Annotated in this window: 109 protein-coding genes, 6 tRNA genes and 2 pseudogenes (2 of these 117 cut by a window edge); 89 read left to right on the forward strand and 28 right to left on the reverse strand. The window is 59.1% G+C overall.

Annotation, left to right across the window (positions count from 1 at the left end; all coding sequences use genetic code 11):
• From ACTWLJ_RS14810 to ACTWLJ_RS14835, 6 genes are all read left to right on the forward strand, one after another.
• Positions 1-272, forward strand: partial view of an AMP-binding protein gene (locus ACTWLJ_RS14810; RefSeq protein ID WP_445177373.1) — the 3' end only. It extends 1,396 nt beyond the left edge of the window; the window shows 272 of its 1,668 coding nt (coding positions 1,397-1,668); its start codon lies off the left edge, out of view; the stop codon is at positions 270-272.
• A gap of 31 nt (positions 273-303) precedes the next feature.
• A complete protein-coding gene (locus tag ACTWLJ_RS14815) occupies positions 304-747 on the forward strand; it encodes a hotdog fold thioesterase (RefSeq protein ID WP_445177374.1) in 444 nt (147 codons plus the stop codon).
• 180 nt (positions 748-927) lie between these two features.
• The gene (locus tag ACTWLJ_RS14820; protein WP_445177375.1) at positions 928-1,734 is read left to right on the forward strand and encodes an alpha/beta fold hydrolase; all 807 of its coding nucleotides are present in this window, start codon (positions 928-930) and stop codon (positions 1,732-1,734) included.
• Complete coding sequence (locus tag ACTWLJ_RS14825) at positions 1,731-2,585, forward strand: alpha/beta hydrolase (protein WP_401219835.1); 855 nt, start codon at positions 1,731-1,733, stop codon at positions 2,583-2,585. Before ACTWLJ_RS14820 ends, ACTWLJ_RS14825 begins: the two co-directional genes overlap by 4 nt.
• A 127-nt stretch (positions 2,586-2,712) precedes the next feature.
• On the forward strand, positions 2,713-3,519 hold the full coding sequence (locus ACTWLJ_RS14830) for a DUF4892 domain-containing protein (protein ID WP_445177376.1): 807 nt from the start codon (positions 2,713-2,715) through the stop codon (positions 3,517-3,519).
• An 84-nt stretch (positions 3,520-3,603) separates the two neighbouring features.
• On the forward strand, positions 3,604-4,656 hold the full coding sequence (locus ACTWLJ_RS14835; protein ID WP_445177377.1) for an AI-2E family transporter: 1,053 nt from the start codon (positions 3,604-3,606) through the stop codon (positions 4,654-4,656).
• A 305-nt stretch (positions 4,657-4,961) separates the two neighbouring features.
• Here the strand turns inward: ACTWLJ_RS14835 and xopAW are convergent, their stop codons facing one another.
• The 3 genes from xopAW to ACTWLJ_RS14850 all read right to left on the reverse strand — a co-directional run bounded on the left by xopAW (position 4,962) and on the right by ACTWLJ_RS14850 (position 7,834).
• The gene (gene xopAW, locus ACTWLJ_RS14840; protein WP_445177378.1) at positions 4,962-5,813 is read right to left on the reverse strand and encodes a XopAW family type III secretion system calcium-binding effector; all 852 of its coding nucleotides are present in this window, start codon (positions 5,811-5,813) and stop codon (positions 4,962-4,964) included.
• Positions 5,814-6,035: 222 nt separating this feature from the next.
• Positions 6,036-7,085 carry a sensor histidine kinase gene (locus ACTWLJ_RS14845; RefSeq protein WP_445177379.1) on the reverse strand — a complete coding sequence of 350 codons (1,050 nt, stop codon included), beginning with the start codon at positions 7,083-7,085 and terminating at the stop codon, positions 6,036-6,038.
• Complete coding sequence (locus ACTWLJ_RS14850) at positions 7,085-7,834, reverse strand: response regulator (protein WP_401219847.1); 750 nt, start codon at positions 7,832-7,834, stop codon at positions 7,085-7,087. Before ACTWLJ_RS14850 ends, ACTWLJ_RS14845 begins: the two co-directional genes overlap by 1 nt.
• A gap of 295 nt (positions 7,835-8,129) precedes the next feature.
• Between ACTWLJ_RS14850 and pyrF the strand changes: the two genes are divergently transcribed.
• The gene (gene pyrF, locus ACTWLJ_RS14855) at positions 8,130-8,828 is read left to right on the forward strand and encodes an orotidine-5'-phosphate decarboxylase (protein WP_201237209.1); all 699 of its coding nucleotides are present in this window, start codon (positions 8,130-8,132) and stop codon (positions 8,826-8,828) included.
• Positions 8,829-8,953: 125 nt separating this feature from the next.
• Here pyrF and ACTWLJ_RS14860 read toward each other — a convergent pair whose 3' ends face one another.
• Positions 8,954-9,958, reverse strand: coding sequence for an NADP-dependent oxidoreductase (locus ACTWLJ_RS14860; RefSeq protein WP_445177380.1), 1,005 nt, complete (start codon positions 9,956-9,958; stop codon positions 8,954-8,956).
• Complete coding sequence (locus ACTWLJ_RS14865; protein ID WP_445177381.1) at positions 9,955-10,092, reverse strand: hypothetical protein; 138 nt, start codon at positions 10,090-10,092, stop codon at positions 9,955-9,957. The genes ACTWLJ_RS14860 and ACTWLJ_RS14865 overlap by 4 nt, the downstream gene beginning before the upstream one ends.
• A gap of 103 nt (positions 10,093-10,195) precedes the next feature.
• On the opposite strand from ACTWLJ_RS14865, the gene ACTWLJ_RS14870 reads away from it, so the two are divergent.
• From ACTWLJ_RS14870 to ACTWLJ_RS14885, 4 genes and pseudogenes are all read left to right on the forward strand, one after another.
• Entirely contained in the window at positions 10,196-10,957 is a 762-nt protein-coding gene (locus ACTWLJ_RS14870; protein ID WP_401219856.1) for an SDR family oxidoreductase, read from the forward strand.
• A 195-nt stretch (positions 10,958-11,152) separates the two neighbouring features.
• Complete coding sequence (locus ACTWLJ_RS14875; RefSeq protein WP_445177382.1) at positions 11,153-12,547, forward strand: aminotransferase-like domain-containing protein; 1,395 nt, start codon at positions 11,153-11,155, stop codon at positions 12,545-12,547.
• 990 nt (positions 12,548-13,537) lie between these two features.
• Positions 13,538-13,762, forward strand: a pseudogene (locus ACTWLJ_RS14880) (HAMP domain-containing protein); the annotation flags it as partial.
• A complete protein-coding gene (locus ACTWLJ_RS14885) occupies positions 13,760-14,623 on the forward strand; it encodes a methyl-accepting chemotaxis protein (protein ID WP_445181359.1) in 864 nt (287 codons plus the stop codon). The pseudogene ACTWLJ_RS14880 and the gene ACTWLJ_RS14885, both read left to right, overlap by 3 nt.
• Positions 14,624-15,436: 813 nt before the next feature.
• Here the strand turns inward: ACTWLJ_RS14885 and ACTWLJ_RS14890 are convergent.
• Complete coding sequence (locus tag ACTWLJ_RS14890; protein ID WP_401219503.1) at positions 15,437-16,195, reverse strand: hypothetical protein; 759 nt, start codon at positions 16,193-16,195, stop codon at positions 15,437-15,439.
• Positions 16,196-16,579: 384 nt separating this feature from the next.
• Between ACTWLJ_RS14890 and ACTWLJ_RS14895 the strand changes: the two genes are divergently transcribed.
• The 6 genes from ACTWLJ_RS14895 (at position 16,580) to ACTWLJ_RS14920 (ending at position 17,303) form a co-directional block, all read left to right on the forward strand.
• A tRNA-Glu gene (locus ACTWLJ_RS14895) sits at positions 16,580-16,655 on the forward strand.
• A 2-nt stretch (positions 16,656-16,657) separates the two neighbouring features.
• Positions 16,658-16,733 (forward strand) — tRNA-Gly (locus tag ACTWLJ_RS14900).
• Positions 16,734-16,837: 104 nt separating this feature from the next.
• Positions 16,838-16,913 (forward strand) — tRNA-Glu (locus tag ACTWLJ_RS14905).
• A 3-nt stretch (positions 16,914-16,916) separates the two neighbouring features.
• Positions 16,917-16,992, forward strand: a tRNA-Gly gene (locus ACTWLJ_RS14910).
• Positions 16,993-17,148: 156 nt separating this feature from the next.
• Positions 17,149-17,224: transfer RNA gene (locus tag ACTWLJ_RS14915), tRNA-Glu, on the forward strand.
• Positions 17,225-17,227: 3 nt separating this feature from the next.
• Positions 17,228-17,303 (forward strand) — tRNA-Gly (locus ACTWLJ_RS14920).
• A 146-nt stretch (positions 17,304-17,449) separates the two neighbouring features.
• Here the strand turns inward: ACTWLJ_RS14920 and ACTWLJ_RS14925 are convergent.
• The 4 genes from ACTWLJ_RS14925 to ACTWLJ_RS14940 form a co-directional block, all read right to left on the reverse strand.
• Positions 17,450-19,189 carry a dipeptidase gene (locus tag ACTWLJ_RS14925; protein ID WP_445177383.1) on the reverse strand — a complete coding sequence of 580 codons (1,740 nt, stop codon included), beginning with the start codon at positions 19,187-19,189 and terminating at the stop codon, positions 17,450-17,452.
• A gap of 193 nt (positions 19,190-19,382) precedes the next feature.
• Positions 19,383-20,021 (reverse strand): LysE family translocator, encoded by a 639-nt coding sequence (locus ACTWLJ_RS14930; protein ID WP_445177384.1) that lies wholly within the window; start codon positions 20,019-20,021, stop codon positions 19,383-19,385.
• A gap of 1 nt (position 20,022) precedes the next feature.
• Positions 20,023-20,793, reverse strand: a complete 771-nt coding sequence (locus ACTWLJ_RS14935) for a 2OG-Fe(II) oxygenase (RefSeq protein WP_401219495.1) — start codon at positions 20,791-20,793, stop codon at positions 20,023-20,025.
• A 91-nt stretch (positions 20,794-20,884) separates the two neighbouring features.
• The gene (locus ACTWLJ_RS14940) at positions 20,885-21,511 is read right to left on the reverse strand and encodes an alanyl-tRNA editing protein (protein ID WP_445177385.1); all 627 of its coding nucleotides are present in this window, start codon (positions 21,509-21,511) and stop codon (positions 20,885-20,887) included.
• 91 nt (positions 21,512-21,602) lie between these two features.
• Here ACTWLJ_RS14940 and ACTWLJ_RS14945 point away from each other — a divergent pair, with 91 nt between their 5' ends.
• Positions 21,603-22,601 (forward strand): LysR family transcriptional regulator, encoded by a 999-nt coding sequence (locus ACTWLJ_RS14945; RefSeq protein WP_401219490.1) that lies wholly within the window; start codon positions 21,603-21,605, stop codon positions 22,599-22,601.
• A gap of 79 nt (positions 22,602-22,680) precedes the next feature.
• On the opposite strand, the gene ACTWLJ_RS14950 is transcribed toward ACTWLJ_RS14945, so the two are convergent.
• Complete coding sequence (locus ACTWLJ_RS14950) at positions 22,681-23,088, reverse strand: PA2817 family protein (RefSeq protein WP_401219488.1); 408 nt, start codon at positions 23,086-23,088, stop codon at positions 22,681-22,683.
• Positions 23,089-23,172: 84 nt separating this feature from the next.
• The gene (locus tag ACTWLJ_RS14955; RefSeq protein ID WP_445177386.1) at positions 23,173-25,620 is read right to left on the reverse strand and encodes an acyl-CoA dehydrogenase; all 2,448 of its coding nucleotides are present in this window, start codon (positions 25,618-25,620) and stop codon (positions 23,173-23,175) included.
• A gap of 247 nt (positions 25,621-25,867) precedes the next feature.
• On the opposite strand from ACTWLJ_RS14955, the gene ACTWLJ_RS14960 reads away from it, so the two are divergent.
• From ACTWLJ_RS14960 to ACTWLJ_RS14975, 4 genes are all read left to right on the forward strand, one after another.
• Positions 25,868-26,527 (forward strand): transglutaminase-like domain-containing protein, encoded by a 660-nt coding sequence (locus ACTWLJ_RS14960; RefSeq protein ID WP_445177387.1) that lies wholly within the window; start codon positions 25,868-25,870, stop codon positions 26,525-26,527.
• A 44-nt stretch (positions 26,528-26,571) separates the two neighbouring features.
• Entirely contained in the window at positions 26,572-27,195 is a 624-nt protein-coding gene (locus ACTWLJ_RS14965) for a glutathione S-transferase family protein (RefSeq protein ID WP_445177388.1), read from the forward strand.
• A 132-nt stretch (positions 27,196-27,327) separates the two neighbouring features.
• The gene (locus ACTWLJ_RS14970) at positions 27,328-28,260 is read left to right on the forward strand and encodes an ABC transporter ATP-binding protein (protein WP_445177389.1); all 933 of its coding nucleotides are present in this window, start codon (positions 27,328-27,330) and stop codon (positions 28,258-28,260) included.
• The gene (locus ACTWLJ_RS14975) at positions 28,257-29,036 is read left to right on the forward strand and encodes an ABC transporter permease (protein ID WP_401219474.1); all 780 of its coding nucleotides are present in this window, start codon (positions 28,257-28,259) and stop codon (positions 29,034-29,036) included. Before ACTWLJ_RS14970 ends, ACTWLJ_RS14975 begins: the two co-directional genes overlap by 4 nt.
• 150 nt (positions 29,037-29,186) lie before the next feature.
• Here the strand turns inward: ACTWLJ_RS14975 and ACTWLJ_RS14980 are convergent, their stop codons facing one another.
• Entirely contained in the window at positions 29,187-29,705 is a 519-nt protein-coding gene (locus ACTWLJ_RS14980) for a DUF2062 domain-containing protein (protein ID WP_401219471.1), read from the reverse strand.
• 136 nt (positions 29,706-29,841) lie between these two features.
• Here ACTWLJ_RS14980 and ACTWLJ_RS14985 point away from each other — a divergent pair, with 136 nt between their 5' ends.
• The 12 genes from ACTWLJ_RS14985 (at position 29,842) to ACTWLJ_RS15040 (ending at position 41,458) form a co-directional block, all read left to right on the forward strand.
• Positions 29,842-32,073, forward strand: coding sequence for a DNA internalization-related competence protein ComEC/Rec2 (locus ACTWLJ_RS14985; RefSeq protein ID WP_445177390.1), 2,232 nt, complete (start codon positions 29,842-29,844; stop codon positions 32,071-32,073).
• Positions 32,074-32,164: 91 nt separating this feature from the next.
• Positions 32,165-32,800: a MotA/TolQ/ExbB proton channel family protein gene (locus ACTWLJ_RS14990; RefSeq protein ID WP_016771007.1), complete on the forward strand. Its 636-nt coding sequence runs from the start codon at positions 32,165-32,167 to the stop codon at positions 32,798-32,800.
• Positions 32,797-33,225: an ExbD/TolR family protein gene (locus tag ACTWLJ_RS14995; protein ID WP_401219465.1), complete on the forward strand. Its 429-nt coding sequence runs from the start codon at positions 32,797-32,799 to the stop codon at positions 33,223-33,225. Before ACTWLJ_RS14990 ends, ACTWLJ_RS14995 begins: the two co-directional genes overlap by 4 nt.
• Positions 33,225-34,235, forward strand: coding sequence for a tetraacyldisaccharide 4'-kinase (gene lpxK, locus ACTWLJ_RS15000; protein WP_445177391.1), 1,011 nt, complete (start codon positions 33,225-33,227; stop codon positions 34,233-34,235). The genes ACTWLJ_RS14995 and lpxK overlap by 1 nt, the downstream gene beginning before the upstream one ends.
• Before the next feature lie 21 nt (positions 34,236-34,256).
• Positions 34,257-34,442: a Trm112 family protein gene (locus tag ACTWLJ_RS15005; RefSeq protein ID WP_003174668.1), complete on the forward strand. Its 186-nt coding sequence runs from the start codon at positions 34,257-34,259 to the stop codon at positions 34,440-34,442.
• Positions 34,439-35,203, forward strand: a complete 765-nt coding sequence (gene kdsB, locus ACTWLJ_RS15010) for a 3-deoxy-manno-octulosonate cytidylyltransferase (RefSeq protein ID WP_445177392.1) — start codon at positions 34,439-34,441, stop codon at positions 35,201-35,203. Before ACTWLJ_RS15005 ends, kdsB begins: the two co-directional genes overlap by 4 nt.
• A complete protein-coding gene (locus tag ACTWLJ_RS15015) occupies positions 35,203-35,667 on the forward strand; it encodes a low molecular weight protein-tyrosine-phosphatase (protein ID WP_445177393.1) in 465 nt (154 codons plus the stop codon). Before kdsB ends, ACTWLJ_RS15015 begins: the two co-directional genes overlap by 1 nt.
• Positions 35,664-36,683 (forward strand): UDP-N-acetylmuramate dehydrogenase, encoded by a 1,020-nt coding sequence (murB, locus tag ACTWLJ_RS15020; protein WP_445177394.1) that lies wholly within the window; start codon positions 35,664-35,666, stop codon positions 36,681-36,683. The genes ACTWLJ_RS15015 and murB overlap by 4 nt, the downstream gene beginning before the upstream one ends.
• A 413-nt stretch (positions 36,684-37,096) precedes the next feature.
• Positions 37,097-37,567 (forward strand): (2Fe-2S)-binding protein, encoded by a 471-nt coding sequence (locus ACTWLJ_RS15025; RefSeq protein ID WP_445177395.1) that lies wholly within the window; start codon positions 37,097-37,099, stop codon positions 37,565-37,567.
• Positions 37,564-39,885 carry a molybdopterin cofactor-binding domain-containing protein gene (locus ACTWLJ_RS15030; RefSeq protein WP_445177396.1) on the forward strand — a complete coding sequence of 774 codons (2,322 nt, stop codon included), beginning with the start codon at positions 37,564-37,566 and terminating at the stop codon, positions 39,883-39,885. Before ACTWLJ_RS15025 ends, ACTWLJ_RS15030 begins: the two co-directional genes overlap by 4 nt.
• Positions 39,885-40,865, forward strand: coding sequence for an XdhC family protein (locus ACTWLJ_RS15035; RefSeq protein WP_445177397.1), 981 nt, complete (start codon positions 39,885-39,887; stop codon positions 40,863-40,865). Before ACTWLJ_RS15030 ends, ACTWLJ_RS15035 begins: the two co-directional genes overlap by 1 nt.
• Positions 40,862-41,458, forward strand: a complete 597-nt coding sequence (locus ACTWLJ_RS15040; protein ID WP_445177398.1) for a nucleotidyltransferase family protein — start codon at positions 40,862-40,864, stop codon at positions 41,456-41,458. Before ACTWLJ_RS15035 ends, ACTWLJ_RS15040 begins: the two co-directional genes overlap by 4 nt.
• 176 nt (positions 41,459-41,634) lie before the next feature.
• Here ACTWLJ_RS15040 and rne read toward each other — a convergent pair whose 3' ends face one another.
• Positions 41,635-44,889, reverse strand: coding sequence for a ribonuclease E (gene rne, locus ACTWLJ_RS15045; protein WP_445177399.1), 3,255 nt, complete (start codon positions 44,887-44,889; stop codon positions 41,635-41,637).
• A 699-nt stretch (positions 44,890-45,588) separates the two neighbouring features.
• Between rne and rluC the strand changes: the two genes are divergently transcribed.
• From rluC to sppA, 3 genes are read left to right on the forward strand one after another with little or no spacing between them, the layout of a single operon-like run.
• Positions 45,589-46,548, forward strand: a complete 960-nt coding sequence (rluC, locus tag ACTWLJ_RS15050; RefSeq protein ID WP_445177400.1) for a 23S rRNA pseudouridine(955/2504/2580) synthase RluC — start codon at positions 45,589-45,591, stop codon at positions 46,546-46,548.
• On the forward strand, positions 46,535-47,197 hold the full coding sequence (locus tag ACTWLJ_RS15055) for an HAD-IA family hydrolase (protein WP_445177401.1): 663 nt from the start codon (positions 46,535-46,537) through the stop codon (positions 47,195-47,197). Before rluC ends, ACTWLJ_RS15055 begins: the two co-directional genes overlap by 14 nt.
• Before the next feature lie 24 nt (positions 47,198-47,221).
• Entirely contained in the window at positions 47,222-48,211 is a 990-nt protein-coding gene (gene sppA / locus ACTWLJ_RS15060) for a signal peptide peptidase SppA (RefSeq protein ID WP_401221489.1), read from the forward strand.
• Between the two features lie 77 nt (positions 48,212-48,288).
• Here sppA and ACTWLJ_RS15065 read toward each other — a convergent pair whose 3' ends face one another.
• Positions 48,289-48,867: a Maf family protein gene (locus tag ACTWLJ_RS15065; RefSeq protein ID WP_445177402.1), complete on the reverse strand. Its 579-nt coding sequence runs from the start codon at positions 48,865-48,867 to the stop codon at positions 48,289-48,291.
• 105 nt (positions 48,868-48,972) lie between these two features.
• Between ACTWLJ_RS15065 and ACTWLJ_RS15070 the strand changes: the two genes are divergently transcribed.
• From ACTWLJ_RS15070 to ACTWLJ_RS15200, 27 genes are all read left to right on the forward strand, one after another.
• Entirely contained in the window at positions 48,973-49,500 is a 528-nt protein-coding gene (locus ACTWLJ_RS15070) for a YceD family protein (protein ID WP_007908248.1), read from the forward strand.
• A gap of 13 nt (positions 49,501-49,513) precedes the next feature.
• Positions 49,514-49,696 (forward strand): 50S ribosomal protein L32, encoded by a 183-nt coding sequence (gene rpmF / locus ACTWLJ_RS15075; RefSeq protein ID WP_008152339.1) that lies wholly within the window; start codon positions 49,514-49,516, stop codon positions 49,694-49,696.
• A 4-nt stretch (positions 49,697-49,700) separates the two neighbouring features.
• Positions 49,701-50,711, forward strand: a complete 1,011-nt coding sequence (plsX, locus tag ACTWLJ_RS15080; RefSeq protein WP_445177403.1) for a phosphate acyltransferase PlsX — start codon at positions 49,701-49,703, stop codon at positions 50,709-50,711.
• Between the two features lie 123 nt (positions 50,712-50,834).
• Entirely contained in the window at positions 50,835-51,773 is a 939-nt protein-coding gene (fabD, locus tag ACTWLJ_RS15085) for an ACP S-malonyltransferase (RefSeq protein WP_445177404.1), read from the forward strand.
• Between the two features lie 16 nt (positions 51,774-51,789).
• Entirely contained in the window at positions 51,790-52,530 is a 741-nt protein-coding gene (gene fabG, locus ACTWLJ_RS15090; protein ID WP_445177405.1) for a 3-oxoacyl-ACP reductase FabG, read from the forward strand.
• A gap of 196 nt (positions 52,531-52,726) precedes the next feature.
• Positions 52,727-52,963, forward strand: coding sequence for an acyl carrier protein (gene acpP / locus ACTWLJ_RS15095; RefSeq protein WP_003442511.1), 237 nt, complete (start codon positions 52,727-52,729; stop codon positions 52,961-52,963).
• 108 nt (positions 52,964-53,071) lie between these two features.
• Positions 53,072-54,316: a beta-ketoacyl-ACP synthase II gene (fabF, locus tag ACTWLJ_RS15100; RefSeq protein ID WP_445177406.1), complete on the forward strand. Its 1,245-nt coding sequence runs from the start codon at positions 53,072-53,074 to the stop codon at positions 54,314-54,316.
• The gene (gene pabC, locus ACTWLJ_RS15105) at positions 54,316-55,131 is read left to right on the forward strand and encodes an aminodeoxychorismate lyase (protein ID WP_445177407.1); all 816 of its coding nucleotides are present in this window, start codon (positions 54,316-54,318) and stop codon (positions 55,129-55,131) included. Before fabF ends, pabC begins: the two co-directional genes overlap by 1 nt.
• Positions 55,132-55,134: 3 nt before the next feature.
• Positions 55,135-56,322 carry an endolytic transglycosylase MltG gene (mltG, locus tag ACTWLJ_RS15110; RefSeq protein WP_445177408.1) on the forward strand — a complete coding sequence of 396 codons (1,188 nt, stop codon included), beginning with the start codon at positions 55,135-55,137 and terminating at the stop codon, positions 56,320-56,322.
• Positions 56,323-56,341: 19 nt separating this feature from the next.
• Positions 56,342-56,974, forward strand: a complete 633-nt coding sequence (gene tmk, locus ACTWLJ_RS15115; RefSeq protein ID WP_445177409.1) for a dTMP kinase — start codon at positions 56,342-56,344, stop codon at positions 56,972-56,974.
• Complete coding sequence (locus ACTWLJ_RS15120) at positions 56,967-57,953, forward strand: DNA polymerase III subunit delta' (protein ID WP_445177410.1); 987 nt, start codon at positions 56,967-56,969, stop codon at positions 57,951-57,953. Before tmk ends, ACTWLJ_RS15120 begins: the two co-directional genes overlap by 8 nt.
• A 42-nt stretch (positions 57,954-57,995) precedes the next feature.
• A complete protein-coding gene (locus tag ACTWLJ_RS15125; RefSeq protein ID WP_401215947.1) occupies positions 57,996-58,352 on the forward strand; it encodes a PilZ domain-containing protein in 357 nt (118 codons plus the stop codon).
• Between the two features lie 15 nt (positions 58,353-58,367).
• A complete protein-coding gene (locus tag ACTWLJ_RS15130) occupies positions 58,368-59,153 on the forward strand; it encodes a TatD family hydrolase (RefSeq protein WP_445177411.1) in 786 nt (261 codons plus the stop codon).
• Positions 59,154-59,494: 341 nt separating this feature from the next.
• Positions 59,495-60,133, forward strand: a complete 639-nt coding sequence (locus tag ACTWLJ_RS15135) for a TetR/AcrR family transcriptional regulator (protein ID WP_445177412.1) — start codon at positions 59,495-59,497, stop codon at positions 60,131-60,133.
• 137 nt (positions 60,134-60,270) lie between these two features.
• Complete coding sequence (locus tag ACTWLJ_RS15140) at positions 60,271-61,239, forward strand: GTP 3',8-cyclase MoaA (RefSeq protein WP_401215941.1); 969 nt, start codon at positions 60,271-60,273, stop codon at positions 61,237-61,239.
• A gap of 168 nt (positions 61,240-61,407) precedes the next feature.
• Entirely contained in the window at positions 61,408-62,013 is a 606-nt protein-coding gene (locus tag ACTWLJ_RS15145; protein ID WP_401215939.1) for a DUF4823 domain-containing protein, read from the forward strand.
• Positions 62,014-62,029: 16 nt separating this feature from the next.
• Positions 62,030-62,590: a DUF1285 domain-containing protein gene (locus ACTWLJ_RS15150; protein ID WP_445177413.1), complete on the forward strand. Its 561-nt coding sequence runs from the start codon at positions 62,030-62,032 to the stop codon at positions 62,588-62,590.
• 171 nt (positions 62,591-62,761) lie between these two features.
• The gene (locus ACTWLJ_RS15155; RefSeq protein ID WP_401215935.1) at positions 62,762-63,478 is read left to right on the forward strand and encodes a FadR/GntR family transcriptional regulator; all 717 of its coding nucleotides are present in this window, start codon (positions 62,762-62,764) and stop codon (positions 63,476-63,478) included.
• Between the two features lie 117 nt (positions 63,479-63,595).
• The gene (locus ACTWLJ_RS15160; protein ID WP_445177414.1) at positions 63,596-64,471 is read left to right on the forward strand and encodes an SMP-30/gluconolactonase/LRE family protein; all 876 of its coding nucleotides are present in this window, start codon (positions 63,596-63,598) and stop codon (positions 64,469-64,471) included.
• Positions 64,472-64,628: 157 nt separating this feature from the next.
• Positions 64,629-65,447: an SDR family oxidoreductase gene (locus ACTWLJ_RS15165; RefSeq protein ID WP_445177415.1), complete on the forward strand. Its 819-nt coding sequence runs from the start codon at positions 64,629-64,631 to the stop codon at positions 65,445-65,447.
• Between the two features lie 136 nt (positions 65,448-65,583).
• Positions 65,584-66,588, forward strand: a complete 1,005-nt coding sequence (locus tag ACTWLJ_RS15170) for a substrate-binding domain-containing protein (protein ID WP_401215929.1) — start codon at positions 65,584-65,586, stop codon at positions 66,586-66,588.
• Between the two features lie 54 nt (positions 66,589-66,642).
• Entirely contained in the window at positions 66,643-68,196 is a 1,554-nt protein-coding gene (gene araG / locus ACTWLJ_RS15175) for an L-arabinose ABC transporter ATP-binding protein AraG (RefSeq protein ID WP_401215927.1), read from the forward strand.
• 12 nt (positions 68,197-68,208) lie between these two features.
• On the forward strand, positions 68,209-69,177 hold the full coding sequence (gene araH, locus ACTWLJ_RS15180; protein WP_445177416.1) for an L-arabinose ABC transporter permease AraH: 969 nt from the start codon (positions 68,209-68,211) through the stop codon (positions 69,175-69,177).
• Positions 69,178-69,363: 186 nt separating this feature from the next.
• On the forward strand, positions 69,364-70,077 hold the full coding sequence (locus tag ACTWLJ_RS15185) for a GntR family transcriptional regulator (RefSeq protein ID WP_445177417.1): 714 nt from the start codon (positions 69,364-69,366) through the stop codon (positions 70,075-70,077).
• Entirely contained in the window at positions 70,074-71,072 is a 999-nt protein-coding gene (locus ACTWLJ_RS15190) for an ADP-ribosylglycohydrolase family protein (RefSeq protein WP_445177418.1), read from the forward strand. Before ACTWLJ_RS15185 ends, ACTWLJ_RS15190 begins: the two co-directional genes overlap by 4 nt.
• Positions 71,073-71,284: 212 nt before the next feature.
• A complete protein-coding gene (locus ACTWLJ_RS15195; RefSeq protein ID WP_445177419.1) occupies positions 71,285-72,751 on the forward strand; it encodes a purine-cytosine permease family protein in 1,467 nt (488 codons plus the stop codon).
• A complete protein-coding gene (locus ACTWLJ_RS15200) occupies positions 72,744-73,664 on the forward strand; it encodes a PfkB family carbohydrate kinase (RefSeq protein WP_445177420.1) in 921 nt (306 codons plus the stop codon). The genes ACTWLJ_RS15195 and ACTWLJ_RS15200 overlap by 8 nt, the downstream gene beginning before the upstream one ends.
• Positions 73,665-73,780: 116 nt before the next feature.
• Here the strand turns inward: ACTWLJ_RS15200 and ACTWLJ_RS15205 are convergent, their stop codons facing one another.
• From ACTWLJ_RS15205 to ACTWLJ_RS15225, 5 genes are all read right to left on the reverse strand, one after another.
• Positions 73,781-74,161, reverse strand: a complete 381-nt coding sequence (locus ACTWLJ_RS15205; RefSeq protein WP_445177421.1) for a Rho termination factor N-terminal domain-containing protein — start codon at positions 74,159-74,161, stop codon at positions 73,781-73,783.
• A gap of 59 nt (positions 74,162-74,220) precedes the next feature.
• Positions 74,221-74,478, reverse strand: coding sequence for a hypothetical protein (locus ACTWLJ_RS15210; protein ID WP_016986009.1), 258 nt, complete (start codon positions 74,476-74,478; stop codon positions 74,221-74,223).
• 44 nt (positions 74,479-74,522) lie between these two features.
• On the reverse strand, positions 74,523-74,852 hold the full coding sequence (locus tag ACTWLJ_RS15215; protein WP_401215913.1) for a hypothetical protein: 330 nt from the start codon (positions 74,850-74,852) through the stop codon (positions 74,523-74,525).
• An 82-nt stretch (positions 74,853-74,934) separates the two neighbouring features.
• Positions 74,935-76,131 (reverse strand): MFS transporter, encoded by a 1,197-nt coding sequence (locus tag ACTWLJ_RS15220; RefSeq protein ID WP_445177422.1) that lies wholly within the window; start codon positions 76,129-76,131, stop codon positions 74,935-74,937.
• 110 nt (positions 76,132-76,241) lie between these two features.
• Positions 76,242-76,895, reverse strand: coding sequence for an HD domain-containing protein (locus tag ACTWLJ_RS15225; protein ID WP_445177423.1), 654 nt, complete (start codon positions 76,893-76,895; stop codon positions 76,242-76,244).
• A gap of 212 nt (positions 76,896-77,107) precedes the next feature.
• Between ACTWLJ_RS15225 and ACTWLJ_RS15230 the strand changes: the two genes are divergently transcribed.
• From ACTWLJ_RS15230 to ACTWLJ_RS15275, 10 genes and pseudogenes are all read left to right on the forward strand, one after another.
• Positions 77,108-77,587, forward strand: a complete 480-nt coding sequence (locus ACTWLJ_RS15230) for a GNAT family N-acetyltransferase (RefSeq protein WP_166224709.1) — start codon at positions 77,108-77,110, stop codon at positions 77,585-77,587.
• A 167-nt stretch (positions 77,588-77,754) separates the two neighbouring features.
• Positions 77,755-78,258, forward strand: a complete 504-nt coding sequence (locus ACTWLJ_RS15235) for a hypothetical protein (protein WP_445177424.1) — start codon at positions 77,755-77,757, stop codon at positions 78,256-78,258.
• A pseudogene (locus ACTWLJ_RS15240) lies at positions 78,255-78,748 on the forward strand (PAAR domain-containing protein). Before ACTWLJ_RS15235 ends, ACTWLJ_RS15240 begins: the two are co-directional and overlap by 4 nt.
• A 5-nt stretch (positions 78,749-78,753) precedes the next feature.
• Positions 78,754-79,494, forward strand: coding sequence for an alpha/beta hydrolase (locus ACTWLJ_RS15245; RefSeq protein ID WP_401215903.1), 741 nt, complete (start codon positions 78,754-78,756; stop codon positions 79,492-79,494).
• Positions 79,491-79,991 (forward strand): hypothetical protein, encoded by a 501-nt coding sequence (locus ACTWLJ_RS15250; protein ID WP_445177425.1) that lies wholly within the window; start codon positions 79,491-79,493, stop codon positions 79,989-79,991. Before ACTWLJ_RS15245 ends, ACTWLJ_RS15250 begins: the two co-directional genes overlap by 4 nt.
• Positions 79,992-80,235: 244 nt before the next feature.
• The gene (locus tag ACTWLJ_RS15255; RefSeq protein ID WP_445177426.1) at positions 80,236-81,225 is read left to right on the forward strand and encodes a 2-dehydro-3-deoxygalactonokinase; all 990 of its coding nucleotides are present in this window, start codon (positions 80,236-80,238) and stop codon (positions 81,223-81,225) included.
• Between the two features lie 19 nt (positions 81,226-81,244).
• Positions 81,245-81,865: a 2-dehydro-3-deoxy-6-phosphogalactonate aldolase gene (locus ACTWLJ_RS15260; protein ID WP_445177427.1), complete on the forward strand. Its 621-nt coding sequence runs from the start codon at positions 81,245-81,247 to the stop codon at positions 81,863-81,865.
• 47 nt (positions 81,866-81,912) lie between these two features.
• Positions 81,913-83,061: a galactonate dehydratase gene (gene dgoD, locus ACTWLJ_RS15265; RefSeq protein WP_007903915.1), complete on the forward strand. Its 1,149-nt coding sequence runs from the start codon at positions 81,913-81,915 to the stop codon at positions 83,059-83,061.
• Between the two features lie 172 nt (positions 83,062-83,233).
• The gene (locus ACTWLJ_RS15270) at positions 83,234-84,544 is read left to right on the forward strand and encodes an MFS transporter (protein WP_445177428.1); all 1,311 of its coding nucleotides are present in this window, start codon (positions 83,234-83,236) and stop codon (positions 84,542-84,544) included.
• A 60-nt stretch (positions 84,545-84,604) separates the two neighbouring features.
• Positions 84,605-85,408 carry an IclR family transcriptional regulator gene (locus ACTWLJ_RS15275; RefSeq protein WP_445177429.1) on the forward strand — a complete coding sequence of 268 codons (804 nt, stop codon included), beginning with the start codon at positions 84,605-84,607 and terminating at the stop codon, positions 85,406-85,408.
• Here ACTWLJ_RS15275 and ACTWLJ_RS15280 read toward each other — a convergent pair.
• A complete protein-coding gene (locus ACTWLJ_RS15280; RefSeq protein WP_445177430.1) occupies positions 85,405-86,457 on the reverse strand; it encodes an NAD(P)-dependent alcohol dehydrogenase in 1,053 nt (350 codons plus the stop codon). The two genes, ACTWLJ_RS15275 and ACTWLJ_RS15280, sit on opposite strands and share 4 nt — an antisense overlap.
• Positions 86,458-86,649: 192 nt before the next feature.
• Here ACTWLJ_RS15280 and ACTWLJ_RS15285 point away from each other — a divergent pair, with 192 nt between their 5' ends.
• Entirely contained in the window at positions 86,650-87,540 is an 891-nt protein-coding gene (locus tag ACTWLJ_RS15285) for an AraC family transcriptional regulator N-terminal domain-containing protein (protein WP_445177431.1), read from the forward strand.
• 183 nt (positions 87,541-87,723) lie between these two features.
• On the opposite strand, the gene ACTWLJ_RS15290 is transcribed toward ACTWLJ_RS15285, so the two are convergent.
• Positions 87,724-89,388 (reverse strand): electron transfer flavoprotein-ubiquinone oxidoreductase, encoded by a 1,665-nt coding sequence (locus ACTWLJ_RS15290; RefSeq protein WP_401215887.1) that lies wholly within the window; start codon positions 89,386-89,388, stop codon positions 87,724-87,726.
• A gap of 548 nt (positions 89,389-89,936) precedes the next feature.
• Here ACTWLJ_RS15290 and ACTWLJ_RS15295 point away from each other — a divergent pair.
• From ACTWLJ_RS15295 to ACTWLJ_RS15340, 10 genes are all read left to right on the forward strand, one after another.
• Complete coding sequence (locus ACTWLJ_RS15295; RefSeq protein ID WP_007908338.1) at positions 89,937-90,686, forward strand: electron transfer flavoprotein subunit beta/FixA family protein; 750 nt, start codon at positions 89,937-89,939, stop codon at positions 90,684-90,686.
• 2 nt (positions 90,687-90,688) lie between these two features.
• The gene (locus ACTWLJ_RS15300; RefSeq protein ID WP_445177432.1) at positions 90,689-91,618 is read left to right on the forward strand and encodes an electron transfer flavoprotein subunit alpha/FixB family protein; all 930 of its coding nucleotides are present in this window, start codon (positions 90,689-90,691) and stop codon (positions 91,616-91,618) included.
• A 78-nt stretch (positions 91,619-91,696) separates the two neighbouring features.
• On the forward strand, positions 91,697-92,527 hold the full coding sequence (locus ACTWLJ_RS15305; RefSeq protein ID WP_445177433.1) for a substrate-binding periplasmic protein: 831 nt from the start codon (positions 91,697-91,699) through the stop codon (positions 92,525-92,527).
• 9 nt (positions 92,528-92,536) lie between these two features.
• Positions 92,537-92,893 (forward strand): DUF4398 domain-containing protein, encoded by a 357-nt coding sequence (locus ACTWLJ_RS15310; protein WP_401215881.1) that lies wholly within the window; start codon positions 92,537-92,539, stop codon positions 92,891-92,893.
• Positions 92,890-93,702 (forward strand): OmpA family protein, encoded by an 813-nt coding sequence (locus ACTWLJ_RS15315; protein ID WP_445177434.1) that lies wholly within the window; start codon positions 92,890-92,892, stop codon positions 93,700-93,702. Before ACTWLJ_RS15310 ends, ACTWLJ_RS15315 begins: the two co-directional genes overlap by 4 nt.
• Positions 93,703-93,903: 201 nt before the next feature.
• The gene (locus tag ACTWLJ_RS15320; protein ID WP_445177435.1) at positions 93,904-95,343 is read left to right on the forward strand and encodes an aminotransferase-like domain-containing protein; all 1,440 of its coding nucleotides are present in this window, start codon (positions 93,904-93,906) and stop codon (positions 95,341-95,343) included.
• Positions 95,344-95,420: 77 nt separating this feature from the next.
• On the forward strand, positions 95,421-95,897 hold the full coding sequence (locus tag ACTWLJ_RS15325; RefSeq protein ID WP_445177436.1) for a translation initiation factor 2: 477 nt from the start codon (positions 95,421-95,423) through the stop codon (positions 95,895-95,897).
• 165 nt (positions 95,898-96,062) lie between these two features.
• Positions 96,063-96,317 (forward strand): YkgJ family cysteine cluster protein, encoded by a 255-nt coding sequence (locus ACTWLJ_RS15330; protein ID WP_445177437.1) that lies wholly within the window; start codon positions 96,063-96,065, stop codon positions 96,315-96,317.
• Positions 96,318-96,358: 41 nt separating this feature from the next.
• A complete protein-coding gene (locus tag ACTWLJ_RS15335; RefSeq protein WP_401215872.1) occupies positions 96,359-96,964 on the forward strand; it encodes an START domain-containing protein in 606 nt (201 codons plus the stop codon).
• Positions 96,965-97,279: 315 nt separating this feature from the next.
• Positions 97,280-99,373 (forward strand): LTA synthase family protein, encoded by a 2,094-nt coding sequence (locus ACTWLJ_RS15340; RefSeq protein WP_445177438.1) that lies wholly within the window; start codon positions 97,280-97,282, stop codon positions 99,371-99,373.
• Positions 99,374-99,447: 74 nt separating this feature from the next.
• Here the strand turns inward: ACTWLJ_RS15340 and ACTWLJ_RS15345 are convergent, their stop codons facing one another.
• Positions 99,448-99,606: a DUF3309 family protein gene (locus tag ACTWLJ_RS15345; RefSeq protein WP_169432680.1), complete on the reverse strand. Its 159-nt coding sequence runs from the start codon at positions 99,604-99,606 to the stop codon at positions 99,448-99,450.
• Positions 99,607-99,928: 322 nt separating this feature from the next.
• On the opposite strand from ACTWLJ_RS15345, the gene ACTWLJ_RS15350 reads away from it, so the two are divergent.
• The 3 genes from ACTWLJ_RS15350 to csrA all read left to right on the forward strand — a co-directional run bounded on the left by ACTWLJ_RS15350 (position 99,929) and on the right by csrA (position 101,476).
• A complete protein-coding gene (locus ACTWLJ_RS15350) occupies positions 99,929-100,744 on the forward strand; it encodes an SDR family oxidoreductase (RefSeq protein WP_445177439.1) in 816 nt (271 codons plus the stop codon).
• Positions 100,745-100,808: 64 nt separating this feature from the next.
• Entirely contained in the window at positions 100,809-101,141 is a 333-nt protein-coding gene (locus ACTWLJ_RS15355) for a YnfA family protein (protein WP_401215866.1), read from the forward strand.
• 149 nt (positions 101,142-101,290) lie between these two features.
• Positions 101,291-101,476 (forward strand): carbon storage regulator CsrA, encoded by a 186-nt coding sequence (gene csrA / locus ACTWLJ_RS15360; RefSeq protein WP_445177440.1) that lies wholly within the window; start codon positions 101,291-101,293, stop codon positions 101,474-101,476.
• 6 nt (positions 101,477-101,482) lie between these two features.
• Here the strand turns inward: csrA and ACTWLJ_RS15365 are convergent, their stop codons facing one another.
• The 4 genes from ACTWLJ_RS15365 to ACTWLJ_RS15380 all read right to left on the reverse strand — a co-directional run bounded on the left by ACTWLJ_RS15365 (position 101,483) and on the right by ACTWLJ_RS15380 (position 106,793).
• Positions 101,483-101,710, reverse strand: a complete 228-nt coding sequence (locus tag ACTWLJ_RS15365; RefSeq protein ID WP_003192759.1) for a YheU family protein — start codon at positions 101,708-101,710, stop codon at positions 101,483-101,485.
• A 201-nt stretch (positions 101,711-101,911) separates the two neighbouring features.
• Complete coding sequence (locus ACTWLJ_RS15370) at positions 101,912-103,102, reverse strand: osmoprotectant NAGGN system M42 family peptidase (protein ID WP_445177441.1); 1,191 nt, start codon at positions 103,100-103,102, stop codon at positions 101,912-101,914.
• Positions 103,103-103,268: 166 nt separating this feature from the next.
• Positions 103,269-105,017, reverse strand: coding sequence for an N-acetylglutaminylglutamine synthetase (ngg, locus tag ACTWLJ_RS15375; protein WP_445177442.1), 1,749 nt, complete (start codon positions 105,015-105,017; stop codon positions 103,269-103,271).
• Between the two features lie 3 nt (positions 105,018-105,020).
• Positions 105,021-106,793: an N-acetylglutaminylglutamine amidotransferase gene (locus tag ACTWLJ_RS15380; RefSeq protein WP_445177443.1), complete on the reverse strand. Its 1,773-nt coding sequence runs from the start codon at positions 106,791-106,793 to the stop codon at positions 105,021-105,023.
• A gap of 294 nt (positions 106,794-107,087) precedes the next feature.
• Here ACTWLJ_RS15380 and ACTWLJ_RS15385 point away from each other — a divergent pair, with 294 nt between their 5' ends.
• Positions 107,088-111,923, forward strand: a complete 4,836-nt coding sequence (locus tag ACTWLJ_RS15385; protein WP_445177444.1) for an NEL-type E3 ubiquitin ligase domain-containing protein — start codon at positions 107,088-107,090, stop codon at positions 111,921-111,923.
• 10 nt (positions 111,924-111,933) lie between these two features.
• Here ACTWLJ_RS15385 and mnmC read toward each other — a convergent pair whose 3' ends face one another.
• On the reverse strand, positions 111,934-112,435 hold the end of the coding sequence (mnmC, locus tag ACTWLJ_RS15390; RefSeq protein WP_445177445.1) for a bifunctional tRNA (5-methylaminomethyl-2-thiouridine)(34)-methyltransferase MnmD/FAD-dependent 5-carboxymethylaminomethyl-2-thiouridine(34) oxidoreductase MnmC. It continues 1,478 nt past the right edge of the window; 502 of the gene's 1,980 nt are visible here — the last part of the coding sequence; its start codon lies beyond the right edge, outside the window — the gene reads right to left on this strand; its stop codon occupies positions 111,934-111,936.

A 112,435-nucleotide genomic window follows, 5' to 3' on the forward strand; every position in this document is an offset into this window, starting at 1 on the left:
GCGTGTTGTCGGCGGTCGGCTTGCAGGATGCGGCTGGCGCGGCGCGGGCCGGGTTGCATTCAAGTCTGGAAAAACTCCTGGAGGAGGTCAACGCTGTGCTCGACAAGCATGAGCGTTTGCGGCGGCTGGTGGTGGTCCGGGACAGTTGGGCGGTGGAAAACGGTTTCCTTACGCCGACTTTGAAAATCAAGCGCAACGTCATCGAAGACACTTACGGTGCGCGCTTCGAAGAATGGAGCGAGCGCAGCGAGGCGGTGCTGTGGCAGGATTGAACGACGACTAAAACAACAAAGGAAGTCTGCGATGACCTTGTGGCGTACCACTCCGAACATCGAGCAGCTGAATGCAATCCAGAAAAACACCATCGGTGAAGTGCTGGACATTCGCTTCGAAGCATTCGACGACGAGTCCCTGACTGCGAGCATGGTCATCGATCACCGTACTCACCAGCCTTACGGTTTGTTGCATGGCGGTGCTTCGGTAGTGCTGGCGGAAACCGTCGGTTCGATGGCCAGTTATCTGTGTATCGATGCCAGCAAGTTTTATTGCGTGGGCCTGGAAATCAACGCCAACCATTTGCGCGGCTTGCGTAAAGGGCGGGTGACGGCGGTGGCCAAGCCGATTCACATCGGACGTACGACGCATGTCTGGGATATTCGTTTGACCAGTGATGAAGGCAAGGCCAGTTGCGTGTCGCGGTTGACCATGGCGGTGGTGCCGCTGGGAGCGCAGCCACCCGCCAGATGATTTTAAAGATCAAAAGATCGCAGCCTTCGGCAGCTCCTACATTGGAATGTGTGTTGCCGAAGGCTGCGATTTTTGCTTTTGCGACATCTCCACCACCATTTCTGGCAGTTATGGTCATTGCTGCGAAACGTGGTCTTACGGACAATCAACACCACGTTTCCCGCTCATGGATGTACGCGCATGTCGCAACCGATCTTTTTCGCCCACGCCAACGGGTTTCCCTCGGGCACCTATGGCAAGTTGTTCGAGGCGCTGGCGCCCGAGTACCGGGTCGCGCATCTGCAGCAGCATGCCCATGACCCGCGTTTTCCGGCGGATGACAACTGGTACAACCTGGTTGATGAACTGATCCACCACTTGCAGCAGCAAGATCAACCGGTGTGGGGCGTCGGTCATTCCTTTGGTGGCGTGTTGCACTTGCATGCGGCTTTGCGCTGCCCTGAGTTGTATCGCGGCGTTGTGATGCTCGATTCGCCAGTGCTGACCCGTACCGATCAGTGGGTCATCCGTGCCGCCAAGCGCTTTGGTTTCATCGACAAGCTGACACCTGCCGGCCGCACCCTTGGCCGGCGTGAAGAATTTGCCGACCTCGACAGTGCGCGCAGCTACTTTGCTGGCAAGACGCTGTTTCGTGGTTTCGATCCGGAGTGTTTCGACGCTTACCTGCAACACGGTTTGCATCAGGTCGGCGACAAGCTGCGTCTGCGCTTCGACCCAGCCACTGAAATCAGCATCTATCGCGGCGTGCCGCATACCAGTCCGGGGCGTACCCGACAACTGAAAGTGCCGCTGGCGGTGGTGCGCGGGCACACCAGTCGCGTGGTCATGCGCCATCACACCAGTTTTGTCGACCGCCTGCCGCAAGGTGAATCACTGAGCATGCAGGGTGGTCACATGTTCCCGCTCGAACGTCCGCAAGACACCGCGTTGTTGTTGAAAGAGCTGTTTACTCGCTGGGAAACCCGTCAGCCAAGGGCATGTGCATGAACCCGACTTTCGAAGAAGTGCGCCTGAGCCTGCCGCATATCGAGTTGGCGGCGCATTTGTTCGGTCCCGAGGACGGCTTGCCGGTGATTGCATTGCACGGCTGGCTCGATAACGCCAACAGCTTTGCCCGGCTGGCGCCGAAGCTCAAAGGTCTGCGGATCATCGCCCTCGATATGGCCGGTCATGGCCATTCCGGTCATCGTCCGAACGGCGCCGGTTACGCGTTGTGGGACTACGCCCATGACGTTCTGCAAGTCGCCGAACAATTGGGCTGGAAGCGTTTCGGCCTGCTCGGGCATTCGATGGGCGCGATTGTTTCCATGGTGCTGGCAGGTTCGCTGCCGGAACGAATTACCCATCTGGCGTTGATCGATGGGGTGATTCCTCCTACCGACAAAGGCGAAAACGCTGCCGAACGCATGGGCATGGCCCTACAGGCGCAGCTGGATCTGCGGGAAAAGCGCAAACCGGTCTACAACAACCTCGACCGTGCCATCGAGGCGCGGATGAAAGGTTTGGTCGCGGTCAGTCGCGAAGCCGCGGAACTGTTGGCTCAGCGCGGATTGATGCCGGTGCCCGGCGGTTACACCTGGCGCACCGACAACCGCCTGACCCTGGCATCGCCGTTGCGTCTTACAGAAGAGCAAGCGATGGCCTTCGTGCAACGGATCAGTTGTCCTGCGCAATTGGTGGTTGCCGCCGACGGCATGCTGGCTAAACATCCTGAGTTGCTGGAGCGTCTACCCTTTAGCCGGGAACAGCTGCCCGGTGGCCATCATTTGCACCTGAACGACGAGTCCGGTGCCGACCTTGTCGCAGACTGTTTCAATCGCTTCTTCGCCATTCCTTGACTTGCACCGGGCAACTGTCGAGGCTGGGCGGGTTGAAATGGGAGACAACCACGATGGATTTTTATACCGCTGCAACTTCGAACAGCCAGGACGGCGCTCAGGCCACGTCCATCCGATGAGCCTGCCTATGCGCTCACTCAGTCTTCTGGCGCTGTGCTGTTTCAGTCCTTTATTGTTCGCCGCCGATGCGCCCGGCAGCCAGGATTTGCAGATCGTGCCGCGACTGGCCGATGCGCAGATCGTCGACTATCGCCCTCCAGTGGAGCTGGAGCGGATTTACCCGATGGGGGCGATCCGCAAGATCAGCGGCCAGTTGCGTTTCGACGGTCAGGTCGGCGCCCGTGGTCAAACCACCTCGGTGACTTACGAGTTGCCCCCGGAACACGCTGCCACCGAAGCCTTTACCGCCGCTCGCGAAGCCCTGCAAAAGCAGGACGCCGAATTGCTGTTCTGGTGTCAGGCCCGTGATTGCGGCGAAAGCAGCCTGTGGGCCAACGAAGTATTCGGTAATTCCAAACTCTACGGTGCGGACGAACAGCAGGCGTATTTGCTGTTGAGGCTGGCCGCACCCCGCGATAACACGCTGGTGGCGCTCTACAGCATCACTCGTGGCAATCGCAAAGCTTATCTGCACGTTGAACAGTTCGAGGCGAGCACGCCGCTGGGCGAGTTGCTGCCGACCTCCGCAACCTTGTTGCGTCAACTCAAAAGCACTGGTGAGCTGGACTTGCCGAAACTTTCCGGCGATCCCGATGACACCTGGCTGCGCCTGATTTCCCGTGGTCTGAATCTCGACACCACGTTGCGCGTCACGGTTTCCGGGGTCAAGGCCGAGGCCTGGCGTCAGGCACTGATCGGGCAGGGCGTGCGCGCCGCACGGATGGAAGCCGGCAGCGCCGAAAGCACTGGCTTGCGTATCGATCTGCTGCGATAAGCTGTCTGTGAACCAGTGTTTCAGGGGGACACGCGCTGCGTGTTCGCCTACTCTTTTGCCTGACTGACTTTTTCGAGACCTTCCATGCTCAATAACGATCGACTGCTGGTGCAGATCCTGCTGTTGGTGCTGTTTGGCGCCAGCTTCTGGGTAATGGCGCCGTTCTGGTCGGCGCTGTTCTGGGGCGCGGTGCTGGCGTTTGCCAGTTGGCCGCTGATGCGTCTGTTGACTCGCGTACTCGGTGGTCGCGAATCGCTGGCGGCGTTGTTGCTCACCGTTGGCTGGATGTTGCTGGTGGCGGCGCCGCTGGTGTGGCTTGGTTTTAACCTGGCTGATCACGTCCGTGATGCCACGGTTTTTATCAAGGATGTGCAGGTCGACGGGCTGCCCGAAGCGCCGACGTGGCTTGGCGGTTTGCCGTTGGTGGGCGAGCGGCTGGTCAATCTCTGGAACAGCATCGACGAGCAGGGCGCGGCGATGATGCTCGCGATCAAGCCGTATCTGGGACAGGTTGGTAACTGGTTGCTGGCGCGCAGTGCGCAGATCGGTGGCGGGATTCTCGAGCTGACCCTGAGCATCGTTTTTGTATTCTTTTTCTATCGTGACGGGCCGCGTCTGGCGGCGTTCGTGCACAGTCTGCTGGAGCGTCTGATCGGTGATCGCGCCGGGTATTACATCGAGCTGGTGGCCGGGACTGTGCAGCGGGTGGTCAACGGGGTGATCGGGACGGCGGCGGCTCAGGCGATTCTGGCGCTGATCGGGTTCTTGATTGCCGGTGTGCCGGGCGCGTTGGTGCTGGGGATTGTGACGTTTTTGCTCAGTCTGATTCCGATGGGGCCACCGCTGGTGTGGATTCCGGCTACGGCGTGGCTGGCCTGGAAGGGTGAGTACGGGATGGCGGTGTTTCTCGGGATTTGGGGGACGTTCATCATCAGTGGCGTGGATAACGTGCTCAAGCCGTATTTGATCAGCCGGGGCGGGAATTTGCCGTTGGTGATCGTGTTGCTTGGGGTGTTTGGCGGGTTGATTGCGTTTGGGTTTATCGGGTTGTTTATCGGGCCTACGCTTTTGGCGGTTGCTTATAGTTTGTTGACGGATTGGAGCAAGAGTCAGGCGCGGGTTGAGGATCGGCAGTGATAGAAGCGTCGATGCGTTTTAGATAAAGAGCACAGCCGAGCTAACGCTCATCCTGTGAGTGGTGGAAGAGCATGCGGTCGGCTTTGGTTTTTGTGAGAGCTGGCTTGCCAGCGATGGCGGCCTGACAGCCGACCAATCTCTAACTGAATGTACTCAATTCAACTGTGGGAGCTAGCCTGCTGGCGATGGCGGCCTGACAGCCGACCAATCTCTGTCAGATGTACGCATTCCCTGTAAGAGCTGCCGCAGGCTGCGATCTTTTGATCTTGCTTTTAAAGATCGCAGCCTCGTTTCAATCCATTACCTCAGGTCGCCACGTTCAGGTATTTACCCACGGGCGCTGCATTGTCGAGTGAGTACTGTTTGCTCAGGTTGGCAATCATGCGGTTCAGCGCCTCAGAGGTGGTCTGAGTGCTGGCGGTCTGTTCTTCACTCGGCCGTTCGCGACCTGCCTGCAACGCAGCTTTCAGTTCGTCGCTGCTGACGCCGCCACTGCTGTCGCTATCCAGAACCTTGAGCAACGCAGCGCTGGTGTCGCTGTCGGTCGATGTGCTGCTGTCGCTGGTCTGTAAGGCGCTGCTGAGTTCGGTGGCGCTGATGCTGCCGTCGCCATCGGCGTCGAGCTGGCTGAACAGTTGGTCGCTGGATGCTTGTGGCGGCGGTGGTGGCGGGGTCAGGCTGGCGGTGAGTTCGTCCTGGCTGACGACGCCGTCCTTGTTGGTGTCGAGGGCCGAGAAGATTTTGCTGCTGTCGGCGGTGCTGCCGGCGCTGGACAGGCCGCTGCTCAGTTCGTCGCTGCTGATGGCACCGTCACCGTCGATGTCCAGTGCGCTGATCAGGGCGTCGGCCAGGTCGGTGTTGGGTGCCTGATCTTGCGGCGGTGGCGGAGGGGGCGCCATGGCGCTCATTTCGTCTGCGCTGAGGCTGCCGCTGCCGTCGCTGTCCAGATCGCCGAATTGTTTACTCAGATTGACCAGCAGACCATCGTCAGACTTCTGTGACAGGGCGCTTTTGAGTTCGTCCTGATCCACCGCGCCGTCGCCGTTGCTGTCGAGTTTGGCGAACAGTTCCTTCTGCAGTTGCTGGCTGCGGGCGTTTTGTGTGGATGTGCTGCTGGTGCTGGTATAGCTCGTGTAGTTGCTGACGCTACCGATCATCGGGCTCACTCCTTGGACTGGAAAACCGGCTGGTGTACCGGCTTGTGCAGCCTCAAGGGGCAAGTTGTCGTGGGTATGTGAGCTTTGTACCGGCTGGTACACACGTCACAAAACCCTGTGGGAGTGAGCTTGCTCGCGAAGAGGCCGTGTCAGTCACAGTTGCGTTGACTGACACACTGCATTCGCGAGCAAGCTCGCTCCTACATTTGATCTGTGGTGTTCTCAGATGCGGGGCAGGCGAATGATGGCGGTAAGTCCGCCGCCCGGAGTTTCTTCGAGGTTCAATTGGCCGCCCAGCCGCTGCGCCGCCTCGCGGGCAATGGTCATGCCCAGACCAACGCCGCCAGAGTTGCGATTGCGCGAACCTTCCAGGCGATAAAACGGTTCGAACACGGCTTCGCGTTTGTCCGCGGCAATGCCGGGGCCGTGATCGATGACGTGGATCAGCAATTGTTCGCGTTGATCGTGCAATTCGATGCGGGCCTGACCGGCATAGCGCAGGGCGTTGTCCATCAGGTTGTTGATGCAGGAGCGCAACGCCATTGGCTGTACCGGCAACGGCGCACAGTGGCCGCTGACTTCGACGTTTGCGCCTTGGTCCTGAGCGTTTTCGCACAGCGATTCGACCAGTGCCTGCACGTCCATCAATTGCAGTGCTTCGCTGACACGCTGTTCATGCAGGTAAGTCAGGGTGGCGTCGAGCATGTCGATCATGTCGTCCAGATCCTGGCGCATCTGACCCTGCAGTCTTTCATCGCTGATGTTTTCCAGGCGCAGCTTCAGCCGAGACAGCGGCGTACGCAGGTCATGGGAGACGGCGCCGAGCATGCGCGCGCGTTGCTGCACCTGTTCACGAATCCGTCGCTGCATCAGGTTGAAAGTGTGAGCGGCTTGCCGCGCTTCCCGGGGGCCGGACTCATCCAGCGGCGGACTGTCGAGGTTCTCGCTGAGGCGTTCGGCGGCGTCACTCAGGCGCTGAATCGGCCGACTGAGCAGTTTGGCGCCGTACCAGGCCGCAATCATCAACGAGATGAACTGGAACGTCAGCGGTACCAGCGGCCCGCCGAACCATGGGCGCGGCGGGCGATGGGCGAAGCGCGGATCAGGCGGCGGTAGTTGTCCGTCGATACCCTCGGAAAATTCCGGTGGCGGCGGAGGCGGTGGCGGCCCGTAATGATGGAACCAGGCGAAAGCCAACAGGTGCGCCAGGACAATCGCCACGAACAGCACGCCAAACAGGCGGCCGAACAGCGTGTCGAAGCGCGCCCGCATCAGCCGATATCCCTGGCGTCGAACAGATAACCTTCACCGCGCACGGTTTTGATCAACTGTGGGGCTTTCGGGTCGTCGCCGAGTTTCTGTCGCAGGCGCGAGACCAGCAGATCGATGCTGCGGTCGAACGCTTCGATCGAGCGGCCACGGGCAGCGTCCAGCAGTTGCTCGCGGCTGAGCACCCGGCGCGGACGTTCGATGAATACCCAGAGCAAACGGAATTCGGCGTTGGACAACGGCACCACCAGCCCATCGTCGGCGATCAATTGGCGCAGGACGCTGTTCAGGCGCCAGTTGTCGAAGCGAATATTCGCCCGTTGCTCGGTGCGGTCGTCGCGCACTCGTCGCAGAATGGTCTGAATCCGCGCGACCAGTTCACGCGGCTCGAACGGCTTGGCCATGTAGTCATCGGCACCCAGTTCGAGGCCGATAATGCGGTCAGTCGGTTCGCAGCGTGCGGTGAGCATCAGGATCGGGATGTCCGATTCGGCACGCAGCCAGCGGCACAGCGACAAACCGTCTTCACCGGGCAGCATCAGATCGAGCACGACCACATCAAAATGTTCGGCCTGCATCGCCTGACGCATGGCCGCGCCGTCGGTGACGCCGCTGGCGTGGATGTTGAAGCGGGCGAGATAGTCGATCATCAGCTCGCGAATCGGTACGTCATCGTCGACGATCAGCGCCCGAATGCTCCAGCGCTTGTCGTCTTTTGGCTCATCCGTCATGGTCGTTTGGTTGCTGTGCATGGGGCTGTTTGTCTGCCTGTAGGCCGCCAACCACAAAGATGGGCTGCGAGTTTGTGTTTCAGCATAGGCGTCCTGCCGTGAGGCGGGAAGTGCTGATGTAAGAACGTGTTGCGGCTGGCGAGGCTAGCGTGGGTGCTTGTTGCGGGCGTGTCGGTTGTGTATCCGGTTCGACACAAATGCGTCGAGCGCTATGCTTGATCACGGTCATCGCGACGATTTACCGATCATCGGGTGCCGCGCCGCGCCCGGTTCCGCTACAATGCGCGCCGATTTCGTCCTGCCTGAGAGCCCCTCCATGTCCGCCTGCCAGACTCCTATCATCGTCGCCCTGGATTTTCCCACCCGTGACGCCGCACTGAAGCTGGCCGACCAGTTGGACCCGAAGCTTTGCCGGGTAAAAGTGGGCAAGGAACTGTTCACCAGTTGCGCCGCAGAAATCGTCGGCACTTTGCGTGACAAAGGTTTTGAGGTGTTCCTCGACCTGAAATTCCATGACATTCCCAACACCACCGCGATGGCGGTCAAGGCTGCAGCCGAGATGGGCGTGTGGATGGTCAACGTGCATTGCTCCGGTGGCATGCGCATGATGGCAGCCTGCCGTGAAGTGCTGGACAAGCGCACCGGCCCGCAACCACTGCTGATCGGTGTGACTGTGCTGACCAGCATGGAGCGTGAAGATCTGGCTGGTATCGGTCTGGATATCGAGCCACAGGAGCAGGTTCTGCGTCTGGCGGCACTGGCCGAGAAGGCAGGGATGGACGGTCTGGTGTGTTCGGCACTGGAAGCGCAGGCGCTGAAAACCGCGCATCCGTCGCTGCAACTGGTGACGCCGGGGATTCGTCCTGCGGGCAGCGCTCAGGACGATCAGCGTCGCATTCTGACCCCGCGTCAGGCTCTGGATGCCGGTTCCGATTATCTGGTGATCGGCCGTCCAATCAGCCAGGCAGCCGATCCAGCGCAGGCACTGGCTTCGGTCGTGGCCGAAATCGCCTGATCAAACATTGAGGTCAAATTGTAGGAGTGAGCCTGCTCGCGATGAGGGTTTGTCAGTCGACATTACTGTTGATTGACACACCCACATCGCGAGCAGGCTCACTCCTCCATTGTTTTGCGCTGGCTTTAGACTTTCAGCACTAACTTGCCGAAATTTTCGCCGTTGAACAGTTTCATCAGCGTCTCCGGGAAGGTTTCCAGCCCTTCAACGATATCTTCCTTGCTCTTGAGTTGCCCCTTGGCCATCCAGCCGGCCATTTCCTGCGCGGCACTCGCGTACTGGGCGGCGTAGTCCATCACCACAAACCCTTCCATTCGTGCACGATTGACCAGCAGCGACAAATAGTTGGCCGGGCCTTTGACTGCTTCCTTGTTGTTGTACTGGCTGATGGCGCCGCAGATGACCACGCGCGCCTTCATGTTCAGTCGGCTCAGCACCGCGTCGAGAATGTCACCGCCGACGTTGTCGAAATACACGTCCACGCCTTTCGGGCATTCACGTTTAAGCCCGGCCACCACGTCTTCGCTCTTGTAGTCGATGGCGCCGTCGAAGCCCAGTTCATCGATGAGGAATTTGCACTTGTCGGCGCCGCCAGCGATGCCGACCACGCGACAGCCTTTGATCTTGGCAATCTGCCCGGCAATGCTGCCCACCGCACCCGCAGCGCCGGATAGCACCACGGTGTCGCCAGCCTTCGGCGCGCCGACATCCAGCAAAGCGAAATAAGCGGTCATGCCGGTCATGCCCAAGGCAGACAGGTAAACCGGCAGCGGGGCAAGTTTCGGATCGACTTTGTAGAAACCTCTTGGGTCGCCGAGGAAATAATCCTGCACACCAATGGCACCGTTGACGTAGTCCCCGACCGCGAAGCCCGGGTTGTTCGATGCGACGACTTTGCCTACGCCAAGGGCGCGCATTACCTCACCGATACCGACCGGCGGGATGTAGGACTTGCCCTCATTCATCCAGCCGCGCATGGCCGGGTCGAGGGACAGATATTCGTTCTTGACCAGAATCTGGCCTGCCGCAGGTTCTCCGACCGGTACTTCCTGGTAGGTGAAGGTTTCGCGGGTCGCGGCACCCACCGGGCGTTTGGCGAGGAGAAACTGGCGATTGGTCTGGGTAGTCATGGCAGGCACTCAAGCTCAATGAAGCCTTGTTGATAGACCTTCATCGGCAATGCCGCAAGGTTGGCTGATGCGGCGAATGCGTAGCGATCCAGTGCAGTGATAGTCATCCCGTGGGTTTTATCACTGCGATTCATGCAGCGATAAGCAGCGTTTGGATAGTGCTGCCGCTGTGCGGGGCGCTGTGCCTATGCTGCAACTTCGCAATCTCCCTGCATCTATCCGTTCGAGGACATAACAATGAGCATGACGTTTTCCGGCCAGGTTGCCGTAGTGACGGGCGCAGCCAATGGCATTGGCCGTGCGACTGCGCAGGCGTTCGCCGCCGAAGGCTTGAAAGTGGTGGTGGCCGATCTGGATGCGGCAGGCGGGGAGGGTACGGTTGCGCTGATTCGTACAGCCGGTGGCGAAGCGACCTTCGTGCGTTGCAACGTAACCGTCGAAAGTGATGTGAAGAATCTGATGGACGAGGTGATCAATACCTACGGCCGTCTCGACTATGCGTTCAACAACGCTGGTATCGAAATCGAAAAAGGCAAACTCGCCGAAGGCTCGATGGACGAGTTCGACGCGATCATTGGCGTCAACGTCAAAGGCGTCTGGCTGTGCATGAAGTATCAATTGCCGCTGTTGCTGGCCCAGGGTGGCGGGGCGATCGTCAATACGGCATCGGTGGCGGGCCTCGGCGCGGCGCCGAAGATGAGCATCTACGCGGCGTCCAAACACGCGGTGATCGGCCTGACCAAATCGGCGGCGATCGAGTACGCCAAGAAGAAAATCCGCGTCAACGCGGTATGCCCGGCGGTGATCGATACCGATATGTTCCGTCGCGCTTATGAGGCTGATCCGAAGAAGGGTGAGTTCGCCAACGCAATGCATCCGGTCGGGCGCATCGGCAAAGTCGAGGAAATCGCCAGTGCCGTGCTTTATCTGTGCAGTGACGGTGCTGCGTTCACCACAGGTCATTCGCTGGCGGTGGATGGCGGGGTTACGGCCTTCTGATCGAAGAGCCTTTGTGTAGGAAAAAAAACTGCATTCGTGCGGTTTTTTTGGTTTTCGCCGAAGGGTTCCTTAAACCCGCTAAACAATGTGTATCAAATAGTTAGAACGGTCGCTTTTGACGGCGTTGTCGCACAGCCTGTACGGCGTGGCTGTGATTTACTGCCGCCAGCAAAACGGACAGGAGTTTGCGTGCTCATGGAATTGAGAATTGACCGACAGGCAATGGTGCCGGTCGTACAGCAGATCGTTGACGGGGTGACGGACTGGATCTCGCGTAGTGGCTCGGAGCCGAGCACACGCTTGCCTTCCGTACGGCAAATTGCACGGTCCAATCTACTCAGCCAATCGTGCGTTCAGGAGGCGTGCGAGCGTCTTGTAGCGCAAGGTGTTCTGGCCCCGCGGGCGGGTGCGGGATTCATGGTGGCTGAGCAAACTTCTAATACCGGACGCAATGCTCGGCCTGCGGGAAACGAAATCGGGCTGGCGGCGTTCAATACGATCAGTGCACTGCCGGGACGGCTGAAACTGGGCGGCGCTGGTTTGCCGGAAAACTGGCGTGAGTCCGATGACCTGAGCTACGCGATCCGTCAGGTGGCCCGAACCGACATGGCCAGCCTGTTCAATTACGGCACGCCACTGGGTCTACTGGCGCTGCGTCAGCAGATCGTTAAACGGCTGAAACTGGTCAATATCGAAGCCAGCGACGAGCAGGTATTGACCACTTCCGGTGCCAGTCATGCGCTGGATCTGATCGTGCGAGCACTGTTCAAGGCCGGCGATTACGCAGTGGTTGAAACACCGGGGTACTCCCCTCTGTTCGATTTGTTGCGGCTGCACGGTGTGCATCTGCTCGAAGTGCGCCGAACGCCGGTTGGCCCCGACATCCCGGCACTTGAAGCATTGCTGCAGCAGTTTCAGCCGGTCGCAATGTTCATCAACAGCCATCATCACAATCCCACCGGCACTTGTGTGGCGCCGGCTGTGGCGCAACAGGTCGTGCAGTTGTGCACTGCCCATGATGTGCGCCTGATCGAAGATGATGTCTACGCTGATATGCACAATGGCAACGGCACCCGGCTGGCGGCGCTGGATGAGCGAGTGGTTTATGTCGGCAGTTTTTCCAAGACCCTGAGCAGTTCGCTGCGGGTCGGATTTGTATTGGCCGACCAGCAACTGATCACGCGATTGGCCAGGATCAAGATGATCAGCAGCATGGGCGCGTCGAGCTTCAATGAGGCGGTATTGGCCAGCCTGATCGCCAGCGGTGCCTATCGCAAACTGGTGCAGCGCCAGCGCCAGCGTCTGAATATCGACCGCGTTGCGGCCATTCAGGCGCTGGAAGAGGCTGGCTGGGAAGTTTTCGGCAAACCGTGCGGCGGGCTATTCATCTGGGCCCGACCTCCCGTGAGAGACGATGCCCGCTTACGCCGCCACGCACAGCGCAGTGGCGTGCAGCTGTCCGCCGCGAATGCCTTCACTCCCGGTGGCGAGGCGAGCGACTGGCAGCGGATCAATGTCGCCTATGCTTGTGACCCACGCGCCCGGCAGTTTTTTCGCAGCACCCATGTGGATCGACCTCAAACGTTCTGAAAACGACGCGAGCGTAGCTTTTTGCCATTATTCCGACGCCAGAGACTTGTGCTGGTTCATGGCCGTTGCGAATCTTCATTCACAGACTATGGCAGGGGACTACGCGCAATGATTTCGGCCGTGCAAGGACGTTTTGCCAACCTCGGTATGGCGAAAAAACTGGGTGTAGGGTTTGTGCTGGTGTTGCTGCTGACCGCGTTGGTGGCTGCGATTGGTGTCTGGTCTCTGCAAACCATCAGTCAGCGTTTCGATGGGCTCAAGCAGATGTCGACGCTCAACAGCGATTTGATCAAGGTACGCTTGCTTGAGCAGGACTATGCCCTGCACGGTAATCCGAAAACCGCCGACGCCTTGCGCGCAGGTGTCGACGCTCTGGTGGTGCAGGCCGATCAACTCAAGGTGCAATCACCGGCCAACGTGGCGGTGATGAATGATGTCGAGCAGTCGCTGGCAGCCTATCGCAAGGCGTTCGATGAATTCGTTTCGCTGACGCAGGCCAAGGATCTGGCGCTGGAAATGGCCAGTTGGTCGGTGTCCAGCGTGGCCAATAACCTTGATGTTTTGCAGGCCGGGCTCGCTGATGATGGCGCCTATACCTTGAAGGAAAGCGAGGGCAAGGATGGCGCCCAGTTCATCGAGCAGGCCAGTCAGGTCAGTCAGGTTTCGCGCTTGATGCTGCAAGCCATGAACGAGGCGCGGGTTCGTCTTGACCAAAGCCGCAAGGGCGACGCCGAGAGCACTGGCAAGGGCAACATCGAACAGGCGGCGCAGGCGCAGAGCCAGGCGGAAGCGCTGAAGTCCTCGATCAAGGATGAGGGCTATTTGACCGTGCTTAACGAGGTCTCCGGGCATATTGCCGGGTTCAACGACAAGCTGGCCGAGTACACCGGGCTGCTGGCCCAGGAAAAAACCGTCTACGAACAATTGCACCAACGCGCTGCACAAGTGGTGGAGCGGGTGGATCAGGCTTATGTCGCCGAAGACGCCGCGATGCAGGCCGAACTGAAGAAAAATTCGGCGCTGATCATTGGTTCCTCGGCACTGGCGTTGCTGGTCGGGCTGATTGCCGCTTGGGTGATTACGCGGTTGATCGTTGCGCCGTTGCGCAGTGTGATTCAAGTCGCGCAACAGATTGCCTCCGGTAATTTGAGTGCGACGGTGCAAGTGACCCGTCGAGATGAGATCGGCCAGTTGATGCAGGCGATGCAACAGATGGGGGCGGGCCTGAGCACAATTGTCAGCGGCTTGCAGGCAGGTATCGAACAACTGGCGAGTTCGGCGCAATCGCTGTCGGCAGTGACCGAGCAGACCAATCTTGAGGTCAGCAGCCAGAAGGAAGAAACCGAGCAGGTTGCTACGGCCATGAACCAGATGACGGCGACAGTGCATGACGTGGCGCGCAATGCTGAAGAGGCGGCGCTGGCGGCGCAGACTGCCGATGGCAAGGTCGAGACTGGTCAGTCGGTGGTGCGCCAGAGCATGGCGCGGATTGAACAACTGGCTGATTCGGCGAACTCGGCGAGTTCGAGTATCGAGAGCCTCAGTGCGCAGATCCAGAATATCGGTACGGTACTGGATGTGATCAAGAGTGTTGCCGAGCAGACCAATCTGCTCGCGCTCAACGCAGCGATCGAGGCGGCGCGGGCTGGCGAGCAGGGCAGGGGATTTGCGGTGGTGGCTGATGAGGTGCGGGCGCTGGCGCGGCGAACTCAGCAATCGACCGAGGAGATTGAGCGTCTGGTCATTGCGCTACGGGCGGCGGCGCATTCGTCGGTGCAGCAGATTCAGAGCAGTGGCGAGTTGGTGAAGCTGGCGGTGAGTGATGCGCTTCAGACCGAGAGTGCGTTGGGCAGTATTGCGGCGGCGGTGTCGTTGATTCAGCAGATGAATCAGCAGATTGCGGCGGCGGCTGAGGAGCAGAGTTCGGTGGCGGAGGAGATTAATCGCAGTGTGACGAGTATTCGTGCGAGTGCGGATCAGTCTTCGATTGCGATGCGGGGGAATGCGGCTTCGAGTATTGAGCTGGCGCAGTTGGGGAGTGAGTTGCGGGGGATGGTCGGGCATTTTCGGCTTTGATGACCTTGGCGGCCTTTGGGCCGACCAGGTTCTTGGGTGTTCTTTGTGAATATCCGTTTTTTTGGGTGTTGCGGCTGGCGGTTTCGCTTTTACAGCGACTCCCTTTGGCAAACGCCGGAGTGCCGGCCCAGCCCAAAGGAAGCAAAGGTCTGGGCCCCAACGTTCGGCCCGCTCGCTGGGGCTCGGGGTTCCTTCGCTCCGGGTTTCATCCGGGGGGATCGCCTACGGTTTGCTTCGCTGCACCTCCTCTCGATCTGTTCGACTGCGTCGAACGGCGCTACGCGCCTACCCCCGGATGAATCCCTCCACTCAGCCTGCCGACGGGGCCATGTGGATCAAGGTCAAGAGCACAGTCGAGCTAACGCTCATTCTGTGAGTGGTTAAAAGCGGCGCGGGGATGCTTTGCTTTTGCTTTTCTGTAGGAGTGAGCCTGCTCGCGATGGCGGCCTGACAGCCGACCAAACTCTGCCCGTATACCCAATCCCTGTGGGAGCAGGCTTGCCAGCGATGGCGGCCTGCCATCCAACCATACCCTGCCTGATATACCCAATCCCTGTGGGAACTGGCCTGCCAGCAATGGCGGCCTGCCATCCAACCAAACCCTGCCTGATGTACCGAATCCTTGTGGGAGCTGGCCTGCCAGCGATGGCAGCCTAATAGCCGACTAAACCCTGCCTGATGTACCCAATCCCTGTGGGAGTGAGCCTGCTCGCGATGACGTCTTCAAGGTCACCCCATCTATAACTGTCAAACCCCCACCAATCAGCCAACAAAAAAGCCACCTCTCGGTGGCTTCTCTTTCTACTTCGACTATCAGTCGTAGATGACTTTCTTTTTCCAGTCCGCATCGGCTTCGACGTCTTTTAGCCCTTCGGTCAACTGGTTCACTTCGCCGTCCACCGGGGCAATTTTGTCCATGACCTGGGCGTTGGCGCGGGCGAGGAGTTTTTCCAGGTATTGCAGTTGTTCTGCATACACCTGCGGGTCGGGCTGTTTGCGCAGGTATTGCACGCCGCGTTCGAAGGCGAGGCGGGCCTGGCCGGGTTGGTTTTGTTGCAGGGATTGTTGGCCGAGGTTGTTGAAGAACTCGATGTGCAGCAGTACCAGGATGTGGCGAATCTCGCGAATCCAGTGCTTGGCTTCGTTCGCTGGCAGGAAGCCGTCGTGGGCGGCGCGGGTGATTTGGCCGTGCAGGGCTTCGAGCAGGAAGCGGACGTCTTTGGCTTTGGCTTCGGTATGAATCGGCGCCGGTGGGTTGTTGACCGGAATCGATTCGCCTTGGGCTACCAGTGCGCTCAGTTCAGTGATGCGTGCTTTGGTCGTGGCGCTGGTTTTTTCCAGGTTCAGCAGGCGCTGGCAGACGTTCAGCTCAAGGCGAGTCATCAACAGTTTGAGGGCCGGGGTCATGAACTGGCCGGGAAAGGTCTCGGTGAGTTCGCCGCAGCGGCGCAGGCGGTCGTTGAGTTCGACCTTGGTGCGGGCCTTTTCCAGTTTGTTGTTTTCCACTACATGGTTCATGTAGCCAATGGCGATCAGAATTGCGATCCCGGCTACAACTAGCAGGGTGATCATGAGTGGTGTCACCGGTAAGACCTCTTTATAGGGTTCGCAGTCGAGTGTAGTGGCTTGGCATTTGGGCGCCTAGGTCTGCTCGACGAGTTGGATCGGCTGGTTCAATCTGTATCGGCCGCACGCTGCTTATATGAATGCTGGCGCCAGGGGTTCAGATTGCCATCACTGTGCGGTGGACTATAACGTCTTGGCGGGTGGCGGAATATAGGCGTCAAACGTTGGACGACGGAAAAGCCTGCCGGAGCCCGCAAAGCAGGTCGAAGTCATTGATTTAAATAAATTTATATCAAGGGGTTGACGACTTCTCAAACCATCCCTAGAATGCGCGCCACTTGCAGCGTAAAGCACACAGCGAAACGCCAGCAGGGAGTGAAGTTGTAGCGTGTCCCCTTCGTCTAGTGGCCTAGGACACCGCCCTTTCACGGCGGTAACAGGGGTTCGAGTCCCCTAGGGGACGCCATTGCGGGAATAGCTCAGTTGGTAGAGCACGACCTTGCCAAGGTCGGGGTCGCGAGTTCGAGTCTCGTTTCCCGCTCCATTTTTAAACAGCACTGCTTTCGGGCGGGGCTGAGTGAAACCAGAACCAAGTCTTCGGATGCAGGTCTGGACACCGAAACACACACCATGTGTTCCGGGTAGCGTGTCCCCTTCGTCTAGTGGCCTAGGACACCGCCCTTTCACGGCGGTAACAGGGGTTCGAGTCCCCTAGGGGACGCCATTTGCGGGAATAGCTCAGTTGGTAGAGCACGACCTTGCCAAGGTCGGGGTCGCGAGTTCGAGTCTCGTTTCCCGCTCCAAATTCAAATAGAACGCCGCTCAGTGATGAGCGGCGTTTTGTTTCCAGCTTCAGTTTTAAACAGCGCTGCTTTCGGGCGGGGCTGAGTGAAACCAGAACCAAGTCTTCGGATGCGGGTCTGGACACCGAAACACACACCATGTGTTCCGGGTAGCGTGTCCCCTTCGTCTAGTGGCCTAGGACACCGCCCTTTCACGGCGGTAACAGGGGTTCGAGTCCCCTAGGGGACGCCATTTGCGGGAATAGCTCAGTTGGTAGAGCACGACCTTGCCAAGGTCGGGGTCGCGAGTTCGAGTCTCGTTTCCCGCTCCAAATTCACAAACACGCCGCTCAGCAATGAGCGGCGTTTTTGTTTTTGCAGAATTTGTCGCGCAACAAAAAAGGACCTTCGGGTCCTTTTTTGTTTTTGCTTGATCAGACATGCCGGGCCCACCCAAGCGATGGGTCCGGTCAGTGCATCAGAGCTTCGGCAATTGCCCGATGCGGCCCATCATTTCCGTCACGATTTGCAGATCCAGCAAGAACTGGTCAACAGTCTTGAACTCGCCGTCGGTGTGGCCGGTGTATTTGACTTCAGGTCGGGCCAGGCCGAATTGCACGCCATTCGGCAGTTCATGCACCGAGGTCGCGCCGGCAGATGTGCCGAATTCGTGTTTCATGCCCAGGTTCTCGCTGGCAACGGCCAGCAGTGCCTTGACCCATTCACCTTCCGGGTTGCGGTACATCGGTTCGGCGATCGAGTAAGTGAAGTTCACTGCGACGTGGGTCTTTTTGCTCCAGGCGGCCAGTTTGTCGGCGATTTCCTTCTTCAGCACTTCAGGCGATTTGCCCTTTGGCACGCGCAGGTTGACCGCCAGTTTGAAGGCTTTGTCGTCCACGCCAACGTAGGTCAGCGAGGTGGTCAACGGGCCCATGAACGAGTCGGAGAAGCCGACGCCGAGTTTTTTACCCAGGTAATCCAGGCCCCAGTTGTTCGATGCATAACGTGCTGCATCGGTGAACTGGTTGTGTTTCAGCGCGACTTTGCCGTCGAGGCTGTTGAGGAAGTCGAGCATCCGTGCGACCGGGTTGACGCCGGACTCGGGTTCGGATGAGTGTGCGGAAACACCGGTGACGCTCAGTTTGACGCCCTTGCCATCAACCTTGGCGGCCACTTCAAAGTCGCCGCCGTTGCGCTTGGCGTATTCGCTGCCGGCCTTTTGCAGGCTGGCGGCCAGTTCTGCGGGTTTGTCTGTCACCAGGGTCACGACCGAAACCGATGGAATCTGGTTGGTCGCGAGGCCGCCGGTCATCGAGGTGATTTCCGCACCTTTGCCTTCAGCCTTGCGCGCAGGGAAATTGGCCATGACCGTGCCATAGCCTTTCTCGGCGATCACCACCGGGTAACCGCCGTCCAGCGCCATGTTGTAGTTCGGCGTCGGGTTGTGTTCGAAGTAATAAGGGATCGCGTCGCCGGTGGTTTCTTCGGTTGTGTCCACCAGCAGCTTGAAGTTGCGCGCCAGCGGCAGTTTTTCTTCCTTGATCACTTTCATCGCATACATCGCGACGACGATGCCGTTCTTGTCGTCTTCAGTGCCGCGGCCGTACATGCGATCGCCGATCAGGGTGACCTTGAACGGATCAAGTTTGGTACCGTCCTTCAACACCCAGTTTTCCGGCGTGACCGGCACCACGTCGGCGTGGGCATGAATGCCGACGACTTCATCACCGCTGCCGTCGAGGGATATTTCGTAGACGCGATTGTCGACGTTGCGGAATTTCAGGTTGAAGGATTCGGCGAGGCTTTGGATCTTCGCGGCAATCTTGATGAATTCAGGATTGTCGTGCTGGGCCACGCCTTCTTTCTGGTAAGTCGGGATCTCCACCAGTTCGCGCAAGGTTTCCAGCGCGGCTTTGCCGTACTTCGCGCGAGTGTAGAGACCGAGCAGGCGATTGATCTCGTTCTGCTGTTCGGCGCTCAGGGTTTTGTTGTCGAGAAAGGTGTTGATTGTCGATTCGAGATTATTGGTTTTGCCCAGATCGCTCTTGGCTACGCCGCCGAGGAATTGGCGGAAATCGCTGGTTGTCGTATCACTGAACGACTTGAGGATGGCAGCACTTTGCTGCGGGGTGATGTTGGCAGAGGCGGGCAGGGTGTACGACGAAAGACCGGCCAGAATCAGGCTGGCGGCGGCCAGACGCTTGAGAGAAAAATCCATCGGGATGGGCATTCCTTTGCAGGGAGTTGATAAGAAGTGTTTAAAAGTTGAAACAAGACTTTTCCAAACTAACACCATGCGGGTGTTGAAAGGGAGCCCTCGAAGTGGGATTCGTCGCACATAAATGCAAAAGCGGCGCACAAATGAAAAAGGCCCAACCTGTCTGAGTCGGGCCTTTCAGGGCGTCGGCTGTTTACATCGACAGCACCAGGCGCCCGGCGAACAGAATCAGGATCACCCCCATGCTGCGTTCGAACCAGTGGCCCATACGCATAAACAGGGTCCGCACTTTGCTGCTGGAGAAGAACAGCGCGACGATCACAAACCACAGCGCATTCACGCCGCACATCCACAATCCGTACAGGGCCTGGATCTCCAGCGGAGTGCTGGCGCTGATGATCGTGGTGAAGATCGCCAGGAAAAACAGCGTGGCCTTGGGGTTGGTGGCGTTGGTCAGAAAACCGGTGCTGAATGCCTTGAACAGCGATTGCTCGACCAGTGGTTCGTCCACAGCCTTTTCACCCTCAAGCGAAGTCTTGGGCTTGCTGCGGATCAGGCTGATACCGAGGTAAAAAATGTACGCGCCACCCACAACTTTGGCCACGGTCAGCAGCCACGGAGTGGTGTGCATCAATGCGCCGACGCCGAGCAGGGTATACAGCACATGCACGGAAATCCCCGCGCCGATGCCCAGTGCCGTGCAAATGCCCACCAGTCGGCCAAAGCGCACGCTTTGGCGAATGGTCACGGCGAAGTCCGGCCCGGGAGCGACCACGGCCAGAAAGTGAATGGTGGCCAGTGCCAGAAACTCGCCCAGGTAGTTCGATAACATTTCAGCTCCAGAAAGTCAGGGGTGAAGCATTGCCGCGATAGCCGACAAAGAAAGAAAGGCTCAAGCGCGGGTCGGCCACGCCCGGGGTGACCGAGTGCATGCAGCGCGAATTGAACATGATGAAATCCCCCGGTTCCGGTCGCACCTCAAGAGAAGGCGGGCCGAGCAATGCGGGATCGATGCCGTAGCTGTCGCCACGCATTTCGTCGAACTGGTCCGGGGAAATATCGTCGTCCCACATCTGCAACGCGCCGCCCTCGGTCGGCATGTTCAGGTACACGTTGCAGGCGAATTGCGCTTCCAGGCTGCGCGCCTGAAAACTTTCCGGAGCGTCCTTGGCGAAAATGTCGTGGTGGGCGAGGAAGCAAACCCCCGGTTTGACTACCCGCGACAGGCCCACATACATCTTGCGTCCGTAGAGGTTTTCCAGATGGGCGCCGGCCGGCCATGACTCGTCGAGCATGCAGCGCAGCGTATCGACAGGCGAGGGGTAGGGCGCGCAGCGACTACGCAGTTCAGCGATGTTGCTGGTGGCACGCTCGAAGTAATCTTCGATCAGCAACGGCTGGTTTTCCGCTTCGTAAAACGCCATACCGATGCGGCCGATGCTCGGCGCATTGATATAGCCTTCGAAGCCAGGGGCGAGAATCTTGTCGCCAATCTGGACGGCCAGCGGCTGAGGCAGAAAGCCTTTGACGCGAATGGCGAGGACTTCTTCGTTGGCCAGTTTTTTTATGCACGTCTCATCGAGACGCTCGACGTCAAGCATCATGTTATTCAGGTCCATCTATCGAATAGTCAACGGAGCCAGCGAGTGCGGCTCCCCCGGCGTCGGACGCTGCGCGGGGCAACGTCCGAAATGCTTAATCCACGCTGTAGTGGACGGATAACGTGCCTTTCTTCTGCGAAAGGGATGCGATCGTGACTGTGCCCAAATCCTTCAGGCTACGTACATGGGTGCCACCGCAGCCGTAGGCTGGCAGCTCGCCGAAACCGATTTCGCGCGAACCCTCGCGCAGGGAAGTCAGGCGTGGCAGATCGTGTTCGATCCACTGGCCAACGCCGTATTGCACGGTTTGCGCATCGACTTCCTGAGCAACATCGCTCGGTTTGAACTGCACTCGGCCCTCGTCCGGCCAGTGGTGCGCCTTGATCGGTGTCCAGCCCATGGCTTGAACGAAATGCCCGATCAGATGACCGGCCGAATGCATGCGGGTATTGAAGCAGCGGCGTTCTTCGTCAACACGAATCTGGGTCATGCCGAGCGGCACCGGACGGTCGACGAAATGCACGATCCGCTCCGGCTCCTGCACCACGCGCAGTACCTGACTTTCGCCGATCCAGCCGGTATCGCAGGGCTGACCGCCACCCTGCGGATGAAACAATGTTGCGCGCAGCACTACAGCGAATTCGTTCTCGTGGGGCGTGCAGTCGAGGACTTCCACATTGGCCTTGAGGTCATCACTATGGAAAAAGAGGCGAAGCGTCATATTCCATGCCCTAATTAAAATTTCTACTTTTTATTATATGAATCGTGCAATAACGTGATAATCCGTTCAAACATCAAAGGACTGTTGCGCTGTGAGCATAAATCTACCGCTGCCGCTGCTCGGTGAAATGGCGATTTTCGTCAAGGTTGTCGAAACCGGCAGTTTTTCCGAAGCGGCCCGTCAGTTGGGTTCGTCACCTTCGGCGGTCAGTCGCAGCATCTCGCGTCTGGAAAAGGCCCTGGCCACGCGTTTGCTGCAACGCACCACGCGCAAACTGCGCTTGAGCGATGGCGGGGAAGAGGTATTCAAGCGCTGTCAGGAAATGGTCAGCGCTGCCAAGTCAGTGATGGAAATCAGCGGCCAGTTCACCCATGAGGCTGAAGGTCTGGTGCGGGTCAGCGTGCCGAAAGCAGTCGGACGGTTCGTGATTCACCCGCACATGCCCGAGTTTCTGCGCCGCTATCCCAAGGTCGATGTCGAGTTGTTGCTGGAGGATCGGCAGGTTGATCTGATCGACGATCATGTCGATCTGGCGATTCGTATCACCGATCGCCCCCCGGCCGGGTTGGTCGGAAGGCAACTGCTGACTATCGACCATTTGCTCTGCGCCACACCGCAATATCTGGCTGAACATGGCACCCCGACGCACCCCCATGACTTGCTTGAGCACAGCTGTATTTACCTGGGTGAAACCCCGAGTGATGCGCGCTGGAAATTCAAGAAAGGCAGCAAAGCGGTGACGGTCGGCGTGCGTGGGCGGTATGCCGCCAACCATACCGGCGTGCGGCTGGGCGCGGTGTTGCAGCACATCGGGATTGGCAGCTTGCCGTATTTCACCGCGCGCTATGCGCTGGAGCAGAAGTTGATTGTGCAGGTGCTGCCCGACTGGACGTTCCTGGCTTCATATCACGGTGGGCTGTGGTTGCTGCATTCGCCAACGCGTTATCTGCCACCGAAGCTGCGGGTGTTTATCGACTTTCTGGTGGAGTGTCTGGAGAGGGAGCCGACCTTGAGCAAGCCGGGAAAATCGGGGAGTCCGAACAATCTGGCGATGGCGTATGAGCTACCGGAAAGCGAGGGACTGCTTTAACGCAAAAGATCGCAGCCTGCGGCAGCTTTATGTAGGAGCTGCCGCAGGCTGCGATCTTTTGATCTTCAACTGATGTAACTCAGTGCTTGCTGTCCTGAGCGGCCATCGCCATCAGCTGTTTTTCCTGGTTCCAGTCGAACGGTTCGTCGTTCTGTTCGGCTTCGTAACGACGTTCTTCCAGCGCCTGATACAGGTCGATTTCTTCATCGGCCAGGTAATGCAGGCAGTCGCCAGCGAAGTACCACAGCAGATCCCGCGGAATCAGGTGGGCGATCTGCGGATAACGGGTGATGACCTGGCACAGAATGTCCTGACCCAGATACTGGCTTTCGATCGGATCGATCGGCAGCGACGCGAGCAGTTCGTCAAAGCGCTCCAGGAACAGGGCATGGCTTTCTTCGGGAACCTGTTCGGCCTCACCTACGGCGACCAGAATGCTGCGCAGGTGGTCGAGTAATACAAGATGATCGGCAACGACGTTGGACACGAGATAAGTCCTCAAGAGCAAAACGGGCGCGGGAGTATAAAGCCCCCGCGCCGGTTTTTCACTGACAGTTGCAGCCGAAGGGGATCAGCGGACTTTCCCTTCGGCCTGCGCCAACTCCTCCTTGGAGAAATCATCGACATCGATCACTTTGCGCCGCGCGGCTTCAGCGTCGCGCAGTGTCTGGGCTTCCGCCGCTTGCAGGACGCCAGCTTCCAGCGCCGCATCGATGGCGTGTTCGCCGGCCACTGGTTTGACCTGACCACTTTTCAGTGAGCTGTGCAGCTTTTTGTGCAGCGGCTGCGCGGCATTCAGCAGATCGCTGGCATGTTGCAGGGCACCAACGGCGTCGTCTGGCGACTGCGGGCGATAGCAACCCGCGAGCAATTCTTCCAGCGTCGGATCACCCTTGGCGCGACCAAGAACCGCTGCGACTTCAGCACCGAGTTTGTCCGACGGGCCTTTATGGCGCCGACCGAACGGGAACACGATAACGCGCAGCAGGCAGCCGAAGACCCGGCTCGGGAAGTTGGTCAGCAATTCATCCAGCGCTCGTTCCGACTGACCAAGGCTTTCTTCCATGGCCCAGGTGAACAGCGGTTCCATGTGCTCCGGGGAATCAAGGTCGTGATAACGCTTGAGCGCGGCGGACGCCAGATACAGATTGCTCAACACGTCGCCGAGGCGTGCCGACAGTCGTTCACGACGTTTCAGTTCACCGCCCAGCAGCATCATGCTCAGGTCGGCGAGCATCGCGAAGGCCGCAGCCTGGCGGTTGAGCGCACGGAAATAACCCTGACTGAGCTTGTTCCCCGGCGCATGTTCGAAGTGACCGAAACCGAGGCTCAGCACCAAGGTACTGGCGGCGTTGCTCACGGCGAAACCGATGTGCTTGAGCAGCAGGCCATCGAACTCTTTCAGCGCCTGATCCTTGTCCTCGCGCCCGGCGAGTGCCATTTCCTTGAGTACAAACGGATGGCAACGGATCGCCCCCTGACCAAAGATCATCAGGTTGCGTGACAGGATGTTCGCGCCTTCGACGGTGATGAAGATCGGCGCACCGTTCCAGCTGCGTCCCAGATAATTGTTCGGGCCCATGATGATTGCCTTGCCGCCATGCACATCCATGGCGTGGCTGATGCATTCGCGACCGCGTTCAGTGAGGTGGTACTTGAGGATTGCCGACAGCACCGACGGTTTTTCGCCCAGATCCACCGCATTGGCAGTCAGCATCCGTGCGGCGTCCATCATCCAGGCGTTGCCGCCGATTCGCGCCATTGCCTCCTGAATACCTTCGAACGCGGAAAGTGGCACGTTGAACTGTTCGCGGATCTGCGCGTATTGCCCGGTTACCAGACTGGTGAACTTGGCGGCGCCAGTACCGACTGCCGGCAGCGAGATCGAACGCCCGACCGACAGGCAGTTCATCAACATCATCCAGCCTTTGCCGAGCATTTCCTGGCCGCCGATGAGGAAGTCCAGCGGGATGAATACGTCTTTGCCCGAGTTCGGGCCGTTCATGAACGCTGCACCCAGTGGCAGGTGACGGCGACCGATTTCGACGCCCGCGGTGTCGGTCGGAATCAGCGCGAGGCTGATGCCCAGATCGGTCTTGTCGCCCAGCAGGTGGTCCGGGTCATAAGCCTTGAATGCCAGGCCGAGCAGGGTGGCGACCGGGCCGAGGGTGATGTAACGCTTTTCCCAGTTCAGACGCAGGCCGAGGACTTCCTGGCCTTCCCATTGACCCTTGCAGATGATTCCGGTGTCGGGCATCGAACCCGCGTCGGAACCGGCGAGCGGGCCGGTGAGGGCGAAGCACGGGATGTCATCGCCACGCGCCAGCCGTGGCAAATAGTGATTGCGTTGCTCGTCGGTGCCGTAGTGCAGCAGCAGTTCGGCCGGGCCGAGGGAGTTAGGCACCATCACCGTCGAGGCGAGGTCGCCGCTGCGGGTCGCGAGTTTCATTGCCACTTGCGAGTGGGCGTAGGCCGAGAAGCCCTTGCCGCCGAATTCCTTGGGAATGATCAGTGCGAAGAAGCCGTGCTCCTTGATGTGTGTCCAGGCTTCGGCCGGCAGGTCCATCGACTGGCCGATCTGCCAGTCGGTGACCATCGCGCAGAGTTCTTCGGTCGGACCGTCGATGAAGGCTTGTTCTTCATCGGTCAGTTGCGCCTTGGGATAGGACAGCAGTTTTTCCCAGTCCGGACGCCCGCTGAACAGCTCGCCATCCCACCACACCGTGCCGGCATCGATTGCATCGCGTTCGGTCTGCGACATCGGCGGCAGGGTTTTCTGGAACCAGTTGAACAATGGCGCCGTGAAGTGTTTGCGGCGCAGATCAGGCAGCAACAATGGCGCGGCCACCAGTGCCAGGACCACCCAGAACACCACCAGCAACCAGCCCGGCGCATGGCTGAAAATGCCCATCGCCAGAAAGTAAATGGCAACGATGCCCAGCGCCGGTAGCGGGGAGATACGGCGGTGAGCGAGATACGCCACACCGACGATCAGAACCAGTATCCACAACAACAGCATATTTAATCCTCCGTGAACCAGAACGAGCGACCCAACAGAGCTTAGACGGCATCTGTAAAACAGGGGGGTCAGAGCAAGGTGATTGAAATCGTGGGAAACCTTGGACGGCTTTTGTAGTTTCGGTGGGCAACACGCGTAGGAAATCGTTCGTTAATCCCGCGTCTTTGCGTCCAAGTTTGGCCGAAACGTCGTTATCTCTGTGCTTGAGCTGTCGCTAGACTCGGGACTCACCCAGGAGATTGTCGTCATGCACGAGTATCTGAGTCCCGGTCGCTTCATCGATAGTGACCACCCGGCAGTGGTGGAGTTCGCCGAGCAGCACCGTGGTGCCAGTCGCGATCCGCTGGCGCAGGCGATCAGTCTCTACTACGCCGTGCGTGAAGCGGTGCGCTACAACCCCTACACCTTCAGTCGTGATCCGGACACACTGCGTGGCAGTTACGCATTGTCGACAGGTGAGAGCTATTGCGTACCCAAGGCCACGTTGCTGGCCGGTTGTGCGCGGCATTGCGGGATCGCCGCGCGGATCGGTCTGGCGGATGTGCGCAATCATCTGTCGACCCCGCGGTTGCTGGAGTTGCTGCGCAGTGACGTGTTTGCCATGCACGGGTACACCGAGCTGTTTTTAGACGGTCGCTGGGTCAAGGCGACACCGGCGTTCAATCAGCAACTCTGTGAGTTGTTCAATGTTGCTCCGCTGGAATTCGACGGCATCAACGACAGCGTTTTCCACCCGTATAACCGCGACGGGGCGCAGTTGATGGAGTATCTGATCGATCACGGACAATTCACCGATGTGCCGGAAACGTTCTTTTTCCAGCACATCGAAAAGTGCTATCCGCACCTGTTCGGCGAACAACAGCCGCTTCTGCTGGGCGATATGCAGAGCGATGTCAGCCGCGGCTGATCCGGCGTATGCTGCTCGACCACTTCACTGCAAAAGAGGCGGTCATGCTGAAGATCTGGGGTCGCAAGAATTCGTCGAATGTCAGAAAGCCATTGTGGGCCGCTGAAGAGCTGGGTCTGGCTTACGAGGCGATCGATGCAGGCGGGGCTTTTGGTGTGGTGGACACGCCGCAGTATCGGGCGATGAACCCGAACGGCCGAGTGCCAGTGATCGAAGACGACGGTTTTGTGCTGTGGGAGTCCAACGCCATCGTCCGTTATCTGCTGGCCAAACATGCGGCCAACACCGCGTGGTATCCGACGGATCTGCACACCCGCGCCACGGCCGACAAGTGGATGGACTGGACCACATCGAGTTTTGCCGGCCCTTTCCGCACGGTGTTCTGGGGTGTCTTGCGCACGCCGGCCGAGAAACAGGATTGGGCGGCGATCAACGAAGGTATCAAGGAATGTACGGCGCTGCTGGCGATGGCCGATGAGGCCCTGAGCACTCAACCGTACCTGTCCGGAAGCGAAATCGGCATGGGCGATATTCCGCTGGGCAGTTTCATTTATGCCTGGTTTGAAATGCCTGTCGAGCGCGCTCCGCAGCCGCATCTGGAGGCCTGGTATGCCCGGCTGAAGCAGCGTCCGGCTTATCAAAAAGCAGTCATGACCGCGTTGACTTGATAATAACTATCGACACGCTTGACTGTACTTGTGCGGCGGCGGCAAGCAACATTGCGCCTTGCGCTGCGGTTGTATCCCTCGCCGTCCGCCCACATCTATCCCTTTCCTTCCTTCTTGGTGCGTAAATCAGATATGAGTTCCGCTCTGTCCATCCGGCAGCTAACCAAAACCTACGGCAACGGGTTCCAGGCCTTGAGTGGTATCGATCTGGACGTCGCCGAGGGTGATTTTTTCGCCTTGCTTGGCCCCAACGGTGCCGGCAAATCCACGACCATCGGCATTCTCTCGACCCTGGTGAACAAGACCAGCGGTACGGTGAATATCTTTGGCAATGACCTGGACAAGAACCCCGCAGCGCTCAAGCGCTCGATTGGCGTGGTGCCCCAGGAATTCAACTTCAACCAGTTTGAAAAGACCTTCGACATCGTCGTGACTCAAGCTGGTTACTACGGCATCCCGGCGAAAATCGCCAAGGAACGCGCCGAGCAGTATCTGACCCAGCTCGGGCTGTGGGACAAGCGCGATGTGCCGTCCCGTTCGCTGTCCGGCGGCATGAAGCGCCGGTTGATGATCGCCCGCGCCCTGGTGCATGAACCGCGCCTGCTGATCCTCGACGAACCGACTGCCGGGGTCGATATCGAGCTGCGCCGTTCGATGTGGACGTTCCTCACCGAGCTGAACCAGAAAGGCATCACCATCATCCTCACCACGCATTATCTGGAGGAGGCTGAGCAGTTGTGCCGCAACATCGGGATCATCGACCACGGCACCATTGTCGAAAATACCAGCATGAAACAGCTGCTCGGTCAGCTGCATGTCGAGACCTTCCTGCTCGATCTGAAAAATGATTTGCAGGTCGCGCCGCAATTGCTTGGCTATCCCTCTCGGTTGATCGACAGCCACACGCTGGAAGTGCAGGTCGACAAGTCGATGGGCATCACCGCGCTGTTCACTCAGTTGGCGCAACAGAGCATCGAAGTGCTGAGCCTGCGTAACAAAACCAATCGCCTCGAGGAGCTGTTCGTGTCCCTGGTGGAGAAAAATCTGTCGAAGGTGGCGGTATGAGTTCCGAGTTCCGGCCCAACCTCGTTGCCCTCAACACCATCGTTTACCGCGAGGTCAAACGCTTCACCCGGATCTGGCCGCAGACGCTGCTGCCGCCGGCGATCACCATGGTTCTGTACTTTGTGATCTTCGGTAACCTGATCGGCCGGCAGATCGGCGCCATGGGTGGGTTCACCTACATGGAGTACATCGTGCCGGGGCTGATCATGATGTCGGTGATCACCAACTCCTACGGCAACGTGGTGTCGAGTTTCTTCGGCAGCAAGTTCCAGCGCTCCATCGAAGAACTGATGGTCTCGCCGGTTTCGCCGCACACGATTCTGATCGGCTACACCCTCGGTGGTGTGCTGCGCGGTTTGATGGTCGGGGTGATCGTGACGATTCTGTCGCTGTTTTTCACCGATCTGCAGGTCCATCACCTCGGTGTGACCATTCTGGTGGTGGTGCTGACGGCGACGATCTTCTCGCTGCTGGGCTTCATCAACGCCGTGTTCGCGCGCAACTTCGATGATATTTCGATCATCCCGACGTTTGTGCTGACGCCGCTGACTTACCTCGGCGGGGTGTTCTACTCGATTACCTTGCTGCCGCCGTTCTGGCAGACCGTATCGCTGGCCAACCCGGTGCTGCACATGGTCAATGCCTTCCGCTACGGCATTCTCGGTGTGTCGGATATCCGTATCGGCGTGGCGATCACCTTTATGCTGGTAGCCACCGTGGTGCTGTATGTCGGTTGCACGCGGTTGCTGGTGAGCGGGCGCGGGATGCGTACCTGACGCGATACCGCGTCGCTGCCATCGCTAGCAGGCTAGCTCCCACAGGGATCATCAGAGAGCAAAGATCCTGTGTGGGAGCTAGCCTGCTAGCGATAGCGTCAGCCCAGATACCACAAAAAACGGCCTCCACTGCGGAGGCCGTTTTGCATTTCAGGACTTTCGATTTTTCTTGCGCCGCGTCCATTGCCGCGCCACCCACCAGCGCCAATACAACATCACCAGACAGTAGGACAGGGCGCCCAGCACCAGTCCGCACACCACTGAGCCCAGTAAAAATGGCTGCCACAACGTCGAGAGTTCGCCGCTAATCCATTCCCAGGTCAACGAGTCAGGCAGGGTGCGGGCGGGAACGTCCATCAGCCAGGCGCCGGCCTGATACGTACAGAAGAACACTGCCGGCATAGTGATCGGATTGGTCAGCCACACCAGGCTGACGGCGATTGGCATATTGCCGCGCACGGTGATCGCCAATGCGGCGGCTACCAGCATTTGTGCCGGAATTGGCAGGAATGCGGCGAACATGCCGACAGCCATTGCCCGTGCAACCGAGTGGCGATTGAGGTGCCAGAGGTTCGGGTCATGCAGCAACTTGCCGAGAAAGCGTAAGGATTTGTGTTCCCTGATGCTCGTCGGGTCGGGCATGTAACGTTTGAATAAGCGCCGGGGCATAAGGCTTCTCGGTCGGTTAAGGCGGCAAGTATGTCTGGATTCTACGAACGGCCCATTCAGACTTTGTGACAATTGTTGACTACGCACCTGCTCCGCGCCAGCTATGCCTAGTGACTGGAGTCTCAAGGACGGGCTTATGCGCACAGGGATGATGGCGCTGGCAGCCGGTTTGCTGGCCCCGATGTTTTTGCCGGCCTTGCCGCCGGTCGGGTTGCTGTTGGTATTGCCAGTGGTGGGTTTGATGTTGCTGCCGTTTCGCAGCTATCCGCTGGCGCTTTTGCTGTTTGGTTTCAGTTGGGCCTGTATCAATGCGCAGTGGGCGCTCAATGATCGTCTGGCGCAAGCGCTGGACGGTGAAACCCGTTGGGTCGAGGGACGGGTGGTTGGTTTGCCGCAGAACGCTGATGGCGTGGTGCGCTTCGAATTGGCCGACGCCCGTTCGCGTCACGAAAAACTGCCGTCGCTGATGCGTCTGGCGTGGTACGCCGGGCCACCGGTCAAAAGTGGCGAGCGCTGGCGGCTGGCGGTGAAGTTGAAGCGTCCTGCGGGGCTGCTCAATCCTGACGCGTTCGACTATCAGGCGTGGTTGCTGGCGCAGGGCATCGGCGCCACTGGCACGATCAAGGATGGTCAACGTTTGTCAGAAGCTCGCGGAGCGTGGCGTGACGGCATTCGCCAGCGCCTGCTCGCGGTGGACGCGCAAGGTCGGGCACCCGCGCTGGCGGCGTTGGTGCTGGGCGATGGATCGGGGCTCAGCCGCGAGGACTGGCAGGTGTTGCAGGACACCGGCACCGTGCATCTGCTGGTGATTTCCGGTCAGCACATCGGCTTGTTGGCAGCGGTCATGTATCTGCTGGTCGCCGGGCTGGCGCGTTATGGGTTGTGGCCACTGCGTTTGCCGTGGCTGCCATGGGCCTGTGGACTCGCGTTCGCGGCGGCGCTGGGTTACGGGCTGCTTGCCGGGTTTGATGTGCCGGTGCAGCGGGCTTGCGTGATGGTCGGGCTGGTGCTGCTGTGGCGTCTGCGCTTTCGGCATCTGGGTGCGTGGTGGCCGCTGTTGCTGGCGTTCAATGCGGTGTTGTTGCTGGAGCCGTTGGCCAGTTTGCGTCCGGGACTTTGGCTGTCGTTTGCAGCGGTGGCGGTGTTGATTTTCACCTTCGGCGGACGCCTGGGGGCGTGGCGCTGGTGGCAGACCTGGACGCGGGCACAGTGGTTGATTGCGATTGGTCTTTGCCCGGTGTTGCTGGCGCTGAACCTGCCGATCAGTGTCACAGGGCCGCTGGCGAATTTGTTCGCGGTGCCGTGGGTCAGTCTTGTGGTGTTGCCGCCGGCGTTACTCGGCACTTTGCTGTTGCCGGTGCCTTATGTCGGCGAAGGTTTGTTGTGGTTGGCGGGTGGTTTGATCGACTGGCTGTTTCAAGGGCTGGCCGTTATCGCCGGAACGTGGCCCGCGTGGGTTCCAGCTTCTATTCCATGGTGGGGATTGATGTTGGGCGGTCTCGGGGCGGTTTTATTATTGCTGCCGCGAGGCGTGCCAATGCGGCCGCTTGGCTGGCCACTGTTGCTGATCCTTGTCCTGCCGCCACGGGAACGCTTGGCCGAAGGTCTGGCGGATATCTGGCAACTCGATGTCGGTCAGGGGCTGGCGATTCTGATCCGCACCCGCCATCACACGCTGCTTTACGACGCCGGGCCACGTTTCGGCGAGTTCGATCTAGGCGAGCGAGTGGTGCTCCCAGCCCTGCATAAACTGGGCGTCGAGCGGTTGGACTTGATGCTGCTCAGTCATGCCGACGCCGACCATGCCGGTGGCGCTTTGGCAGTCACACGAGGTTTGCCGGTGACCCGAGTGATCAGCGGCGACCCACCGGGGCTGCCAGCAGAGCTGAACGCCGAAATCTGTGAAAGTGATCGGCAATGGCAGTGGGATGGCGTCCATTTCCAGCTGTGGCAATGGGCCGACGCCCATGACAGCAACCAACGCTCCTGCGTGTTGCAGATCGAGGCCAATGGCGAGCGCTTCCTGCTGACCGGAGATATCGACACGGCCGCCGAGCGGGTCTTGCTCGACAGCGCACTGGCGACCCCGACGCAATGGCTGCAAGCCCCGCACCACGGCAGTCGCAGTTCCTCTTCGATGGCGCTGCTCAAGGCCCTGAAGCCCGAAGCGGTGCTGATTTCCCGGGGGCAGGGCAATTCGTTCGGCCATCCACACCCGACGGTCATTGCGCGTTATCGCAAACAAGGGCTGCGCATCTACGACAGCGCGAAGCACGGCGCCATTCATCTGCAATTGGGCACATTCAAACCGCCGCTGACGATGCGTCAACAGCGGCGATTCTGGCGTGATCCACCTGAGCCCTACTAAACGTTGACCACGATCACGGTCGTCGGAGCGACGGGTCTTTATCAGCAACCGGTATGGTAAAGTGGCGCACTTTTTCGAGGGGGCTTTCACTGTGTGGGAATTGGTCAAATCCGGCGGCTGGATGATGTTGCCGATCATTCTGAGTTCCATCGCTGCCATGGCGATTGTTGCCGAACGCCTGTGGACCCTGCGCGCCAGTCGTGTGACCCCGGAACATCTGCTGGGTCAGGTCTGGGTCTGGATCAAGGACAAGCAACTCAATAAAGAAAAACTCAAGGAATTGCGCGCCAACTCGCCGCTGGGTGAAATCCTCGCCGCTGGTCTGGCCAACTCCAAACATGGTCGCGAGATCATGAAAGAGTGCATCGAAGAGGCCGCCGCGCGGGTAATTCACGAGCTCGAACGCTATATCAATGCGCTCGGCACCATCGCCGCCATGGCTCCGCTGCTGGGTTTGCTCGGTACGGTGCTGGGCATGATCGATATTTTCAGTGCCTTTACCGGTTCCGGCATGACCACCAACGCCTCGGTACTGGCGGGCGGTATTTCCAAAGCGCTGATCACCACCGCTGCGGGCCTGATGGTCGGTATTCCGGCCGTGTTCTTCCACCGTTTCCTGCAACGCCGCATCGATGAACTGGTGGTGGGCATGGAGCAGGAAGCGATCAAACTGGTCGAAGTGGTGCAGGGCGACCGTGACGTCGATCTGGCCGAGGGCAAAGCGTGAAATTCCGTCGCAAACCTCGGGAAACAGTGGATATCAACCTCGCGTCGTTGATCGACGTGGTGTTTATCCTGCTGTTGTTTTTCGTCGTGACCACCACCTTCACCCGCGAAACCCAGTTGCGCGTCGACTTGCCGGAAGCGGTCAGCGGCTCTCCGGCTGAAGACCAGCAGGTCAAGCAACTGGATGTCGCGATCAACGCCGAAGGTGTGTTCTCGGTGAATAACAAGATTCTGCCGAAGAACGATCTGGCAACGTTGATGGAAGCCATGCAGAAAGAATCCAATGGCGACACCAACATGCCGCTGTCGATCAGTGCCGACGGCAAGACTCAGCATCAATCAGTGATCACCGCCATGGATGCGGCCGGCAAGCTCGGTTTCAGCCATCTGCGCATGACCACGGTCGAGGCGGCGCCAAAATCCTGATGAGCCTGTCCGATCGTTTGCTCGCCGCGTGGTATCAGGGGCATCCGGCCCTGACACTGCTGCGGCCGCTGGAAGCCCTGTACCGGCGCGTGGTAGTCGGCAAGCGTCAGCGTTTTCTCGACGGTGAAGGTGAGATCTACCAGCCGCCAGTGCCGCTGATCGTGGTCGGCAACATCACCGTTGGCGGCACCGGCAAGACCCCGATGATTCTCTGGCTGATCGAACACTGCCGCCGCAGCGGTTTGCGTGTGGGCGTGGTCAGTCGGGGTTACGGCGCCAAACCGCCGCAGTTGCCGTGGCGAGTCGAGGCAGAGCAAAGTGCTGACATCGCTGGCGACGAACCGCTGCTGATCGTGCAACGCACCGGTGTGCCGCTGATGATCGACCCTGATCGCAGCGCCGCTGTCAGAGCCTTGCTGGAAAGCGAACCGCTGGACCTGATCCTCTCCGACGACGGCATGCAGCATTACCGGCTGGCGCGGGATCTGGAACTGGTGCTGATCGATGCCGCCCGTGGCCTGGGCAACAAACGTTGTTTGCCCGCCGGGCCGTTGCGCGAGCCGATCGAGCGTCTGCAAAGCGTCGACGGTGTGCTGTTCAACGGTGCCACCGAAGATCGCGAGGCAGGTTTTGCCTTCCATCTGCAACCGACTGCGCTGGTCAATCTGCGCAGCGGCGAGCGCATGCCGCTTGAGCACTTTCCTGCCGGTCAGGCCGTGCATGCGGTCGCCGGGATCGGCAATCCGCAACGTTTCTTCAATACCCTCGAAGCGCTAGACTGGCGCGCAGTCCCCCATGCGTTCGCCGACCACGCTGAATACAGCGTGCAGGCTTTGAATTTTACGCCGTCATTGCCGTTGGTGATGACCGAAAAGGACGCGGTGAAGTGCCGCGCCTTTGCTGCTGCCGACTGGTGGTATCTGGCGGTCGATGCCGTGCCGTCGCCGGCCTTCGTGGCCTGGTTCGACACACAATTGATGCGCCTGTTGCCGGATCGGCTTTTGCCTTAACTCTTTATCCAGGGAATGTTCATGGACACCAAACTACTCGACATCCTCGCGTGCCCTATCTGCAAAGGCCCGCTCAAGCTCAGCGCCGACAAGACCGAACTGATCAGCAAGGGCGCCGGCCTGGCTTACCCAATCCGCGACGGCATTCCAGTAATGCTCGAAAGCGAAGCCCGTACCCTGACCACCGACGAGCGTCTGGATAAATGACCACCGCCTTCACCGTTGTCATCCCGTCGCGTTTCGCCTCGACCCGTTTGCCGGGCAAACCACTGCTGTTGATCGCCGGCAAGCCGATGATCCAGCACGTTTGGGAGCAGGCGTGCAAAAGCAGCGCCAGCCGTGTGGTGGTCGCGACTGACGATGCGCGCATCGTCGAGGCCTGCAACGGTTTTGGCGCCGAAGTGGTGCTGACCCGTGAAGACCATAATTCCGGTACTGACCGTCTGGCCGAAGTTGCGGCGAAACTGGGTCTGGCGCCTGATGCCATCGTGGTCAACGTGCAGGGCGACGAACCGCTGATCCCGCCGAGCGTGATCGATCAGGTTGCCGCTAACCTTGCGGCCCACACCGACGCGCGCATGGCCACTCTGGCCGAGCCGATTGAAGATGTGGGAACCCTGTTCAATCCCAACGTGGTCAAGGTGGTCAGCGACCTCAATGGTCTGGCGCTGACGTTCAGTCGGGCGACCTTGCCATGGGCTCGCGATGCCTTCGCCAAGAGCCGCGAGCAATTGCCGGAAGGCGTGCCGTATCGCCGCCACATCGGCATCTATGCCTATCGCGCCGGTTTCCTGCATGACTTCGTCAGTTGGGGCCCGTGCTGGCTGGAAAACACCGAATCTCTCGAGCAGTTGCGTGCCCTGTGGCATGGCGTGCGGATTCACGTGGCCGATGCGCTGATCGCTCCGCCGACCGGGGTCGACACCATCGAAGACCTCGAGCGCGTTCGTCGCCTGCTGGAGGCCTGATGCGCGTTTTGTTTGTGTGCCTGGGCAACATCTGCCGCTCGCCCACCGCTGAAGGCGTGTTGCGCCACAAGTTGCGCGAAGCGGGGCTGGCCGTTCAGGTAGAAGTCGCTTCGGCGGGCACCGGTGACTGGCACGTCGGCAATCCACCGGACAAGCGCAGTCAGGCTGCGGCCAAACTGCGCGGTTATGACCTGTCGGCGCAACGCGCGCAGCAGGTCAGTCGCGCCGATTTCGCCAGTTACGACCTGATTCTGGCGATGGACAACAGCAACCTGCGCAACCTCAAGGCGCTGCAACCGTCCACCGGCAAGGCTGAACTGGATCTGTTCCTGCGCCGCTATGCCGGTCTGGTGGATGAAGTGCCGGACCCGTATTACGACGGTGACCAAGGCTTTGAGCAGGTGCTGGATCTGATCGAAAACGCCTGCGATCAACTGGTGATCGAAGTGAAGGGGCGGTTATGAGTTTGCAGGTGCAACCACAGGTTTCCCTGAAACCGTTCAACAGTTTTGGCGTAGACGTTCGTGCGCAGCTGTTTGCCGAAGCGCACAGCGACGCTGATGTGCGCGAAGCGCTGGCTTATGCCGTTGCCCATAGCGTGCCGCTGTTGGTGATCGGCGGCGGCAGCAACTTGCTGCTGACGGCGGATATTTCAGCGCTGGTGCTGCGCATGGCCACGCGTGGTATCCGCGTGATCAGCGATGACGGCAACCGTGTGCAGATCGAAGCCGAGGCCGGTGAGCCGTGGCATCCGTTTGTGCAACATACCTTGGCACTGGGTCTGGCGGGGCTGGAAAACCTCAGCCTGATTCCCGGCACCGTCGGCGCTGCGCCGATGCAGAACATCGGTGCCTACGGCGTCGAGATCAAGGATGTGTTCGCCGGGCTGACCGCGCTGGATCGTCAGACGGGTGAGCTGCGTGATTTCACTCTGGAAGAATGCAACTTCGCCTACCGTGACAGCCTGTTCAAACAGCATCCGGGGCGATGGCTGATTCTGCGGGTGCGCTTCAATCTTGATCGCGCCGCTCATCTGCATCTGGAATACGGCCCGGTGCGTCAGCGCCTGACCGAGCAAGGCATCGAGCAGCCGACACCGACTGACGTCAGCCGGGCGATCTGCAGCATCCGCAGCGAAAAACTGCCGGACCCGGCGGTGCTGGGCAATGCCGGCAGCTTCTTCAAAAATCCGCTGGTATCGGCGGCGCTGGTTGAGCAGATCAAAGCGCAACACCCGGATCTGGTGGCCTACGCGCAACCGGATGGGCAGATGAAACTGGCCGCAGGCTGGCTGATTGAACGCGCCGGCTGGAAGGGTTTCCGCGACGCGGATGCCGGCGTACATAAATTGCAGGCTCTGGTGCTGGTAAATTACGGCACGGCGACCGGTCTGCAATTGTTCGATCTGGCGCAACGTATCCAGAAAGACATTGCAGAACGTTTCAATGTCGAGCTGGAAATGGAGCCCAACCGCTATTGAAGCTACGCTTTCACAAGCGCCATCCAAAGCCTTGCACTGATCAAAAAGTGCAGGGCTTTTTTGTTAACGCTGGGTTAACTTAGCGAGCTAACGATACCAGTCATTTGCTCCACCAAAGGCCCGGTGCAGACGTCCGCGTCGACACAAGAGAGCCCATGGCCGAATGCAGGTCAGTAAGCGCTGAAACCTGTGGCGAGGGAGCTTGCTCCCGCTGGGGCGCGAAGCGGTCCTTCTTTTAAAAGAAAGGCCTGCTGCGCAGTCCAGCGGGAGCAAGCTCCCTCGCCACAGGGAAAATGTCGCGTTCCACTGATGTGCATTGGCCCATTAGCCTGAGTCGATCTGCGTGAAACCACCGCTGATGTTCGGCGGCAGATTGCTCGACCCCATAACCGAACCTCTATGCGGGCGTGCCCATGATTACCCTGAAACTCAATGGCCAGGACCATCAACTGGACGTCACCGAGGACATGCCGCTGCTCTGGGCAATCCGCGATGTCGCCGGTTACAACGGCACCAAATTCGGCTGCGGCATGGGCCTGTGCGGCGCTTGCACCATTCATATCGACGGCTTGCCGGCACGCAGTTGCATCACGCCGATCGGCTCGGTGGTCGGGCAGAGCGTGAGCACCATCGACAACCTGCACTCTGACCCTGTCGGGCAAGTCGTCCAGCAAGCCTGGCTCGACACCGCCGTGGCTCAGTGCGGTTTCTGTCAGGGCGGGCAAATCATGTCCGCCACCGCGTTGCTCAAAACCAATCCGAACCCGAGCGATGAGCAGATCGAAGAAGCGATGGTCGGCAATATTTGCCGCTGTGGTACTTACAACCGAATCAAGACCGCCATTCGCCAGGCTTCCACCCATCTGAAGGAGGCCAAGGCATGAGCCGTTTGCCGAATGACTTTGCCCTGAGCAACCTCAGTCGCCGGGGTTTCCTCAAAGGTGCCGGGGCTACTGGCGCGCTGGTGCTGGCCGCGAGCTGGGGCTGGCAGGATGCATTCGCCGATGACAAGCCGAAGAAGTTCGGCGCCGATGGCATGCCCAACGGCTGGATCGACGATCCCAAGGTTTATGTGAGCATCGCCACTGACGGCACGGTGACCGTGGTCTGCAACCGTTCGGAAATGGGCCAGGGCGTGCGCACCAGCCTGACGATGGTGGTTGCTGACGAGCTCGAGGCCGACTGGGCCCGGGTCAAAGTGCAACAGGCACCGGGTGATGAAGTGCGCTTCGGTAACCAGGACACCGACGGTTCGCGCAGCATGCGTCACTGGTACGAGCCGATGCGTCGTTGTGGCGCCGCCGCCCGGAGCATGCTCGAACAAGCCGCTGCCGAACAGTGGAAAGTCCCGGTCGCCGAATGCCATGCGCAACTGCACAAAGTCCTGCACAAACCTTCTGGCCGTGAACTCGGCTATGGCGAACTGGCCGCAGCCGCTAGCGCTCTGGCAGTGCCGGCGCGTGACAGCCTGAAACTCAAGCAACCTTCGGAATTTCGCTACATCGGCAAGGAAGGCACCAAAGCCATCGACGGTGCCGACATCGTCAACGGTCGTGCGGTGTACGGCGCAGACGTGCACTTCGACGGCATGCTGTTCGCCACCATTGCCCGCCCGGCGGTGTACGGCGGCAAGGTCAAATCACTGGATGACAGCGCCGCGCTGAAAGTCCCCGGCGTACTTAAAGTGCTGCAGATCGAAAGTCGTCCATTGCCTTCGGAGTTTCAGCCGTTGGGCGGCGTGGCCGTGATTGCCAGCAATACCTGGGCGGCGATCAAGGGCCGCGAGGCGCTGAAAATCGAATGGGACGATGGCCCGAATGCCAGTTACGACTCGATTGCCTATCGCAAGGAACTGGAAGCTGCCTCGCTGAAACCCGGCAAAGTGGTGCGCAATACCGGCGATATTGACAAGGCCGTGAGCGGCGCTGCGAGCACACTCGAAGCCTCGTATTATTTACCGCATCTGGCTCAGGCGCCGATGGAACCGATGGTCGCGATTGCCCGTTACAAGGACGGCGTCTGCGAAGCCTGGGCGCCGAGTCAGGCGCCGCAGGTAACTCGTGAGCGAATAGCGGAACGCCTCGGGCTGCCGTTCGATAACGTCACCTTTAATGTAACGCTGCTCGGCGGTGGTTTCGGACGCAAGTCCAAACCGGACTTTGTCGTTGAGGCCGCCATTCTTGCCAAGGAATTTCCCGGCAAGGCCGTGCGTGTGCAATGGACCCGTGAAGACGACATCCACAACTCGTATTTCCATACGGTTTCCGCTGAATACCTGAAGGCCGCACTGAACAAGGACGGTCTGCCGTCCGGCTGGCTGCATCGCACGGTGGCGCCAAGCATCACCGCGCTGTTCGCTCCGGGCATGAATCACGAAGCCGCGTTCGAGCTGGGCATGGGCTTCACCAACATGGCGTACGCGATTCCCAATGTGCGTCTGGAAAACCCTGAAGCTACGGTGCACACGCGGGTCGGCTGGTATCGCTCGGTGTCGAACATCCCGCACGGTTTTGCGATCCAGAGCTTTGTCGATGAGCTGGCGCACAAGGCTGGCGAAGATCCGCTGAAGTATCAGATCAAACTGCTCGGCCCGGATCGGCAGATCGACCCGCGTACCTTGAGCGAAGAGTGGAACTACGGCGAATCGCCCGAGCGTTATCCAATCGACACCGGCCGGATGCGCACCGTGCTGGAAACGGCGGCCAAGGCTGCCGGTTGGGGCCGCAAGTTGCCAAAGGGGCGCGGCCTGGGTCTGGCGGTGCATTACAGCTTCGTCACGTATGTGGCGGCGGTGATCGAAGTCGAGGTCAAGGACGACGGCACGTTGATCGTACACAAGGCTGATATCGCCGTGGACTGCGGGCCGCAGATCAACCCGGAGCGTATCCGTTCGCAGTTCGAAGGTGCTTGCGTCATGGGCCTGGGCAACGCCGTGCTGGGTGAAATCAGCTTCAAGGACGGCAAAGTGCAGCAGGACAACTTCCATATGTACGAGGTGGCGCGCATGTCGCTGGCACCGAAGGAAGTCGCGGTGCATCTGGTGACGCCGCCGGGTGATGTGCCGTTGGGTGGCGTCGGTGAGCCGGGCGTGCCACCGATTGCGCCGGCGCTGTGTAATGCAATCTTCGCCGCGACCGGTCAGCGCATCCGTAATCTGCCGGTGCGTTACCAGTTGCAGGGCTGGCAGAAGGCACAAGCCTGATGGACAGCGTCGATCTCAATGTCCTGCGCAGCGTGCTCGAATGGCGCCGCGCCGGGCAGCGGGTGGTGCTGTTCAGCGTGGTGCAGACCTGGGGCACCGCGCCGCGAGCGCCCGGGGCAATGCTCGCCTTGCGTGAGGATGGCGTGGTGATTGGCTCGGTGTCCGGCGGTTGTGTCGAGGACGATTTGATCGCTCGTTTGCACGACGGGCGAATCACCAGCGACGGGCCGCCCGTGCAAATGATCACCTATGGCGTGACACGGGAAGAAGCGGCACGTTTTGGTTTGCCCTGCGGCGGAACATTGCGTCTGACCGAAGAGCGGATCGGTGATCCAGACTGGGTCGCCGAGCTGTTGGCTCGCTGCGAAAACCATGAAATCGTCGCCCGTGAACTGGATGTCGAAACCGGCAAGGTGCTTCTGTCTGCCGCTGGCAAGACCGATTCGCTGAGCTTCGACGGCAAGACCTTGCGTGCCATTTACGGCCCGCGCTGGCGCTTGCTGTTGATCGGCGCCGGGCAGTTGTCGCGTTATGTGGCGGACATGGCGCGGCTGCTGGATTTCGAAGTGTTGATCTGTGATCCGCGCACCGAGTTTGTCTATGGCTGGGAAGAACATCACGGCCGTTTTGTCCCGGGCATGCCGGATGAAGCGGTGCTGAATATCCAGACCGATGAACGCACGGCGATTGTCGCGCTGACCCACGATCCACGTCTGGACGACATGGCGTTGCTGACGGCGCTGGATTCCAGGGCGTTTTACGTAGGTGCGCTCGGTTCGCGGATCAACAGCCAGAAGCGTCGGGAAAATCTGCTTGAGCTAGGCTTGTCGCAACAAGCCATTGATCGTTTGCACGGGCCGATTGGTTTGCATATCGGCAGCCATTCTCCGGCGGAAATAGCCTTGTCGCTGCTGGCGGAAATCGTCGCGATCAAGAACGGCGTCGAGCTGAAACAGAAGAAAACCGCGGAGGGCGTATGAGCCGATCCATTGGCGTGATTGTGCTGGCGGCGGGCGAGGGCAGCCGCTTTCGTCAGGTGGCCGGTGCCGACAAGGACAAGCTGCTCGCCGATTGCACCGGGCGTGACGGCGCGCTGCGTTCGGTGATCGAGCAGACGCTGGTGAATCTGCCGGCAGCACTGGATAAGCGTGTACTGGTCACCACCGAAGCACGACCGCAGGCGATGCGTATGGGGCAGGCTTATGGCTGCGACATCGTGTCGATTGAATCGACCGGCATGGGCGACAGCATTGCGGCGGGTGTCGCGGCGTGTGCGGATGTTGATGGCTGGTTGATTGTGCTCGGCGACATGCCGTTTATTTTGCCTTCGACGATTGAGCGGATTGTTGCGGCAATGGCCGATGATGCGGTGAGTGTGCCGGTGCAGGATGGTGAGTTCGGGCATCCGGTGGGGTTTGGTAGATCATTCGGGCCGGGGCTGATGGCGTTGTCCGGTGATCGTGGGGCCAGGCCGTTGTTCAAGCAGGGGCGGGTGGTTGAGGTAGAGGTGGATGATCCCGGGGTGCTGTGGGATATCGATGTGCCTGAATCTCTGATATTTCCCCAATCCTGAACCTTGCTCAGACCCCGTGTAGGAGCGAGCCTGCTCGCGATAGCGTTGTGTCAGTTGCTACAGAGGTAAGCTGACCCACCGCTATCGCGAGCAGGCTCACTCCCACAGAGAAATTTAAGACATAAAAAAGCCCCGCCAGGTTTTCACCGGGCGGGGCTTTTTATTGGCTTTTGGAATCAGACGAGAGGTTTAGGCTCGTGCTGTTTTTCCTGCGCCTCTTGGTGATGCTCGACCGCGTCCTGAACGGAGCGTGGTGCTTCGGCGATCACCGACTCAACCACGGCCTCTTCAGTAACCGAAGCGGATGCTTCAACCACTTCAGCAACCGGAGCCGCAGTGGCAGCCAGTTCGGCTTCCTTCTGCAGACGCTCTTCTTCACGCTTGCGGCGACGCACTTCACGCGGGTCGTTCGGCGCACGGCCGTTGGCTGCCAGAGCGCTGGCCGGAGCGGCTTCAACCACTGGGGTTTCGGCAACCACTGGCGCTTCAACTACCGGAGCTTCGACCGCTGGAGCTTCAACCACCGGAGCTTCAACGACTGGCGCTGGAGCAGGTTCGGCAGCAGCAACCACTGGCTCGGAGACCATGGCGGGTGCAACTTCGGCTTCAGCGACAGGTGCTGGAGCTTCAGCGGCGGCCGGCTCGGCATGCCAGTTGAACGTGGTTTGTTCTTCGCGAACTTCACGCACGGTCTCGGTCACGGTTTCAGCCACGATTTCAGCGGCTGGCTCAGCTACCACGACAGGCGCTTCGGCAACAAAGGCCGGCGCTTCAACCTGAGGCAGGGTTTCCTGAACCGGTGCGACTTCAACTTCCGGAGCGGCGAAGGTTTCTACCGGAGTAGTCGCTTCAACCACTGGCGCTTCTACTGGAGCAGTTTCCAGAGTGGCGGCAGTAGCGCGTTCGGCTTGCTCGTGGGCTTGAGCTTCGGCTGGAGCGCTGATCACGGTGCTGGCAACGGCTGCGGTAACAGCCAGACCGGCGGCCAGTTCGGCAGTGCTCGGCGCTTCGTTTTCGCCAGCTTCGGATTCTTCCGAACCTTCGATCACGTTGCCGTTGGCATCACGCTGACGCTCACGACGGTTGCTGCGACGACGCTGACCGCGGGAGCGACGACGTGGACGATCGCCTTCGGCGCCTTCCTGACCATCGTCTGCCAATTGCTCTTCGTTGCTGAGCACTTCTTCTTCAGCGACGGCAGCAGCGGCTTGTTCGGCGCGCGGTTGACGCTCTTCACGCGGAGGACGTGGAGCACGTTCTTCACGCGGCTGACGGGCCGGACGCTCTTCAGTGGTGGCAGCGACAGCGGCAGCAGCGGCCGGAGCAGCGTCCAGTGGCTCGCGCAGTTCACGTACGCGTTCTTCACGCTCGCCACGAGGCTTGCGGTCTTCACGCGGAGCACGTGGTGCACGTTCTTCACGAGGAGCGCGTGGTGCGCGTTCTTCGCGGGCTACCGGAGCTTCTTCACGGGCTTCACGTGGTTCGCGAACTTCACGCGGCTCACGGACTTCGCGAGGTTGACGCTCTTCGCGTGGTTCGCGTGGCGCGCGTTCTTCACGAGGGGCACGTTCTTCGCGCGGCTTGCGTTCTTCATCGCGGCGACCGTTACGGTTGCGGCTCTGTTGACGACCGTTGCGACGCTCTTCGTTGCGGGCCGGACGTTCGCTGGCAGGTTTTTCAACCACAACCGGAGCGGCTGGCTCTTCTTTGGTAGCGAACAGGCTGACCAGCGACTTCACCAGGCCTTTGAACAGGCTTGGCTCTGGCGCGGCAACTGGCGCTGGTGCCGGTACGGCAGCAGCGGCCACTTCGGTCGGGACCGGAGCGTTGGCGCGAGCTGGAGCAGTCTTGACCGCGGCTTCCTGGCGAACCAGGGTGCGGGTCGCAGCGGCTGGCTGGACTTCTTCGACTTCGGCAGCGGCAGCAGCGATCTCGTAGCTGGACTGGTTGGTCGCGGCTTCCGGGCTGTCATCACGCAGACGCTGAACTTCGAAGTGCGGCGTTTCGAGGTGATCGTTCGGCAGAATGACGATGCGTGCGCGGGTGCGCAGTTCGATCTTGGTGATCGAGTTGCGTTTTTCGTTGAGCAGGAACGCGGCAACCGGAATCGGCACTTGAGCGCGGACTTCGGCGGTGCGGTCTTTCAGGGCTTCTTCTTCGATCAGACGCAGGATCGCCAGCGACAGCGATTCAACGTCACGGATGATGCCGGTGCCGTTGCAACGCGGGCAAACGATGCCGCTGCTTTCGCCGAGCGATGGACGCAGGCGCTGACGGGACATTTCCAGCAGGCCGAAGCGCGAGATGCGGCCGATCTGCACGCGAGCGCGGTCGGCTTCCAGGCATTCGCGGACTTTCTCTTCCACGGCGCGCTGGTTCTTGGCAGGGGTCATGTCGATGAAGTCGATGACGATCAGGCCGCCGATGTCGCGCAGGCGCAACTGACGGGCGATTTCTTCGGCAGCTTCAAGGTTGGTCTGCAGAGCGGTTTCTTCGATGTCGCTGCCTTTGGTGGCGCGCGCCGAGTTGATGTCGATGGACACCAGGGCTTCGGTCGGATCGATAACGATGGAGCCGCCGGAAGGCAGTTCAACAACGCGCTGGAAAGCGGTCTCGATCTGGCTTTCGATCTGGAAACGGTTGAACAGCGGAACGCTGTCTTCGTATAGCTTGATCTTGCTGGCGTACTGCGGCATCACCTGGCGGATGAAAGTCAGGGCTTCGTCCTGAGCTTCAACGCTGTCGATCAGCACTTCGCCGATGTCCTGGCGCAGGTAATCGCGGATGGCGCGGATGATCACGTTGCTTTCCTGGTAGATCAGGAATGGCGCAGAGCGATCCAGCGAGGCTTCTTTGATAGCGGTCCAGAGTTGCAGCAGGTAGTCGAGGTCCCACTGCATTTCTTCGCTGCTGCGGCCCAGGCCGGCAGTGCGCACGATCAGACCCATGTCGGCAGGTGCGACCAGACCGTTCAGCGCTTCACGCAGTTCGTTGCGCTCTTCGCCTTCGATGCGACGGGAGATACCGCCGGCACGCGGGTTGTTCGGCATCAGCACGAGGTAACGACCGGCCAGGCTGATGAAGGTGGTCAGGGCTGCGCCCTTGTTGCCACGTTCTTCTTTTTCGACCTGAACGATGACTTCCTGGCCTTCGCTCAGGACGTCCTTGATGTTGACGCGGCCTTCAGGCGCTTTCTTGAAGTATTCGCGGGAGATTTCTTTGAGGGGCAGGAAGCCGTGGCGCTCAGAGCCGAAATCGACAAAGGCAGCCTCAAGGCTTGGTTCGATGCGAGTAATCCGGCCTTTGTAGATGTTGGCCTTCTTCTGCTCGCGTGCACCGGATTCGATGTCCAGGTCGTAGAGGCGTTGGCCATCTACCAGTGCAACACGCAACTCTTCGGGTTGAGTTGCGTTAATCAGCATTCTTTTCATGTAGTACCGTCGGTTTCCGGGCTGCCGGAAACGGCGTTCGGCACACACGACTTCTCACGGTCGGTGTCAGGTGCGTCGGGAGTGGTTGGCCAATCCCGTGTCCGGCGATGTCCGGCCAATTGGGCCGTTATCGCGACGTACGCGTCCTGCTTGCTGTGGCTACTTAAGCACTCAGTCAGGAGGAGGAATCAACCGGCGGCTGTGGACGAGATGAAGCGTCTTGATAAAGCCTATTGCTACACAGTCCAGCGGTTGTGCATCTCCACCCTACACGTATCCCTGATAATTCGGGTGCTGCCGCGCGCAGAATCCGCAGCGGGTTGGCATTTACCGTGAGCTCCGAAAGGGGAGGTCACGCATCATGGCTAATTTAGGCGGTGTTTCCGAAGCCTTCGCTCGGGGTCATTCACAGCTGACTGCACTTTGTGAACTGGCCTTGAATGTGTGCCTGCCAAGCGAGTAAAAACTCTGCCGGGCGGTGTAATTCAGGCCTCATGTCACCTGCGCTTGTTACAACTGAAAACTCCACCGTTACGTAGCGAAAGCCCCGTAGGACGGCCTCGCGTCCTGGTGAATTGCGTTGGTCAGGGCCGGTTTTTGACCGTGGTTCCGCTGTCCAGGCCGCTTTTGGCGGCGTTCGCGACTATAGCAGCAATGATTAAGTGCTTCAATTCCATAAAAATTGTTATCATCCGCGGCATGACAACTACTGCCCCTTCGACTCCAGGCGTTCAACTGCTTGAGGTCTCGCCGGAATATGCCGGCCAACGAATCGACAATTTCCTCCTCGCCCGGCTCAAGGGCGTGCCCAAGACCTTGATTTACCGCATTTTGCGTAAAGGCGAAGTGCGTGTGAACAAAGGTCGGATCAAGCCCGAATACAAGCTGCAGGCCGGCGATATCGTGCGCGTGCCGCCGGTTCGCGTGCCTGAGCGTGACGAGCCGGTGCCGCTTGCGCAGGGTCTTTTGCAGCGCCTGGAAGCGTCGATTGTCCACGAAGATAAAGCGCTGATCGTGATCAACAAGCCCGCAGGCATTGCGGTTCACGGCGGTAGCGGCCTGAATTTCGGTGTGATCGAAGCCTTTCGTCAGTTGCGTCCGGATACCAAAGAGCTGGAACTGGTGCATCGCCTCGACCGCGATACCTCCGGTCTGCTGATGATCGCGAAAAAACGCAGCATGCTCCGTCACTTGCACGAGCAACTGCGCGGCGACGGCATCGACAAGCGCTACATGGCGCTGGTGCGTGGCAACTGGGCAACCTCGATCAAGCAAGTCCGTGCGCCGTTGCTCAAGAGCAATCTGCGCTCCGGCGAGCGCATGGTCGAAGTCAACGAAGAAGGCAAAGAGGCGCTGACCCTATTCAAGGTGCTGCGCCGTTTCGGCGACTTTGCGACCATGGTCGAGGCCAAGCCTGTGACTGGCCGCACCCACCAGATTCGCGTGCACACCCTGCACGCCGGGCATTGCATTGCCGGCGACAGCAAGTACGGCGACGACGATTTCACCAAGGAAATCCGCGATCTGGGCGGCAAGCGTCTGTTCCTGCACGCTTACATGCTGACCGTGCCGCTGCCTGATGGTGGGAAACTCACCTTGCAGGCGCCGGTAGACGAAATGTGGGCCAAGACTGTGGAGCGCCTGAGTGCAGCACCCTGATTACAAACTGCTGATTTTCGATTGGGATGGCACCCTCGCGGATTCCATTGGGCGGATCGTCGAGGCGATGCATTCCGCGTCCGGGCGCTCCGGTTTCGAGTTGCGCGATGATTTTGCTGTGAAAGGCATCATCGGCCTGGGTTTGCCCGAGGCGATCCGCACCTTGTATCCGCAAATCAGCGATGCCGAGATGGTCGCGTTCCGTGAATATTATGCGGATCACTACATCGCTGCCGAAGCTGTGCCTTCGCCGTTGTTCGAAGGCGTTGTCGAGTCGATGGCGTCCTTTCGCGAGGACGGTTATCACTTGGCTGTGGCGACCGGCAAGAATCGTCGCGGACTGGATCGGGTACTCAAGGCCAATGGCTGGGAAAGTTATTTCGATATCACCCGTGCCGCCGACGAGACTGCCAGCAAGCCGCACCCGCTGATGCTGGAAGAAATTCTCGCGCATTGCGGCGTACGTCCCGAGCAGGCGTTGATGGTCGGTGACTCGTCCTTCGATCTGCAGATGGCGCGCAACGCCGGCATGGGCTCGGTGGCCGTCAGTTACGGCGCGCAATCGATCGAGGCGTTGAAGCTGTTCGAGCCACGCCTGTCGATTGATCGTTTTTCCGAATTGCACGCTTGGCTGGGGCAGCAGGCTTAATACGTTTTTGCTGGGGTGGATGGCATGACCGATGAATGGAAAGCACCGGATAAGGCAAGTGCCGACGACGGTGATCAGAAAAGCTGGAAGCTGTTGGAAAAGACCCTGCTGGCGGGCGTGCAGGAGCAGCGTCGTTCGCGGCGTTGGGGGATTTTTTTCAAGCTGCTGACCTTTGTTTATCTGTTTGTTGCGTTGATTCTGTTCACGCCGCTGATGGACATGGAAAAGAGCGCTACCCGCGGCCCCAACTACACCGCGTTGATCGACGTGACTGGCGTGATCGCCGACAAGGAGCCGGCCAGCGCCGACAACATCGTCGGCAGTCTGCGTGCGGCGTTCGAAGACAAGAAGGTCAAGGGCGTGGTCCTGCGGATCAACAGTCCGGGCGGGAGTCCGGTGCAGTCGGGTTACGTCTATGACGAGATCAAACGTCTGCGTGGTCTGCATCCTGACACCAAGGTGTATGCGGTGATTTCCGATCTCGGTGCGTCCGGTGCGTATTACATCGCCAGTGCGGCGGATCAGATCTATGCCGACAAGGCGAGTCTGGTTGGCTCGATTGGCGTGACGGCGGCCGGTTATGGCTTTGTCGGCACCATGGAGAAGCTGGGTGTCGAGCGTCGTACCTACACGTCCGGCGAGCACAAGTCGTTCCTTGATCCGTTCCAGCCGCAAAAACCTGAAGAAACCGCGTTCTGGCAGAGCGTGCTGGATACCACGCATCAGCAGTTCATCAACAGCGTGAAGAAGGGGCGTGGTGATCGTCTGAAGGACAAGGAACATCCGGAGCTGTTCTCCGGTCTGGTCTGGTCTGGCGAGCAGGCGCTGCCGTTGGGTTTGATCGATGGGCTGGGGAATGCCAGTTCGGTGGCGCGTGATGTGATCGGCGAGAAGGAAATGGTCGACTTCACTGTTCAGGAGTCGCCGTTCGATCGCTTCTCGAAGAAGCTTGGCGCCAGTGTTGCTGAGCAATTGGCGATGTGGATGGGTTTCCACGGGCCTTCGTTGCGTTAATTTGTTGTAAAGATCAAAAGATCGCAGCCTGCGGCAGCTCCTGCATGGGATTGTCGTAGGCTGCGATTTTTTGTGTTTCAGGGAATCTGTACGCCTTCGACCAGCAGCATGTCGATCAGACGAATCAGTGGCAGACCGATCAGGCTGGTGGCGTCCGGGCCTTCGGTGGACTGAAACAGGCTCACACCGAGGCCTTCGGCCTTGAAGCTGCCTGCGCAGTCGTAGGGCTGCTCCAGGCGCAGATAGCGTTCGATGCGCGCCTCGTCGAGTGTGCGCATGTGTACGGTGAATGGCACGCAGTCGGCCTGGCATTGGCCGGTCTGGCTGTTGAGCAGCGCCAGGCCGGTGAGGAAGGTCACGCTGGCGCCGCTGGCAGCCATCAGTTGCTCGCGGGCCTTGTCGAAGGTGTGGGGCTTGCCGATAATTCGTTCGCCGAGTACGGCAACCTGATCCGAGCCGATAATCAGATGAGCGGGATGACTGTCGGCAAGAGCCCGGGCTTTTTGTTCGGCGAGGCGTTTGACCAGCTCGATGGCGGACTCGCCCGGTCGGTGACTTTCATCGATATCCGGCGAGCTGCAGACGAACGGCAGGTGCAGGCGGGCGAGTAATTCGCGACGATAAGTCGAGCTTGAAGCGAGTAATAAAGGCAGCATTCGCATCTCCTGAGGCAGGCGTTGATTCTAGCGGACGCTCGTAAGTGACGGACAGGGCGCAATTTCCTTTGACATGGCTGGGTGCATCCCTATAATGCTGCGCCTATGTTGAATGACCCGATTCCACCTCACGTTGACCCGCGCAAATTGGCTGATCGTGGCACCACCCTTCAAGGTGAAATGCTGCTGGCCGATTTGGAGAGACTCTGCGACCCGCTTTCCGACAATGTCGGTACGGTGCAGGCGAAATTCGTTTTTGAACGAGATGAACGTAAATCTGTGGTAATCCACAGCTTTATCGACACCGAGGTCAAAATGGTTTGCCAGCGTTGTCTTGAGCTGGTCACCCTGCCGATCCACAGCGAATGCAGTTATGCTGTGGTGAAAGAGGGTGCGAATACCCAGTCGTTGCCGAAAGGTTATGACGTGCTGGAACTGGGCGAAGATCCATTGGATCTGCAGTCACTGATCGAGGAGGAGCTTCTGCTCGCCTTGCCCATTGTGCCTGCTCATCATCCGGAAGAATGCCAGCAGCCGGCGGGTCTCGATGAGCCCGAACCGAGCGAGGACGAGTCAACGCGGTCCAACCCGTTCAGTGTATTGGCGCAGTTAAAGCGTGACCCAAACGTTTAGGAGTTAATCAATTATGGCTGTTCAGCAGAACAAAAAATCCCGCTCTGCCCGTGACATGCGTCGTTCGCACGATGCCCTGACGGCAAGCACTCTGTCTGTAGAAAAAACCACCGGTGAAATTCACCTGCGTCACCACGTATCGCCAGAAGGCGTATACCGTGGCCGTAAAGTGATCGACAAGGGCGCTGACGAGTAATCACTTGTCTGCTCAAGTCATCGCGATTGACGCAATGGGCGGGGACTTCGGTCCCCGCAGCATTGTTCAGGCCAGCCTTGCTTGCCTGTCTGCTACGCCATCGCTGCACCTGACCCTCGTCGGTCAACCCTCCCTACTTGAAGAACTGATCGCTGGCCAATCGGCTGCGGATCGCGCGCGTCTGACGATTTTTCCTGCGTCGGAAGTCATCACCATGGACGAAAAACCTGCCCAGGCCTTGCGCGGCAAGCCGGATTCGTCGATGCGTGTCGCCCTTGAGCTGGTGCGTGACGGCAAGGCTCAGGCCTGTGTCAGTGCCGGTAATACCGGTGCGCTGATGGCTTTGTCGCGATTTGTCCTCAAGACGTTGCCGGGCATTGATCGTCCGGCGATGGTTGCCGCGATACCGACGCAGAAGGGCTATTGCCAACTGCTCGATCTTGGCGCCAATGTCGATTGCAGTGCCGAGCACCTGTTGCAGTTCGCGGTGATGGGCTCGGTAGCGGCACAGACGCTGGGTATTTCCCGTCCGCGAGTCGCGTTGCTGAACATTGGCACCGAAGACATCAAGGGCAATCAGCAGGTCAAGCTGGCGGCGACCTTGTTGCAGTCGGCTCGGGGTATCAATTACATCGGTTTCGTCGAGGGCGATGGCTTGTATCGCGGCGAAGCGGATGTGGTGGTGTGCGACGGTTTTGTCGGCAATATCCTGCTCAAGTCCAGCGAGGGGCTCGCGACGATGATTGCTACGCGCATCGAGGCGCTGTTCAGGAAAAACCTCGCTACCCGCGTTGTGGGTGCCTTGGCATTGCCGCTGATGAAGCGCTTGCAGGCTGATCTGGCGCCGGCGCGACACAATGGCGCAAGCTTTCTCGGGTTGCAGGGGATTGTGGTGAAAAGTCACGGTTCGGCCGGGGTGCAGGGCTTTCAGAGTGCGATTCAACGTGCGCTGATCGAGATTCAGGAGAATCTTCCCGAGCGTCTCCACGGTCGTTTGGCGGATTTGTTGTCTTAGGCGTTTTCGTCGGACAATGCTTAAATGTGACCGCCCGGTTCAAAGGGCCATCCAACTGTCAGTTTCTTGCGTCCCTCAGTGGGGCGTCATTTTCCGACGACAAGATCATTAGGGGCTTGTTACATGTCTGCTTCCCTCGCATTCGTCTTTCCAGGACAGGGTTCGCAGTCCCTCGGCATGCTGGCCGAGCTGGGCGCGCAATACCCGCTGATCCTCGAAACTTTCAAAGAAGCATCCAATGCTCTGGGCTATGACCTGTGGGCACTGACCCAGCAGGGTCCGGAAGAATTGCTGAATCAAACCGACAAAACCCAACCGGCCATTCTGACCGCCTCGATCGCCTTGTGGCGTCTGTGGCTGGCTGAAGGTGGTGCGCGTCCTGCTTTTGTTGCGGGTCACAGCCTGGGCGAATACAGCGCGCTGGTTGCTGCGGGCAGCCTGACCCTGGCTGACGCGGTGAAGCTCGTCGAGCGCCGTGGTCAGTTGATGCAGGAAGCGGTTCCGGCCGGGCAGGGTGGCATGGCTGCCATTCTCGGTCTGGAAGACGCCGACGTACTGGCGGCCTGTGCTGAAGCAGCGCAGGGCGACGTGGTCAGCGCCGTCAACTTCAACTCCCCGGGCCAGGTAGTGATTGCCGGTGCCAAGGCTGCGGTTGAGCGTGCCATTGAAGGTTGCAAGGCGCGTGGTGCCAAGCGTGCCATGCCGCTGCCGGTCAGCGTACCGTCGCATTGCGCGCTGATGCGTCCGGCTGCCGAGCGTTTTGCCGAATCCATCGCCGCCATTGACTGGCAGGCACCGCAGATCCCTGTGGTACAGAACGTCAGCGCGCAAGTGCCGGCGGATCTGGAAACCCTCAAGCGTGATCTGCTCGAACAACTGTACAAGCCAGTGCGCTGGGTCGAATCCGTTCAGACCCTGGCTGGCAAAGGCGCGACCAATCTGGTCGAGTGCGGCCCAGGCAAAGTACTGGCCGGCCTGAACAAGCGTTGCGCCGAAGGCGTTGCGACCTCCAACCTCAATACCCCAGATGCTTTCGCTGCTGCCCGTGCAGCGCTGGCCTGAATCAGGAGAAACTTGCATGAGTCTGCAAGGTAAAGTTGCACTGGTTACCGGTGCGAGCCGTGGCATTGGCCAGGCTATCGCGCTGGAGCTGGGCCGTCAGGGCGCCATCGTTATTGGTACTGCCACCTCCGCCAAAGGCGCCGAGGCAATCGCCGCTACGCTGAAAGAGCACGGCATTCAGGGCACTGGTCTGGAACTGAACGTCACCAGCGACGAATCCGTCGCTGCAGTGATCGCGACCATCCAGCAGCAGTTCGGTGCACCGGCGATTCTGGTCAATAATGCCGGCATCACCCGCGATAACCTGATGATGCGTATGAAAGATGACGAATGGTACGACGTGATCGATACCAATCTGAACAGTCTGTATCGCCTGTCCAAGGGCGTTCTGCGCGGTATGACCAAAGCCCGTTGGGGCCGAATTATCAGTATTGGCTCGGTGGTGGGTGCCATGGGCAACGCAGGCCAAGTAAACTATGCAGCCGCCAAGGCCGGTCTGGAAGGTTTCAGCCGTGCAATGGCGCGTGAAGTCGGTTCGCGTTCGATTACGGTCAACTCGGTAACCCCAGGGTTTATCGACACCGATATGACGCGCGAGCTGCCTGAAGCACAGCGTGAAGCCTTGCAGACGCAGATTCCGCTGGGTCGTCTGGGACAAGCTCAAGAGATCGCCTCTGTGGTCGCTTTTCTTGCATCCGACGGTGCGGCATACGTCACTGGGGCTACAATCCCGGTGAACGGTGGGATGTACATGTAAGTAAAATGTGACGGATTGCTTCAAAAAAATGTCATACGAGCTGTCTAAAATCCGTTATAAAGCTGCAATCTATTTATAGGCAGAGGGCCGCAGGGTTTGAGGAGTGAAGCTTTCAGTTGAAAAACTGAAAAGTCTTTCTATACACTTACCCACTGGCCAGCTGCCTGAATTTGTCCATTAGGAGTGAAAACAAGGTATGAGCACCATCGAAGAGCGCGTCAAGAAAATCGTTGCCGAGCAACTGGGTGTTAAAGAAGAAGAAGTGGTTAACACCGCTTCCTTCGTAGAAGACCTGGGTGCCGACTCCCTTGACACCGTTGAGCTGGTGATGGCTCTGGAAGAGGAATTCGAGACCGAAATCCCTGACGAAGAAGCTGAGAAGATCACTACTGTACAAGCTGCAATCGATTACGTTACTAACCATCAGGCGTAATAGCTTGTAATCGTTGCTTGCTGTCATGGAAAAACCGCACTGCCATCTCGGCGTGCGGTTTTTTCTTTAGGTCTGATGCAAAGTCGTCATTTGAAAAAGGAGAGTGCTGTGTCGCGTAGACGCGTCGTAGTCACCGGTATGGGTATGTTGTCGCCACTGGGTACGGATGTGCCGAGCAGTTGGCAGGGCATTCTGGCTGGCCGTAGTGGCATTGGTCTGATCGAACACACCGACCTTTGTGCCTATTCCACCCGTTTTGGCGGCTCGGTAAAGGGCTTCAATGTCGAGGAATACCTGTCGGTCAAGGAAGCACGCAAGCTCGACCTGTTCATTCAGTACGGTCTCGCAGCGGGTTTTCAGGCGGTTCGCAATTCGGGTCTGGAAGTCACTGACGCCAACCGTGAACGCATTGGCGTGGCCATGGGTTCGGGTATCGGCGGTCTGACCAACATCGAAGAAACCAGCCGTACCTTGCATGAAACCGGCCCGCGTCGAATCTCGCCATTCTTCGTGCCTGGCTCGATCATCAATATGATTTCCGGTTTCCTGTCCATCCACCTCGGTGCACAGGGACCCAACTACGCCATCGCCACAGCGTGTACTACCGGTACGCACTGCATCGGCATGGCGGCGCGCAACATCATGTACGACGAAGCCGACGTGATGATTGCCGGCGGCGCTGAAATGGCCGCGTGCGGTCTGGGCATGGGCGGCTTCGGCGCGTCCCGTGCGCTGTCGACCCGCAACGACGAGCCGACCCGCGCCAGCCGTCCATGGGACAAGGGCCGTGACGGCTTCGTACTGTCCGACGGTGCCGGTGCTCTGGTGCTCGAAGAGCTGGAACACGCCAAGGCGCGTGGTGCGACCATCTACGCCGAGCTGATCGGTTTCGGTACCAGCGGTGACGCGTTCCACATGACCTCGCCACCTGCCGACGGCGCCGGTGCAGCTCGCTGCATCACCAATGCGCTGCGCGATGCGAAGATCAATGCCGATCAAGTGCAATACATCAACGCCCACGGCACCTCGACGCCGGCCGGTGACCTTGCCGAAGCCAATGCGCTGAAGCGCGTGTTCGGCGATCACGCCTACAAACTGGCAGTCAGTTCGACCAAGTCGATGACCGGTCACTTGTTGGGTGCAGCGGGCGCGGTCGAAGCGATCTTCAGCGTGCTGGCGATCAACAGCCAGGTGGCGCCGCCGACTATTAACCTCGAAGAGCCGGACGAAGGCTGCGATCTCGATTTCGTGCCGCACACTGCGCGCAACATGGATATCGATGTGGTGCTGTCCAACTCCTTCGGATTTGGCGGCACCAACGGCACGTTGGCGTTCCGTCGGTTTGCCGGCTGATGGACAGCTGGGTCGACGGTCAACCGGCTGACGCTCTGTCGCTGAAAGATCGCGGCCTGGCTTACGGTGATGGTCTGTTCGAGACCATTGCCGTGCGTGGCGGCCAGCCATTGCTGCTGGATCGACACATGACGCGTCTGGCCGATGGCTGTTCGCGTCTGGCCATCGCGGCCGATCTCGATGTGATCCGCAATGAAATGCTGGCCTACGCCACAGCGATGGGCGAGGGTGTGCTCAAGCTCATCCTTACCCGTGGCGACGGCTTGCGCGGTTATGCGCCCGATCCTGCGGCGCAGGGCCGACGCATTCTGCAAGGCAATCCTCCCGCCGCGTATCCCGCCGTCAATGCCGAATCGGGTATTCGTCTGTTTCCGTGCAGCACGCGTTTGTCTCGACAGCCGTTGCTGGCCGGGCTGAAACACCTCAATCGTCTGGAGCAAGTGCTCGCCCGCGCCGAATGGCGGGACAGCGAGCATGCCGAAGGCTTGATGCTGGATCTCGCCGGTCGCGTTGTCGAAGGTGTGTTCAGCAACCTGTTCCTGATACGCGATGGCGTGTTGATTACCCCGGATTTGAAACGCTGCGGTGTTGCCGGAGTGATGCGTGCCGAAATATTGTTTCAGGCCGAGTCATCGGGCATCCCCACGCAAATCACCGACATCAGCCTCGAACAGCTGCAATGGGCTGATGAAGTCTTCGTCTGTAACAGCGTTTATGGCGTCTGGCCGGTACGCGCCTACGCTGCACTGAGCTGGCCGGTTGGCCCGCTCACCCGTAAACTGCAAACCATTGCCCGCACGCTACTGGATGCCTGATTCGTGAGACGTAAACTCTTGCTGCTGCTGGAAACCGGACTGGTTCTGGCAGGGCTGCTGTTGGGCGCAAGCGCCTGGAAAATTCATTCGGCGCTGGAACAACCGCTGAACATCGCGCAGGAAGAGCTGCTGGACGTGCCCAAGGGCTCCACGCCGACCCGCACCCTGCTCGGGCTGGAAAATGATGGCGTGATCAAGGACGCCTTTTGGCTGCGGGTCTACTGGCGCTTCAATCTCGCCGGTACCCCGATTCACAGCGGCGAATACCGCATGCAGCCGGGCATGACCGTCAACGGTTTGATCGATTTGTGGAAGCGCGGCGACGTCGTGCAGTACAGCCTGACCCTGGTCGAAGGCTGGAATTTCCATCAAGTGCGCGCCGCCATGGCCAAGGATGACAAAATCGAGCAGACCCTCAGCGGTCTGAGCGACAGCGAAGTGATGGAGAAAATCGGCCACCGGGGTGTATTCCCGGAAGGGCGGTTCTTCCCGGATACCTATCGTTTCGTGCGCGGCATGTCCGACGCCGAGTTGCTGAAGAAGTCTTTCGATCGCCTTGATGAAGTGCTGGCCAAAGAGTGGGAAAACCGCTCTGCCGACGCGCCGTACAAAGAGCCTTATCAGGCGCTGATCATGGCCTCGCTGGTAGAGAAGGAAACCGGCGTGCCGCAAGAGCGCGGGGAAATTGCCGGCGTGTTTGTGCGGCGGATGGCGCTGGGCATGCAATTGCAGACCGATCCAACAGTGATCTATGGCCTGGGTGATCGCTACACCGGCAAGCTGACGCGTGCGCATCTCAAAGAGCCAACGGCGTACAACACCTATGTCATTCCGGGGTTGCCGCCGACGCCGATTGCGATGGTCGGACGCGAGGCGATTCACGCGGCCTTGAATCCGGTGGAAGGCACCAGCCTCTACTTCGTCGCCCGTGGCGATGGCAGTCATGTGTTCTCTGACGATCTGGATGCGCACAACACTGCTGTTCGCGAGTTTCAACTCAAGCGGCGAGCGGATTACCGTTCGAGCCCGGCGCCGGCCGTAACGCCTGCGGCTGCACCTGCCGAGGCCATTCCCGCGGCGTCACCCGATACCGCGCCGGAAGCGCTGCCACAGGTTGCGCCGCAGGAACCGGCGCCAGCTCCGCAAGCGACTCCCGCGCCAGACGCTGCTGCTCCACAAAACACGCAATGACTTTGATTAAGGACTGCCTGTGACTGGCTTGTTTATTACCCTGGAAGGCCCGGAAGGCGCCGGCAAGAGCACCAACCGCGAATACCTCGCCGAGCGTCTGCGCGCCGAAGGTATCGAAGTGCTGCTGACCCGCGAGCCCGGTGGTACGCCATTGGCCGAACGGATTCGCGAAGTGCTGCTGGCTCCGGCCGACGAAGTCATGAACCCGGACACAGAGTTGCTGCTGGTATTTGCCGCGCGCGCCCAGCATCTGGCCGAGGTGATCCGCCCGGCGCTGACTCGCGGCGCCGTGGTGCTGTGTGATCGTTTCACTGATTCGACTTACGCCTATCAGGGCGGTGGACGTGGTCTGTCGCTGGAGCGCATCGCGACCCTGGAAACGTTTGTGCAGGGCGATCTGCGACCGGACCTGACACTGATTTTCGATCTGCCGGTGGAAATCGGTCTGGCCCGTGCCAGCGCCCGTGGCCGTCTGGATCGTTTCGAGCTGGAAGGCCGAGCGTTTTTCGAAGCGGTGCGCGGGGCGTTCCTCAAACGTGCTGAAGCCGATCCGGCGCGTTATGTGCGGGTCGATGCCGGTCAGCCGCTGGCGCAGGTTCAGCAATCGCTGGATGCGTTGCTGCCGCGTCTGCTGGAGTTGGCTCGTGGCTGAAGCCTATCCGTGGCAGGACAGTCTCTGGCAGCAACTGGCCGGACGTAGCCAGCACGCCCACGCGTATCTGCTGCACGGCCCGGCCGGAATCGGCAAGCGAGCGCTGGCCGAACGCCTGATGGCCAATCTGTTGTGCCAGCGTCCAGTGGCGCTTGAAGCGTGCGGTGAATGCAAATCTTGCATGCTGCTCAAGGCCGGCAGCCATCCGGATAATTACATTCTCGAACCTGAAGAAGCCGACAAGGCAATCAAGGTCGATCAGGTGCGCGATCTGGTCAGTTTCGTGGTGCAAACCGCGCAAATGGGCGGGCGCAAAGTGGTGCTGATCGAGCCGGTGGAGGCGATGAATGTCAACGCCGCCAACGCCTTGCTAAAAAGCCTCGAAGAGCCGTCCGGCAATACCGTGTTGCTGCTGGTCACTCACCAGCCGAGCCGTTTGTTGCCGACGATCAAGAGCCGTTGCGTGCAGCAGGCCTGTCCGCTGCCGGGCGAAGCCATGAGCCTGAAATGGCTGGGTGAGGCGCTGCCGGAGTGTTCTGAAGAAGAACGCGTGGAATTGCTGACCCTGGCTGCCGGCTCACCACTGGCGGCGGTCAAGCTTCAGTCGCAGGGTGTACGCGAACAGCGTGCGCAAGTGGTCGAAGGGGTGAAGAAACTGCTCAAGCAGCAGCAATCGCCGACGCAACTGGCCGAGGAATGGAAAAACATTCCGATGCTGCGCCTGTTCGACTGGTTCTGTGACTGGTCGAGCCTGATCCTGCGTTATCAACTGACGCAGGATGAAGCAGGCCTCGGTCTGACCGACATGCGCAAGGTCGTGCAGTACCTGGCGCAAAAAAGCGCTCAGGGCAAAGTCCTGGAGATTCAGGACTGGATTCTCGCTCAGCGCCAGAAAGTCCTGAGCAAGGCCAACCTCAATCCGGCGTTGTTGCTGGAAGCGTTGTTGGTGCAATGGGCGGGATTGCCTGGCCAAAGATAAGAATGTGTACCTAGACTCTGAACATCAGCAGTGGAGGTCAACATGAATGAACCCGTCAGCCCGGGGCCGCGCAACGGCATATTGTCCCTGACCATCAAGGACAAGTCGGTGCTCTACGCAGCCTACATGCCATTCATCAGGAACGGTGGCTTGTTCATCCCGACCAACAAAAGCTACAAGTTGGGCGATGAGGTGTTCATGCTGCTGAACCTGATGGATGAAGCAGAGAAGATTCCGGTGGCCGGCAAAGTGGCCTGGATCACCCCCAAAGGTGCGCAAGGCAACCGCGCCGCCGGTGTCGGCGTGCAGTTCAACGAGGGCGACAACACCGCCCGCAGTCGCATCGAAACTCATCTGGCCGGAGCACTCAAGTCCGACCGTCCCACTCATACGATGTAAGTTGCAGCCTCTTTTATGCTCGTAGATTCCCATTGTCACCTTGATCGCCTCGACCTTGCCGCCCATGACGGCTCTCTGGATGCTGCGCTGGATGCGGCCCGCGAGCGCGGCGTCGGCCACTTCCTGTGCATTGGCGTCAGCGCCGATAATGCCGCCGATGTGAAAGCCCTGGCCGAGCGTTACGACGACGTCGATTGTTCGGTTGGCGTGCATCCACTGGATGTGCAGCCGGGCGCGGCTCCGGCGCTGGACTGGCTGCTGCATGAGCTCAATCACCCGAAAGTCGTGGCGATTGGTGAAACCGGTCTGGATTATCACTACGAGCCAGAAGCCGCCGAATTGCAGCAGGCGTCGTTCCGTCTGCATCTGCAAGCGGCGCAGCAGACCGGCAAACCGGTGATTATCCATACCCGTGGCGCCCGCGCCGATACGCTTGAGTTGTTGCGCGAAGCGGCGTTGCCCCAGGCCGGTGTGCTGCATTGCTTCACCGAAGACTGGGACATGGCCAAGGCTGCGTTGGACATGGGTTATTACATTTCCCTGTCGGGCATCGTCACTTTCCGTAATGCCGATGCTCTGCGCGATGTCGCGAGCAAGGTGCCGGCGGATCGTCTGTTGGTGGAAACCGACTCGCCGTATCTGGCGCCGATTCCCTATCGCGGCAAACCGAATCTGCCGCAGTACGTGCGCGAAGTGGCAGAGTTTCTGGCGATGTTGCGCGGTGAAAGCTACGAGCGCTTTGCCGAGCAGACCACGGAGAACTTCAAGCGGTTGTTCCCGCTGGCTCATGTGAAAGGCTGAATCGCAGGCAAAAAAAACCCGGGTTCTGGGGGGTGAATCCGGGTTAAGACCATTAGGAGTAAAACAAAGGCACGCGGTCCCTTGGTACCTTTATCGGCGCGACACTTGGGGGAGATGTCGCCCGACAGTTGAAGTATTGATCAGTCTGGCGCGCAGTCCAGTTAGCCGGTCGTGGTTTTTAAACAAATTTGGAATACGTTCGCTTCAGTTGAGTTCTCATTGGGGCCTGAACGTTCTCAAAATGAACAAGAAACACAGATATGGTCGGATGATCCGTGCATTTTTGCGCAAGTTAGGCATAATACGCGGCTTCGAATTTTGACCCTTTCAGACCTTTTCTTATGCATAAAGAACCTCGTAAGGTCCGTGAATTTCGTCGCCGTGAGCAAGAAATTCTCGATACCGCGCTCAAGCTGTTCCTCGACCAAGGTGAAGACAGTGTCACCGTCGAGATGATTGCTGATGCCGTGGGTATCGGCAAAGGCACGATCTACAAGCACTTCAAATCCAAGGCCGAGATCTATCTGCGCCTGATGCTCGATTACGAGCGCGATTTGAACGAGCTGCTGCATTCGGCCGATGTCGACAAGGACAAGGAGGCGCTGTCCCGCGCCTACTTCGAATTCCGCATGCGTGACCCGCAACGCTATCGCCTGTTCGATCGCCTCGAAGAGAAGGTGGTCAAGGGCAATCAAGTGCCGGAAATGGTCGAGGAGCTGCACAAGATCCGTGCCTCGAACTTCGAACGCCTGACCTTGTTGATCAAGGGCCGCATCAGCGAAGGCAAGCTTGAAGACGTGCCGCCATACTTCCATTACTGCGCTTCCTGGGCGCTGGTGCACGGCGCGGTGGCGCTGTATCACTCGCCGTTCTGGAGCAATGTGCTGGAAGATCAGGAGGGTTTCTTCCAGTTCCTGATGGACATTGGCGTTCGCATGGGCAACAAGCGCAAGCGCGATCCCGAAACCCCAGCCAGCTAAGGTATTCACTTCCCTTATTGCGCCATGATTTCGCTACATGGCGCAGTACCGCAGGAATATACTCAGGCATAGGGCTTGCTAAAACTTGATTTGTGAGTCAAGTTTTACGCGCTCGATTTTCTTTTGCCGGAGTGATCATGATCGTTGACCGTCAAGGCAGGCGTTTTCGCAATTTGCGCATCAGCCTGACCTCAGCCTGCAATTACGCTTGTACCTACTGCGTGCCCAACGGCAAGCGGCTGGTGGCTGCGCAGGATGAACTGTCGGCCGAGGCCATGGCACGCGGCGTGGCTTATCTGATCGAAGCCGCCGGCATTGAACGCTTGCGCATCACTGGCGGCGAACCGCTGGTCAGCCCGAAACTCGAATCGTTCATGACCGCCGTCGGCCAGATGGGCCTCGAAGACATCAGCCTGACCACCAACGGCCAGCTCCTCGCGAAGAAACTGCCGCTGCTGGTGGATGCCGGTCTGCGGCGGATCAACGTTTCCCTCGATACCCTGGATGCCAGCGCGTTCCGCACTATCGCCCGTGGCGGCGATCTGGCGACTGTGCTGGATGGCATGGATCAAGCGGCGGCGGCCGGGCTGAAGATCAAGGTCAACATGGTGCCATTGCGCGGGCAGAACCTCGATCAGGTGATGCCGCTGCTCGACTATTGCCTGGAGCGTGGCTACGAGTTGCGCTTTATCGAGCTGATGCGCATGGGCCATCTGGCCAGCGACTCCAATGCCTTCCTGCAACAGTTCGTCAGCCTTCAGCAATTGCTGGAATTGATCGGCGAGCGCTACGAGTACGCGCAGGCCGATGCACCGGTCGACGCCACTGCCGTGCGTTACGCGATTGCCGGACGCGGCCATTTCGGCGTGATCGCCAATGAAAGCGTGCCGTTCTGCCGGACCTGCTCGCGTCTGCGTCTGTCCTCCACGGGTTGGTTGCATGGCTGCCTGTCGTCGAGCAATCGTCACTATGTCGGGGATCTGCTCGACAAGCCGCGCCATCAGGCACTGCCAGCGCTGCAAAGGCTGTTGGTCAAGGCTTTGGGCGACAAACAGGAAGTGGCGTTCTCTGGTGGCGCAACCGTGATGAAAATCATCGGCGGCTGATACTCCCATTCGCGAGCAGGCTCTCTCCCACATTGGAATACTTTCCCCTGTGGGAGCGAGCTTGCTCGCGAATGTGGCGTAAAACTCGATCAACATCTTGAGCTGGCGCAAAAGCTGCATCCAACGCCCATTCGCCGGTTTTCCGTCACCGGCTTCTGGAGGATGAGGATGCGTAGCCTGGTTTTGCTGCTGGCCGTTTTGGCGCTTGGCGGCTGTATGACTGTCAGCGATATGGCCGAGGGCACTCGCTATCAAATGAGCGACGCGGGCCTGCTCGACCATAGCGACAGCCGTCGTGTGAATAATCTGCGCATTCAGCCGGACTCGTTCATTTACATTGCCCAAGGTGCTTTCGCGCCGCCGGGCGGTTCCTATCCGCGTCCGAACGTGGTGGCCGAAGAGGCTTTCAAAGGCTTTGTCGAATACTTCCCGATGGTTCGCCGAGCTCGTGCTCCGGAAGGTCTCGACCAGGCGATGGGCGAAGCCCGCGATGCTGGCGCCCACTATCTGCTGTACACCCGTTTCGCCAAGGCTGATGACCGTATCGGCAACTCCGATGAGTGGCTCGATCAGGAAGCCGTGGATCGCCTCGGCATCGACGGCGGGGTGATTCAGATCATGTTGATCGAGACCAGCACCCAGTATTTGATCGATACTGCACGCATCAAGAGTCGTGGCGGTTTACTGACGTTCCACGACAACAAGCCTGAAGACCTGATCGGCCCGCCGCTGGAACAATATGCGCGCAGCCTGCTGGGTATCAGCGACCAATAAAACCAAGGAGAACGCCATGAGTGGCCCGCAAAAAGCCAATGACCTGTTGGGACAGATCCCCAAAACCAAAGGCTTGCCGCCGGTGCACTTGTGGAACCCGGACTTCTGCGGCGACATCGACATGCGCATCGCCCGGGACGGCACCTGGTATTACCTGGGCACGCCGATCGGGCGCAAGCCGATGGTCAAACTGTTCTCCACGATCATGCGCCGCGACGGCGATGATTACTTTCTGATTACTCCGGTAGAGAAAGTCGGGATCAAGGTCGACGACGCGCCGTTTGTGGCCGTTGCCGTGGAGGTCGAAGGCGAGGGCGAAGCGCAGTTGCTGCGCTTTACCACTAACGTCGATGAGACCGCCGAGGCGGGGCCTGAGCATCCGATTCGCGTGATGATCGACCCGGAGACTCAAGAGCCCGCGCCCTACGTGCATGTGCGCACCAACCTAGAAGCGCTGATCCATCGCAACGTGTTCTACCAATTGGTCGAACTGGCGGTCAGCCGTGAAATCGATGGCCAGCGCTGGTTGGGCGTGTGGAGTGGCGGCGAGTTCTTCCGCATCGGCCTCGAACCCTGATACAAAACCTGTAAGAGTGAGCCTGCTCGCGATAGCGGTCGTTCAGCAACAATGATGTTGGCTGGCCCGCCGAATCGCGAGCAGGCTCGTTCCTGCAGGTTTTTTGTGTATTGACTCCCAATCATATGATGATTAGCGTAAGCACCCATCGCGAACCGCTTTGAGGTGTCCATGTCCAGCAGCTTTCATGCATCAACGGTCGACTGGCTGGGTGGCTGGATTGCCGCCGGCCAGGTGAAGCCGGGGCAGACGATCAAGGTCGAGGCCGATCTGGGTGAACAGCTCGGGGTCAGCCGCACGGTCATCCGCGAAGCGATCAAAACCCTTGTTGCCAAAGGCATGCTCGAAGTCGGGCCGAAAGTCGGCACCCGGGTGTTGCCGGTTCGGCGCTGGAATCTGTTCGATCCGCAAGTCGTCGGTTGGCTGTCGCGCAACGGCCTGCCGGAAAATTTTGTCGATGACCTGCTCGACCTGCGCCGCACCATCGAGCCGATGGCCGTGCGCTGGGCGTGCGAGCGCGCCACCGTCGAGCAAGTCGAAGCTGTGCAACTGGCTTACAACGCACTGGAGCGGGCAGTCGCCAGCGGCGTCGATTACAACCGCGCCGACCAGTCCTTCCACGAATGCATTCTCGCCGCCAGCCATAACCAGTTCATCGAACAAATGGTCCCGGCGCTCGGCGCATTGCTCGCGGTGTCTTTTGAAGTGTCCGCCGCTGACCCCGACGAATTGCGCCGCACCTTGCCGATCCACAAAGACATGGCCGACGCCATCGCCGCCCGAGATTCTGCCCGGGGCGTGTGGGCCTGCATGACCCTGATCGACAACGCAGACCTGGCGATCAAACGCTTCTACCCCCAAGTCATCGCCGACAAAAAAGCCAGCTGACACAAAATAATCCCCTGTGGGAGCTAGCCTGCTAGCGATGACGGCATCACATGCGACAAGGGTGTCGCCCGCTATCGCCAGCAGGCTAGCTCCCACAAAAAACAAGAAGGATTCGATATGACCTGGACCGCCCTGACCCAACACCGCGCCCAACTCGGTGAAGGCCCTTTCTGGGATGCGCCGACCCAAGCGCTGTACTGGGTCGATATCGCCGGTAAACAGGCATTGCGCCTGATCGGCCAGAACGTGCAGATCTGGCAGATGCCCGAGCACGTTTCAGCGTTCATTCCGTGCGCCAGCGGCGATGCACTCGTCACCCTGAGCAGCGGCGTCTATCGACTGGATCTCGATTCCCCGGGACTGGAACCGCGCCTGACACTGTTCTGCGTCGCCGACCCGCAACCCGGCAACCGCCCCAACGAAGCCCGTTGCGACGGTCAGGGCCGCCTGTGGCTCGGCACCATGCAAAACAACATCGGTGAGCAGGGCGAGGATTTGCCGATCGCCCGCCGCAGCGGTGGCCTGTTCCGCATCGATCCCGACAAACGCGTCACGCCGCTGCTGCGTGGCCTCGGGATTCCCAACACCTTGCTATGGAGTGATGACGGCAGCCAATTGCTGTTCGGCGACAGCCTCGACAGCACCCTCTATCGCTACTTCGTTCGCACCGACGGCAATCTCGATCCCGCACAAGTCTGGTACGGCCCCGATCAACACGGCGGGCCGGACGGTTCGGCAATGGATGCCGAAGGCTATATCTGGAATGCGCGCTGGGATGGCAGCTGCCTGCTGCGCCTGTCGCCCGAGGGCAACGTTGACCGGGTCATTGATCTGCCCGTCAGCCGTCCGACCAGTTGCGTATTCGGTGGTGAAGACTTGAAAACCCTGTACATCACCAGCGCCAACAGTCCGCATAACCATGCGCTGGACGGCGCGGTGCTGTCGCTGCGGGTCGATGTCCCGGGAAAACTGTGTACGAGGTTTGCTGATTAAATCCCGAAATATGGGATGCAAAATTATATATTGAGATTATTTAGTGGTCGGGTTTATAGTCGGCTCCAGCAGTAACACGCACTCACACTTTAAAAAAACAAAACAGGTGAAGTGATGCAGCGAATTTCTACCGCACTCCCTTGCGGAGTGTTGATCCATGGCTGAGCCTCTGTCCTTGCCGCCGGTGCCTGCGCCGCCGAAAGGTGAGCGGCTGAAAAACAAGGTCGTGCTGCTGACCGGTGCCGCCCAAGGCATCGGTGAAGCCATCGTCGCGAGCTTTGCCGCTCAGCAGGCGAAACTGGTGATCAGCGATATTCAGGCCGAAAAAGTCGAGAAAGTTGCCGCGCACTGGCGCGAGCAAGGCGCTGATGTGCAAGCAATCAAGGCCGACGTGTCGCGCCAGCATGACCTGCATGCCATGGCGAAGCTTGCCGTCGAACTGCACGGGCGCATCGATGTGTTGGTCAACTGCGCCGGGGTCAACGTATTCCGTGATCCGCTGTTGATGACCGAAGAAGACTGGCATCGTTGCTTCGCCATCGACCTCGACGGCGCCTGGTACGGCTGCAAAGCCGTGCTGCCGCAGATGATCGAACAAGGCATCGGCAGCATCATCAACATCGCCTCGACCCATTCCAGCCACATCATTCCCGGTTGCTTCCCGTACCCGGTCGCCAAACATGGCCTGCTCGGGCTGACCCGCGCCCTCGGTATCGAATACGCCGCCAAGGGTATTCGCGTCAACGCCATCGCCCCGGGCTATATCGAAACCCAACTCAACATCGATTATTGGAACGGTTTTGCTGATCCGCAGGCCGAACGTCAGCGTGCGTTCGATCTGCATCCGCCAAAACGCATCGGCCAGCCGAGCGAAGTGGCGATGACTGCCGTTTTCCTGGCCAGTGATGAAGCGCCGTTCATCAATGCCTCGTGCATCACCATCGATGGTGGCCGCTCGGTGATGTACCACGACTGAATGGATTGGCTTTGGTGCGGAGGAGTCCGTCTGAAATCCAATCATCATATGATTTGGCTTTTTTCATCATGCTTCACAGGAACATGCTTTAACGCTTTTCAAATAATGCTCAAAAAAAATAACAAGGAGTCTGCTTATGAAACGTCGTTTCGGGATTCGTACCCTGTGCAGTACCGCGCTCGCGGTTACCGCATTCAGCCTCAGCAGTTCGCTGCTCGCCGCCGACACCGTGAAAATCGGTTTCCTGGTCAAACAAGCCGAAGAGCCATGGTTCCAGACCGAATGGGCCTTCGCCGAGAAAGCCGCCAAGGACAAAGGCTTTGAACTGATCAAGATCGCCGTACCTGACGGTGAGAAAACCCTCTCGGCCATCGACAGCTTGGCGGCGAACGGTGCCAAGGGCTTTGTGATCTGCCCGCCGGATGTGTCGCTCGGCCCGGCAATCATGGCCAAAGCCAAACTCAATGATCTGAAAGTGATGGCCGTCGACGACCGTTTTGTCGACGCCAATGGCAAGTTCATGGAAGACGTGCCGTATCTGGGCATGGCCGCGTTCGAAGTTGGCCAGAAGCAGGGCGCCGCAATGGCCGCCGAAGCGAAAAAGCGTAACTGGGACTGGAAAGACACCTACGCGGTGGTCAACACCTACAACGAACTCGACACCGGCAAGAAGCGCACCGACGGCTCGGTCAAAGCCCTCGAAGACGCCGGCATGCCGAAAGAGCACATCCTCTTTGCCGCCCTGAAAACCCTCGACGTCCCGGGCAGCATGGACGCCACCAACTCGGCGCTGGTGAAACTACCGAGCGCGGCGAAGAACCTGATCATCGGCGGCATGAACGACAACACCGTGCTCGGCGGCGTGCGCGCCACCGAAGCGGCAGGGTTTGCCGCAACCAACGTGATCGGCATCGGCATCAACGGCACCGACGCCATCGGCGAGCTGAAAAAGCCTAACAGCGGTTTCTTCGGTTCGATGCTGCCGAGCCCGCACATCGAGGGCTACAACACCGCCAGCATGATGTTCGAGTGGGTCACCACCGGCAAAGAGCCGCCGAAATACACGGCGATGGACGACGTCACCCTGATCACCCGCGAGAACTTCAAGCAAGAGCTGGAAAAAATCGGCTTGTGGAACTGACGCAGCAACGGCCCGGGTAGCCGGGCCGTTTGATCGGTGTGAAGAGGTGGCTTTATGCACGCGCAAGTACAGACACACGAACACGGTTTGACTGAGCGGGGTGGCAGCCTGCGCTTCAACGGGATCGGCAAGACCTTTCCCGGTGTGAAAGCGCTGGATGGCATCAGCTTCGTCGCCCATCCGGGGCAGGTTCACGCCTTGATGGGCGAGAACGGCGCCGGTAAATCGACCCTGCTGAAAATCCTCGGCGGCGCCTACATTCCCAGCAGTGGCGAGTTGCAGATCGGCGAGCGGACGATGGCGTTCAAGTCCACCGCCGACAGCATCAGCAGCGGCGTCGCGGTGATTCACCAGGAGTTGCATCTGGTCCCGGAAATGACCGTGGCCGAGAACCTGTTTCTCGGCCATCTGCCGGCGAGTTTCGGCCTGATCAATCGCGGGGCGCTGCGCCAGAATGCCTTGGCTTGTCTCAAGGGCCTGGCCGATGAAATCGATCCGCAGACCAAAGTCGGGCGCCTGTCTCTCGGCCAGCGGCAACTGGTGGAAATCGCCAAGGCGCTGTCACGCGGTGCGCATGTGATCGCGTTCGACGAGCCGACCAGCAGCCTTTCGGCGCGCGAAATCGATCGCTTGATGGCGATCATTGGCCGCTTGCGCGACGAGGGCAAAGTGGTGCTCTACGTCTCCCATCGCATGGAAGAAGTGTTCCGCATCTGCGATGCAGTGACCGTGTTCAAGGATGGCCGCTACGTGCGCACATTCGAGGACATGAGCCAGTTGACCCACGATCAACTGGTGACGTGCATGGTCGGTCGCGACATTCAGGACATCTACGATTACCGCGACCGTCCGCGTGGCGCGGTGGCGCTGAAAGTCGATGGTCTGCTCGGGCCGGGCCTGCGTGAGCCGGTGAGTTTCGAAGCGCACAAAGGCGAAATTCTCGGTTTGTTCGGACTGGTCGGGGCAGGGCGCACTGAGTTGTTTCGCTTGCTCAGTGGTCTGGAGCGCAACACCGCCGGAAGCCTCAAGCTGCGCGGTCATGACCTGAAACTGCGTTCACCGCGTGACGCGATTGCGGCCGGGATTCTGCTGTGTCCAGAGGATCGTAAGAAAGAAGGGATTATTCCGCTGGCCAGTGTCGCCGAGAACATCAACATCAGTGCGCGTGGCGCCCATTCCGGCTTTGGCTGCCTGATCCGTGGGCTGTGGGAAAAGGGCAACGCCGACAAGCAGATCAAGGCGCTGAAGGTGAAAACACCCCACGCCGGGCAACAGATCAAGTTTCTCTCCGGCGGCAATCAGCAGAAGGCCATTCTCGGTCGCTGGTTGTCGATGCCGATGAAAGTCCTGCTGCTCGACGAGCCGACCCGTGGCATCGATATCGGGGCCAAGGCCGAGATCTATCAGATCATCCATAACCTCGCCGCCGATGGCATTGCGGTGATCGTGGTGTCCAGCGATCTCATGGAGGTCATGGGCATTTCCGACCGCATTCTGGTGCTGTGTGAAGGCGCGTTGCGCGGCGAAGTCAGCCGCGCCGAGGCCAACGAATCCAACTTGCTGCAACTGGCTTTGCCGCGCCAACGCGCTGACGGCGTGGCGAACTGAGAGGTGACTATGATGACGACCCAAAACAAAACCCTGCCAACCGAGCGCAAACCTTTGGACATGCGCCGCTTCCTCGATGATTGGGTCATGTTGCTGGCGGCCATCGGCATTTTTGTCGCTTGTACTTTGTTGATCGACAACTTCCTTTCACCGCTGAACATGCGCGGCCTCGGCCTGGCGATTTCCACCACCGGGATTGCCGCGTGCACCATGTTGTATTGCCTGGCGTCTGGGCACTTCGACTTGTCGGTGGGCTCGGTGATTGCCTGCGCCGGCGTGGTCGCGGCAGTGGTGATGCGTGACACCAACAGCGTGTTTCTCGGCGTTTGTGCGGCGCTGTTGATGGGCCTGATTGTCGGGCTGATCAACGGAATCGTGATTGCCAAGTTACGGGTCAATGCGTTGATCACGACATTGGCGACCATGCAAATCGTCCGTGGTCTGGCCTACATTTTTGCCAACGGCAAAGCGGTGGGCGTGTCGCAGGAATCGTTCTTCGTGTTCGGCAACGGTCAGTTGTTCGGCGTGCCGGTGCCGATTCTGATCACCGTCGTTTGCTTCCTGTTCTTCGGCTGGCTGCTGAATTACACCACCTATGGGCGCAACACCATGGCCATCGGCGGTAATCAGGAAGCGGCGTTGCTGGCCGGGGTGAATGTTGATCGCACCAAGATAATTATCTTCGCTGTGCATGGTTTGATCGGTGCGTTGGCCGGGGTGATTCTGGCGTCGCGGATGACCTCGGGGCAGCCGATGATCGGCCAGGGGTTCGAGCTGACGGTGATTTCCGCATGCGTGCTGGGCGGCGTGTCGCTGAGCGGCGGGATCGGCATGATTCGGCATGTGATTGCCGGGGTGTTGATTCTGGCGATCATCGAGAATGCGATGAACCTGAAGAATATCGACACGTTCTACCAATACGTGATTCGAGGCTCGATCCTGCTGTTGGCGGTGGTCATCGACCGCCTAAAACAACGGTAAACCGCACTCCCCTTGTAGGAGTGAGCCTGCTCGCGATAGCGTCCTTTCAGTCACATCGATGCTGGATGTGCCAACGTCATCGCGAGCAGGCTCACTCCTACAATAGATCGCGCAGTCTTCCGCCTCTCGTCACCTTCCCCAAATATTCCTTGCCCATACAAGCCGGTTTCGGTTATCACTTTGTACATGATTAGACAGGTACGATTTGACAAGAAACAACGGGTGGTCGACGAACTCGTCCGACGCATCGAAAGCGGCCTCATGGAGGACGGCTTTCTGTTGCCCGGCGAGCATCAGTTGGCTCAGGAATTCAACGTCAGCCGTGGCACGTTGCGCGAAGCGCTGGCCGAGTTGAAACGGCGCAATTACATCGCCACGCAAAGCGGTGTCGGCTCAATCGTCACCTATGACGGTGTGGTGCTCGACCAGCGCAGCGGCTGGGCGCAAGCGCTGGCCGATACCGGGGCGATGATCAACACCGAAGTGCTGCGCCTCGAAGCCGTGACCCGGCCCGATCTGCTGGCCATGTTCGGCACTGACAAATTCATCACCCTCGACCGACGCCGCCGTTCCAACGAAGGCACGCTGGTGTCGCTGGAGCGTTCGTTGATGCCCGCCACCGGTGGCCTCGAAAGCCTGCCGCGTGTCGGTCTGATCGACAACTCGCTGACCATCACGCTTGCGGCCTACGGCTACATCGGCGAGCGTGGCGATCAGTGGATCGGCGCCGAACCGTTGAATGCCGTCGATGCCGAATTGCTCGGTCGCCCGCAAGGCACGGTGTTCCTCAAAGCCCTGCGCACCACCTACGATCGGCAGAACCGTTTCATGGAACAGGTCGAAAGCCTGCTCGACCCGGTGCATTTTCGTCTGCACCTGCAATTTGGAGCCTCGAAATGACTGCGCTCAATCGTGCCCTCGGTGCGTTTTATGGCCTGGCGCTTGGCGACGCGCTGGGCATGCCGACTCAATCGCTGGACCGCGAAACCATCAAATCGCGTTTCGGCCAGATTACCGATCTGCAAGACGCCGGCCCGCTGCAACCGATTGCCGCCAACATGCCCAAGGGCTCGATCACCGATGACACCGAACAGGCGATTCTGGTCGGCGAATTGTTGGTTGAAGGCGCTGGCCGGATCGAACCGGCAGTGCTCGCGCAACGGTTGATCGAATGGGAAGCCGAGATGCAGGCCAAGGGCTCGCAGGATCTGCTCGGGCCTTCGACCAAACGCGCTATCGAAATGATCCTCGCCGGCCACTCGCCGGAAGAGGCCGGACGTTACGGCACCACCAACGGCGCGGCAATGCGCATTACCCCCGTTGGGATCGCAGCAGATGTGAGCGACCCTGAGCGTTTTATCGCGGCGGTGGTGCAGGCTTGTCAGGTCACGCACAACACGACGTTGGGGATTTCCAGTGCGGCAGCGGTGGCGGCAGTGGTCTCGGCCGGGATTAACGGCGTGGACCTCGGCGAGGCATTGAACCTCGGCCAGCAAATCGCGCAACAAGCTCAAGCGCAGGGTCACTGGGTGGCCGGTGGACGCATCGCTTCACGCATCAGTTGGGCGCGCACTATCAGTGTCGACAGCGACAAGGCGCTGCTGGCGGATCTGCTCTACGACGTGATCGGCACGTCGGTGGCATCGCAGGAATCGGTGGTGGTTTCGTTCGCACTGGCGCAACAGGTTGCCATCGGCGAAATGACCGCGTTCGATGCCTTGTGCATGGCTGCAAGCCTGGGTGGCGACACCGACACCATCGCCGCGATTCTTGGCGCAATGCTCGGGGCCTGCCTGGGTCTTGAGTGCTGGCCTGCGGCGATGATCGAAACGGTGAAAAGCGTCAATCATCTGGAGCTGGAACCGTTAGTGCTGGGGCTTTTGGCTCTGCGCTGACTGGACTGGCGCCATCGCTGGCAGGCCAGCTCCCACAGGGACTGTGTGAACCGCACATTTTCAGTGTGGGAGCTAGCCTGCTAGCGATGGGCGCACCGCCTCCTCAAAAAAATACCCGCAATGGATCGCGCAGACAGGCCGGGACGGCCGTGATGTCTTGTCGTTTTGCATCATTGCCACAACCACAAAAAAGGCAAACAGGAGCATTTTTCATGAGTTCATCAAGCGCCGGGCAAAGTGCCGGGCAACTGGAAACCCGGGGCATCGAGCCGGTGCCGGAAGCCGAGTGCAACGGTCATCCGCTGCAACTGTTCTGGGTCTGGTTCGCCGCCAACATTTCCATCCTCGGCCTGCCGCTGGGTGCCACGCTGGTGGCGTTTCGCGGGTTGGCGATCTGGCAGGCGATCATCGTCGCCATTATCGGAGCGGCCGGTTCGTTCGCCGTGGTCGGGATCATCTCCATCGCAGGCCGTCGTGGTCGTGCACCGAGCCTGACCCTGTCGCGCGCAATCTTCGGCGTACGCGGCAATATCGGCCCGACGCTGGTCTCGCTGATGTCGCGTCTGGGCTGGGAAACCGTCAATACCACCACCGCCGCGTTCGTACTGCTGTCGCTGTGCTCGATCCTGTTCGGCTCGCCCGTCGAAGCCAAAAGCGCCCCGGCACTGACGCTGCTGTTCATCGCGATTTTCGTGCTGCTGACCCTGTCGGTCTCGGGTCTTGGCCACGCGACCTTACTGGTGATTCAAAAGTGGGCGACTTACGTGTTCGGTGCGCTGAATCTGCTGGTCGGCGGCTTCCTCTGCGCGACCATCGACTGGAGCGCGGTGTTCAACGCCACGCCGGCACCGATGAGCGCGATGATTATCGGCATCGGCACCATGGCGGCCGGCACCGGGATCGGCTGGGCCAACGCTGGCGCCGACATGTCGCGCTACCAGCATCGCAGCGTCAAAGCCGTGCGCCTGGTCGCTTCGGCGGCGTTCGGTGCGGGGATTCCGCTGGTGCTGCTGATCACCCTCGGTGGTCTGCTGTCAGTCGGCAACAACGATCTGGCGTCGGCGACTGACCCGATTGTGGCGATCCGCGACATGCTGCCAACCTGGATGGCTGTGCCGTATCTGATCACCGCGTTCGGTGGTTTGCTGCTGTCGAACAACCTGTCGGTGTACTCCGCCGGTTTGACCACGCTGACCCTCGGCCTCAAGGTCAAACGCGTCTACGCGGTGGTGGTCGATATCGTCGCGATCTTCGCCGGTTCGATTTATTTCATGCTGATCGCCGACAGCTTTTACGGCCCGTTCATCACGTTCATTTCCCTGCTGGCGGTGCCAATTACCGCGTGGGTCGGGATCTTCATCGTCGATCTGATTCACCGTCATTACTACAGCCCGAAAGACCTGCTCGACGTCAGCCCAAGCAGCGCCTATTGGTATCGCGGCGGCATCGAGTGGCGCGCATTCGGCGCGTGGGCCATCGCCATCGTGCTCGGTTTCAGCTTCACCACTATTGGCACCACGGCGGAAAATGTCTGGTTCAAGGGCTTCCTGTCCGACTCGTGGCTGGGCCACAACGGCCTCGGCTGGATCGTGACCTTCGTGGTGGCCGGTGGCATTTACTTCGTACTCGGCGGGGCGAAAGATCGCCGTGCCGCGCAAGCCGAGAATGCTCATGCCTAAGATGTTGCACACCGGCCAGGTCATCATCGACCTGGTCATGGCCGTGGATAAATTGCCGCAGATCGGTGGCGACGTACTCGCGAAGTCTGCCGGATTCGAGGCGGGCGGCGGTTTCAATGTGATGGCGGCAGCGGTGCGCAATGGCTTGCCGGTGGTCTATCTCGGTCGGCATGGCACCGGGCGTTTCGGCGATCTGGCGCGGCAGGCGATGAACGCTGAAGGCATCTGCATCGGCATCGAGAAACCCGCCGCGCAAGACACTGGAATCTGCGTGGCGCTGACCGATGCCTCGGCTGAGCGCAGCTTCATTTCCTACATCGGTGCCGAAGGTGAAGTGACTGTCGACGATCTGAATAGCGTCGCGGCCGAGGCGGGGGATTATGTCTATGTCAGCGGCTACAGCCTGCTGCACATCGGCAAAGCCCAAGCGCTGCTGGACTGGACATTGGCGTTACCGAGCACCGTAAGCGTGGTGTTCGATCCGGGCCCATTGGTGGAATCACCGGACTCGCCATTGATGCAGGCGTTGTTGCCGCGCATTGATGTCTGGACCAGCAACAGTGTCGAAGCGCTGCGGTTTACCGGCGCTGAAGACATTGCCACGGCACTGGATCGTCTCGCTGAGCATCTGCCCGCAGAGGTGCTGATGGTGGTGCGCGACGGGCCGCAGGGTTGCTGGATTCATCAGGGTGATGAACGTAAGCATGTGCCGGGTTTCCCGGTGAAAGCCGTTGATAGCAATGGTGCTGGTGACGCGCATGCCGGGGTGTTTGTGGCTGGGTTGGCGCAGGGGCTTGCGGCGTTTGATGCGGCGAGGCGGGCGAATGCTGCTGCAGCGCTGGCGGTAACGCGCTGGGGGCCGGCGACTTCGCCCGGCACTGCTGAGGTGGATGCTTTGATCAGCGGCGACTGATCTAACGCCATCGCTAGCAGGCTCACTCCTACAGAGGATTTTGTGAACGGCCATGGTCAACTGTGGGAGCTGGCCTGCCAGCGATGGCTGCATGAGCCTCACTGCAAAATCAGGACTTAACCCGCCTTGCGCAGCGCCACAATCAACTCATCCTTACGCATCGACGACCGGCCCGGAATCTTCTTCGCGCGGGCTTCTTTACGCAAACTATCGACAGTCTGCGTGTCCCGCGAAGCCTTGCTGCTTCGCGGATGCCCCTCACGACTCGCCGCCGCACGCCGACCCGATTCCTTGCGATCCTCAGACTTGGCGCTCGCCGGTTTCTTGCGTCCGGAACCGCCGGATTTTTCACCGCCGCCCGACTGCTTGTTCACCGTCGCCCAAGCACGCGCTTCGGCCTCATCCTTCGACAAGCCTTTGTGTTCATAGCTGTCTTCGATGTGTTCGGCCTTGCGCTTTTGCTCGGCGGTGTATTTGTCTTTGCTTCCACGAGGCATGGGATTTCTCCTCTTGTTGAAAAGTCCGGCCGCTCGCTATGTGGCGAGCGGCCGGGGGACTACTGCAGATCGAGTTTGCGTGCCGCTTCAACGCCAGCGGCGCTCAGCTTGATGGGCAGGTTCAGCGAGTGTTCGCCGGCCTCGTTGCAGGTCACATGACCGTGATGAATCAGTCCGCGATCCTGTAAGGCAGCGAGGGCGCTGGCCACGACTTTCTCCCCCCGATAATTGTCCAGCACCTCTTTGCCCAGCCCGCTCGGATGAGCGTGCAGCAGACGGGTGAGGACTTCTTTTTCCAGGTTTTTATCAACGTTCATGCTTACCTCTTCATGGATGTGGATAGGGTGTGCGTCTGTAGAAATTACTGGCCGGAGCCTTCAGAGCCCGAGCCACCGGTGGTGGTTTTCGAGCCGGTGCCGGTGCCGGAGTTATCTGGCGGAACGGGATTGCCGGACGTGCCGCCCTGGCGACCCGGATCGTTACCTTGGGTGCGTGGGTCAGTGCCGGTAGCGGGGGGTAAAGCGCTTTCCACGCCGGAGCCATCGGTGTTCATTCCGGGGGCACTCTGGATGGCGGGGGCTTTCGGCCGCTCGACCGGATCGGTCGGGCCGGTACCGGCGGCGGTGGCGGCGAACGCTGCGGGGCAGAGCAGCGCGGTGAATACGAGGGCAGTCAACCTTGACGAGATCATAGGGCGTCTCCAGTGATTGGAATCCATACCTGATCTTTGGCCGCCCTCGTGCGGCATTGGTGCCTGATGAACGACGAACGGTCTAGGCCGACGCTGCAGTTTTGCTTCTGACGCGGCGTGCGAACAAGCGGCCTACGGTGATCAACCAGTTCAACAGCGCCACCGCCAGCACCGTAATCAGCAGCGCGGGCATGCCCTGTTCAACGATGATTTTCCCTGCCAGCAACGGAAAGCCGAACACCCCGATGAAGTAGGCAAGACTGAACAACAGCAACGCCTGTGAGGTGGTGCCTGGCGGGGCTTCGTTGGCGGCGAGTCCGTTGATTACCGAGTAGGTCAGGCCATATCCGACGCCGAGCATCACGGCGGCGAGCAGGTAGCTGAAGCCGTTGTGTACGCCGAACGCGAACATCACGATCGACGCGAGCATCAACCCCGACAACAAACACGAAGCGCGCAACGGATCACGCTTGACCACGATGCCGGCGATCAACATGCGACTGCTGATCGCCGCGCTCATGAAGCCAAGGAAGAACAACGAATAATCCAGCGAGCGCATCGCGGCGTAGCTGGTCTGGAAGCTCGACAGACCGCCGAACACGCAACCGCCGAGGCCAACCATGATGATCGGGAACAGCGCGCGGGAGCTGAGCACTTGCGTGGTCGCCCGCCATGAAATGCGTGCCGCCGAGGTGCTCTGGCTGCCGCTCAATCGTGTGCCGAGTCGCCAGAACAACAGCACGCCAATCAGGCTCGCCAGCGCCGCCAGATAAAACGCCGAGGTCACCGGCAAACCGAGTGCACTGGCCGCGCGTCCGAGCAACGGGCCGCTGCCGATACCGGTCATCATGCTCCCGGAGAGCAGGGCGAAATATTTCGCCCGCTGCGTCGGCGTCACCAGGCTGGCGACGATGATCGGCCCCAGCGTATAAAAAACGCCCCAGCCGAGGCCGAGCAACAAGCCGAAAAACAGCAGCAGATGACCGAAGCCCGGCGTCAGCGCAAAACCCAGACTGGCCGCAACCAACAACAGGCCGAACAAGGCAATCGTGCGTGCCGCGCCGAGCAGATCGGACAGATGCCCGGACATCAGCACCGCAACGAACGTGCTGAGCATCGCCGCGCTGATCACGCTGCCGGCGTCGTGTTCATTGCCGCCGCGTGAACCGATCAGCAGCGACAACAAAAACGTCGCGCCGTAAGACAGCGACAACAGATAACTGGCGAGGCAGAACAGGCCGAACAATCTGCCCGAAACCTGAGGTGTTGCTGGCGGCATGACGCGGTTCCTTGACCGAAAAAGTGAGCGTCATCTATCTAACACGTCGGGCTTGGGAGTTAGGTCTGAGGTTCGTGATCTCAGGATCGTCGCGGGCCGGAGTAATGCGCTCAAACGATGCCGATTTCTTCCTTGAACTGCTCCATGAAACCTTTCAGGCTTTGGTGGCGTAGTTGCGCCAGACGCTGGCCGGCGGCGGTCTGAAAGCCGTCGGCGAGGTGCAGCAGCTTGGTCTGGAAATGGTCGAGGCAGAAACGTGTGTCGTCGTAGTCACGTTCTTTGGCTTCGGGATCATTCGGGTCGTACAGCGCCGAACCCATGCGTCCGGCGACGTAGAAGGTGCGGGCGACGCCGAGCATGCCTAGCGAGTCGAGTCGGTCGGCGTCCTGGACGATTTTCGCTTCAAGGGTCAGCGGGGTGATGTTGGCGGAGAAGCTATGGGCTTCGATAGCGTGGCTGACTGCAGTGATTTTTTCTTCAGACCAGTGCATTTCCAGCAGCACCGACGTGGCTTTTTTTGCCGCCAGACGCGAGGCTTGTGAGCGCAGTGGTGAGTTCTTTTCCACCGCGACACAGTCGTGCAGCAACACCGCTGCAAGCAGCACTTCGAGGTCGCCGCCTTCTTCGGCCTGCAAAGTGCGCGCGTTGTGCCACACGCGTTGCAGGTGCGAGAGATCGTGGGCGCCGTCTTCCGAAGGTTCGAGGGCGTGGGGCAGCAGCGTTGTAGCGAGCTTTATCAGTGGTGCAAATGCGCTGGCAGACATAGAAATTCTCACCGTTGAGTTGGACTTCCGTGGCGAGGGAGCTTGCTCCCGCTCGGCTGCGAAGCAGTCGCAAACCCACAAAACACGGTCTGGCTGATCCACCACAGTGACTGGATTTGGGGCCGCTACGCAACCCAGCGGGAGCACGCTCCCTCGCCACAATGGAAATGCCGCCTTAGTATGTCCTTTTCCATTTCCGACAAGGCCCGTCCATGACGATCGAGATCCGCCCGGCGACCCCCAGCGATGCACCGCAAATCCTCGCGTTCATCACCGAACTCGCCGATTTCGAAAAGGCTCGTCATGAAGTCATCGCCAGTGTTGCCGACATCGAGCGCAGCCTGTTCGGCGAAGGCGCCACCGCCCATGGCCTGATCTGCCTGCGCGACGGCCTGCCGATCGGTTTCGCGGTGTTCTTCTTCAGTTACTCGACCTGGCTGGGCAGCAACTGTCTGTACCTCGAAGACCTCTACATCACCCCGGAGCAACGTGGTGGCGGCGCCGGTAAAACCCTGTTGCGGCATCTGGCAAAAATCGCCTGTGCCAACGACTGTGGCCGCTTCGAATGGAGCGTGCTCGACTGGAACACCCCGGCCATCGACTTCTACAAATCCCTCGGCGCCCAACCGCAGGAAGAGTGGGTGCGCTACCGCATGGATGGCAAGGTTTTGCGTGAGTTTGCCGAGGGTTGATTGCGGTGATGGCAATCCAATATTAATTAGATTGTCGCCAACGCTCTAGTCCGGCATTCTACGCGCCATTTTTGCGCGCTCACGGACGACACCTGCAATGCCTCTGGCACAAATCCTCCACGCCCGTGGAGCCTTCGCTGCGTCAATGAGTGACCGGCGATGAGCTGATGGCGCGTAGCGCAGGGCTCGATGGCTATCGCGTGATCCCGTTGCGCAATTTCGATCCGAATGGGTTCATCGATGCCCATCAGGGCTGGCTGATGCTGCACGTCTGCTGCGGCTTCGTTGCGGTGGCGGGTGATTCGCTGCTGCTCGAAGGTGCCTTGTCGCCGATGGGCTGGTACGTCTATTCCGAGATCGGCCAGTGGACTGCCGAACATCATCTGGACCTCGGCGCGCAAATGGCCGAGCTGCTGCAGACCACCTACGAGCAGATACGCCTGCGCAACTACAACGCCTGGCTCAACGAACTCGATGACGCCACGCCCGCCGAACTGGGCTGGCAAGTCGACGAAGCCTGGCGACTCGTACAAACCGTCACACCTCCAGACAGCCGCGAGCATTGCCACGCGTTGTTCGACCCGGTCGACAACCGCTGGTGCTTCGCCGCGACCGACGTCGACATCTATCAGCCGCACCCGGAACCCCAGAAGCAAGGAGCTTTGAATTGAGTGGTAAACCCGCTGCACGCGTCACCGACCCGACCGCCTGCCCATTGCCCGGTCACGGCAACAACCCGATCGTCTCTGGCTCACCGGACGTATTCTTCGACGGCCTCGCCGCTGCGCGCATGACCGATAAATCGGCGTGCGGCAGCCGATTACCGGCGCAGTGTCCGCCACCGTATTCATCAACGGCCTGAACGCCGCGATGCTCGACAGCACCGGAGGGCATGGCAATGTCGTGGTCGGTGGATCAGGGACGGTGATTATTGGCCAGAGCGGCGGAGGGGCGGCGTTTAGCGGGTTGTTGCCGATGCCGGTGCATTTCACTGATAGGTTGCAAGTGGTAAATGACGCGACTGGAGAACCTGTGCCTTATCACCCTTACACCATTCAGCGTGGTGACGGCAGTGAAGAGCATGGCATTACTGATGCGTCAGGATTTACGCATACGGTCAGTTCACATCTGGCAGAAACCATCAAATTGTTTGTGGAGTGATTGCTGTGGCTGAAGAAAGTGCGGCAGCAAAGGCAAGTTTGCCAAAAAGAGAAGCATGCGATCATGCCCTGACAGACCCGAAAGATACCTGCGTAAAAAAAGTAGCTATCTGTGTAAAAAATATCTATGTGTTTTTTGTCGGTGGTGCAGGAGATCAGGAACGCTACTATGTCAGTGGCCCCAACTGGAACGTCAACTACGTACGCGATCTGGTTGTCGAAGATGCTGATAGTTTAGGTTATGCGTACCGTTGTCCTGTGTTTCCGTTGGCCTATAACAAGTTTATTACTGATGAAGATTTGAATACCAATATTCTTAGCAAGATACCTGATATGGCGACTGCCATTTATATTGTTGGTCATAGTTTGGGTGGTTGGAATGGTGCGCACCTTTCCAGCGTTTTGACCGATAAAGGGTACAACGTGAGAATGTTGATTACTCTAGACCCTGTTGGGCAAGGTAAAATTGTTTATGGTCTTTCAAAAATATATAAGCAGGTGCCCAAGCCTAAAGCAGATTTCTGGGTAAATGTGCGAGCGGCCAAAGTCAATGACCGTAATTTTTCCGACTTCATTGCCGACATGGGAGAGCAGTGGGAAATCACATCGGGACCCAATGTCAACGGCACAGTTGATGTCAACCATGCGTTCGCCAACGTGATGTTCACAAAGCCGCTGGCAGGTGGCAAATCGGCACGCCAACTGATGGCTGAGTCGATACTCAGTTTCTTTAGAGAGCAAAAATGAAACGTTTTTTCGTAACTTTATTCGCGCTAGCATTCTTGGTTTCATGTTCTACCGATCATGGGCGTCCTGTCGCTACGCTGAGTTATGATCGCGTTGAAGTCACTCAAGGTAGTCTAGGTATTCTGATAAGTTTCACCAGCGATACTGATCTTTTGGCCTTGTTCGGTCCTGCCATTGGAGAGGGACTTGTCTGTGCTCTGGAAGACGACCTTGATTTTTCGATTGGGCATTATTTGAAGCGCTCCGGACGCGGTAGTGTCAGGTTCATCAATGACACGACGGGAGGGCATTACGAATCAAAAGTAATTTTTCGCGAGGCCGGAAAGTTACAGGGAGAGGAACTGATTCTCGGAGGGAAAGCGTTGCATGATGTTTTGGTCAAGAAAGAATTTATAGCGTGTGCCTTTAGAGTTCACACTACCTCCAATAGAACGTATGTATCTAGCATCATGCATGTTCCAACCACCGATCTGGTGCAGGCGATCGATATACGGTAAACCCCCTCCCCAATGATTGAGGCAGTCTACGGTATGCCTCAATCACCGTTTTACTGTCGCTTCCCTACACATCGCTCCTTTGAGATCTTCGTGATGGCGGACCCCGATAGTCAGCCTTGTCAGGATAAAAATTAGCACGCACTCAAATCCCGCAATGTGGGAATGATATTTATATATTGAGATTTTCCTCCGCCAAGGTTTATAGTCCGTCGCACTCACTGCCAAAAACAAAACAGGTGAAGCGATGCTGGCGCAATTGATCGCGCTCGATTGGGGGACGACCTCATTACGTGCTTACAAACTCGCGGCGGACGGTGTGGTGCTGGAGCAGCGTTCGCTGTCGTCCGGGATCATGCAGTTGCCGAAGACGCCGCGAATCATCAACGGTCGCGAATGCGCCGATGGTTTTGAACTGGCCTTCGATGAAGCCTGTGGCGATTGGCTCGATGCGCAGCCGGAGCTGCCGGTGATCGCCTGCGGCATGGTCGGCAGCGCTCAGGGCTGGCGCGAAGCGGCCTACCGCGATACACCCGCAAACGTCGCGGATCTCGGAAACTCCCTACAAACAATACGCAGTCTGCGCGGCACGCTGGTGCACATCGTGCCGGGTGTGATTCAACGTTCGCGTCTGCCGAACGTGATGCGCGGCGAAGAAACCCAGGTGCTCGGCGTCCTGCAAAACCTTTCGCCCGAAGCGGGCAGCGATCTATTGATCGGCCTGCCGGGCAGTCATTCGAAATGGGTGGAAGTGGCCGACGGCTGCATCACCCGTTTCGACACCTTCATGACCGGCGAAGTGTTCGCCGTGCTCAGCGAACACAGCATTCTTGGCCGCACCCAGCAGCAGGGCGCGACGTTCGATGCTCAGGCGTTTGATCGCGGTGTTCAGGTAGCGCTCTCGGCGGACGGCGAGCTGGGCGTATTGTCGACACTGTTCAGTGCCCGCACCTTGGGACTGACCGGCGAACTCAGCCCGACGGCGCAAGCTGATTATCTGTCTGGCCTGATGATCGGCCATGAACTGGCAGCGCTCGCCGCCGTGCAGCGGCAACGACGCAACAGCGTGCATCTGCCGTCAATCATCCTCATCGGCAACAGCCAGCTCTGTGCCCGGTATAGCCGTGCCCTCGACGCCTGCGGTTTCGCCAAGGTGACGCTGGCCGAGCAGGCCACCGAGCGTGGCTTGTGGCAATTGGCGCTGGCCGCCGGACTGCTCGATTCCTCATCCCGTTAACCCTCGACTGGAGGCTGACATGCTCAAGCAAGCATTGGCGCAAAACGGTCTGATCGCGATTCTGCGTGGCCTGCATCCGCAGGAAGCTGCCGCTATCGGAGAAGTCCTGTATGCAGCCGGATTCCGCGTCATTGAAGTGCCGCTTAATTCCCCATCGCCGTACGAAAGTATCCGCATCCTGCGCAAGACGTTGCCCGCCGATTGCCTGATTGGTGCTGGCACAGTGTTGACCCCGGAACAGGTCGAGCTGGTGAAAGACGCCGGCGGCCAGGTCATCGTCATGCCGCACAGCGACGCCAAAGTGCTGCGTGCAGCAAAAGCGGCGGGGCTGTTTCTGTCGCCGGGTGTTGCCACGCCGACTGAAGCGTTTGCGGCGCTGGAGGAGGGCGCGGACATTCTGAAAATGTTCCCTGCCGAGCAAATGGGCCCGGCGGTCGTCAAAGCCTGGCTCGCGGTGCTGCCGTCCGGCACGGTGCTGGCACCGGTTGGCGGCATCACCCCGGACAACATGCAGGCGTTTATCGACGCTGGCGTCAAAGGCTTCGGCCTCGGTTCAGGCTTGTTCAAACCGGGCATGACGGCTGAGCAAGTGGCGGTGAATGCCAAGGCCTATGTCGCTGCCTGGAAAGCCCTTCGCTAAGACTTTTTGGCGCCGGGTGCGCCACATCGGATAAGAGAGACAACAAGATGAAAATCACCAAACTCACCACGTTCATCGTCCCGCCGCGCTGGTGCTTCCTCAAGGTCGAAACCGACGAAGGCGTGACCGGTTGGGGCGAGCCTGTGGTTGAAGGTCGCGCGCATACCGTTGCCGCTGCGGTTGAGGAATTGTCCGACTACCTGATCGGCAAAGACCCACGCAACATCGAGGACATCTGGACCGTGTTGTATCGCGGCGGTTTCTACCGTGGCGGCGCGATCCACATGAGCGCGCTGGCGGGTATCGATCAGGCGCTGTGGGACATCAAGGGCAAGGCGCTCGGGGTGTCGGTCAGCGATCTGCTCGGTGGTCAGGTACGTGACAAGATTCGTGTGTATTCGTGGATCGGTGGCGACCGTCCGGCAGACACCGCACGGGCAGCGAAAGAGGCGGTGAGCCGTGGTTTCACTGCGGTGAAAATGAACGGCACCGAAGAGCTGCAGTTCCTCGATTCCTTCGAGAAAGTCGATCTGGCGCTGGCCAACGTTGCCGCTGTGCGTGACGCGGTCGGGCCGAATGTCGGCATCGGCGTCGACTTCCATGGTCGGGTACACAAGCCGATGGCCAAGGTGCTGATGAAGGAACTCGACCCGTACAAACTGATGTTTATCGAAGAGCCGGTACTCAGCGAAAACTACGAAGCGTTGAAAGAACTGGCGCCACTGACCAGCACGCCGATTGCCCTCGGTGAGCGGCTGTTCTCGCGTTGGGACTTTAAACGCGTGTTGAGCGAAGGCTACGTCGACATCATTCAACCGGATGCGTCCCACGCCGGCGGCATTACCGAAACCCGCAAGATCGCCAACATGGCTGAAGCCTACGATGTGGCGCTGGCGCTGCATTGCCCGTTGGGGCCGATTGCACTGGCGGCCTGTTTGCAACTGGACGCGGTTTGTTACAACGCGTTTATCCAGGAGCAGAGCCTGGGCATTCACTACAACGAGAGCAACGACTTGCTCGATTACGTCAAAGACCCGCGCGTGTTCGACTACGACAAGGGCTTCGTGAAGATCCCGAACGGCCCGGGCCTGGGCATCGAAATCAACGAGGAATACGTGATCGAACGCGCCGCCGTCGGCCACCGCTGGCGCAATCCGATCTGGCGTCATGCCGACGGCAGCTTTGCCGAGTGGTGAGTTCTCTCTAAACCACCACAAATCCCTGTGGGAGCCAGCCTGCTGGCGATTCAGTCAACTTGATGGTGACTGACACACCGCCATCGCCAGCAGGCTGGCTCCCACAGTTTGATCTCCACCGGATGGGAGATCTGCGTCATGACCTCAATAAACATAAAAAGAGGCTCTCCCCATGCAACCGCAAACCCTCACCGGGCAGGCGTCTTTAGTCACGCCCAGCCGTAAGCGGTTTTTTATCATGGTGTTGCTGTTTATCACCGTGGTCATCAACTACCTCGACCGCAGCAACCTGTCGATTGCCGCTCCGGCGCTGACCAGTGAACTGGGGATCGACCCGATCCATGTCGGGCTGATTTTCTCCGCATTCGGCTGGACCTACGCCGCAATGCAGATCCCCGGCGGCTGGCTGGTGGATCGCGTGCCGCCGCGCATCCTTTATAGCGTCGCGCTGTTGCTGTGGTCGATTGCCACGGTGATGCTCGGTTTCGCCGCAAGCTTCATTGCGTTGTTCGTGTTGCGCATGGCGGTCGGCGCACTGGAGGCGCCGGCTTATCCGATCAACAGCCGCGTGGTCACCACCTGGTTTCCTGAACGCGAACGCGCCACCGCGATTGGTTTCTACACCTCGGGCCAGTTCGTCGGGCTGGCGTTTCTTACGCCGGTACTGGCCTGGTTGCAGCACGAATTCGGCTGGCACATGGTGTTCGTCGCGACCGGTGCGGTGGGCATTATCTGGGCGGCGATCTGGTACGCGGTGTATCGCGAACCGCGAGATTTCAAAGGCGCCAACGACGCGGAAATCGATCTGATCCGCGAGGGCGGCGGGCTGGTGGATATCCAGGCCGAAAGCGCCAAGGTCAAAGCCAAATTCAGTTGGGTCGACCTCGGAATTGTCCTGAGCAAGCGCAAACTCTGGGGCATCTACCTCGGCCAGTTCTGCCTGAACTCGACGCTGTGGTTTTTCCTGACGTGGTTCCCGACTTATCTGGTGAAGTATCGCGGGATGGACTTCATCAAGTCCGGCCTGCTGGCGTCGTTGCCGTTTCTCGCGGCGTTTATCGGCGTGTTGTGCTCGGGTTTCTTTTCCGACTTTTTGATTCGCCGTGGCTACACCGTCGGTTTTGCGCGCAAGTTGCCGATCATTGGCGGGTTGCTGATTTCCACCTCGATCATCGGCGCCAATTTCGTTGAATCGACGCCGTTGGTGATTGCCTTTCTGGCGCTGGCGTTTTTCGGCAATGGACTGGCTTCGATTACCTGGTCGCTGGTATCGACTCTGGCCCCGGCGCGGCTGCTCGGCTTGACCGGTGGCGTGTTTAATTTCATCGGCAACCTGTCGGCGATTACCACGCCTATCGTGATCGGGTTCCTAGCCAGCGGTGATTCGTTTGCCCCGGCGATCACCTATATCGCGGTTCTGGCATTGATCGGTGCTTTGTCCTACGTGCTGCTGGTGGGCAAGGTCGAGCGTATCGAGTTGTAGTCGCCTGCGTCGGGCGACCATAATGCCGCCCGTTCCCTCGCTCAACGCTAAAGGCTGGATATGCAGGAAGACGCCCCAAAGACCACCAAGGACGCCGCGCCCACCGGCACTCAGACCCTGCTTCGCGGGCTCGGTGTGGTGCAGGCGGTCGCCAGTGGTGCCCGCGATCTCAAGGAGATTGCCCGGCTGATCGGCACCACGCGCAGCACCACCCACCGTCTGGCCAGTTGCCTGGTTGATGAGCGTTACCTGCGCGTGGTGCCGCAAGTCGGTTATCTGCTGGGGCCGAAACTGATCGAGCTGGGTTTTCAGGCGCGTGAAGAGTTGCCGCTGGTGAGCCTGGCCGGGCCGTACCTGGACGAGTTGTCGGCACTGACCGGCGACACCGTGCACTTGGGCATTCGTGAGGGCGACGAGGTGCTTTACCTGCTGAAAAATCCGGGGCGCAACGGCCCGGAAATGCGTTCGCGGGTCGGCCATCGCATGCCTCTGGCGCGGACCGGGATCGGCAAGGCCCTGATGCTCGACGACACGCCGCAGGGTTGGCAGCGCCTGTACGACATCAGCCTGCCGGCCGGTGGGAAAAGTCAGTTCTGGCCGCAGCATCCCCAGCAGTCGTGGGAACAGCTCGAACAGCGGATGACCGAATACGTGGCCGGTGGCTACGCGTTCGATCTGGAAGACAATGAACCGTCGATCCGCTGCGTGGCGGCGCCGATTCGGGATGCGAGCAAGCGGATCGTGGCGGCGATCAGTATCGCCAGCACCGTGCCGTACATGCCGCTGGAAAAAATGGCCGAGCTGATCCCCCTGATCAAAGGAGTCACAGCGCGGCTTTCAGCTGAGCTCGGTCTGAAGGTTTAAACCTTTAGCGTCGCCATGTCGATGACGAAGCGGTACTTCACGTCACCGGCGATCATCCGGGCGTAAGCCTCGTTGATCTGACGGATATCGAGCATTTCGATGTCGCAGGTGATGTTGTGCTCGGCGCAGAAATCCAGCACTTCCTGGGTTTCTGCCACGCCACCGATCAGCGAACCGGCCAACACGCGACGACCCAAGACCAGTTTTGCCGCATGCACCGGTGGATCAATCGGCTCGATCAGACCGACCAGAATGTGCACGCCGTCGAAACGCAAGGTATCGAGGTACGGATTGAGGTCGTGCTGCACCGGAATGGTGTCGAGCAAGAAGTCGAAATGCCCGGCTGCGGCTTTCATCTGCTCGGGGTCGGTGGAGACGATCACATGGTCGGCGCCCTGACGACGACCTTCTTCGGCCTTGCTCGCCGAGCGAGTGAACAATGTCACTTCCGCGCCCATCGCCTTGGCGAACTTGATGCCCATGTGGCCGAGGCCACCCATGCCGAGAATGCCGACCTTGTCGCCAGCCTTGACGCCGTAGTGCTTGAGCGGCGAATAGGTGGTGATGCCGGCGCAAAGAATCGGTGCGGCGCTGGCCAGGTCGAGTTTCTCCGGGATGCGTACCACAAAGTGCTCGCTGACCACGATGCTGTCGGAGTAGCCGCCCATGGTGTTGCTGCCATCGACCCGATCCGGGGTGGCGTAAGTCATGGTCGGACCTTCGAGGCAGTATTGCTCAAGGTTCGACTGGCAGGCTTCGCAGGTGCGGCACGAGTCGACCATGCAGCCGACACCGACCAGATCGCCTACTTTGTGCTGGGTAACCTTCGCACCAATGGCGGTGACTTTTCCGACGATCTCGTGGCCAGGCATCAGCGGGTACACCGCGATGCCCCATTCGTTGCGCGCCTGGTGGATGTCGGAGTGGCAAACGCCGCAATACAGGATCTCGATCGCCACGTCGTCAGCGCGAGGGCTGCGGCGTTCGAATTTCATCGGGGCGAGGGGCGTGGTGGCCGATTGGGCGGCATAGCCGATGGCGATATACATGAGGAACCTCGCAGAACAAGTGACGGGTGAGGTGGCGCATTCTGGGCGCCGAACTGTGCTGCGGCCATGACGATTCCTCCGCGTCTCATGCCTAATCCTCCGGCATGCAGGTTTGATCAAGCGCATTGGCAAAAGGATCTGCGATGATGCTTTCATGCCCCTTTTCCATGATTTTTTGCGAAGTACATTTCGATGCAGTTGACCCGCCACCTGGACGCCAATGCCACATTGGTTTCGCTGATTGAACCGCTGACGGCTCGCGACGGATATACCCAGACCGGGTTGCCGGGCGTGCAGGTGTTGCGCGCCAGTTGTGATGTCGCCCGTGGCCCGCATATCTATGAGCCGAGCCTGATGATCATTGCCCAGGGCAGCAAACTGGCGTTTCTCGGGCCGCGCACTATGGAATATGGCGCAGGTCATTACCTGATTCAGGCGCTGCCGGTGCCGTTCGAATGCGAAACCTTTGCCTTGCCGAACGCGCCGTTGCTCGGGGTTTCGATCGCCATTGATCGAGTGATGCTGGGTGAACTGGTGTTGGCCATGGGGCTGGCGCCGGGGCGGCATATTCCGGCGCAGACACCGGAGTCGATGACCTCGGTGGTGCTCGACGATGACATGCGCGGTTGTGTCGAAAGGCTGTTGAGTTGTCTGCACGATCCGCTGGAATGCCAGATTCTCGGCCCGGCGCGGATGCGTGAATTGTTGTTCACCGCATTGCGTGGGCCACAGGCTGATGTGTTGCGCGCGTTGGTGGAGCAGCAAGGCCAGTTTGCCCGGGTCGCGGCGTCGATCAGTCATTTGCACGCGCATTACACCGAGCCGTTGAATGTCGAGACGCTGGCCGGTTGCGCGAACATGAGCGTTTCGACGTTTCACGAGCATTTCAAACGCAGCACCTTGTTGTCGCCGGTGCAGTATCTGAAGCGTTTGCGCTTGCTCAAGGCGCAGACGTTGCTGGTGGCGGAAGGGCTGGGCGTGGCGCAGGTGGCGCATCGGGTGGGGTATCAGAGTACATCGCAGTTCAGTCGCGAATATAAGCGCTACTTTGAGCGTAGCCCCGGAGACGAGCGCGCGGCTTAAGGCATCGCACTGTTCACTGTGGGAGCTGGCTTGCCAGCGATAGCGGTGGTTCAGGCTGCCGAAATGTCGTCTGACACGGCCCCATCGCTGGCAAGCCAGCTCCCACAGGTTCTGAGGTGAAGCCCAGAATTGCAGGCAACAAAAAGGCCCCCATTCGGGAGCCTCAATGTTCAGCGGTTCGGCTTACATGTTCGGGTAAGTCGGGCCGCCAGCGCCTTCTGGCGTAACCCAGGTGATGTTCTGCGAAGGGTCCTTGATGTCACAGGTCTTGCAGTGCACGCAGTTCTGGGCGTTGATCTGGAAGCGCTTCTCGCCGTCTTCCTTGGTGATCACTTCGTATACGCCGGCCGGGCAGTAGCGTTGCGCCGGTTCGTCGTACAGCGGCAGGTTCTTGCTGATCGGGATGCTCGGGTCGGTCAGCTTCAGGTGGCACGGCTGTTCTTCTTCATGGTTGGTACCGGAGATGAACACCGAGCTGAGTTTGTCGAAGCTGAGTTTGCCGTCCGGTTTCGGGTAGTCGATTTTCTTGCAGTCGGCCGCCAGCTTGAGGCAAGCGTAATCCGGCTTGGTGTCGTGCAGGGTGAACGGCAGTTTGCCGCCGAAGATGTTCTGATCCAGCCAGTTGAAACCGCCGCCGACGATGGCGCCGAACTTGTGGATCGCCGGGCCGAAGTTACGGCTGGCGAACAGTTCGTCGTAGAGCCAGCTCTTCTTGAACGCGTCGACGTAAGTGGTCAGTTCTTCGGTGCCGTCTTTTTCAGCGAACAGCGCGTCAGCTACCGATTCAGCCGCGAGCATGCCGGACTTCATTGCGGTGTGGCTGCCCTTGATCTTGGCGAAGTTCAGAGTGCCGAGGTCGCAACCGATCAGCGCGCCGCCCTTGAAGACCATTTTCGGCAGCGAGTTCAGGCCACCTTTGCAGATTGCGCGAGCGCCGTAGCTGATGCGCTTGCCGCCTTCCAGATACTGAGCGAGTACCGGGTGATGTTTGAGGCGCTGGAACTCGTCGAACGGCGACAGGTAAGTGTTGCTGTAGGACAGGTCAACGATCAGGCCGACCACCACCTGATTGTTTTCCAGGTGATAAAGGAACGAGCCGCCGGTGTTCTCGGTGCCCATGATGTCCAACGGCCAGCCGGCGGTGTGTACGACCAGACCTGGCTGATGCTTGGCTGGATCGATTTCCCAGATTTCTTTGAGACCGATGCCGTAGTGCTGAGCGTCGGCATCGCTGTCGAGGTTGTAACGCTTGATCAGTTGCTTGCCGATGTGGCCACGGCAGCCTTCGGCGAACAGCGTGTATTTGCCACGCAGTTCCATGCCCGGGGTGTACAGGCCTTCTTTTGGATGGCCTTCGCGGTCAACGCCCAGATCACCGGTGATGATCCCGCGAACGATGCCGTTTTCATCGATCAGCGCTTCCTGAGCGGCGAAGCCCGGGTAGATTTCCACGCCCAGGTTCTCGGCCTGTTGGGCCAGCCAGCGGCAGAGGTTGCCGAGGGAAATAATATAGTTGCCTTCGTTGTGCATGGTCTTGGGCACAAAGAGGTCAGGGATTTTCTGCGCGCTTTCGGCGTTTTTCAGCACGAAAATGTCATCGCGAGTGACTGGCGTGTTCAGCGGGGCGCCGAGTTCTTTCCAGTCCGGGAACAGTTCGTTCAGAGCCCGTGGCTCGAATACGGCACCGGACAGGATGTGTGCGCCGACTTCGGAGCCTTTTTCGACCACGCAGACGCTGATTTCCTTACCGGCTTCGGCGGCCTTCTGCTTCAAACGGCAGGCGGCGGACAGGCCAGCGGGGCCGGCACCGACGATGACCACGTCGAATTCCATGTATTCGCGTTCCACAGGCTATCTCCTACTCAAGGCTCAACAGTTTTTTTTCTAATTGGAGGTTCGATGTCGCATCCGCACTGCCTTTACGTTAACGTAAAGCAGAGTAATGGATAACCCACCTTTCTCTCTAGGGGGCGCATTATATCTACACCACTCTTAGCGTCCAATACAAACGTTTGTTTGAATCGGCTCCAGCCCAGTGAAATCAAAGAAGCGCGGCTTATGACTGGCCATTTTGCCGTATTGACCGGAATAGGCGTTCCGGTCAAGATACGGTCGGTTTTGCGCTCGCCGTAGGCTGACTGGTGGTTTCAAGAGCACCTCTAAAGACAGGGCGTAGGCAGTACGGGTGATGCGCAGCGCAGGTTTGGCGCGCAGTTTACACACGGTGAAGCGGCATGACTTATCGGTCACCACTGACGAACGGTCATCAAGCTTTGCAACGTGGAATCACCCCGTGCACAAGCCGGCGTTTTTAGAGGTGCCCTTGTGCCCGCTGAGCATCAACCGCCAGGTTCGCCTAGGCGACTTTCTTTTCACCGGAGAGTAACGAGGAATCCATGAAGGTTCTTGTAGCTGTCAAACGCGTTGTGGACTACAACGTCAAGGTCCGCGTCAAGGCGGACAATTCCGGCGTCGATCTCGCCAACGTCAAGATGTCGATGAACCCGTTCTGCGAAATCGCAGTGGAAGAAGCCGTACGCCTGAAAGAGAAAGGTGTTGCGACTGAAATCGTCGTCGTCTCCATCGGCCCGACCACTGCCCAGGAACAGTTGCGTACTGCACTGGCTCTGGGTGCCGACCGCGCCATCCTCGTCGAATCCGCTGAAGATCTGACTTCGCTCGCCGTGGCCAAACTGCTCAAGGCAGTGGTCGACAAGGAACAGCCTCAGCTGGTGATCCTCGGCAAACAGGCCATCGACAGCGACAACAACCAGACCGGCCAGATGCTCGCTGCACTGAGCGGCTATGGTCAGGGCACTTTCGCTTCGAAAGTCGAAGTCTCGGGCGACAGCGTTGCCGTGACTCGCGAAATCGACGGCGGCGCGCAAACTGTTTCCCTGAAACTGCCTGCGATCGTCACCACCGACCTGCGTTTGAACGAGCCGCGCTACGCGTCTCTGCCAAACATCATGAAAGCCAAGAAGAAGCCTCTTGAAGTGCTGACTCCGGATGCTTTGGGCGTTTCCACCGCCTCCACCAACAAGACCCTGAAAGTCGAAGCGCCGGCTGCACGCAGCGCTGGCATCAAGGTCAAGTCGGTGGCTGAACTGGTCGAGAAACTGAAAAACGAAGCGAAGGTAATCTAATCATGACTATCTTGGTAATCGCTGAACACGACAACAAAGTGCTGGCCCCGGCCACACTGAACACCGTGGCTGCTGCTGCCAAAATCGGCGGCGACATCCACGTGCTGGTTGCAGGTCAGGGCGCTGGCGCCGTGGCTGAAGCCGCTGCGAAAATCGCTGGCGTGAGCAAAGTCCTGAACGCTGACAATGCCGCTTACGCGCATCAGTTGCCGGAAAACGTTGCTCCACTGGTTGCAGAGCTGGGCAAGGGTTACAGCCACATTCTGGCTGCCGCTACTTCCAACGGCAAAAACATCCTGCCGCGCGTTGCCGCACAGCTGGACGTTGACCAAATCTCCGAGATCATCTCGGTAGAAAGCGCTGACACCTTCAAGCGTCCGATCTACGCCGGTAACGCGATTGCCACCGTGCAATCGAATGCCGCCGTGAAAGTCATCACCGTGCGTGCCACCGGTTTCGATCCGGTTGCTGCTGAAGGTGGTTCGGCTGCTGTTGAAGCTGTTGCTGCTGCTCACGACGCTGGCACTTCGAGCTTCGTTGGCGAAGAACTGGCCAAGTCTGATCGTCCTGAGCTGACCGCTGCCAAGATCGTCGTTTCCGGCGGCCGTGGCATGCAGAACGGTGACAACTTCAAACACCTGTACGCTCTGGCCGACAAGCTGGGCGCTGCCGTCGGCGCTTCTCGCGCTGCGGTCGACGCAGGTTTCGTGCCGAACGACATGCAGGTCGGTCAGACCGGCAAGATCGTTGCGCCACAGCTGTACATCGCCGTCGGTATCTCCGGCGCGATCCAGCATCTGGCCGGCATGAAAGACTCCAAAGTGATCGTTGCGATCAACAAGGACGAAGAAGCACCGATCTTCCAGGTGGCCGATTACGGTCTGGTGGCGGATCTGTTCGAAGCAGTACCTGAGCTGGAGAAGCTGGTCTAAACCGGCAGCTTCACTTATAAAGAGCCCGACCTTTTGGTCGGGCTTTTTTTGTCTCGGATTTGAGTGGAGTGTTTTGCCATGGATCTGCGCCGCCGCTTGGGCAGCTTGTTAGTGTTGGGGTTTACGCTGTTGCCGGGATTGTCCATGGCCGCAGGCAAGTGCGAGCGCCTGGTCGTCACCGGCAGTCCCGACGCGCCGCCGTACCTTTGGCAAGACCCGCAGAATCCCAAACAACTGATCGGCGCCAGTGCCGATCTGTTGCAGCAAGTGGCCAAGGATCTGGGCATCAAGGTCGAATTGCTCTACGCAGGCAAGCGCTCTCAGGCACTGGATGAGGTTCGCAGCGGACGCATGGACATGCTGGCCGATGCGCCGCTGACCTTCAATGAGCTGGAAAACCTCGACTACATCTCCCCGCCGTTACTGGAAAACGATTATCTGGTGTGGACGCGCAAAGGCTCGACGCTGGTCTACAGCGAAGCCAAAGACTTGCACGGCCACAGCGGCGCCGTGTCGGAAAAGTCTCGAATGACCCCGGAATTCGGCACTTTTGCCGAGCAGAATCTGACTCTCACCCGGACAGCAAACCTGACTCAGGCCTTTCAGAAATTGCTTCTGGGGGAAGTGGAATATGTACTCGCCGGTCGCTACTCGGGCATGGCAGCCGCGCAGGCGCTGGGCATGGCTAGTGACTTGTTGGCATTTGAGCAGCCGATCGATCGCCCGGGGTTGTTCCTCGCGGTTTCGCATAACTCGGCCTGTAACGATCCGTGGTTGCGCGGACAGTTGGCCAAAAAGATGACAGAATTGCCCGCGTCCGGACTGACGGAAGCCGCGCTGCAACGCAATATCGAGCGCTGGAAGGCGCAGCAGCAACAACCGCAACCTGTCAGTGCCCCAAAACAGTAGGGATTCTTAGTGAGTATTCGACCTCTTTTCGCGGCCATGGCCGTTCTGGCCCTGGCCGGTTGCGCCAACGATCCGGCGCCGAATGAACAAATGCGCCTGACCGAGCAAGCCATCGAACAAGCCAAGGCTGTCGGTGCGACTGCTGATGAAGTGCCGGAAATGAAGCTGGCCGAAGACAAGTTCAAACGGGCCCAAGGCAACATGGCCGACGAGTCGTTCAAGAACGCCCGCATGCGTGCCGAGCAGTCCGAACTGGACGCACGTCTGGCGGAAGCCAAAGTGCTGACCCTCAAGAGTGAAGAACAGTTGAAGGTGCTCAATACCCGCATCGTCCGTCTGCGCAAGCAACTGGGAGATGCCCAATGAGCCTCAAGTCCAAAGCGCTGGGCGGTCTGATTCTCGCCGGTTGCGCCAGCCTTTATGGCTGCGCCGGTCAACACAGCGAAGCTGCATTGCAGCAGGCCAGCACTGATTTTCAGTCGGTCAAGGAAGACTCCAACGTGCTGCGCATCGCGCCCAAAGACGTGATTCGTGCCGGTGAATCCCTGGCCCGTGCCGATCGTCTGTCGACTTATTGGGGCAGCGGCTGGGACGTGGCGCATTACGCCTACCTGAGCCAGCGTTACAGTGAAATCGCCCGTGAGCACACCAAACAGGTGCTCAACGAAGAAAGCGCGGCCAAGCTGGAGCTGGAACGTCAGCGCCTGCAACTTGCTCTGCGCGAGTCGAAATTGCTCAGCGTGCAGCAGCAGGGCAAGTGGCTTGAGGAACAGATCGTTGCATTGGCCACCACGCAGACTGATCGCGGTCTGGTGATGACCCTCGGCGACGTGCTGTTCGATACTGGCGAAGCGGAGCTGAAAAACTCGGCCAACCGCGTGGTCCTGAAAATCGTGCAGTTCCTGCAACTCAACCCCAAGCGTGTCGTGCGCATTGAGGGTTACACCGACAGCACCGGCGGCAAGCAGGACAACCTCAAACTGTCCCGCGACCGTGCGCAAGCGGTGGCTGATGTGCTGATGGATTTGGGCATCGAGGACAAACGCATTCAGGTCGAAGGTTACGGCGACGAATACCCGGTGGACGCCAATGCTTCCGAGCGCGGGCGTGCACAGAACCGTCGAGTGGAAATTGTTTTCTCCGACGAAAAAGGCCAGCTCGGCGCCGCACGCTGAGGGCTGCGTCTCTGGAAAGCCCGGGCTGCCATGCAGCGCCGGGCTTTTTTATGTCTGTCGATTGCATCGCAAATCAATACAGTTGCGACTGACAATGCACTGTATGGTTGACTAAAGTGGCAACTGTCCCAGTACACTTCTAAACTGTTCCGGTATTGTTTCACACAAGAATAAAACGCCCGTGAAATCGAGTGCTGCGTCATGACCAATCTCTTGCTCTACCAACGTATTGCTCAGCAACTGGCCGAGGACATCCGCCGTGGTGTCTATCAACCGGGGGAGCGCGTGCCCTCGGTGCGCAAGATGAGTTCGCAGCTCAACGTCAGCCATGCGACGGTGTTGCAGGCTTACGCCAACCTTGAGGATCAGGGGCTGATCCGTGCACGCCCGCAATCGGGGTATTACGTGCACCAGACGCCGGCCCTGACGGCGCCGACGCCGGACATCGCCCGGGTCGAACGACCAGGCCTGGTCACCCGCAGCAGCATCATTCAGCAAGTGTTGGTCGAGTCACGCCGCGAAGGGGTTTTCCCGCTGGGCGCTGCCGTGCCAAGCGTCGAGTATTTGCCGGTGCGCGCTCTGCATCAGCAATTGGCCAAGGTCACCCGTTTTCATAGCCCGCGGGCATTCAGCTACATGTTCAGCCCCGGTTTCGAACCGTTGCGCCGGCAAGTGGCGATTCGCATGCGCGATGCCGGGGTGGTGGTCGATCCTTCGGAGGTGGTCATCACCCACGGTTGCGTCGATGCCTTGCAGATGTCGCTGCGTGTGCTGACTCGTCCCGGCGATCTGATCGCCGCCGAATCGCCGACTTATTACGGTCTGCTGCAACTGGCTGATTTGCTCGGCTTGAAAGTCATTGAGATCCCCAGCGATCCGGCCACCGGCATGAGCCTGGAAGCGCTGCAACTGGCAGCCAACCAGTGGTCGATCAAGGCCTTGGTGCTGACCACCCGCTTGAGCAATCCTCTGGGCGGCACCATGCCCGAAGAGCGGCAAAAACAATTGCTGCGCCTGGCCTCGGACTTCGATATCCAGATTGTCGAAGACGATATCTATGGCGAACTGATGTTCGAGCAAGGCAAGACCAAGGCACTCAAGGCGTACGACCGACTGGACCGAGTGATCTATTGCTCGAGTTTCTCCAAGACTCTGTCGCCGGGTGTGCGCATCGGCTGGATGATTGCCGGCAAGTATCAGCAGGAAATCCAGCGCTTGCAGACGTTCACCACGCATTCGGCGTGTAGCGTCACGCAAATGGCCATTGCCGCTTATCTGGAAAATGGCGGTTATGACCGGCATTTGCGGTACATCCGCCAAGAATATCGAAAAAACCTCAGCGCCTTTCAATTGGCGGTGCAGCAGTACTTCCCCGAAGGCACGCAAATGACCCGGCCCACGGGCGGTTTCATTCTTTGGGTAAGTCTGCCGGGCAGGGTCAATACGCAGGAATTGCATGTCCGCGCGTTGCAGCAGGGCATCAGTATTGCGCCGGGGCTGATCTTCAGTAATACCGAGCAGTTCAACCACTGTATTCGCCTGAACTGCGGTATTCCGTGGAATCGCGAGGCGGAGCGGGCGTTGATGACTCTCGGTCTGCTGGCAACTCAGCTGTGTCAGGAAACAGCCAGCGGTTTTTGAACGAGATGCGAACCAAGCTTGTCATACGACGCTCAACAGGCGAGCATATGGCCCTCTGCCGTTAGTGTCGTGGTTCCATGAAAGCGATTTTTCCTGCCTGGGTTTTGCTCTGCCTGCTGATGATCGGTCATGTTCCTGCTGTCATGGCGGCAACCGATCAACAAAAACCAACCGCTACAGCCACTGCAAAAAAGCCAGTCGCGAGCAAGAAAGCGTCTCCGGCATCAAAAGCGCAGCAGAAGAAAGCCGCACCGGTAAAGAAGCGTGCGCCAATCGCCAGCAAGTCGAAACCCGCCAAGGAAGTAGTGAAAACCAAACTGCCTCCGGCGAAGCTCGACCTGAGCCTGCCCAAGGAAATGGTCCAGGAGCTGAAGCCTGTTGGCACTGTTCCTCTGCCTAAACGTGAGGCGATCCTGCCGCAGATGTTTGGCGAAAAAGACAGCGGCTTCCAGCTCAACGGGCGTCTGCTCAGCAACGAAATGCAGTTGCAACTGCGCAACGAAGAGCGTCGCGAAGTCGAAGGCGCGGCGCTGGATTTCGAATTCAAGCAGTAAATTCGACCCATCGATGACCCGCAGGGCAGACGCTTTGTCGGAGACTGGTCAGTCACATTGGTTTGTGCGTAAAAACCCCGCTCAAGGAATTTGAAACAACCGTTTTAGCGGTTACTCTGTTCCGCGTCCCTTTAACACATTGCCCGTCGCGAGGAAGTCGTCGTCATGAAATGCCGTGAAGGCTGTGGCGCCTGTTGTATTGCCCCTTCCATCAGTTCACCGATTCCCGGTATGCCGCACGGCAAACCTGCGGGCGAACGTTGTGTGCAGCTCTCGGTCGAAAACCTGTGCAGCATTTTCGGCCAGCCGGAGCGCCCGGCGGTCTGCTCGGATTTCTCCGCCGATGTGGAAGTCTGTGGCAGCAGCCGGCAAGAAGCGATCAAGCTGATTGGCTGGTGGGAGCAGATGACGGCGGCGTGATGTGTCAAACGAACGGAACTTCAACAATAAGGAATAAGACTATGGGTTCGCTGCATCGTATCGCTGTGTTGTGTGGTTTGACTGCCGTGCTGGCTACTTCGGTGGCTCAGGCTGAAGACTGGAAGGTCGCCAAGAATGAAGACGGCATCAAAGTCTCGCTGAGCGAAGTGCCGGGTTCGGACTACAAGTCCTATCAAGGCGTGACGATGATGAAAACCACCGTCGCCAAACTCAAGGCCTTGCAGGAAGACGTTGCCGGTGCCTGCTCCTGGATTCACGAATGCAAGATGCAAAAACTGCTCAAGCATGAAGGTGACCAGAGCTGGACCTATACCCAGTTCAATACACCGTGGCCAGTAACCCCACGTGACTCGGTGCTGCAGGTCACTACGGTAGAAGGCGCCGACGGCAGCCTGACCCGCAACCTGAAAGGCGTTCCAACCTATATTCCTGAAGAAAAGGGCTTCGTGCGCGTTGCTCAGGTCACCGGTTTCTGGAAGTTCGTGCCTAAAGGCGATCAGGTTGAAGTGACTTACCAGGTGCACACCGAGCCAGGCGGCAGCGTACCGGCGATGGTTGCCAACAAGTTTGTCGTTGATGCGCCGTTCAATACCCTGAAAGAACTGAAGGCGCGCGCCGAGAAGTAATCAGCGCGTCTCCAGCCAAACGCCCCGATCATTCGGGGCGTTTTGTTTTGTAGCTATTTTGTGTTTCCAGATATGCGTTGCACGAAATTTTCACAAAGTGTTCCAGACAATTCGCCCGCGCTGTTTGCACGCTGTCCCGGTATGGCGCTGGCTTGAAATGAAAGAGTCAGGCTGCGGGCAGTAATCAATGGCAATGGTGCCGTTGATCGTGCAACATTTGCGCTCCGCGCACGCCCCGGGGCCTGGAATGGCCAATAGAGGGCAGGGCGCAGCTGTATTTTTGCAACTTCAACTTCCAATGGGTCCTAAAACGACATGGCAAACCCGGACGCCCTGAATCAGCAGCGATCTTCAAGTCGCCTGCTGCAACCGACCGTCAAATCGCATCTGGCCTACACGCTGCTGTGCGCGCTGGTCATGATGGTGATGTTTTCCGTGCTGCGCCTCGCGCTGCTGGTCTACAACCGCGAGATGATCCTCGATACCCCGGCCTCGACTTTCCTCGAAGCTTTCGCCAACGGCATGCGTTTCGACTTGCGCCTGGTGGTTTACGTCTGCGTTCCGCTGGTGCTGGCACTGTTCAGTGCCCGAGCGATGGCTGCGCGTGGATTCTTCCGCCTCTGGCTGACCATCGCGTCGAGCATCGCGCTGTTCCTCGGCCTGATGGAGATGGACTTCTATCGCGAGTTCCACCAGCGCCTTAACGGTCTGGTGTTCCAGTACGTGAAAGAAGACCCGAAAACCGTGATGAGCATGCTCTGGTACGGTTTCCCGGTGGTGCGTTATCTGCTGGCCTGGGCCGTGGGCACCGTGATCCTGACACTGGCGTTCAAAGGCGCTGACCGTGCAACGCGTCCACGCGGGCCGTTCAGTGGCGGCAACGTCAGCACTCGTCAGATTGCGCCATGGTATGCGCGCCTTGCGGTGTTCGTGGTGTGCCTGTTGATCTGTGTGGTTGCCGCTCGTGGCACTCTGCGTCAGGGTCCTCCACTGCGTTGGGGCGACGTCTACACCACCGATTCGAACTTCGCCAACCAGCTGGGCCTCAACGGCACGCTATCGCTGATCGCTGCGGCGAAAGACCGGATGGGCGAAGATCGCAACAACATCTGGAAAGCCACACTGCCGGAAGCTGAAGCACAGAAAATCGTGCGTGAAATGCTGGTGATGCCGGACGACAAACTGGTTGATGCCGATATTGCCGCTGTACGTCGTGACTACACGCCGCCAGCCGACAAGACTTTGCCGATCAAGAACGTTGTCGTGATCCTGATGGAAAGCATGGCCGGTCACTCGGTGGGCGCATTGGGCGCACCGGGCAACATCACGCCATACCTCGACAAACTGTCGAAGGAAGGCCTGCTGTTTGACCGCTTCTTCTCCAACGGCACCCACACCCACCAGGGTATGTTCGCCACGATGGCCTGCTTCCCGAACCTGCCAGGTTTCGAATACCTGATGCAGACCCCGGAAGGCAGCCACAAGTTGTCCGGTTTGCCGCAACTGCTGAGCGCGCGCAAATATGACGACGTTTACGTCTATAACGGTGATTTCGCCTGGGACAACCAGTCGGGCTTCTTCAGCAACCAGGGCATGACCAACTTCGTTGGCCGTAATGACTTCGTCAACCCGGTGTTCTCCGATCCGACCTGGGGTGTGTCCGACCAGGACATGTTCGACCGTGGTCTGGTGGAGCTGAAGGCACGTGAAAACGGCAAGCCGTTCTACGCATTGCTGCAAACCCTGTCCAACCACACGCCATACGCCTTGCCGACGCCATTGCCGGTCGAGCGCGTTACCGACCGTGGCAGCCTCAACGAACACTTGACCGCCATGCGCTACGCCGACTGGGCACTGGGTCAGTTCTTCGAGAAGGCGCGCAAGGAGCCGTACTTCAAGGAAACCCTGTTCGTGATCGTCGGCGACCACGGTTTCGGCAACGAGCGTCAGATCACCGAAATGGACCTGGGTCGCTTCAACGTGCCGATGCTGATGATCGCACCGGGCATCCAGGAGAAATTCGGCCAGCGTGACCACACCGTGGGTACGCAGATCGACATCGTGCCGACCATCATGGGTCGTCTGGGTGGCGAAGTGCGTCATCAATGCTGGGGCCGTGACCTGCTCAACCTGCCGGCTGGCGACACCGGTTTTGGTGTGATCAAGCCATCGGGCAGCGAGCAGACAACTGCCATCGTCACGGCTGACCAGATTCTGGTGCTGCCGAAAGAGAAAGAAATGGCGCCGAAGATCTACCAGTACCAACTGGGCGCGAATCCTTCAGCCGAGATCATTCCGGACGCACCGCGTACCGCTGAACTGAAACTCAAGCTTGAAGCATTCCTGCAAACGGCGACCAAGAGCCTGATGGACAACACCGCTGGTGTAGTCAACGGCAAGCCGGACTGATAGTTCTGCAATAAGCTGTACGCAATAAAAAAGAGGCCCTTGAAAAAGGGCCTCTTTTTTTTACGCTTGAATCGTTATATCCGACCGAGTAACAACAGCACCAGGAGCACGACCAATACCACGCCGATAATGCCCGATGGACCGTAACCCCAACTTCTGGAGTGCGGGAAGACCGGCAGACCACCGATCAGCAACAGGATCAGGATGATGATAAGAATTGTGCCCATGTCGATTTCCTTGTGGGTAGTGTTCGAGAAGTCTTGGTGTTTGATGGCGGCTGGACATTAAGTAAATCCAGACTGCTTACAAGTTCCGACTGGTGCGCTTGAAAGAAAATTCAATGTTTTTTTAATGTATTTGGATCGTTCGCTTATTTCCTTTAAAGCAAAAGATCAAAAGATCGCAGCCTTCGGCGGCTCCTACAGGAATCGGTGTAGGAGCTGCCGAAGGCTGCGATCTTTTGATCTTGCATTCAGCAGTTTGATGGAGCGTGGGTCGCTGCTGATCCTTCGCTACACTCCGCGCATCTTCCCCGGAACAACAAGGCTGTCTGCTATGCAAAATCGCATGATGATCACTGGCGCGGGCTCTGGCCTGGGTCGCGAAATCGCGCTGCGCTGGGCGCGTGAAGGCTGGCAACTAGCCCTGTCGGATGTCAGCGAACCCGGTCTGGTGGAAACCCTGAAACTGGTGCGCGAGGCGGGCGGTGACGGCTTTATCCAGCGCTGCGATGTGCGCGACTACAGTCAGCTGACGGCATTCGCCCAGGCCTGCGAAGAGAAATTCGGCGGCATCGACATAATCGTCAACAACGCCGGCGTGGCCTCTGGCGGTTTCTTCAGCGAACTGTCACTGGAAGACTGGGACTGGCAGATCGCGATCAACCTGATGGGCGTAGTGAAAGGCTGCAAGGCGTTTCTGCCGTTGCTGGAGCAGAGCAAAGGCAATATTATCAACATCGCGTCGATGGCCGCACTGATGCAAGGCCCGGCGATGAGCAACTACAACGTGGCCAAGGCTGGCGTGGTGGCCTTGTCGGAAAGCCTGCTGATCGAACTGGCACAGCAGGAAGTCGGTGTGCATGTGGTTTGCCCGTCATTCTTTCAGACCAACTTGCTCGACTCGTTCCGTGGCCCGACTCCAGCAATGAAAGCTCAGGTCGGCAAATTGCTGGAGAGTTCGCCGATTACTGCGGCGGACATCGCCGACTACATTTACCAGCAGGTAGCCGCTGGCGAGTTCATGATCTTGCCGCATGAGCAAGGGCGCATGGCCTGGGCGATCAAACAGAAAAACCCGCAACTGCTGTACAACGAAATGACCTCCATGGCGGAAAAAATGCGCGCCAAGGCCAAGCAAACCAACGGCTGAACTTGCCTGCGAAGTAGTGCATCGTTAGGGTGGCCGCCATCTTCACCCTGACGAGACTTCGCACATGCTCAATTACTTGTGGTTTTTCCTCGCGGCATTGTTCGAAATCGCCGGTTGTTTTGCATTCTGGATGTGGCTGCGCCAAGGCAAGAGTGCTTTGTGGGTGATCCCGGCGCTGCTCAGTCTGACCTTGTTCGCGCTGCTGCTGACCCGGGTTGAAGCGACTTACGCGGGACGCGCCTATGCGGCTTATGGCGGCATTTATATCGTTGCTTCGATTGGCTGGCTGGCCGTGGTGGAACGCATTCGCCCACTGGGTTCGGACTGGATCGGCGTGGCATTGTGCGTGATCGGCGCGAGCATCATTTTGTTCGGGCCGAAGTTTTCGGCAGCCTGAACTGTGAGGTTTTGACAACCACTTGCAGGAAGCGTCTGACAGGCAAATTGATGGACGCTGTAGGGCAAGACTGAATTGCCCGGCGCGCATTGTGGTGCGCTCGGGCGCGGTGCATCTTCAAGGCTGATCAACCTTGAAGGACGAACTCAATGCTTGTACTCAGTCGTGTTGTCGGCGAATTGATTTCCATCGGTGACGACATCACCCTGCGCGTGCTGTCGGTCAACGGGTCGAGCGTGCGCTTTGGCGTCGAAGCCCCTCAGCAGGTCAACGTGCACCGTGCCGAGGTCTACGAAAGAATCCAGCGCAAACAGGCCAGCGCCAAGGCTCGTTGAGGCTGATCAGTCGAACAGATGCTTGGGTACATCGTGCTTGAGCATCAACTGGCATTGTTCGCTTTCCGGATCAAAGACGATCAATGCCTGGCCTTTGGTCAGCGCCTGACGCACACGCAATACGCGGGTTTCCAGCGGCGTATCGTCACCGTTGTCGGTGCCGTCGCGAGTGACGAAATCCTCGATCAGGCGGGTGAGGGTGTCGACTTCAAGGGCGTCGTAGGGAATCAGCATGGGCACCTCGGCTAGATCAATGTCGGGATGCTACGGCGATTGCCGGTTGCCTGCCAGTTTTGTGTTGGTCGTACCGGCCCCTTCGCTGGCAAGCCAGCTCCCACAAGGTTTAATGGTTTACACAATATTGTGTTCCACCCCAAAACCTGTGGGAGCTGGCTTGCCAGCGATGAGGCCCGTCATGTCACAACACAATCTGAATCAGCTATCCGACCGCTGCCCGATCAGACTGTCCACCGAAGGTACTCGCGTATCGCTTTCCATCTGCGTCTCGTGCTCGATCTGATGACTGAAGCGATCCAGCGAAGCATTGGCTGGCGCCGCATCGCTGGCAAACACTGGCGGACTCAGGATGTAGGCACACAGCAAGCGACTCAGCGCTGCGAGGCTGTCGATGTGCGTACGCTCATAACCATGAGTCGCATCGCAGCCGAAAGCCAGCAGGGCGGTGCGGATATCGTGGCCGGCGGTCACCGCCGAATGCGCATCGCTGTAGTAATAACGGAACATGTCCCGGCGCACCGGCAGTTCGTTTTCACCGGCCAGCCGTAGCAAGTGCCGTGACAGGTGATAGTCGTACGGCCCGCCGGAATCCTGCATGGCCACGCTTACCGCGTGTTCGCTGGAGTGCTGACCCGGTGCGACCGGTGCGATGTCGATACCGACAAACTCACTGACATCCCACGGTAACGCCGCCGCTGCACCACTGCCGGTTTCCTCGGTGATGGTGAACAGCGGATGGCAATCGATCATCAGTTCCTGACCACTGTCGACGATGGCTTTGAGTGACGCCAGCAGCGCGGCGACGCCGGCCTTGTCGTCGAGGTGGCGGGCGCTGATATGCCCGCTTTCAGTGAACTCCGGCAGCGGATCGAAGGCCACCACATCGCCGACGCTGATCCCCAGCGAATCGCAATCGGCCTTGGTCGCGCAATAGGCGTCGAGGCGCAGTTCGACGTGATCCCAACTGATCGGCATCTCGTCCACCGCTGTATTGAATGCGTGCCCCGAAGCCATCAGCGGCAGCACGCTGCCACGGATTACACCGTTGTCGGTGAACAGACTGACGCGGCTACCTTCGGCAAAACGGCTGGACCAGCAGCCGACCGGGGCGAGGGTCAGACGCCCGTTGTCTTTGACCGCACGCACGGCGGCCCCGATGGTGTCGAGGTGCGCAGACACGGCGCGGTCGGGACTGTTTTTCTTGCCCTTGAGCGTGGCGCGGATGGTGCCGCGTCGGGTCATTTCGAAGGGAATGCCGAGTTCTTCAAGACGCTCGGCGACGTAGCGCACGATGGTGTCGGTGAACCCCGTGGGGCTGGGAATGGCGAGCATTTCCAGCAGGACTTTTTGCAGGTAGTTGAGATCTGGTTCGGGAAATTGACTGGTCATGGAAACTCCTGATGAGTTGAGCGCATCGATGGTTTCGATGAGTGGCATTTGATGGTGGCTGTCAGGGCCTCATCGCTGGCAAGCCAGCTCCCACAGGATCAGAGGCGTACCCAATAACTGCGGGAGCGGGCTTGCCCGCGATGGGGCCGGATCAGGCACTACATATTCAAGAAACAGCCGGCTGACTGTGCGGAAACAACAAATCCACAAACCGTTCCGCCGTCGGCTGCGGTTCATGGTTGGCCAGGCCGGCGCGTTCGTTGGCTTCGATAAACACGTACTCCGGTTGATCCGCTGCCGGCACCATCAGATCGAGGCCGACCATCGGAATGTCCAGCGCCCGCGCCGCACGCACGGCAGCATCGACCAGTGTCGGATGCAGAATCGCCGTCACATCTTCCAGCGTGCCACCTGTGTGCAGATTGGCGGTACGCCGCACGAACAGATGCTCGCCAGCCGCCAGAATGCTGCTGTAGTCGTAACCGGCCGCATGCAAGGTGCGCTGGGTTTCGTGATCCAGCGGGATTTTGCTTTCGCCGCTGGTAGCCGCTTGCCGACGACGGCTCTGCGCTTCGATCAACGCGCCGATCGAGTGCTGACCGTCGCCAACCACTTCGGCCGGACGACGAATTGCCGCCGCGACCACCTCAAACCCGATCACCAGAATCCGCAAATCCAGCCCTTCGTGGAAGCTCTCCAGCAGCACGCGACTGTCAAATTGCTTAGCCGCGTCGATGGCTTGCTGCACCTCTTCGATGCTCTGCAAGTCCACCGCGACGCCTTGGCCTTGCTCGCCATCCAGCGGCTTGACCACCACTCGTTGATGCTCATCGAGGAATGCCAGATTGTCGTCGGCGTTGGCGGCCAGTTGCTGCGATGGCAACTTCAAACCTGCGGCCTTGAGCACCTTGTGCGTCAGGCTTTTGTCCTGGCACAAAGTCATGCTGATGGCGCTGGTCAGATCGCTCAGGGATTCACGGCAACGCACCCGGCGCCCGCCATGACTGAGGGTGAACAACCCAGCGTCGGCGTCATCCACCTGCACATCAATGCCGCGTCGATGGGCTTCTTCGACAATGATCCGCGCATACGGATTGAAATTGGCTTCCGGCCCCGGGCCGAGGAACAGCGTCTGATTGATGCCGTTCTTGCGCTTGATGGCGAAGGTCGAGAGATTGCGGAAACCGAGTTTAGCGTAGAGGCTTTTTGCTTGCCGGTTGTCATGCAACACCGACAAATCGAGATAGCTCAAACCGCGACTCATGAAGTGCTCAATCAAATGACGCACGAGCACTTCGCCAACCCCCGGACGCGAACACTGCGGATCAACCGCCAGGCACCAGAGGCTGCTGCCGTTTTCCGGATCGTTGAACGCCTTGTGATGATTCAGGCCCATGACGCTGCCGATCACCGCGCCGCTGTCTTCGTCCTCCGCCAGCCAATACACCGGGCCGCCCTGATGGTGCGGCGTGAGCAATGTGGCATCAATCGGCAGCATGCCGCGCGCCTGATACAGGTTATTGATTGCCTGCCAGTCCGCGTCGCTCTGCGCCCGGCGGATACGGAAACCGCGAAACACCCGGGTCGCCTGTCGGTAATCGCTGAACCACAGACGCAGCGTGTCAGACGGATCGAGAAACAGCAGCGTCGGTTCGAGGCCGAGAATTTGCTGCGGAGCGGCGACGTACAGCGCGATGTCGCGCTCGCCCGGTTGCTCGTTGAGCAGCTCTTGCGCAAGGCTCGCCGGGTCAGGAAAGGTGTGGCCGATCAACAACCGCCCCCAGCCGCAATGCACGGCGATGGGATCGGTTGCGAGCTGGCTGCCGTCTTCGGCGAGCCGCGCCTGCAAGCGTTCATACGAAGGTGTCTGACCGCGCAACAAGCGTTGGCTGTAAGCCGTGGCGTGGGGTTTCATCAATCAGATTCCTTGTTCGCTGAGCCACAGGTTCAGTGCCGCCAGTTGCCACAGCTTCGAGCCGCGCAGCGGGGTCAGTTGGCCCTGTGGATCGGTCAGCAGTTTGTCGAGCATCGCCGGGTTGAACAGGCCGCGATCCTGGCTCGGGTCGAGCAGCAGATCACGCACCCAGTTCAGCGTGTCGCCCTGCAAATGCTTGAGGCCGGGCACCGGGAAATAGCCTTTCTTGCGGTCGATCACTTCGCTCGGGATGACCATGCGTGCGGCTTCTTTCAAGACTTGTTTGCCGCCATCGGGCAACTTGAACTTGCCCGGCACTCGCGCCGACAGTTCAACCAGTCGATAGTCGAGAAACGGCGTACGCGCTTCCAGGCCCCAGGCCATAGTCATGTTGTCGACGCGTTTGACCGGGTCGTCGACCAGCATCACCGTGCTGTCCAGACGCAGCGCCTTGTCGACCGCGGCGTCGGCGCCGGGTTGTGCGAAATGTTCCTTCACGAAGTCGCCGGCAGCGTCATTGGCCGTCAGCCATTTCGGTTGCACGGTGGCGGCGTAGTCGTCGTAGCTGCGGTCGAAAAATGCGTCGCGATATGCTGCGTACGGATCGGCCGCGCCGTCCACTTGCGGGTACCAGTGATAACCGGCGAACAACTCGTCCGCGCCTTGGCCGCTTTGCACCACTTTGCAGTGCTTGGCCACTTCGCGGGACAACAGATAGAAGGCGATGCAGTCATGGCTGACCATCGGCTCGCTCATTGCGCGGAACGCTGCGGGCAACTGCTCGATGATCTCTTTTTCGTCGATGCGCAGTTGGTGATGCTGAGTGCCGTAGTGTTTGGCGATCAGATCGGAATACTGAAACTCGTCACCGCGCTCGCCGCCAGCATCCTGAAAACCGATGGAAAAGGTCGACAGATTCTCCACGCCGACTTCACGCAGCAAGCCAACGAGCATGCTCGAATCGACACCGCCCGAAAGCAGCACGCCAACATCCACCGCCGCACGTTGACGAATGGCCACGGCTTCGCGGGTGCTGTCGAGGACGCGGTCGCGCCAGTCTTCGAGGGTCAGATTTTTCTCATCCTCGTGTGGGCCGTAGGGCAGGGACCACCAGGTTTTTTGCTCGGTACGGCCATCGGCTTCTATACGCATCCAGGTCGCTGGCGGTAGTTTTTCGATGCCGGCCAGCAAGGTGCGCGGCGCCGGGACTACGGCGTGGAAGTTCAGGTAATGATTGAGTGCCACCGGGTCGAGAATCGGGTTTATGTCGCCACCCTTGAGCAGCGCCGGCAATGCCGAGGCAAAGCGCAAACGCTGACCGGTGCGCGACAGGTACAGCGGTTTCACGCCGAGACGGTCACGGGCGATAAACAGACGCTGCGCGTCACGCTCCCAGATGGCGAAGGCAAACATGCCATTGAGTTTCGGCAGCAACGCTTCGCCCCAGGCGTGATAGCCCTTGAGCAGCACTTCGGTGTCACCACCGGAATAGAAGGCGTAGCCCAGCGCTTCGAGTTCGGCACGCAGTTCCGGGAAGTTGTAAATCGCGCCGTTGAAGGCCAGGGACAGGCCCAGTTGGCTGTCGATCATCGGCTGCGCCGAGCCGTCCGACAGGTCCATGATTTTCAGGCGACGATGGCCCAGGGCAATCGGCCCTTGGGCATGGAAACCCCACGCGTCGGGGCCGCGAGGGGCCAGGTGATGGGTAATTCGCTCAATGGCTGCAAGGTCTGCAGGTTGATGATCAAAACGTAACTCGCCAGCTAATCCGCACATAAAGTCCTTACCGGTTTTTCCGTTGGGGAGGATGAATCCTTGCCCGGCCAAAATGGCCGGTACTCAGAAACTGACCCGGGGAGGTTGTGGGAGTTTTAGATCATTAAGTTATAAAAGACAGGTACGGCACTTGGCGCCGTTAACACCAAAAACGATTTGGGGGGCGGTAGATAGTTATTTTCAGCATACAAATTACTGCTCGGATTTCGTGGGCATTCCGCAGTAAATCGAATTATCAAAACGCGGTTCAGATGGATAGGGTGTTGGTTCACAAACGCAATAAGGATATTGCAGATGTCTATTCACCTGGTGACCGAGGACACGAAGGCCTCGGATTTGCATTTGGTTCGGAGTGCCTTGCTGGAGGCTACCACCGACCTCGATAGCGCCGATGTGCTGCACAAGACCTTGCCCGACTGGCTGCTCAAGGCATCCCCGGTGTCTTTGGCGACGCTGGACCAGACGGCCCACACACTTCAGGTTCAGCGGGCGAAGCTCGAACCGATACTGAAGGGCTTGCGACCGCTGAAAGGCTTCTGCATTGAGCTGCTGACCATCGCTCTGGAAAAAAAGTGGTCGGTCAGTTTCAACGTGGAAAAGGATTACCTGGAGTTGTCCGGTGTGGACTGTGGCTGCGTTCCCGGCACTGCGCAGGCGACTGGCGTTCAAGGCACTCCGGTAGCCAAGCGCACTCTGCTGGAGGCTGCCATGCAGAACTTTGCAATGGATGAGGAGCAAGTCGCAGGCTTTCCATCGGGAAGTGTAGTGCGGGTGCTCAGTACGCCCGACGGCGTTGCCGGACTCACGCCCGCTGCCTTTGCCGGTGTGTGCCGGGAGCTGAATCTGGGGCTGCTCTATCAGCAGCATTTCGCAAAGGTTTTCGGTTTTCAGTCCGTCAACGGCAAGGTCGTGGCGAGTGGGCTGGTGAGCCAGGAAATCAGAAAAGTGAAAAAGCTGCTGTTTCAACTGGACATGCAGCTGGCTCGCTTGAAGGACGATATCACTCCGGCTGCACAGGCAACCGTTCAACGATTGAGCGATGCCGATGGTCTGGTCAACGCGCAGACGCTGCATTACCAGGGCCGCCCACTGATCATGCAGGGCATCGAGATCCATGACGCCTGCATTTGGGGCGTCGTTGTGTTCTCGGTACGTTCCGTTCAGTTCTATGCTGACGAATGGTGTCTGGTGTATATGCCCGGAGAGCCCCATCGACCGTTGTATGAGTACCCCAGTTTTAATGCGTTCAAGGAGTACCTGACGCTGAAACTGAACGTGCGCAGCTACAAGGATTACTTCGCTAATTGTCTGGACGAAGACAACAAGGTCGACTTCATGACGACTTTTGCCAACTCTCGTCAATTGGGCTTTGTAAAAGCGTTGTCGATCAACGTTTCGCTCCTGGATTTCATGGTGCAAAGCCATATCGGCAAATTGCAGATTGATGCCAGAACCCTGATCGTGCCGACTGCTGATGTGGACGAAGAGGCGCGTGAACAGCGCTTGGTCAAGTACCTTGAGGTTGGTGTCACAGTTGCCACGCTGGCCGGTTTTTTTGTTCCGGTAGTCGGGCAATTGATGATGGGCGTAGCTGTCGGGCAATTGTTGGCGGAAGTTTACGAAGGGGTCGAAGACTGGCGTGAAGGCGACAAGGATGAAGCGTTTGCCCATTTGCTGAATATTGCGCAAAACGTCGCGCTGATGGGCGTGGCGGCAGCAGGGCAAAAAGTGGTGGGCAGCGTGGTACGCCGAACCCTGCGCGAGCACCCGGAGTTCTTTGCCGGATTTACTGCGATCCTCAAATCAGGCGGGCAGTCGCGCCTGTTGAGGTCTCGATTGGAGAGTTATGAATTGCCGGCCTCCCTCGGGAACGAAGCTGTTGCCGGGGCCGATGGGGTCTTTTTGCGGGGAGGACAGTCTTGTGTCCGTATCGATCAGCGGGTTTATGCGGTCGAATTCGAGCCGGTTTCGAAGACCTGGCGTATCAGGCATCCATTGCGCAGCGAAGCTTTCATGCCGACAGTGGTGCGCCATCCCGAGGGCGGTTGGCGGCTGCCTCATGAACAATCGGAAGGGTGGACGGGAGCCTACACGCTCAAACGCATGGATCCACGGCTCAATACCCTTGAAGACGCCACTCTGGAAAAAACCCTGCGGATTATCGGAGCCCCCGTTAGTGAGATGCAGCGCCTGAGTGTCGAAAACCTGCCACTGCCGGCACGTTTGAGAGAAGCCCTAGTACGTTTGCAACTGGATGCGCAACTGCGTCAGTTCATCAGTGCCATGGAGCGGGCTGAAACCTCCGTCGCCGATCACGCTCCGTCCCAGTTGCATGCTTTACCGGCGCTTTCCGGGTGGCCGGAAGAGCGTTACATCAAAGTACTCAATGATGAACAGGAGATCTCCGCGACTTATCCACCAACACTGGTAGACGATGACGCTCTGAGCGTCATCGTCACAGAGGGGCAGTTAGCCAGAGGTGAGTTGTTGGAAACGGTGGTGAATGGCTTATACCCGCAGGAAGTAGAGGCTTTGTTAGGCGTTAAGGCCGCGAAAAGCGATGTAACCAAACTGTTGGCCAAGAAATTGGGCGAAGCCGTAAAGCTTGATCGGCGACCTTTGTTTGAACAGTTATATCGACACTCTGATCAGTGGCAGACCGATGATGGGTTGAAGCTGCGCCGGGTCCTGCCCAATGTGCCCTCACGCCAGGCTCAGGCATTGATTTCCAGAGCCACCAGTGTCGAACGCCTTCATGTGCGCAAGACCGGGCGAGTGCCCATGCGCCTGGCTCAGCAGTTGCGCGAAGCAGAGCAGACGGCGCGTCTGGATCGGGCGCTCGCTGGATGGATACTGCCGGAAGTCACCAACGCTGACAGCGAGAAACTCGCAGTTCAGTTGCTGCCTCGGCTGCATGGCTGGAACACGAGTCTACGTCTGGAACTGCGCGAAGGTACGATCAACGGTCGATTGCTGGAGGCTGTCGGTGAGGACACTTCGGTGTCCGCGCTCAAGTGCACGGTGGTCAAGACACCGCAGGGATATGAAGTTTTCGATGGCGAAAGACAATCGCTGGGCGCGGTTGCAAGTGGGCCGACCAGCCTTTGCGAGGCCATTCTCAAGGCTATTCCGCCCAGCCAACGGATCGCTGCCGGCTTTTCTGATCCTCAAGCAAGTGACTACGTACGCTTGCGCGGCAAGTTGCTGGACCTTGCTCTGGATACGCGGGAAGACGCTGTCGAGATATTGGCTTCCGGCAAGCTTGGTACAGCACGTCTTGATGACCCGTGCATTCAAGGGGATTCCCCCGGCGAAACCTCCTCTCATCCGCGTGCACTGGTGCGCAAGGTCACAAGACTTTATCCGCGGTTCTCCGAAACGCAGGCGCGGAGCATTCTCGATGGTCTGGGCAGTGATCAGATGAGCAGGGCCTTGGAGGTAAAGCGCCTGCAACGGGTGCTGAAAAGATTACGTGATGTGCTCGATGCCTGGAGTGAAGATGAAAACGCCATGAAAGCTCTCGGTGGCGATCTGTCCGAGGTGCGTGAAGGCCGACGCCTGGTGGCAGACCTTGTCGAGGACAGTTGGCGGCAGATTACGCAGGCAGTCAGTGAAAATGGCCTCGCACAACCGACCTTGACGCTTGAAGGCATGAGGGTTGGAAAGCTTCCAGTATTGCCTGCAGATCTGACCTTTGATCATGTGAAGCAGGTATCGCTCAAGAACATGGAACTGGACAATGATGTCGTCTATTTTCTGAAAGCGTTCAAGCAGGTTGAGTCACTTGAGCTTGATCGGAACAGGATCAGCCTGTTGCCTGAAGTGATTTCCCATATGCCTGCCTTGAAGCGGCTCAGCCTTGCCAAAAACCAATTGAAGTTGACCGAGCAAACTCTGCGCAAACTGTCTGAGTTGCGCACGCTCGAAGTGTTGAATCTGAGCGACAATCCGCTGGGAGCAACGCCGGATGTCGGCAAAATGTTTGACCTTCGTTTTCTTTCCGTTCGCGAAACCCGGGCGACCGAATTGCCCAAAGGTTTGGCACGTCTGCCCAATCTGGATCGCGTGGATCTGCGTGACAACGACATCAGGGAGCTGCCTGATTGGCTGTTTTCCAGCCCAAGGCGTTTCAGTGAAACCATCAATTTGCGTCACAACCCGCTGACTGACTCAAGCAATGAACGTCTGAAACAGTATCGCGACAGCGTGGGTAGTGGCATGGGCTACATCGAAGACGACATTACTCGTTTGAATGAACAGGCGGCTCGTGCGCTTTGGCTGCCTGAGGGGGCTGGCGAGACATTTACCAGGCGCAATGCGATCTGGACCGCATTGAAAGACGACCCGCAAGCAGACGGGTTGTTCCGGTTACTGTCGGAACTGATTCATACCGCCGACTCCCGGTACATTCAGGAAGACATGACACGTCGGGTCTGGAATGTCCTGAATGCTTGCGAAAGCAATTCGGCTTTGCGAGAACAAGTACTGGAACTGGCGGCCAATCCGATCAACTGTACGGATTCGGCAGCCTTGAACTTCAGCCACCTGGAAGTTGCTGCCGAAATCGACAGAGTCGCACATGCCCGGACAGGCGTACCACTCAGTGCGGCGTCCTTGTTGAAGCTGGGGCGCGGTCTGTTTCGACTGGATCAACTGGACGGAATCGCGCGCGAGCACATGCTGAGAAACCCTGCAGTCGATCCACTGGAAGTTAGCCTTGCTTATCGAACCGGCCTTGCCGACCATTTCGATCTGCCCGGACAACCCAGACATATGCGCTATGCATCCTTGAGCGGTGTCACGGCCAGCGCACTGGAAACCGCAAAAAATCAGGTGTCCAGTGCCGAACTGAGTCCCGCGTTGCTGAAGTACCTGGTGCAGCAACCGTTCTGGAGTGATTACCTGAAAGATCAATTTCCACGTCAGTTCGATACGGTCAGTGAAACCTACTCGACCCAGATGGACACTGTGTTCGATCAGGCCAGCAGGATTACCACTGCCAGTTATCTCACACAGATGGATGCAATCAAGGTCGCCAGAGAAGACGCTGAAAATACGGTGCTGGAACGACTGACCGAGCAGGCATTGCGAACGAGTGCGCTGGGCATCTGTGCCATCCCCAGCGACTGAAGACAGCCAGTCACTTTCCTCTGATCAACTGCCGCAACGCGAACCGGTTGGGGTGGCAGGCCTCGGCCACGCTCCTGGGTAGCGGTAGCGGCTCATTGTCCAGCCACGCGGCGAGCAGCTCGCCGGACAGTGGCGCGGTAATCAACCCGCGTGAGCCATGACCACTGTTGACGTAAAGACCGTCGAGCCATGGGCATTCGACGTCCGGCACCTGTCGGGCGTCCTTGCTCAGCGCTGCGTAAGCCTTGGTAAAGGCTTCGCGTTCGGCGAGAGGGCCAACAATCGGCAGATAGTCCGGGCTGGTACAACGGAATGCAGCGCGGCCCTCAAGCAACTCGGGGTCCTGTTCGCTGATATTCAGGCGCGAGACCAGGTCGTGGGAGATTTCTTCGAGCATCGCCAGATTTCCCAGATGTTCGGCGGTGGTCGGCGTCAGATCTTCGTTGTTGAAGTCGAAACTGGCGCCCAGCGTGTGCTCACCCAAACGGGCCGGGGCGACATAACCTTCGGCA

The sequence above is a fragment of the Pseudomonas sp. McL0111 genome (assembly GCF_052567255.1).

What these genes read in the sequence shown, in the direction of transcription:
- ACTWLJ_RS14815 (WP_445177374.1), top strand. Translation starts at nt 304, where the DNA reads ATGACCTTGTGGCGTACCACTCCGAACATCGAGCAGCTGAATGCAATC.
- ACTWLJ_RS14820 (WP_445177375.1), top strand. Translation starts at nt 928, where the DNA reads ATGTCGCAACCGATCTTTTTCGCCCACGCCAACGGGTTTCCCTCGGGC.
- ACTWLJ_RS14825 (WP_401219835.1), top strand. Translation starts at nt 1,731, where the DNA reads ATGAACCCGACTTTCGAAGAAGTGCGCCTGAGCCTGCCGCATATCGAG.
- ACTWLJ_RS14830 (WP_445177376.1), top strand. Translation starts at nt 2,713, where the DNA reads ATGCGCTCACTCAGTCTTCTGGCGCTGTGCTGTTTCAGTCCTTTATTG.
- ACTWLJ_RS14835 (WP_445177377.1), top strand. Translation starts at nt 3,604, where the DNA reads ATGCTCAATAACGATCGACTGCTGGTGCAGATCCTGCTGTTGGTGCTG.
- xopAW (WP_445177378.1), bottom strand. Translation starts at nt 5,813, where the DNA reads ATGATCGGTAGCGTCAGCAACTACACGAGCTATACCAGCACCAGCAGC.
- ACTWLJ_RS14845 (WP_445177379.1), bottom strand. Translation starts at nt 7,085, where the DNA reads ATGCGGGCGCGCTTCGACACGCTGTTCGGCCGCCTGTTTGGCGTGCTG.
- ACTWLJ_RS14850 (WP_401219847.1), bottom strand. Translation starts at nt 7,834, where the DNA reads ATGCACAGCAACCAAACGACCATGACGGATGAGCCAAAAGACGACAAG.
- pyrF (WP_201237209.1), top strand. Translation starts at nt 8,130, where the DNA reads ATGTCCGCCTGCCAGACTCCTATCATCGTCGCCCTGGATTTTCCCACC.
- ACTWLJ_RS14860 (WP_445177380.1), bottom strand. Translation starts at nt 9,958, where the DNA reads ATGACTACCCAGACCAATCGCCAGTTTCTCCTCGCCAAACGCCCGGTG.
- ACTWLJ_RS14865 (WP_445177381.1), bottom strand. Translation starts at nt 10,092, where the DNA reads ATGAATCGCAGTGATAAAACCCACGGGATGACTATCACTGCACTGGAT.
- ACTWLJ_RS14870 (WP_401219856.1), top strand. Translation starts at nt 10,196, where the DNA reads ATGAGCATGACGTTTTCCGGCCAGGTTGCCGTAGTGACGGGCGCAGCC.
- ACTWLJ_RS14875 (WP_445177382.1), top strand. Translation starts at nt 11,153, where the DNA reads ATGGAATTGAGAATTGACCGACAGGCAATGGTGCCGGTCGTACAGCAG.
- ACTWLJ_RS14885 (WP_445181359.1), top strand. Translation starts at nt 13,760, where the DNA reads ATGGGGGCGGGCCTGAGCACAATTGTCAGCGGCTTGCAGGCAGGTATC.
- ACTWLJ_RS14890 (WP_401219503.1), bottom strand. Translation starts at nt 16,195, where the DNA reads ATGATCACCCTGCTAGTTGTAGCCGGGATCGCAATTCTGATCGCCATT.
- ACTWLJ_RS14925 (WP_445177383.1), bottom strand. Translation starts at nt 19,189, where the DNA reads ATGGATTTTTCTCTCAAGCGTCTGGCCGCCGCCAGCCTGATTCTGGCC.
- ACTWLJ_RS14930 (WP_445177384.1), bottom strand. Translation starts at nt 20,021, where the DNA reads ATGTTATCGAACTACCTGGGCGAGTTTCTGGCACTGGCCACCATTCAC.
- ACTWLJ_RS14935 (WP_401219495.1), bottom strand. Translation starts at nt 20,793, where the DNA reads ATGATGCTTGACGTCGAGCGTCTCGATGAGACGTGCATAAAAAAACTG.
- ACTWLJ_RS14940 (WP_445177385.1), bottom strand. Translation starts at nt 21,511, where the DNA reads ATGACGCTTCGCCTCTTTTTCCATAGTGATGACCTCAAGGCCAATGTG.
- ACTWLJ_RS14955 (WP_445177386.1), bottom strand. Translation starts at nt 25,620, where the DNA reads ATGCTGTTGTTGTGGATACTGGTTCTGATCGTCGGTGTGGCGTATCTC.
- ACTWLJ_RS14960 (WP_445177387.1), top strand. Translation starts at nt 25,868, where the DNA reads ATGCACGAGTATCTGAGTCCCGGTCGCTTCATCGATAGTGACCACCCG.
- ACTWLJ_RS14965 (WP_445177388.1), top strand. Translation starts at nt 26,572, where the DNA reads ATGCTGAAGATCTGGGGTCGCAAGAATTCGTCGAATGTCAGAAAGCCA.
- ACTWLJ_RS14970 (WP_445177389.1), top strand. Translation starts at nt 27,328, where the DNA reads ATGAGTTCCGCTCTGTCCATCCGGCAGCTAACCAAAACCTACGGCAAC.
- ACTWLJ_RS14975 (WP_401219474.1), top strand. Translation starts at nt 28,257, where the DNA reads ATGAGTTCCGAGTTCCGGCCCAACCTCGTTGCCCTCAACACCATCGTT.
- ACTWLJ_RS14980 (WP_401219471.1), bottom strand. Translation starts at nt 29,705, where the DNA reads ATGCCCCGGCGCTTATTCAAACGTTACATGCCCGACCCGACGAGCATC.
- ACTWLJ_RS14985 (WP_445177390.1), top strand. Translation starts at nt 29,842, where the DNA reads ATGCGCACAGGGATGATGGCGCTGGCAGCCGGTTTGCTGGCCCCGATG.
- lpxK (WP_445177391.1), top strand. Translation starts at nt 33,225, where the DNA reads ATGAGCCTGTCCGATCGTTTGCTCGCCGCGTGGTATCAGGGGCATCCG.
- ACTWLJ_RS15005 (WP_003174668.1), top strand. Translation starts at nt 34,257, where the DNA reads ATGGACACCAAACTACTCGACATCCTCGCGTGCCCTATCTGCAAAGGC.
- kdsB (WP_445177392.1), top strand. Translation starts at nt 34,439, where the DNA reads ATGACCACCGCCTTCACCGTTGTCATCCCGTCGCGTTTCGCCTCGACC.
- ACTWLJ_RS15015 (WP_445177393.1), top strand. Translation starts at nt 35,203, where the DNA reads ATGCGCGTTTTGTTTGTGTGCCTGGGCAACATCTGCCGCTCGCCCACC.
- murB (WP_445177394.1), top strand. Translation starts at nt 35,664, where the DNA reads ATGAGTTTGCAGGTGCAACCACAGGTTTCCCTGAAACCGTTCAACAGT.
- ACTWLJ_RS15025 (WP_445177395.1), top strand. Translation starts at nt 37,097, where the DNA reads ATGATTACCCTGAAACTCAATGGCCAGGACCATCAACTGGACGTCACC.
- ACTWLJ_RS15030 (WP_445177396.1), top strand. Translation starts at nt 37,564, where the DNA reads ATGAGCCGTTTGCCGAATGACTTTGCCCTGAGCAACCTCAGTCGCCGG.
- ACTWLJ_RS15035 (WP_445177397.1), top strand. Translation starts at nt 39,885, where the DNA reads ATGGACAGCGTCGATCTCAATGTCCTGCGCAGCGTGCTCGAATGGCGC.
- ACTWLJ_RS15040 (WP_445177398.1), top strand. Translation starts at nt 40,862, where the DNA reads ATGAGCCGATCCATTGGCGTGATTGTGCTGGCGGCGGGCGAGGGCAGC.
- rne (WP_445177399.1), bottom strand. Translation starts at nt 44,889, where the DNA reads ATGAAAAGAATGCTGATTAACGCAACTCAACCCGAAGAGTTGCGTGTT.
- rluC (WP_445177400.1), top strand. Translation starts at nt 45,589, where the DNA reads ATGACAACTACTGCCCCTTCGACTCCAGGCGTTCAACTGCTTGAGGTC.
- sppA (WP_401221489.1), top strand. Translation starts at nt 47,222, where the DNA reads ATGACCGATGAATGGAAAGCACCGGATAAGGCAAGTGCCGACGACGGT.
- ACTWLJ_RS15065 (WP_445177402.1), bottom strand. Translation starts at nt 48,867, where the DNA reads ATGCTGCCTTTATTACTCGCTTCAAGCTCGACTTATCGTCGCGAATTA.
- ACTWLJ_RS15070 (WP_007908248.1), top strand. Translation starts at nt 48,973, where the DNA reads ATGTTGAATGACCCGATTCCACCTCACGTTGACCCGCGCAAATTGGCT.
- rpmF (WP_008152339.1), top strand. Translation starts at nt 49,514, where the DNA reads ATGGCTGTTCAGCAGAACAAAAAATCCCGCTCTGCCCGTGACATGCGT.
- fabD (WP_445177404.1), top strand. Translation starts at nt 50,835, where the DNA reads ATGTCTGCTTCCCTCGCATTCGTCTTTCCAGGACAGGGTTCGCAGTCC.
- fabG (WP_445177405.1), top strand. Translation starts at nt 51,790, where the DNA reads ATGAGTCTGCAAGGTAAAGTTGCACTGGTTACCGGTGCGAGCCGTGGC.
- acpP (WP_003442511.1), top strand. Translation starts at nt 52,727, where the DNA reads ATGAGCACCATCGAAGAGCGCGTCAAGAAAATCGTTGCCGAGCAACTG.
- pabC (WP_445177407.1), top strand. Translation starts at nt 54,316, where the DNA reads ATGGACAGCTGGGTCGACGGTCAACCGGCTGACGCTCTGTCGCTGAAA.
- ACTWLJ_RS15125 (WP_401215947.1), top strand. Translation starts at nt 57,996, where the DNA reads ATGAATGAACCCGTCAGCCCGGGGCCGCGCAACGGCATATTGTCCCTG.
- ACTWLJ_RS15130 (WP_445177411.1), top strand. Translation starts at nt 58,368, where the DNA reads ATGCTCGTAGATTCCCATTGTCACCTTGATCGCCTCGACCTTGCCGCC.
- ACTWLJ_RS15135 (WP_445177412.1), top strand. Translation starts at nt 59,495, where the DNA reads ATGCATAAAGAACCTCGTAAGGTCCGTGAATTTCGTCGCCGTGAGCAA.
- ACTWLJ_RS15140 (WP_401215941.1), top strand. Translation starts at nt 60,271, where the DNA reads ATGATCGTTGACCGTCAAGGCAGGCGTTTTCGCAATTTGCGCATCAGC.
- ACTWLJ_RS15145 (WP_401215939.1), top strand. Translation starts at nt 61,408, where the DNA reads ATGCGTAGCCTGGTTTTGCTGCTGGCCGTTTTGGCGCTTGGCGGCTGT.
- ACTWLJ_RS15150 (WP_445177413.1), top strand. Translation starts at nt 62,030, where the DNA reads ATGAGTGGCCCGCAAAAAGCCAATGACCTGTTGGGACAGATCCCCAAA.
- ACTWLJ_RS15155 (WP_401215935.1), top strand. Translation starts at nt 62,762, where the DNA reads ATGTCCAGCAGCTTTCATGCATCAACGGTCGACTGGCTGGGTGGCTGG.
- ACTWLJ_RS15160 (WP_445177414.1), top strand. Translation starts at nt 63,596, where the DNA reads ATGACCTGGACCGCCCTGACCCAACACCGCGCCCAACTCGGTGAAGGC.
- ACTWLJ_RS15165 (WP_445177415.1), top strand. Translation starts at nt 64,629, where the DNA reads ATGGCTGAGCCTCTGTCCTTGCCGCCGGTGCCTGCGCCGCCGAAAGGT.
- ACTWLJ_RS15170 (WP_401215929.1), top strand. Translation starts at nt 65,584, where the DNA reads ATGAAACGTCGTTTCGGGATTCGTACCCTGTGCAGTACCGCGCTCGCG.
- araG (WP_401215927.1), top strand. Translation starts at nt 66,643, where the DNA reads ATGCACGCGCAAGTACAGACACACGAACACGGTTTGACTGAGCGGGGT.
- araH (WP_445177416.1), top strand. Translation starts at nt 68,209, where the DNA reads ATGACGACCCAAAACAAAACCCTGCCAACCGAGCGCAAACCTTTGGAC.
- ACTWLJ_RS15185 (WP_445177417.1), top strand. Translation starts at nt 69,364, where the DNA reads ATGATTAGACAGGTACGATTTGACAAGAAACAACGGGTGGTCGACGAA.
- ACTWLJ_RS15190 (WP_445177418.1), top strand. Translation starts at nt 70,074, where the DNA reads ATGACTGCGCTCAATCGTGCCCTCGGTGCGTTTTATGGCCTGGCGCTT.
- ACTWLJ_RS15195 (WP_445177419.1), top strand. Translation starts at nt 71,285, where the DNA reads ATGAGTTCATCAAGCGCCGGGCAAAGTGCCGGGCAACTGGAAACCCGG.
- ACTWLJ_RS15200 (WP_445177420.1), top strand. Translation starts at nt 72,744, where the DNA reads ATGCCTAAGATGTTGCACACCGGCCAGGTCATCATCGACCTGGTCATG.
- ACTWLJ_RS15205 (WP_445177421.1), bottom strand. Translation starts at nt 74,161, where the DNA reads ATGCCTCGTGGAAGCAAAGACAAATACACCGCCGAGCAAAAGCGCAAG.
- ACTWLJ_RS15210 (WP_016986009.1), bottom strand. Translation starts at nt 74,478, where the DNA reads ATGAACGTTGATAAAAACCTGGAAAAAGAAGTCCTCACCCGTCTGCTG.
- ACTWLJ_RS15215 (WP_401215913.1), bottom strand. Translation starts at nt 74,852, where the DNA reads ATGATCTCGTCAAGGTTGACTGCCCTCGTATTCACCGCGCTGCTCTGC.
- ACTWLJ_RS15220 (WP_445177422.1), bottom strand. Translation starts at nt 76,131, where the DNA reads ATGCCGCCAGCAACACCTCAGGTTTCGGGCAGATTGTTCGGCCTGTTC.
- ACTWLJ_RS15225 (WP_445177423.1), bottom strand. Translation starts at nt 76,895, where the DNA reads ATGTCTGCCAGCGCATTTGCACCACTGATAAAGCTCGCTACAACGCTG.
- ACTWLJ_RS15230 (WP_166224709.1), top strand. Translation starts at nt 77,108, where the DNA reads ATGACGATCGAGATCCGCCCGGCGACCCCCAGCGATGCACCGCAAATC.
- ACTWLJ_RS15235 (WP_445177424.1), top strand. Translation starts at nt 77,755, where the DNA reads ATGGCGCGTAGCGCAGGGCTCGATGGCTATCGCGTGATCCCGTTGCGC.
- ACTWLJ_RS15250 (WP_445177425.1), top strand. Translation starts at nt 79,491, where the DNA reads ATGAAACGTTTTTTCGTAACTTTATTCGCGCTAGCATTCTTGGTTTCA.
- ACTWLJ_RS15255 (WP_445177426.1), top strand. Translation starts at nt 80,236, where the DNA reads ATGCTGGCGCAATTGATCGCGCTCGATTGGGGGACGACCTCATTACGT.
- ACTWLJ_RS15260 (WP_445177427.1), top strand. Translation starts at nt 81,245, where the DNA reads ATGCTCAAGCAAGCATTGGCGCAAAACGGTCTGATCGCGATTCTGCGT.
- dgoD (WP_007903915.1), top strand. Translation starts at nt 81,913, where the DNA reads ATGAAAATCACCAAACTCACCACGTTCATCGTCCCGCCGCGCTGGTGC.
- ACTWLJ_RS15270 (WP_445177428.1), top strand. Translation starts at nt 83,234, where the DNA reads ATGCAACCGCAAACCCTCACCGGGCAGGCGTCTTTAGTCACGCCCAGC.
- ACTWLJ_RS15275 (WP_445177429.1), top strand. Translation starts at nt 84,605, where the DNA reads ATGCAGGAAGACGCCCCAAAGACCACCAAGGACGCCGCGCCCACCGGC.
- ACTWLJ_RS15280 (WP_445177430.1), bottom strand. Translation starts at nt 86,457, where the DNA reads ATGTATATCGCCATCGGCTATGCCGCCCAATCGGCCACCACGCCCCTC.
- ACTWLJ_RS15285 (WP_445177431.1), top strand. Translation starts at nt 86,650, where the DNA reads ATGCAGTTGACCCGCCACCTGGACGCCAATGCCACATTGGTTTCGCTG.
- ACTWLJ_RS15295 (WP_007908338.1), top strand. Translation starts at nt 89,937, where the DNA reads ATGAAGGTTCTTGTAGCTGTCAAACGCGTTGTGGACTACAACGTCAAG.
- ACTWLJ_RS15300 (WP_445177432.1), top strand. Translation starts at nt 90,689, where the DNA reads ATGACTATCTTGGTAATCGCTGAACACGACAACAAAGTGCTGGCCCCG.
- ACTWLJ_RS15305 (WP_445177433.1), top strand. Translation starts at nt 91,697, where the DNA reads ATGGATCTGCGCCGCCGCTTGGGCAGCTTGTTAGTGTTGGGGTTTACG.
- ACTWLJ_RS15315 (WP_445177434.1), top strand. Translation starts at nt 92,890, where the DNA reads ATGAGCCTCAAGTCCAAAGCGCTGGGCGGTCTGATTCTCGCCGGTTGC.
- ACTWLJ_RS15320 (WP_445177435.1), top strand. Translation starts at nt 93,904, where the DNA reads ATGACCAATCTCTTGCTCTACCAACGTATTGCTCAGCAACTGGCCGAG.
- ACTWLJ_RS15325 (WP_445177436.1), top strand. Translation starts at nt 95,421, where the DNA reads ATGAAAGCGATTTTTCCTGCCTGGGTTTTGCTCTGCCTGCTGATGATC.
- ACTWLJ_RS15330 (WP_445177437.1), top strand. Translation starts at nt 96,063, where the DNA reads ATGAAATGCCGTGAAGGCTGTGGCGCCTGTTGTATTGCCCCTTCCATC.
- ACTWLJ_RS15335 (WP_401215872.1), top strand. Translation starts at nt 96,359, where the DNA reads ATGGGTTCGCTGCATCGTATCGCTGTGTTGTGTGGTTTGACTGCCGTG.
- ACTWLJ_RS15340 (WP_445177438.1), top strand. Translation starts at nt 97,280, where the DNA reads ATGGCAAACCCGGACGCCCTGAATCAGCAGCGATCTTCAAGTCGCCTG.
- ACTWLJ_RS15350 (WP_445177439.1), top strand. Translation starts at nt 99,929, where the DNA reads ATGCAAAATCGCATGATGATCACTGGCGCGGGCTCTGGCCTGGGTCGC.
- ACTWLJ_RS15355 (WP_401215866.1), top strand. Translation starts at nt 100,809, where the DNA reads ATGCTCAATTACTTGTGGTTTTTCCTCGCGGCATTGTTCGAAATCGCC.
- csrA (WP_445177440.1), top strand. Translation starts at nt 101,291, where the DNA reads ATGCTTGTACTCAGTCGTGTTGTCGGCGAATTGATTTCCATCGGTGAC.
- ACTWLJ_RS15365 (WP_003192759.1), bottom strand. Translation starts at nt 101,710, where the DNA reads ATGCTGATTCCCTACGACGCCCTTGAAGTCGACACCCTCACCCGCCTG.
- ACTWLJ_RS15370 (WP_445177441.1), bottom strand. Translation starts at nt 103,102, where the DNA reads ATGACCAGTCAATTTCCCGAACCAGATCTCAACTACCTGCAAAAAGTC.
- ngg (WP_445177442.1), bottom strand. Translation starts at nt 105,017, where the DNA reads ATGAAACCCCACGCCACGGCTTACAGCCAACGCTTGTTGCGCGGTCAG.
- ACTWLJ_RS15380 (WP_445177443.1), bottom strand. Translation starts at nt 106,793, where the DNA reads ATGTGCGGATTAGCTGGCGAGTTACGTTTTGATCATCAACCTGCAGAC.
- ACTWLJ_RS15385 (WP_445177444.1), top strand. Translation starts at nt 107,088, where the DNA reads ATGTCTATTCACCTGGTGACCGAGGACACGAAGGCCTCGGATTTGCAT.